Genomic DNA, 113,714 nt, shown 5'->3' with positions numbered 1-113,714 from the left:
TAGAAGGAATGAAGAAAATGAAAGAGAAGCAGCCGTTCGAGCTTAAGGTCCAATCCGAACATGATTGGGAAGGGGAAGCCCTTCTGATGCTTGTTGCCCTGACCAATTCTGTGGGAGGGATGGAAACCATCGCACCGGAAGCCAAGGTGAATGATGGACAGCTTCATGTATTCATTATTAAAGATATGGCTCTTCCCAAGTTCCTTTTATTACTTCCTAAAATCCTGCTGGGTGAATTAGCGGAAAGTGAACATGTACACTATATGAAAGTGACCAAACTCCAGGCGAACTCCACCTATGAGATGATAGCCAATGTTGATGGGGACGAGGGAGACCAACTCCCTATCACAATAGAAAATTTGAAACAACATCTGAACATTCTCGTTCCCGTTCAAAAATAACAATACACATAAGGAAACTTACGGGGGGAGGCTATCCTTTTTTAAGGGAAGTGCTTCGTAGTATAGTAATTGTATCCTTTTTGTGTTACCATTACTTCTTAGAGCAAACAAAGGACGTGACCATACATGATAAACATTCAAATCCCTCAAGCGGATATTTCCATAACGGAACGAAAACAAGCAAAAGACTCAGAAGAACCAAAGATCAAAAGCATCCAAGGCTTTATCGATCTTCACGAAATTCCAAGAGATAAGGGCGGCATCATCTTATTTTATAATATCAATGATGAACTTCTATTCGTTGGGAAAGCCAGAAAGCTGCGACAAAGAGTAAAGAAGCATCTTGAAGATACTGTATCCCCACTGCGTAATCACAGAGATGAAGTCTACCGAATCGATGTAGCCATCGTAGAGGACGCAATGGATCGTGACATTTATGAAACATATATCATCAATAAACTTCAAGCGAAATATAATGTAGACAAAGTGTTCTATAAGTAAGAAATCAAAAAGGTACCAGGGTCCGATTAGGGACCCTGGTACCTTTTTGATTTATAGAGATGTATTTAAGCTTCTAGCGGGTAAATGTGGATTCCAATTAACCAACAATTCTTCCCGAACTCCAAAATAGGTGGTATCCGTCCGATCAGTCACCCCATAAGAAACCTCGGTTCCGTCATCACTCCAATGAATGGTGATCGATACGATTACAGAAGGTCTCTTCACCCCGGCTATCTCAATATCAACCGGCTGCTTCAAGTCAAATAACGTTTCAAAGCTGATTTCCTGTCTTTGGATTGATGGGGGCGAGAGGGAATCTTCAATATTCACATATTTCTTTTTATGATCCAGGATATCATATGTAATAAAAGATTTCCCAGATTTAATCCAGTACACGATTTGCACAATGCGCCCTGCCTTTAAAGATGTTCCGGAATATGTTTCATGAAAAAGATCCTCATACTCAATGACTTCATTCAATTTGATGGGATTTATGGTTCCGTTCACAAGAGCCCCTCCTGGAATAAAGATAGAAAGCCTTATAGTTATAGTTATTGGAGGGGTGTCACTCATAGAACCATGAGAAAAAAACAACTGATCCTTTTTTAAAGAATCATATAATAGGATTAGGGAAGGATAACTGAACTTGACTATCTATCGGTAAAGTCATTATGGAAAAGCACCGAGCAGTTCAAAAATAAAAGACCCTTCGTGAAAGAAGGATCTTAACAGTTTACTATCTTCTATATGTCATGGATAATCGAAGATCCTCATCTGTCAACACATACTGATGAACCATCTCCAAGGTTTCTGTCAACGTACTTGATAAGCTGTGACTTGGATATGCACAAATAGATAACATACCTTCCTGAAGGACATAATCATCAGCGATCGATTCAAATTCCTTGATTAAGTTTGCGTCCGGTTCTTTCGAAATCCATTCGACATGCCCCCAGGTTCTTATGGAAGAGTTCAATTTCCTTATGACAGAGAGATCCTTCTGGAAAGCGTTGAGAATATGCTGAGTGTTAAAATCCCCGTTTAAAAAATAGTAGTCAAAATTATCAACTAATGAAATGGATGAGAGCTGTTCCTCTGTATACAATCTGTTCATTCTATGCTTGACCTTTGTGATATTTCGCATGCTTTCAACAATAAGCATATGTTGATTGTTTTCCAAGCCTGCCCGAATAAATAACATCAGATTTCGAATGTAGGCTTCCTCCTGTTGAAAGGGGTAGAAAATATGACCTTTCTGTAACGTTCCGAGCTTCACATCATTTAACACTTCCATATATCCTCACCTCTCGTCCCAAGAAATTATTGCCTTTATGCTACTTTAAGCATAACATAAACGTGTATGAAGCTATACATATTTTAGTTTGAATATTCTAACAATTATCTAAATTCCGTGGTCATTTCACCATATTTCCAGGATGAGAAAGAGAGGAAGAGACATGAATCTTCATATAGAAAAATTAAACCACCCAAACAATGATATTCTTAACGCTTTAAATAAATGGGATAACCATCCCGATTTAGTCCCGTTCATTCGGCCCAATCGAAACTGGGAAGAGCTTGAACAATGCAGGAACATGGACATGGATGAATTGAAAGATCGATTGGAATCTCACCCTATGTTTCTTATATACGTGGAAAATAAACTTGTAGGGGAAATGAATTATATGATTGACCCCCCTCATCTATTTAAAAAAGTGAGGGGAACTGCCTGGGTAGGGATTACGATTGGCGATCCTGATGCACGGGGAAAGGGAATAGGGTATGAAGCCATTCGGTATTTGGAAAAGGAAATAAAAGAACAAGGACTGGCCAGAATAGAACTTGGTGTTTTTGAATTTAACACCCAGGCACATAAGCTATACAGGCAGATGGGTTATCAGGTAATAGCCAGGATCCCTGACTTTACCTATTGGAATGGAAAAATGTGGTCGGATATCCGCATGGAGAAAGTCCTGATTTGATTATAAAAAGATTAGAGGTACAGTATACCGATTGCATCATTTATTTATTTCATTTTTGTAACAATTGTGACAACGATGATAATCCGACTGATTTCAACCATATCCCTCAGTACAATCAGATTCCACGCAGTTAGATAAATATGCATTTGGATACCCTACCTTTGATATGCGTGAAGGACATCTAGTAAGGGGGTTTTGGGCGCGTGTAAGCAGAGTGAATCATAAACTTCACTGTCGATTCACGCATGAAATAATATATTTGTAAAATCGTGGTAACCCACCTAATCTTGTAATAAAGTATACTGTAATCAGGTGATGAAGGAGGGAACCATATGCAAGAAAGTATTCGTAATTACGATGATTTACTAACCATGCTTGATTCATTTTTACGGGAACCTGAACCATTTTGGGATGAGTTTTTTTCTGACCGCGAGAAACCAGTACCTATCTTTGTAAATGCACCCGACGAGAACTTAGTTTCTTATATAGAACGGGGAATCATCACAAGGGGCAAGGTACTTGAGCTTGGCTGCGGTCCGGGCAGGAATGCCATTTTTTTAGCAGAACATGGATTTGAGGTTGACGCAGTCGATCTATCCAAAACGTCCCTTGATTGGGCAAGGGAACGGGCTGATGAAAGAAATTTGACCATCAACTTTCTACATCACAATATATTTGATTGTGACCTTCCTATCGAAAAGTATGATTTTATATACGATTCAGGATGTTTTCACCATATCGCTCCCCACAGAAGGATAAGTTACATAAATCTAATTGAAAGAGCATTAAGGAAAGGAGGATACTTTGGCATAACGTGTTTTTATAAGGGTGGTAAACTAGGAGGATCTGATCTATCTGATTGGGAAGTATATAAAAAAGGATCACTGATGGGCGGATTAGGGTATACAGAAGAACGTTTAATGAGTGTCTTCCAATCATTAAATCCCATTGAAATCAGGAAAATGATCGATAAAAAAGGTTCAGAAAACATGTTTGGTGTATCTGACTTACTGACAGGTCTTTTTCGAAAAAGGTAGTAGATAAAAAGGATGCCATGGTCACTAAATCGTGCCCAAGGCATCTTTTTTTACACTCTGAATCGAGAAAGAAAACGTAAAAATTCGTTTTGTGTTTTATGTTGATATTTTGTAAGTGCGAAGGTCTTAGCTTCCGGCATGGGAAAAGCACTTGTATGGACCTCTAGCAGCCTCCCTTCCAACAGCTCTCTCCTGACTGAAGAGGAAGGAAGATAGGATACGCCAAGCCCTTCTGCAATGAACCGTTTCGTAATATGTGTCTGCGAAACTCTCATCATCCTTGTTGTAGGATAATTTTGTTTAATGGTATAACAGAGTTCATCCCAATAGGAAGGGTGATTGTGGGTCAATAAGTAATTCGATGCCAATAACTCCTCTTCGTCCAGGGGTGGTGCTGATTCAAAATCCCTTCCATCATGAGGAGCCACCAAAATGACCTTATCTGAGAATAAGAGAGTCTGTTCAAGTTCAGGACTAAAACAGGGGAGACAGGAAAGTCCGATATCCACCCTTTCTTCCAATACCGCCTTCTCTATTTCAGCAGATTCAATGATTTCAACCGAAATTTCCACCTGGGGATGATTCTCAAGATACTGCTTTAATACAAAAGGCAGGACATTATCAGCAATCAGGGGGGAGATAGCCATTTTAAGTGTGGTTGTGTAACCCTGACTATAGGATTGAATATCTGTTATTCCTTCCTCATACACCTCAATCAATCTCTTCGCATTCTGTAAATAGGACCTCCCTGCTTCTGTCAGCTTGATTTTCTTCCCTTCTCTTTGGAATAGGACCACTCCAAGTTCTTTTTCAAGTTGTTTAATATGTACCGTGACGGTAGGCTGTGAGATATATAATCGCTCGGCAGCTTTCCTGAAATGATTGAACTCAGCCGCAATAATAAACGTTTTAATGACATTCAAATCCATTAGGACGCCCCCTTTATTATAAAATGTAATCAATTCAATTAAATATATTTAATTTTCTTAATTATAAATCCATTATACAATAATTGTAATAAAGCAAAAAGGGGATGTTCTGAATGTTTAGTGAAGGGTTAAAAGGAATAGTGGCAGCTCAAACGTCGATCAGTCACATAGATGGAAGCGAGGGTATCCTCATCTACAGGGGGTATGAAATCGGAGAACTCAGTCATCTGTCATTTGAAGAGGCTTCGTTCTTGTTGTGGTATGGGTATCTTCCCACAGAGGAGGATGCAGTGGAAATCAAGAAGAAATTGAGCACTTATCGAGACCTGACACCTGCAATGAAGGACATCCTTCATTCTCTCCCAGAAGAAATGGATATCATGAGTGTATTAAGAACGGTTATCTCCTCCTTGGGAGGATCAGAATACAAATGGAAGCCGACTATAGAGCAATCCTTGCGATTGACAGCGGTCACACCGACCATCATTGCTGATCGATTTAATATGCTGATGGGTCGACCTCTACTCGAGGCCGATACCGAGTTAAGCCATGTGGAGAATTATCTATTCATGCTAACAGGAAAAAGTCCGTCTAAGGCAGTTGCGGATGCACTTGAAACGTATATGGTACTTACGATGGAACATGGAATGAATGCTTCTGCCTTCTCGGCAAGAGTCACGGCCTCAACGGAATCTGATCTTGTTTCAGCCATTACTTCAGCGATCGGTACAATGAAAGGTCCACTTCACGGTGGGGCACCATCCGGGGTCATTGATTTAATGAACGAAATAGGTGTGGCTGAAAGAGCCGAAACGATCATCAGAGAAAAACTGGTGAAAGGTGAGAAGCTGATGGGATTTGGTCATCGGGTATATAAGACTCATGATCCAAGAGCCCTCGCTTTGAGAAAAAAGCTGTTAGAAAATAAAGGGGGGGATTCCTCTTTGGATCTGGCATTATTTGTTGAGAAGAAGGCAATCGAACTTTTAGATGAATTGAAGCCGGGAAGATCCCTGTACACCAATGTAGAATTTTATGCAGCAGCTATCATGAAATCGATTAATCTGCCAACCGATCTATTCACCCCGACTTTTACGGCCGCCCGCATCGTTGGCTGGTCAGCCCATGTATTGGAACAGGCTGAAAACAATACTATATTCAGGCCTCAATCTGAATATATAGGAAAACGAAACCTTTCTGTCTAGTTGATGCAGGTTTTGTGTGAACGCTTAGAGTCCTCTAAGCGTTTTTTTCTAAGGAATTGATTAATGTATTGAAGGACAATGGGAAATTTTGTCGAATTGTAAATAGTGCGTAATGGTATAAGGGACTATCTTTAAAAGAGTTCAATTTACAATGATTAGAAATGTGGAGGGAATGAATGTGAAAAATCGAAATGGAAAAGTGGTTGGCTTTGAGATAAGCAGTCAGGCTCCAGAAAAAGCAGCAGCATTTTATTCATCTGTTTTCGGGTGGGAAGTAGATGAACCCAAGTGGGACTACCACACAGTCACGACCGGACACAAAGATGGAATAAATGGGGGGATTAGCAAGGGACCTCACGATCATCCACACGGTACACGAATTCAAATTGAAGTAGAATCCATTGAACAAACCATTTCTGCAGCTAAAGAAAATGGAGCAATGGTGGTAAGAGACAAGATGGAATTCGAGCATTTTTTCCTTGCCTATTTAGTGGACCCCACCGGTGTAGGAATTGGATTGATTGAAAACAAGTAGGGAAGGAAATCAACATAGTAGAAGGGTGGAAGAGACAACCTTGTTTGAAACTGTATTAGGAAAACCTAAGAGCTTGGTAACTGAATACAAAATGAGATATAGAACCGCCGTTAAGGCAGTCATAATACAGAATGGTAAAATCCTTCTCATGCATTCCAACAGGGGAGATTATAAATTCCCAGGAGGCGGAGTCGAAGAAAATGAAAGTCTGTCTTCTGCCCTGAAGAGGGAAGTGGCCGAAGAAACCGGCTACATACACTGTCAGGTTAAAGAGCCTGTAGGTATCGTGATACAAAGGCATCCGGACCTATATGATGAAGGTACAATATTCGAAATGACTTCACACTACTTTCATTGCGAACTATCAGACTGGGATAAAATACCTCAACAATTAGAAGAATATGAGTCAGAGCTGGAGATGACTCCCCGATGGATCACCTTGGATGAAGCCATCGACGGGAATGAGAGGCTGATGGACAAGTATGAGAACAATCGATGGATCAAGAGGGAAAACTATGTTTTGGAAGAATTAAAGAAATTATACGAATAGATACGATTACCCGGTATAGGGTATGGAAAAGAGCTGTCGGTTTAATTATGACCCAGCTCTTTTCGATATGAGAAAACGTGAATTACGTTTAGTACATTTCCTTTTAGTTAGATTTTCAATCCGTACTTTTTTAGTTCTTCTGTATCATTAGGCAATGTCACATATCCTTCAAGCTTCATATCCAATTTTTCAAGAAGTTTAGAGGAAGGGTCATTATCTTTTGTCGTAATCGCTACGAGGCGTTTAATCCCCAGTTCCTTAGCAAACTCCACCGTAGCGGAAGCTGCTTCAAACGCATACCCTTGAGATTGATAGTCAGATAGAAAGGCAAATCCAATATCCACGTCTTCCAGTCCGTCTCGCTTAATCAGTCCACACAAACCGATTGGTGTATGATCAAGTTTTCGTTCTGCCAAGAATAATCCAAATCCATTTTGCTCATACATGGCTCTCGGACCATTCAAAATATAACGATTTGCATCTTCCAAAGTATAAACCTCTTTATCTCCAATGTATTTAAGCCATCCAGGCTCATTCAATAATGTTAAAATAAATTCCGCATCCGACTCCTCCACCCATCTAAGGGAGAGGCGGTTTGTTTCTGTAATTTTCAAAAGGAACACCCCATTTCTTATTATTCCACCTTATTGTACTTGAAATATATAAGAGAGGAAATCGATTATTTTCACTCAATTATGCTTCATACTATAGACTTGACCACTAACATCATGGCGAGACACACACCTAATAAAAATCCAAGACTACTATTCAATTTTCTTCATGATATAGTTTCTTTATATAAAATGAACATAATTCGAGGTGTAATCATGGCGCACAAATTTAAAGTCGAAGACCCAAAAATCCCTGCTCGTTTAAGCTCTGCCAATTTTCAAGACATCTATTATGATGAAGATCCGTTTTTATCAAATGGTTTGATCGAAAATATAGGATTGGACCGGGAAGAAATCGATCAGCTTGTGATATCAAAAGTAATGTTTAAAAATGTTTCATTCACCGGTGCATCTTTCCCACGTATCGACATGACGGATGTGGTGTTTGAAAACTGTGACCTATCGAATGCAAACTTCAGTGAAGGAATCATCCATCGGGTCATCTTCAAAGAATGCAAATTATTGGGTGTGAATTTCACCGGTGCTCATTTAGGAAATGTCCGTTTTGAAGAGTGCCTGGCGAATATGAGTGACTTTGTTGAAACACGATTAAAACACGTGACATTTAACGAGACCTTTTTACAAAATGCCAATTACGCCGACTGTGAACTGCTTAAGGTCAGCTTTAATCAGTGCAATCTTAATGATATTGACTTCACTCAAACTGACCTCAAGGGTATCGATATTAGTACTTGCAGGTTTACACGCATCAATGTAGCTCTTGAAAATCTTTCCGGTTGTGAAATTTCACCTGAGCAGGCGATCGGGTTTGCAACCTTATTGGGATTGAAAGTGAAGGAGTAGTATAATGACTGTTGTTGTTCATGTCGTCTATATCCTGTACAAGGTATGAAATGATTCAAGCAGGCATAACTATGTATCAACTGCACCTACCTGCTTTCAATTTGAAGGGGCTAGCGTTGTCAATTCATTCAAAAAATATTGTAAAAACGAAAGGAGTGGAAGACAATCCCACTCCTATTTCTTTCGTTTCTTAATAGTTGAAACTTTTACCAACTATGATTCGTACATCTTATTATGAGGAACAGTTTGAGGAGGTTTATCCATGATCACGGTTGATAACATAAGTAAGCGATATGATTCACTTCTAGCTCTTAACGACATTCATTTAACGATTCAAGAAGGGTCTTGTTTCGGCCTTGTAGGACCTAATGGTGCGGGAAAATCCACCTTGATGAAGATCTTTTCCGGTGTATTGCACGACTTTGATGGGGACATCCATGTCCAGGGGCTATCCGTCAAGAAAGAAAGAATAAAAGTAAAAAAGCTTATCGGTTACATACCTCAAGAAATCTGTTTAGAAGAAACCCTTACTGCCAAGGATAATTTATTGTATTTTGGTAGCTTTTATGGACTGAAAGGAAAAGACCTTCAAGATCGAACCAGGAAAGTGTTACAGCAAATCGGTTTAGAAGAACGAGGGAAAGACAAAGTCAGCACCTTTTCAGGAGGTATGAAGCGCCGGTTGAATATTGGCTGTGCCATTCTCCATGATCCTTCCATTATCATCATGGATGAACCGACAGTGGGAATTGACCCACAATCAAGAAACTCAATTTTTTCCATCATACATGAGCTAAAGGAAAAGGGAAGTACAATCATTTATTCGAGTCATTATATGGAGGAAGTAGAGCAGCTTTGCGACAGCATCGGACTGATTGACAAGGGTGCATTAGTCGAATGTGGAACTATGGATGAGCTGCAACAAAAATATAATAAACCGTCATTATTTGTTTCCGGAGAAGGTTTAGATGATGTTGGTTTATCCAAACATGGAGATGTCGAATCAAAAGGGAATGGATATATTCTGCAAAGTGATGATCCTTTGATGACGCTGGAAAAATTGATTGCCGAGTTCCGCGCCCATAACATTTTGCCAAGAAGGCTAGAGTTATATCAACCGAAACTGGAGGATATCTTTTTCACATTAACAGGGACGCAACTTCGGGATTCTTAGAAAGGGGAAGATGATATGTGGGCGATTGCCAAAATGGAATTAAAGAAAAATATACAGGATAAAGGCTTGTGGTTTTGGACGTTTATCTTACCGATCGTCTTTATCATTGCCTTTGTTTCCATTTTTTCAGGTGATGAAAATACAAGTTACAAAGAAGTCGTTACTCAGATCATTCCAGGCTATACCATCATGTTCGCTTTTTATATTATGATTTCAATGGTCATCGGACTAGTGAAGGATCGGGACAAAGGGATGGTTGCGAGGATTGCCAGTACACCACTTCCAATCATGAGCTATTTTATCGGGAAATGGATTCCTTTCATGGTGATCGTGTTGATTCAGATTGCTGTATTATTTGGATTTGGCGTCGTTGTGTATGACCTTCCTTTAGGGGATCCCCTTGGACTGATTATTTTATCACTTTCTTTGGCGTTTATCGTAACCGGTTGGGGCATGGCACTCGCCGTACTCGTGAAAACGGAAAATATGGGTATTGCCCTTACCCAGATCATAGCTCTTGGTGGCGCAATGCTTGGGGGATTGTGGTTACCCGTCGAATTGATGCCGGAGTTCATGCAAACAATCAGTAAGGTACTGCCTCAATACTGGGCAATTGAAGGATATAAGGAGATTATTCTAGAGGGTGGAGATACTTTAGATGTTTTATTCAATATTTTGATTATGGTCTTGGCCGGAGTAGCTGGTGGCTTGATTGCCATTGCTGCGTATCCGCGGTTTCTTCGTTTATCCAAGAGTTAATGTCAGGTGGAGAATTTTCTGTTTATTTTTAAAAATGAAAATACACTCCTTATTTCTTGGAATTTATGGTATGATTCTAGGGTCTGAAATACATGATCTTCATAGATTGAAAGGGGAACATACTTGAAGAAGAATCAAGTGAAAATCGCAGAATTAAACGCAGAAAATTGGTACGAATGTTGTCAACTGGAACTTTCCCTGGAGCAACAGGAATTTATTGAGTCTAATGCCATTTCGATTGCTCAATCGAAATTCGAAACTACCTTAAAACCATTCGCCATTTATTTTGAAGATAAAATCGTCGGGTTTTTAATGTTCAACTCTGTACCTGAAGAACTGGATGCTTATTGGGTTTACAGAATCATGGTGGATAAAAATTATCAAGGCAAAGGGATCGGAAAAGCCGCAACAGATCTGATGATGAATGAAATGGTAGAAACCTATGGTATAAATAAAATCATAGTAGGATATCATCCTGAAAACCATGGTGCTCACCGCTTATACGCGAGTCTGGGGTTCGTCGATCACGGTGACCGATTTGGCAGGGAAATGGCGGTTGTGAAAGAAGTAACGATTAACTAAGATATTTCAAATGGGCCAAAAACGCTGGCCCTTTTTTAGGTTGCATTAAATCTCCATTTTCTTATAACCCTTGAGCAAACATATTATTCACCCGTTAATGTCCAATATCCCTCGAACCTTTTCCTTTGCTCCCTTCCTCCACTTTTTCACAGCGGATATGGACACATTCTCTACCTCTGCAATTTCACTGACTGTCAGCATATGCAGGCAAGTATACATGACCCATTTTCTCTGATTCGAAGTTAAGTCCCCACAATAACTGAACAGTAATTCTTCCGCCAGTCCTTCGTTGATATGTTCATCCTCGATCATGTCAAAAAACTCCGTCTCTTTGAAAATACTTTTCTCTTCATTTCGACTTTCACTTGTCAATTGAGAAAGGATTCTGCCACGAACATATGAGTAAGCATAAGCAGGAAATGCTCCTTTTTCCGGATCGAATTTTTGATGTGCCTCCCAAAGTGCGATGAGACCGGTTTGATAGTATTCAGGTTTGTTTTTATAAATGTGCAGAGAATGAATGATCTTGTGAATCATCCTGTCATATTGCATATGAAGCTCTTCAAATTTCTCCAAGTCAGTATCCTTTTGACCGGCGCGCCGTTCTTTGTATTCCCAGGTAGCTTAACCTTACAAAGGAACAGGGCTTGAGACAAAAGGGGGTAATCCTCGTTTTCACGGGAGAAACCAAGCATTGCCAAGGGTAGTCATCATTATTTATCAGTAGGGAACTGACAGTTATGCCGAAATTTTTAATGTTGTGAATTACCTGAGTTTAACTTCACCCACCAATAGCAATACTAAAAGGACCATCCACTTACAAGGAGGTCCTGATATGCCAAAGAAAAAGGATGAAAACAACGATGTCCTCGTCCAGAAAAATGAAGAGATTGAAAAGCTTGAAGAGATGTTATCTGCCGTTCTTCACTACTTATCAGATGATGAAATCGAAGAAATCGATATCGAATATCTTCTTACGAATACAGATAACCTCCGGGAATGGTGGGGTAGCTACCGGGAGAAAAACAAAAAGAAGCTGGAAGATGAGATTAAAAAGTCTTTGAACAGGTTATCTCTGGAGGAATTAGAAAACATCCGGGAACAAATAAAGAATAAAAATAGCTAAATGACAATATGGAATCCATAATAATATTATGTAAATTAAATGCAACATAGAAAAAGGCGGATGACGATCTACCTTAAAAAAGCTCAGGAAGAGAACCCTTAGGGAGAAGGCTTCTCTTCCTCGACGTTTATCTATTTACAAAAAGCTGATGAGCAAGTGACACAACTCCTACAGGCGTCTGATTCACGATGACCGTCGCAAAAATTTCATCATCGGGATAATAAAGCGTCACGGATTCATACCCATGGATGCCACTATGATGACCATACGCCGCTATTTCATTTTCAAACGTATACTTGTATAAACCCAAACCGTAAAATCGCTCTGAATCATCCGTTTCATGAAATATAAGCATTTGTTTCATCGACTCCTGAGATAGGAGGGAGCCGCCAAAAAGTGCCTTCATGAATGTTTGGATTTCTGCGGGGTTGGAAACAAGTGCCCCTGAAGTCCCCATGATAGAAACATTGAGATCAGTAATATATGTTATATCATCTGATAGGTCAGTCAAGTCAGGCGTCGCTTTCGAATGCCCGGTGGCAAAGGGGAGCCTGAGATCATTGGTACTAGGGAAGTATGTTCTATCCAGTTGAAGCGGTTGGGTGATCCATTGATAGACTGCATCTTTAAACTTTTTCCCTGAACTTTCTTCTACGATTAGGCCTAGTAATAGAAAATTCGTATTAGAGTACTTGAACAGAGTACCAGGTTGAAATTCAAGATTATGGTTGGCAACAAGTCTGACAAGACTTCGTGACGAAAAGAAATCCCGGGGACTTGAAACAGCGTGCTCGATACACTTTGTTCCTGCAACGTCCATCCATAAATAATCCTTAAGACCGCTTCTATGCTGGAGCAGTTGTCTTACGGATATACGACTGCCTTCTTTCAGGATACCAGGTAAGATGGATTCTACCGTTTGCTCCAGTGAAAGAATGCCTTCTTCCTGCAGTTTTAAGATCACCACACTTGTTACAATGTTTAATAAGCTTCCAACCCGTTGATGATCATAAGGATCTAATAATGTATCTTGAAGAAGGTTTCGAACGCCTGCTGCCATTATATAGTCTTCTCCGTAAGAATCAGTCAGACACAACGATATACCTGGAATCCTGTATCTATCACGAAAGTATTGGACTGTTTTTTTCAGTAAAGCAGGATCCTTCAAAGAAATCATCCTTTCAAGTCTAGGTTTAATAAAGAAAACACCGTGCTATATGCAATTCCTTTTAAGCATAAAGCAGGATTTGAGAGGTTTTAAGTTGAAATGTATATATTTAGTATTTTTTTAATGCTATAGATCCACTAAATAGACAGGAAGTATCATATAGTATGTTTTATACATATGTGAAATCAAGAGAAATAGAAGGAGAATGAACCGATGCCGATTCGTAACTCAGCAAAAGCCATCATTATCAAAGATAACAAGATACTATTGACTAAAAACAAAGACGAAGACAGTATTTTTTACCTTTTCCCCGGGGGTGGACAGGAACCTGGAGAAACACTCCATGAGGCTTTAAAAAGGGAATGCCTTGAGGAAATCGGATGCGAAGTGTCAGTAGGAGAATTAATCCATGTCAGGGAGTATATCGGTAAGAACCATGAACATGCAGCATTTGATTCCGACTTGCATCAAATGGAATTTTATTTTACCTGTACGCTCATCCACGAATGGAACAATGATCAAACCCCATCAAACCCCGATAGTCATCAAGTAGGCGTGGAGTGGATTGACTTGAGTAATCTAAAAGAATATAGACTCTACCCTAAAGAAATAGAATCATACTTAGTTAATAGATCGTCCAAGGTTTATCTGGGAGACATAAATTAGTTCTATTCCATTCAAGGAGGAAATGGTTGATGAGAATAAGTACTTTTATATTGACAGGTCTATTGGCAGGCATTTATTCAAGTGTGTTGGATGGAATTGAACAGGACTACAGCTTGAATTCTTACTTCAGTGCCTTCATCTTAGCGCTGTTAACGATTGGGACCGGGCTTTTATTACACCGGCTCCCTTTCAGAGAAAAATCGAGGGAATCCTGACTAGACTCAGTGAAAATACGAAAAGTCAATAGTAAACGGAGTGATCATGATGAATTCTACATATGTATGGTGGGGGGAATCCGAAGTGAAGTTGACATGGAGGCGAGATTCAATCATTCCTGACACATCGCGAGTCACCAGTGTGCATGGATTCTGCTTTAAAGATGGAAAGCTTCTCTTGGTGAATCTTCATAAGAGAGGGTGGGATTTTCCAGGTGGGCATCTGGAAAAGGGGGAGTCCCCTGAAGATTGCTTGAAGAGGGAAGTGATGGAGGAAGCATATGTATCCGGCTCTTCTCACTTTTTGGGTTACCTGATCGTGGATCATCATGATAATCCACACTGGAATGCACAAAGCCCTTATCCCAAAGTAGGCTTTCAACTTTTTTATAGAGTGGACGTTGAAGAAATATATACATTCGAAGCAGAATATGAATCAGCAGAACGATGTTGGATCCATCCAGATCAAGTAGCTGATTATTATTCTGGATGGAACGGAGTGTATGGGGAGATTCTTTCCCTTGCACAAAATATAGCTACCATAAAGAAAGTGTAGAGCTAGAGGGAATTAGAGGAAAAAAAGAAAAAGCGGGGAAAACCCGCTTTTATTATCTCTCACACTTTGTTTCAAATGAATAATTCACCTGAATCTTTAGTGATCCATGATATGTTTTTTCAGGTGCAGTTCCAGTAGTGGCAATTCTAGTTAAATGATCATATACAAAAGTTAAAGAACTTTGAGGTTGTACTAAAAGGACAATTGGCTGGTTGCTTACACTTCTTTCAAATCGAACATTTATTGCTTGAGAACTAAAGTTTTCCACTGTGCCAGCAGCAATTACTGGAATATTATTGGACTCTACATCAAAAATGGTATTTACCGACTGATTTCCAGTCCCTGAAAAAGGAGCACAATTTTCGAATTGTACAGTTTTGCATTCTACTTTAGGTCTAGGGGGACACTTGTCTTCCTTCCATCCTAATGGTTTGTTATAACAATTCATAATTTCACATTCACCTCCAGTCTATATTAAAATATGAAAAATTTTGTAGTGTGCTTGTACCCCCACCTAAAATGATTGTTCATTTTTATAAAAGTAAAAGAGAAGGAGGAATCCCATATGAAAATAAAAGCCATTTCTATACCTTCATACAATTATTTCCCTTGGAGATTGAATTTGAAAGCTCGGAAGGGAAAGGTTATCTGATGATTAAAGCTGCACTATTCGACCTTGATGGGACGCTTTTAAACAGGGATGCATCTGTCCAAGTATTCATCAAAGATCAATATGTACGATTTTACCAATGGCTCCACCATATCCCGGCGGATTTATATACATCCAGATTCATTGAATTGGATCAGAGGGGGTATGTGTGGAAAGACAGTGTCTATAAGCAGCTGATCGAAGAATTTTCAATACGGGATCTAACTTGGGAAGAACTGCTCAACGATTATATCAGTCAATTTAAACACAGCTGTGTACCGTTTCCTCATTTACATCATATGCTGGATGAATTACAGGCTTGTGGCATACAATTGGGGATGATCACAAACGGCTTCGGCAAATTTCAAATGGACAACATACTGGCCCTTAAAATCGAACCTTACTTTCAAGAAATCCTTATCTCTGAATGGGAAGGATTGAAAAAGCCCGACCCTGAGATTTTTAAGAGGGCGATAAAAAGATTAAATGTAAAACCTGAAGAATGTATTTTTGTAGGGGACCACCCTGAGTATGATGTATACAGTGCCCAAAAAATAGGGATGAAGGGTATTTGGAAAAAAGATCCCCATAGGACCGGTGTAAAGCATGCAGATGCTGTGATTGATAACTTGTCTGATTTACCACGCTGCTTAAGGAGCTTTTAATTTTCTTATTAGGCAATTTTGAGGGGGGGATCCACCATCTAACATACTTTTTTAGGCAAAGCTACCACTATTAAATTCATGAAATTTCTAGTATAATAGTCTTCTTGATACTACATATTCAGAGTAGCGCACTGGAATTGAATCAAATCAGGAGGGTCTAAATTGTTAGAATTCAGTAAATTATTTACAGAACCAGTAAAAACAGTTGCCATTAATATAGCAATTGTTTCATTAGTAACCATATCGCTTACCACACTTATATATACGGTACTTAAATTCATTAAGTTACCAGAAAAGTTCATAGAAAATATCATAGGCCTGATCGTCGTGTTCGTAGGCATCGGCACCGTTTATTATTCACTTAGATGGGATTTATTCCTCGCATTATAACGATCTATACTATCAGTAAAAAGCATCTACATGGTGCTTTTTTTTTATGTGCATTTTTTAATAAAGCATGTGTCCATCATGAACTTCATCCTAAAGTCTTATATCCTTTCATCTAAAATGACCATGATATGACCATGCCATATCAATATAGTATAAATAGAAATGAAATAATCCCCTTGATAATATGTAGAAATTTCTTTATATTTAGTAAATGCGATTTTACCAAATGTTGGAGGTAGCTACCTATGAATGACATGAAGAAATTTTGTAACTCCATTAACTCCTGTTTCTCCAAAGAGAATTCGCCTTTTGACGAACGAAATATGGGTGAGATTGTATCCTTACTTCGTGTGAAATCTCAACTGACTCAAGAAGAGCTGGCTCAAAAAGCAAATGTATCTACACAAACCATTAAAAGACTTGAAGGAGGCAAGGAAAAGGTAAGTGATGTTACTTGTCGAGAAATAGTAGAAGCATTGGGAGTTAATATTTCCCAACTGACAAAGCTTCTAGACGAATGAAAGAACGACTGTCCAATTATAGAGAGAAGGAATAAATATGAGATTTAGAGATTTTCATAAAAATATTAAAATACGCATCATTGAAACATTTATGAGCCGCTTTATTGGGAGCATGATCTTTCCGTTTATGTCGATTTACCTGGCCGTTCATTTTGGAACAAAGGTAGCAGGATTATTACTTTTGATCAATGTGTTTGTAGGAATAGGAATCAATTTTCTTGGAGGATATTTCGCCGATCAATTTGGCCGCAAAAAAATAATGTTATTCGCTGAATCGCTCAGGTTTCTGGCTTTTCTCACCATGATGGTTTGTAACTCGCCCTGGTTTGAATCAGCCGCTGTCACCTTTGCCATGATGACGGTCAACAGCATATGCTGGGGCCTTGCAGGACCTGCCAATCAGGCTATGATGATCGACGTCAGCACACCATCACAACGGAAGCTCATGTATTCGATCACCTACTGGGCGAACAATCTCTCCATCGCGATCGGAGGAATCATAGGGGCTTTCTTATTCAAGGATTACCTTTTCGAGCTCTTTCTTGCATTAAGTGTTGCATCCGCCATTACCGCAACCTTGGTGGCATTCTTCATTGATGAGAGCTATACGGTATCTGAATCCAAGATGACACCCTCTCAGCATGTTAAACAACTTATTTCAAACTACGGAAAAGTCATGCATGACAAGCTGTTTGTTCTGTTTACCATTGCAGGTGTGCTTATTCTGTCCATGGAGTTCCAGCTTACGAATTACATCGGCATTCGACTAAGTGAAGAAATGCCCTCGCAACCCTTCCTATTCTGGGACATAGACGGCGTACAAACCATGGGGATCTTACGAAGTGAAAATACGATTCTGGTCGTCCTCCTCATGCTTTTTGTCACAAGGACTCCGCATTCATTAAAAGACAAGACCGTTTTAGTATGGAGTTGTTTCTTCTTTTCAATAGGGTATGCGGCACTTGCTTATTCAAATAACGTATTCATTTTATTTTTGATGATGGGGGTACTCACTATCGGAGAAGTCTTCCGCGTGCCGGTAGAGCAATCGTACATGGCATCCATTCCCCCTGACGATGCCCGAAGCTCCTATATGGCATTTAGTGGGTTGAAATTTAACCTGTCCATGTTGATTGCATCCATCACCGTAACACTCGGAGCGATTCTTCCATCGATCATCATGGCCGGGATTATTCTCACCATTGGACTTACTGGTACGGTACTATTAAAAATCATTTCTCCAGAGTTGGATAGGCGAAAAGAAGTCGCTGATCTGAAGCAGAACCATGAAGCTGTTAAAGCAGGTTAGGATATACAAAGTAAAATAGACTATGGAAGGGTTCATTCAGGGATTGTATAAAATTACTAGAAAGATGAGAAGGCTTAGAGTTGATAATAGAAATGGGCAGATGCTATATTATCCTGAATAAGGTACGAATTCCGTTCATATCTTTAGAAGAATTAAATCGTACGAAGGGAGAGCCTATGGAGAAGAAATGGGAAGTCGCACTACCTTCTTTATCTCAGATGTCCGTGTCATCAAATGCTAATAACGAACCTGTCACCATCCATGGTGGTGATGAAACATTACGTTGCATTGGCGTCGGAACAGACGCGGCAGTCTTTCAATCCATTTATGCACCCGACTTTGCTTTCAAATTGTATGCTGAAGATAAAAGATCTAAAATAAAAAGTGAAGAAAAAGTCTATCACACCATCGGAGACTCCCCTTATTTCTCCACCTGCTACGCGGCTTATGATACTTTACTGGTGTTAAGTTTTGAAGAGGGACCAACTCTTTTCGATTGTTTGCTACAGGGGATCAACATTCCTGAACAAGTGGTTGAAGACGTTGAACATGCAAGACAATATGTTCGAGATCAAGGAATGAATCCGCGTGATATTCACCTGAAAAACATTTTATTGCAAAATGGCAGAGCGAAAATCATTGATGTATCGGAATATATCCAACCTGGAAATGATTTCAGGTGGGAGCATCTAAAGAAAGCATACGACGATCATTACCATCTTATAGAAGGTCGGGCCTTGCCATTTTGGCTGTTGGAGACCATTAGAAAATGGTATAACTCATGGAATAAGCATTTTAGTTCATATGAGGAGTTCATGAAGAGAGTATCAAATTTCACTTCCTTTAAATAAGCCCCAAAAAAGCGTTCAAGGCATTTGCTGCTTTGAACTCTTTTTTGACTTGAATGAGTTGTACAACATGCTTTACTTTGACATAATTCAATATAGAATATCATAGAAGCAGGAGGGAGAATATGTGGTATCAAAACGATGTAACGAAGAATCTGGGTACAAAATATCCTATCATCCAAGCAGGGATGGCCGGAGGGATCACTACCCCTGAACTGGTTGCTTCTGTATCAAATTCCGGGGGACTGGGGACAATTGGAGCTGGGTATATGTCTGTCACGGACCTCAATGAATGTATCAAACACGTAAAAAAACAAACGAATCTTCCGTTTGGTGTGAATTTTTTCATACCCGAGGAACCGGAATATAGTGAAGAACAGTTAAACCAAATGCAAAAATTACTGAAACCATTTAAGAAAGAGTTGAATCTATTCAATGATGGTCCATTCATTTTAAAACAAATTGATATTGAAAGACAGATGGAAACAGTCTTAAAGGAAAAGGTTCCTGTCTGCAGCTTTACATTTGGAATTCCCCCAAAGGAAATAATGAAAGAATTGAAAAAGGAAGGTATTCAAGTGATTGGAACTGCAACGACGGTGGAAGAAGCGTTGATCAATCAAGAATGTGGAGTGGATTTGATTGTCGCGCAGGGAAGTGAGGCGGGTGGTCACAGAGGTACATTTCTTGGTACATATGATGAATCGATGATTGGGACGTTCTCTCTACTTCCACAAGTAGTGGATGCTGTGGAAGTACCGGTCATAGCTGCAGGGGGAGTAATGGATGGAAGAGGCGTGGTAGCTGCACTGGCTTTGGGTGCAAAAGGAGTTCAGATGGGTACGGCTTTTCTTACCAATAAAGAAAGCGGGGCAAAAGAGATACACAAAAAAGCTATTTTACAAGCTGAAGAAACAAGTACAACCCTCACATCTGCATTCAGCGGTAAACCGGCAAGGGGCATAACAAACTCATTCATACACATGATGAAAGAGTATGAGAATCAAATCCTTCCTTACCCTGTGCAAAACGCCTTGACGAAAGAATTGAGAAGGGAAGCCGGCAATCAACGTAACCCTGAATTTATGTCATTATGGTCTGGCCAAAGTCCGCGGCTAAGTAAGGACGTTAATGTACATGAATTGATGGATTCCCTGGTAATGGAAGTGGAAAAAGGTATACACAATTTGACCGGACAGTGACGGTTATAGAAGATCTCAATACCATTTATTTATCTTTAGTCCCATTATCACAAATCTTGTTTTCCCATTATTTAACCTTGTAATACTTTCTAGCAAAGGTATAATTTTGATATAAGGAAAGCGCTTTTTTTATTTAACATAAATTTTCATAATAATTAAAATTCATTTTTCGAGGTGCATTTTCTAGGAGGTTCACATGAGAGAAATTTTACCGGGATCTATATTGTCTCACATTCAATACGGGTATCAAAAAGTTCCTAAGAAAGTCAAAAGTCAATGTCCAAGTTGCTCTAAGACCAGTGAATTTGTGCTGAAAGCCAACTTCTATCAAGTAAATAAAACGGGGTTGTTCGCAGAGGCAAATTGTTCGGAGTGTAAGAAACCGGCTGTTTTCGTTATCATGTTGAATGATGATTCGATTCATCAAAAGGAGGAAGCGGGCCTTTATATTTATGATCCCCTGGCTACAAACGGCCCTTTGGATCAGATCCAGGGGAATAAACGGATCCCCCAGGACCTTGTCCGTTCGTTCCGTTCTGCATTGAATGTCAGCCAGTCCAAAGATAACTCCGCTACGGCCGTAATGTCAAAGCGCGTGTTAGAGAGTGTCCTGAAGAATTTCAATGGTGATCAATCATCAGGTCAATCACTGTCGGAACAATTCGATCAACTGCCGAAGAATGTAGATCTGTCAAAACCGATCCAGGCCCTCAGCCATCTTGTTCATCCCAAATCAGCATTTTATGAAATGTTGGAATTGGAACGTGAAATAGACGATGAAACTGCCGGCCTGCTCATAGAGTTATTGGAAGGTTTGATAGAATACCTTTATGTGCTTCCGGAGAAAATTGAATCTTTACAGGAGAGAATTGAAAAGAAGTATTAGGGGGAGTAGAGTGCTGAAACTGGCACTCTACCTTTTTTCATAATGGTTTTAACCCGAGGGAATACAGTGCCTGGTTGACTTCATCCACGTCGTGAATTTCCTTCTCTAAACAAAACTGAATGACGAGATCGAATCGGTCATTGTTGGACAGGGAGAAACCGGCGGCATTCAACATCTCTACGGTATCTTTCTCAGACAATTTCATAGAAAGACACAAGGCTACGACTGTCCGCTTACTGGGCTTATAATCAGGAATCGATCTTATTTTGGAAAAAAGCTTCCGGTCTACTCCGGCTTTTTTGTAAACGGAAGCATCTGTTACACCCCGTTCATCGATATGCTGAAATAGCCTTTCTGAAAAAGACGCTGAATGATTCATCTCAATAAACTCTTCCAGCTCACTGGCGTACACCGCATCACTTAAAATGAACTCTTCTTTATGTATATCATATATCCTGAGGTCTCTCCCTGAGTCCACAAAATCAAGAAGCTCCTTCAGAATCTGTTCGCTAAGCATACCATCGCCTCCATATGTCGCTTTCAAAGCGACCCGTCTCTTACTCTATGTGGTTATGATTATATCAGAACAATATGGAGAGGATGAGAAAAAATGAATCGGGAATACACTGAAATCATTTTTTTATTGGATAGAAGCGGATCGATGAGGGGACTTGAACAAGAGACGATTGGAGGTTACAACTCTTTTATCGAGAAGCAACGTCAGTTAACAGGGAAAACACTTGTCACGACCGTTCTCTTTGATGATAAGGTCGAGCAGTTATGGAGTGGAATGGACGCTTGTAAGGTACGGCTTACAGGGGAAGAGTATTTCGTAAGGGGATGCACGGCTTTATTGGATGCTATAGGTAAAACGATCATCCAAGCGGGTCATCGCCTGTCTCATATGGATGAAGTGGAAAGACCGGGGAAAGTCATCTTTGTCATCACAACCGATGGTATGGAAAACGCCAGCGTGGAGTTCTCTGCTAGTCAGGTGAAGGAACTTATCAACCAGCAGCAGAAGCGGTACAATTGGGAGTTCATCTTTCTGGGAGCGAATATCAATGCTTCTCAAGAAGCATTGAACATCGGCATCGATATCGGAAATGCGTATCAATTTGAAGCTTCTTCTAAAGGGGTTGAAGAGATGTACGACGTGGTGAGTGAAGCTGTGTTTGAAAAGAGACATAAATGGTAATCATGATGTTGGGGTCCCATCTATTTGATGGGATTTTTTTCGTTGCCAATACATATTAGCCTTATATCAGAATCAAGATCTTTCACGATTCTGATCAGAATTTATTTAAATTTTGCCAAAACTAGTTTATCATAGTGAGGTAGATTCAATTTATTCGGAAGTCAACGGAATTAAAGGAAGGTACACGATGATGACAGAAAACGAAAAGAATATTACGAGAATACATATGGATGGGAAGGAATTTATTCTCATCGGAACCGCTCATGTGTCACGTCAGAGTGCTGAGCAGGTGAAAGAAGTGATAGAAGCTGAACGCCCGGATACTGTGTGTGTTGAGCTGGACGAACCGAGGTATCAATCCATCGTCGAAGGAGATAAGTGGAGGGACACAGACATCTTTCAAGTAATCAAGGATAAGAAAGCCACCTTACTGCTTATGAACCTTGCCATTGGATCCTTCCAGCGAAGAATGGCCAAACAGTTCGGCATCAAACCGGGACAGGAAATGATTCAGGGGATTGAATCCGCGAAAGAACTTAACGCAGAACTTGTCCTTGCTGACCGCAACATCCAGGTGACATTTTCCCGGATATGGAACAGCGTGGGTTTCAGTGGGAAAGCCAAGCTATTGACCCAAATCATCTACAGTATTTTCAGCACTGATACGATTACGGAGGAAGAACTCGAGAAAATTAAATCACAGGATATGCTTGATTCGATGTTGAATGAATTCACCCAAGTGTTTCCCAAACTGAAAACACCCTTGATTGATGAACGTGATCAATATCTGGCCCAAAAAATCAAGGAAGCACCTGGCGATAAAATCGTAGCCGTCCTTGGTGCCGCACATGTCCCGGGTATCACGAAAGAAATTTATAATGAGCATAACCTTGACAAACTTAATGAACGACCTGCTAAATCAAAATGGCCTAAAATCATCGGGTGGACCATTCCTATCATGATTCTGGCCGTCATTGCCTACACATTCATATCAAACCCCGATGCAGGCATACAGCAGGGGATCAGTTGGATATTATGGAATGGGGGATTCTCTGCCTTGGGGGTAGCCATCGGCATGGGTCATCCATTAGCCGTATTGACAGCCTTCGTCGCAGCACCTATCACATCCTTGAACCCGCTTCTTGCAGCGGGTTGGTTTGCAGGATTCGTTCAAGCGTATTTCCGCAGACCTAATGTCGGTGACTTTGACTCTCTCCCTGAAGATGTCCTGAGCATAAAAGGATTCTGGAGAAATAAAGTAACCCGCGTCCTGCTCATTGTCGTACTTGCCAACTTAGGAAGCACACTGGGGACGGTCATTGGTGGAGCAGACGTTGTAAGATTATTTCTGGAAAATATATAGAAACCAAATGAGTCATCCTCCAGGATGGCTTATTTTATATGGGTAATTTTTGGAATATTATGCTAAAATGAGTATACAAAGGCTGTGGAGGGGATCATGATAACTGAATTCATCAATCGATATGCCCATTGGCTCCTTCTTCTTATTACTGGATTGAGTATCGGGATGGGATTTACAATCCTCACGTCTTCGGTTCAAGGAATCATCGCAGGCATATTTGGCATAGTAGGATTCTTGGGCATTACCTATCTGGTCATCCATATGGAAGTTCAGAAGAGGAGGAATGGAAAATAAAAAAAGGAAGGAGGAGCCGCATGATCTACGTAATAAGACACGGTCAAACGGACTGGAATAAAGAAGGGAGACTGCAAGGGAGAAGAGGACTTCCTTTAAATGAAGAAGGTGTCAGACAAGCCGAAAATGTAAAACAACAACTGAGTCATATCAGCTTCAATTACGTCTTTTCATCTCCACAGAAAAGAGCACAGGAAACGGCTGAAATTGCTAGTGGGATGTCATGCATCACAGACTCCAGGCTGGATGTTTATGATTTAGGTGAAGCAGATGGACTTTTAAAAAGGGAAGTGAAGATGGATGGACCATTGCCTGATTCAGCTTCCTATAGCGGGGTGGAGGATCCTTTGGAGTTCATGAAAAGGATAAAACACTTTATGGCGGAATTAGAAACATTATATGCCAAGGAAGATAAAAACATCCTGATCTCCGGACACAGATGTACAACAGGGGCAATCGGTGCTTTTTTTAAGGGAATACCAGATGACCGGAATATATTAAAGCTCTCTTCCGATAATGGCGAATATAAGCAGTATGGATTCATGTTTAGAAAATGATCATGCCTAAAATGTAACTGCACAGCCACGTTTTCAAAATGGATCTTTGGGTAAATAGTAGTTAACCTTTACCCGCGACCTTGTGAGGAGAGAATAATAGGAGCTGTGACGATCGTTGCTCAATATACATGACAGATACTCCATTGTTTTGTATCAAACCTATATGGCAAGAAACCAGGCTTCCCGTACTTCTCAGAAGATTACCATTCAAATGCTCTCTCAGTACACAGGATTCTCTGAGGAAATCATCCTCGAAGCATTAGAATTCGGAAAGTTATCACCTGATTTATCTTTAAGATAATCACCTAGGGTTAAAGGTCTAAGAAAATTATTTTCTCCTCCAAGGTTGACTTAACTTTGATTTATTCATTTTTGTTACATAATTAATTTTTGAAGAATATATTGAAAAAACAAGCTTATATTTATTATAATAACAGAAAGGATTTATAGAGGAGGATCTAATGGACACCCACAGGAGTAAAAGAATCTCAAAGTTATACAGAAAGTTAATTACTTCTGATGCAACGCAAGCTTTCCTTATTTATAAAGGCCTAGATGAGACAACGAAAGCAGAATTACTTGATTTAGTGGCAGAGATGGGCTCTCAGCACTCAGAAAAATTGATGAATAAAATAAGCTAACATACATGTACAGAGTATAAGACCTGGAGAGATGAGTACCTCAGGTCTTTTTCTTATGAAAGTCTTAATGTGATCGACGTTTATTAGAGAAATAAATAATATATTAATAAAATAAAGCTAAGTCTTATGTCCCCCATTGAATACTTCACTTCGATGATATTTGACATATACACAGAAAAAACTGCGGTGTGATTTCGATTAGGAAATCCATCGCTTTTTTTTTATTTCTATCTGATTTTATCATTCCATTGAACTACTTCATCTTGTCATAAGGAGAAAGATACAGTCAGAAATAACCTTTTATAGTCCATACTTCCTTTTTTTATGAAAACAGGAATATATTCCTTTTTATTCAAAAAATGATTGTAATTAAATGCTATAATAATTATAATATTAAGAAAATTTAATAAATATTTCCTAAGAAAGGAGGGAACACTTGATGAACGTATATATGTCAGTTGATATGGAGGGTGTAACAGGACTGGTTGATCATACTCATGTCTCATCAGATAAGCATAATTATGAACGCGGAAGAATCATTATGACAGAAGAGGCCAATGCCGTTGTGACTGCTGCATTTGATTCGGGCTGTAAAGAGGTATTGGTAAATGACAGTCATTCTCAAATGAACAATTTGTTAATAGAAAAACTACACCCTGAAACGAAACTGATATCCGGTGGAGTAAAACCATATTCCATGGTTCAAGGACTGGATGAGACGTTTGATGGGGCTTTTTTTGTTGGTTATCATGCCCGGGCTTCCATGAAAGGGGTGATGTCCCATTCCATGATCTTTGGGGTGAGAAACATGTACATCAATGATGCGGCCGTCGGTGAATTGGGATTCAATGCATACGTTGCAGGATACTACGGGGTTCCCGTCTTAATGGTTGCCGGGGATGATCAGGCTGCACTGGAGGCAGAAGCATTAATTCCAAATGTGACAACTGCCGTGGTGAAGGAAACGATTTCCCGTTCTGTTGCCAAGAGCCTTACCCCTGAGAAATCAAAACAATTATTAAAAAAGAAAACAGAAGAAGCGATACATAATAAGAAAAATGTACAACCACTTACTCCTCCTGAACATCCTACTTTACGTATCGAGTTTGCAAATTACGGACAGGCGGAGTGGGCAAGTCTCATGCCGGGTACCGTTCATGAAGAAGATACAACGATTGTGAGATTTGAGGCCGGGGATATCCTTGAAGCCTACAGAGCCATGCTTGTCATGACTGAACTCGCGATGAGAACAACATTCTGTTAGGAAGTGTTAGAGCAATGAGTACATATTTATTGAAACGATTACTGGCCATGGTCATAACCCTCTGGCTGATTGTGACATTAACGTTTTTCCTGATGCATACCATACCCGGATCCCCCTTCAATGAGGAACGGAATACAAGTGAAATGGTACAACAAAATTTAGAAGCCCATTATCATTTGAACGAGCCCCTGATGGTACAGTATTTACTTTATTTAAAATCGCTTATTTCATTGGACTTTGGTCCTTCTATTACGCAGCCATCCCAAACAGTGAACGATTTGCTGGGGAGAGGATTTCCAATTTCATTTGAACTTGGTATGACAACACTAATCATCGCAGTGCTTTCAGGAATTATACTGGGGGTTTTGGCAGCCCTTAGGCATAATGGAATCATTGACTATATGGCAATGACATTTGCCGTACTTGGCATTTCAATTCCTAATTTCGTCATGGCCACATTATTGATTCAACAAGTGGCTGTAACGTGGGGAATCCTCCCGGTTGCGACATGGACAAGCTGGCGACACATGATTCTACCGACTCTTGCATTAGCCACTGGGCCCATGGCCATCATTGCCCGTCTTACCCGCTCCAGTATGCTGGAAGTGTTGACTCAGGATTATATACGTACAGCACGCGCTAAGGGATTGTCACCAGTCAAGATTGTCGTTAAGCATGCGTTGCGAAATGCATTGCTGCCGGTGGTCACTGTCCTGGGTACACTTGCTGCTGGGATCTTGACAGGAACCTTCGTCATTGAACAGATCTTTGCCATTCCGGGTATGGGAAAATACTTTGTCGAAAGCATTAATCAACGCGATTATCCCGTGATTATGGGAACAACGGTATTTTACAGTGCCTTTCTTATCGTCATGTTATTTTTAGTCGACCTGGCATATGGTTTCCTTGATCCACGGATAAAGTTACACAAGAAGGAGGCAAAATGATGGGGGTTCCAAATCAACAAGAGCCACTCGTGACTCCAGACGTGAGGGATGAATGGTTCACACCCAAGAAGAGGAATAAAGAGGATGCTGAAGCAGTGGTTAGACCGAGTCTTTCCTATTGGCAGGATGCCTGGAAGCGCCTCATGAAAAATAAACTGGCTATGCTTGGATTAGTATTCTTAACTGCACTAATCATTATGGCAGTCGTCGGCCCGATTATTTCTCCACACGATGTCACTAAGCAAACACTGTCCAATCAAAATCTGCCGCCTTCTGGTCAACACTGGTTTGGTACGGACGATATGGGAAGAGATGTATTTACCCGTACATGGTATGGAGCACGGATTTCGTTGTTCGTAGGGTTCATGGCAGCGCTTATCGACTTTGTGATTGGGATTGTATACGGTGGCATTGCAGGTTATAAAGGCGGAAAAACGGATAATGTCATGATGCGTATCGTTGAAATATTATACGGGTTACCATATCTGCTTGTCGTCATTCTATTGATGGTAGTTATGGGGCCTGGTCTCTTGACGATCATTGTAGCCTTAACGGTGACCGGGTGGATCGGAATGGCCAGGATCGTTAGGGGACAGGTGCTTCAGATTAAAAACTATGAATTTATTTTGGCTTCAAAAACATTCGGGACGAAAACTGCACGAATCATCAGAAAGAATCTGCTTCCTAATACAATGGGCCCGATTATCGTACAAATGACCTTGACGATACCCAGCGCGATCTTTGCTGAAGCTTTCTTAAGCTTCCTTGGACTCGGCATTCAAGCACCCTATGCAAGCTGGGGAGTGATGGCCAATGACGGCTTATCTACGATCCTATCCGGATACTGGTGGCGTTTATTCTTTCCTGCATTATTCATATCATTGACTATGTTTTCATTCAATGTGTTGGGAGACGGATTACAGGATGCACTGGATCCGAAATTAAGGAGGTAATCACCATGAGTAAAGTTTTATCAGTACAAGATCTCCATGTCTCCTTTACAACCTATGGTGGAGAAGTCAAGGCGGTCAGGGGAGTAAGCTTTGATTTACATAAGGGGGAGACGCTGGCGATTGTAGGCGAATCCGGATGCGGGAAGAGTGTGACATCACAAAGCATTATGAGACTGATCCCGAATCCACCCGGGAAAGTGACTGGCGGCAGAATCCTCTTTAAGGGAAGGGACCTTTTAAAGATAACCGAACCCCAAATGAGGAAAGTGCGTGGAGCCGATATTTCCATGATTTTTCAGGATCCGATGACGGCTCTTAATCCCACGCTGACCATTGGTGAACAAATCATGGAAGGGATTTTACAGCACAACGATGTATCCAAGAAAGAAGCGAAACAAAAAGCGATCGACATGCTTAAGCTTGTAAGCATTCCAAATCCGGAGGAGAGATTGAAGCAGTATCCTCATCAATTCAGCGGGGGGATGCGGCAGCGTATTGTGATTGCCATGTCCCTAGTATGTGAACCCGATGTCTTAATTGCGGATGAGCCGACAACGGCCCTTGATGTTACTATACAAGCCCAAATACTTGAATTGTTTAAAGAGATCCAGAAGAAGACGGGTGTATCGATTATTTTAATCACGCATGATTTGGGAGTCGTGGCTCAAGTGGCTGACCGGATTGCCGTCATGTATGCAGGGAAAATAGTAGAAGAAGGAAACAGGAGAGAAATTTTTTATCACTCTCAACATCCATATACTCAAGGGCTGCTGGGATCCGTCCCAAGGCTGGATCTTGATGGGGAAGACCTGATACCGATTCCCGGTTCTCCGCCAGATCTCTTTTCTCCGCCTGTCGGGTGCCCATTTGTCCCACGTTGTGAAAAAGCCATGGAAGTATGCGACCGTGTGTATCCCGTAAAGACACAATTAACGGACGAACACCATGTCGACTGCTGGCTCCAGGATAAACGAGCCAACCAAGTGAAGCTTTCATCGGTCAGCTTAACCATTCGTTAAATTGATCGTTTGATAGAAAAATAGAATAAGAGGGGGAAATTATGAAAAAGCTATTATCGGTCTTTCTAGTAGGGATGCTCCTGTTCATGTTGGCAGCTTGTACGGCCACGAAGGACGCAGGCAGTGAGTCAAGCAGTGGGGACAGTAAGAAAGAAGACACAGGAAAGGTCCTTCACCTGAATAATGGAGCAGAACCAACGTCGTTCGATCCACCAATCGGTTTTGATTCCTATTCCTGGACAGCATTGAACAATCTAATGGAAGGGATGACCCGTCTAAATGCCAATCATGAACCTGAAGCTGCCATGGCTGAAAAATGGGATGTTTCAGAAGATGGGAAAGTATATACCTTCCACATCAGGGACAATGCAAAATGGTCAAACGGTGATGATGTCACTGCCGGAGATTTTGTATTCGCGTGGAAACGCCTATTAAATCCAGACACAGGTTCACCGGCTGCTTTCCTCGGATATTTCATTGAAGGTGGAGAGGCATTCAACACCGGAAAGGGTTCAGCTGACGATGTGAAAGTTGCGGCGAAAGATGATAAAACATTCGAGGTCACACTGACAAGTCCACAAGCCTATTTCTTGAGCGTCATTGCAAATCCTGCATTCTTCCCGATCAATGAAAAGGTAGCTACTGAGAATCCGGAATGGTTTGCAGAAGCGGATACGTTCGTTGCCAACGGGCCGTTCAAACTGACGGAATGGGAGCATGACAGCCATTTCGTCATGGAAAAGAATGATCAATATTGGGATAAAGACTCAGTGAAATTGGATAAAGTTCACTGGGCCATGGTAAACGATACCAATACGGATTATCAATTATACAAAACTGGTGAACTGGATACAGCTGACGTACCGGCGGATTTAAGTAAACAGTTATTTGAAGAAGGGAAAGTGAATGTGGAAGACCAGGCAGGAACGTATTTCTATCGTTTCAATTTAGAAAAAGAGCCTTTTCAAAATCAAAATATCCGAAAAGCATTCGCCATGGCTGTCGACCAACAGCAAATGGTTGACTTTGTAACAAAAAATAAAGAAAAACCAGCTTACGGATTCGTTTCAAAAGGATTTAAAGATCCATCAGGTAAGGACTTCCGTGAAGCAAACGGAGACTTGGTGAAAACGGATGTGGAAGAAGCAAAAGCCCTCTTAAAGAAGGGTATGGAAGAAGAGGGATACGACAAACTACCGGAAGTCACTTTAACATACAGCACAAGTGATACTCATCAAAAAATTGCTGAAGCTCTTCAACAAATGTTCAAGGAGAACTTAGATGTTGATGTGAAGTTAGCCAATATGGAGTGGAACGTATTCCAGGATGAACAAAAGGCTTTGAAGTTCCAGTTATCTCGTAGTTCTTTCTTAGCAGACTATGCTGATCCGATCAACTTCCTGGAAAACTTCCAGACAGGACATTCCATGAACCGCACAGGATGGAGTAATGAGAATTATGACAAGCTAATCCAGCAAGCCAAGAATGAAGCGGATGAAGCAAAACGATTCGACATGATGTATGAAGCAGAAAAAATTCTAATGGATGAAATGCCGATCATCCCGATTCACTTCTACAATCATGTGTATCTACAAAATGAAGATGTGACAGGCATCGTCCGTCACCCGGTCGGCTACATGGAATTAAAATGGGCTGATAAAAAATAAGGATAGTAAAACTGGATGAGTGGAGGGGCGCGTCGGCACACTTTAAGGCCATGCGCCCACTCCCTCTTTTTCTACGAAAGGGGTCCAAAACGGATGTTGATGAAACCTTCTAAACTGAAAATAGGGGATAAGGTAGGGGTCATAGCTCCTGCCAGCCCGCCAAAATCAGAACCATTGAAAAAAGGAATCCGGTTCCTTGAAGATTTAGGATTGAAAGTAAAGGTTGGGAACTCGGTACATAAGAAATATGGGTACTTAGCAGGTAACGACACAGAGAGGATCGAAGATATCCATAAGATGTTTTCAGATTCGGATGTAAAAGCCATTTTCTGTGCATGTGGAGGTTTTGGAACGGGACGTATTGTTTCAAGATTGGATTTCGAACTGATCCGCCAAAACCCAAAAATTTTTTGGGGATATAGTGATATTACTTTTTTACATACGGCCATTCATCAACAAACAGGTCTCGTGACCTTCCATGGACCGATGCTAAGTTCCGATATCGGACTCGAGGACGTCCATGAAGCCTCAAAGGAATCCTTCCAACAGTTGTTTCATACGGAAAATTTTGACTATACGTATGACAAAACCAAACTTGAGACGGTCTCAGAAGGCGTAGCGACCGGCCACGTGATCGGCGGGAACCTCACCCTGCTTGTGAGCACATTGGGGACACCCTTCGAAGTGAATACCAAGGGAAAGATCTTTTTTATTGAAGATATCGACGAGGAACCCTATCAAGTCGACCGAATGCTGAATCAGTTGAAAATGGCCCACAAATTCAAAGATGCTTCCGGAATCATCATTGGTGACTTTAAGAACTGTGAGCCTAAGAAACGCGAACGTTCCCTGACTCTTGATGAGGTTCTGACAGAACATATCGCAAGTACAGGAAAACCTGCACTAAAAGGTTTTAATATCGGACATTCATCACCTAATATTGCCATCCCGGTGGGCAGCATTGGAACAATGAATACATTTGAACATTCATTTATAATCGAATCAGGCATAAGCGAGGGTGAGAACGAGTGAAGATCCATCAACTTGAAACGTTCAGGACAGCCGTGCCTTTACATACCCCTTTTAAGACCGCTTTACGTACGGTGACAGTGGCGGAAGCCATCGTTGTTAAACTGACTTGCGACAACGGGATTATCGGCTGGGGAGAGGCACCTCCGACCGTGGTGATCACGGGAGAAAGTTTATCCAGCATCGAACACAGTATACAACAAGTAATCAAACCCGCGATAATAGGCAAAAACCTATTAAACCATGAGAATCTTTTTCAACATCTGCATTCGTTACTCATCATGAATACTAGTGCGAAGGCTGCAGTGGATATGGCCATTTATGATTGCCTGGCTCAACATTGTCAATTGCCACTCTATCAATTTTTGGGAGGGTACAGGCATGAGCTTGAGACAGATTACACGGTGAGTGTGAACAGCCCGAAGGAAATGGGTAATGATGCAGCGGATTATGTTAATAAAGGCTTTGATGTACTGAAAGTGAAAGTAGGCAAAGATGAAATCGAAACAGATATAAAAAGAATTCACGAAATCCGCCAACGGATCGGATACGATGTCAAAATTCGCCTGGATGCCAATCAGGGATGGGAATCAAAAGCGGCAGTCAGAGCGATTCGCAAGATGGAGGATCTTGACCTGAATATTGAATTAGTTGAGCAGCCAGTGCCTGCACATGACATTGAAGGCTTGAAGAGGGTCACGGATGAGGTTGAAACCCTGATCATGGCTGATGAAAGTGTGTTCACTCCATATCAAGCCTTTGAAGTATTAAAGTCCCGAAGTGCAGATCTGATCAATATTAAACTCATGAAAGCGGGTGGAATCTACCAGGCTCAGAAAATAAACGATCTAGCAGAAGTTTGCGGGGTCGAATGTATGGTCGGCAGCATGATCGAAACCAGACTGGGAATAACGGCTGCGGCTCACTTTGCGGCAAGCAGGAAAAACGTCACTCGATTTGATTTCGATGCACCACTTATGTTGGCTGACGATATTGTAGTGGGTGGGATCCGTTATAACGGTCGTAGGATTACTATGCCGACAAAAGCCGGTCTCGGCATAGAGAGAGTAAAAGTATGAATAGAGGGGGAAATCAAATGACAACAAAGGCGCAAATAGCAGTACCTGTAGCAACTCTATGGACAACTCGGGATTCCGCACGTGACTTGGATACACCCGCAATAACCAATCCTGCTCACATTACAGATTGGTTGGACTCCTTAACTTATGATACGCGCTTAGCACTTTGTGATGAGAACCGTATACAATCTCAAGCCTTATTCGGTGAGGAGGTATACGTGTTGGAAGAGAGTAACGGTTGGTCCCATGTCCTCATACCTGATCAATCATCTTCAAAGGACGATCGCGGATATCCTGGCTGGATTCCGAGTGTTCAGCTATTACCCGGAGAGTCATCCCAAGCGGACACATATGCCATTGTAATAAGTAAATTCACAGACTTACTCAATAAGGAGAATGAAGCTGAATTAGAACTCAGCTTTCAAACCATTTTGCCGATTGTGAAAGAGCATGATGATTTGATACAAGTGGAGACTCCTTTGGGCACAAGGTTCTTAAGGCAGACAGATATTATGGTATCTACATCGAGAGTGAATGATCGAAGGGGAAGCGGCCAGGACATTGTCTCATCCGGAGAATTATTCCTTGATCTTCCTTATTTATGGGGCGGGATGTCAAGCTACGGGTTTGATTGCTCTGGGTTCAGCTACACGATGTGCAAAACCCAGGGGTACTTGATTCCACGGGATGCAAATGACCAGGCGAAGGAAGGGAAAGAGGTACCGTTGGATCGCTTATTGCCTGGTGATCTCCTGTTCTTCGCATACGAGGAAGGAAAAGGCAGCATTCATCACGTTGCCATCTATTATGGTGAAGGTAAGATGATACACTCCCCCAACACCGGTAAAACAATAGAGATTCTATCATTGAATGGAACGTATTATGAAAAAGAGTTGTGCGCAGCCAGACGCTACTGGGAAGAAACGGAGGGACCCCGATGACAAATCATACGTTGCTTGAAGTGAAAGAATTGAAAAAGTACTTCCACCTGGAAAAAGGAAAGACATTGAAAGCTGTGGACGGTATTTCATTTGATATTTACAAGGGAGAGACCTTCGGATTAGTGGGGGAATCCGGTTGTGGAAAGTCCACGACCGGTCGCACCATTATCGGATTGTACGACCGGACTGAAGGTGAGGTCTTATATGATGGTAAAAACGTGCACAGGTTTTCCGAAAAGGAAAAACAATCATTTTATCGGAATATGCAGATGATCTTCCAAGACCCATATGCTTCTCTGAACCCCCGCTCTACCGTAAGGGAAATCATAGCTGAACCTATGGAGGCAAACAACTTATTCAAGGATAAAAGAAAGCAGATGGAACGCATCTATCAACTTCTGGAGGACGTAGGGCTTAATCGTGATCATGCCAATCGTTATCCCCACGAATTCAGTGGGGGGCAGCGTCAACGTATTGGCATCGCAAGGGCACTTGCACTTGATCCGGATTTCATTATTGCAGACGAGCCAATTTCTGCACTTGATGTTTCTGTACAGGCACAAATTGTAAACTTATTAACGAAACTGCAAAAAGAAAAGGGCTTGACCTTTCTATTTATTGCACATGACCTTTCGATGGTCAAACATATCAGTAACCGTATAGGTGTGATGTATCTAGGTCATATCGTTGAACTTACCGAGAGTAAAGAGTTATATAAGAAACCTCTTCACCCCTATACTCAGGCATTGCTTTCCGCGATCCCGATTCCCGATCCGGATGTGGAGGATTCACGTGAAAGGATGATCATACAGGGGGAAATTCCAAGTCCGATCAATCCCCCGACTGGCTGTGTGTTCAGAACCCGCTGTCCGGCAGCGATGGAAGCGTGTGCCACCCATAAACCTAAATGGCAGGAAGTAGAGGAAAAGCATTTTGTAGCTTGTCACCTTTACGACAAGGAAATCACTAAAGAACATGACGAAGTGGCAGTCACTAAGTAAAGGGAATGAAGAATGTTCTAGAATATAAAATCAGGGAGATAATGGCACGTAGTAACGGGAGGGTGAGTGTGGCCGTTGAGCTTCCAACTCACTCCTTCCACATCGATGGGGACCGCTCTTATTCTGCTGCCAGCTTAATTAAGATCCCCATTTTACTCGAAGTTTTCCGTCAAGCACAGGAAGGGGACATTTCCCTTAGTGATAAAGTTACGATTCCTAAAGAGGGGAGAGTTGGCGGGGCTGGAGTTCTTGTATCACTTTCAGATCAACTTACCCTTACTATAGAGGACCTTGTTACTCTTATGATCATCGTTTCCGATAATACAGCCACAAATCTCCTTATCGATCGGCTTGGTTCGATTGCCATACAAGAGCTTTGCCATACATTTAAATTAAAGCATACCAGGCTTCTTAGGAAAATGATGGATTTCGAAGCAATGGAGCATGGGGTGAATAACTATACCTCGGCACTCGATATCATTACCTGTTTGAAGGTATTGGACATTGGTAAGGAATACAGTCAGACGAGCAGGGGGAAAATGCTTTATATTTTAGGGCAGCAACAATTTGATACCAAACTCCCATCGAGGATGGACCAGGAAAAGGTATATATCGGAAATAAGACAGGAGAATTGCCCGGGATTGAACATGATTGCGCCATTATCAAGTTCCGGGAGAAAACGGCTTATATAGCGGTACTTATCGATGGGCTAGGTGAAACCGAATCAGGGAAAGACACGATCGCTCAGATCGGGGAATTGATTTACGATTTTTTAATCAAAGATAACAGCTAAAAAAGCAGGTAAGCCATATGAATGATGGCACATCTGCTTTTTCTGTTTTATGGAAAAAAATAAAAACAATACAAACTATTTAAATAGCTTATTTCGATCCTCCATACTTGGAGGCTGTTCCATCCAACCGTTCTTTGCCATTATTTTACCTCCGTCATGTCCATAAGCTAAGATGTCCTTTGCAGTCGAAGCCAGCTTGACTGGAAGATCGCTGCGTAAGCTGAAAGCAGTTCCCAGGGCATTGCTCCCCAAACCGAAATTAGTGAAAAGGGAGGTGCAATACATCATGAGCTTATCTGAAAAAGGCGCAACCGTTGAATCGGTTGCTCTCGCTCCGGATGTAGAAGGGGCTTGGACATCACTTTCCAGCAGCACTTTAGAATAGTCGCTTACGATTTTCTTTGATAATTCTTTTCCTTTAATGAAGTATTTCTTCACTTCCGATTCATTTGCCACCTGGGCAAAGCCCGTCATCATCTGCATTCCTAACGTATTTGATTCAATCCCAAAATAAAGGTAGGCAACTTCAACCGTATTCAACGCCCTTTTATCCGAAAAGATATTGAAACCATCCATATAATTAGGACTTTGAGCAAATTCGATGGATTTTGGGAGTGTCACAGCAGGAGGCCCGGGTAAAACATCCTTTTCCCGCAAGTAGTCCATGCACTTTTCGTAAACAGATTGAGTGAAGCCTGTCAACCCTTTGTATAAGATGATGAGATTTTTCCGGTATGACATATTGAGGTGTAACGTATGTAAACCCATACTGATGGCTTTAAGCTGCCTAAGAAACACGATATCGAAGTGGTGATCAAATAGTTTAGGAACTCCGGGATTGACATCCTCTTCGTTAAACCCGGCTGGAATCACACATCCCTCCTCTTCGAATAAAGAGGTGAGCCTTCCGACGTATTCTTTCACATTTGTATGTGTATCAACCAGGATATGTTTTGCTTCCTCATCGTCCGCCTTCTCTATGAAATACTCCAGTATGCGCTGAGTCATTGTCTTTTGTTGATATGTCATCCATAAAGTAGCAAGCTCACTTGAACATAACGCTTTCTTAACAGTCATGCACACCATCCTTTTTTCAATCATTTCATTCCGAGTTCATTAAAGTGCCCGGAAATTTCTTACCCTCATTTTCCCTCCTGAACTAGAAAATTATTCTCTCATGAATAAGATAGCGAAGTCATAGTTGAGTTGTGATGGAGTATGAAAAAGCAAAAGCACCCTAACCCATATGGATGCTCTTGCTCTTTTGTAAATGTATGAGGGCTGTATGGAGACTGGCGAATGTTGGGATATGCGTGATAACAATTCCCAGATTAACCATGGTTTGGGCAATTTCTGGTCGGATCCCTGTCAAAACTGCCTGAATTCCGGCTAGTTTAAGGGCGGCCACCACTTTAAATAATTGGTCTGCAACCATCGTGTCAACAACCGTAACACCCGATAGATCAATGATCAGATAGTGTAAACCCATTGCTGACCCTTTTGTGAGGGCCCTTTCCATTAAATCTTTCGATCGTGAGGCATCAATGTCTCCAATGAGTGGAAGAATGGCAATCGAATTGGTCACCTTTACGATGGGGATGGACAGTTCAGCACTGATCGAATCCGAAAGGGGGTGAGAATAAGCGATCGTGATTCGAAAAATGGCCCGGTCCACCCCTGAATGAAAGTGAGAAAGTAAATCGTAGAACGTTTCAATCGACAGCTCTTGATCGATCGCCTCTGCTTTAATCACTTCTCCGATCATTTTGCGAAAGTAATGCAGATCGTTTATCGCGACTTCAAGAGAAACGTCCAGCTGCTTGAATAGCGTAACAGAAGAACAAGCCCACTTTTCGATGTTTCCCAGATGCTTAGCCATTCGCAATGCATCAGCCAGTACCTCGATGGAATCGCCTCTCCACTTTCTAAGGGATACTTCGACAATATTTGAATAGGAAGTGTCTATATTCTCTCTTTCCTGTATCAGCCCTGATTTTGACTCGACGATACGATTAATGAAATCTAGATATTTATCTTCGTCCTGAACGGCCTTCATCGGCATATGATAACCTCCTACTATTAATCAACTTTGAGGGTTGTCTAATTATGTAAATATATTTGGAAAAAAGAATAGAGGTAACGTTGGATTTTATGTTATGATTTTCAGTAAAGAGTACAAAAGCAATGTTACTATTTGAGGAAGTAAGGTGTTTCATTGAAGAGGTGAAGGAATGATGCTTGATATATTCCTACCTATTTATTATACAGAAGATTCGAACGCAAAAAAGTGTCTGTTTAGACACTTTCTAACATACAGTATTGATTAGTTATTCTGTCATTATGGTTCAGAAGGGGGATTGAGGGTTGAATAAAAGAACTTGGCTTACTAAGTTGAGAAAAAGGAAAAAGATGACCCAGCAGGAAGTAGCTGCAAAAGCCTTTATTGAAAGATCCTATTATGCCCAAATTGAAAATGGAATCCGGAAACCCAGTGCTGAAGTAACAATCAAGTTAGGTCAAGTGCTGGATTTTCATGCTTCAAGTTTTAACCTGGAGGAGAATCCATTTTCCATCGCCTTACAAAATGCCCCTGTCATACTGGCTCACTGTGATACACAATTACGGTATACATGGATTTTTAATACTCCTGACCTCATTCCCGAAGAACATATCGGAAAAACAGATGTGGAGCTGGATGATAATGAAGGGAATCGTGCCCTGATGAAACTGAAAGAAGAAGTATTGATTGAAAAAATGCCCATCAGTCGAGTCATTACCCTTCCGTTGCCATCTGGTGAGATCTCATACAATGTTTACGCTCACCCCCTTCTAAACGAGGATGGTGCCATTATTGGAGTTGCCACTGCTTCAACCGAAATACATAAGGACAAACCTAATGAAGAGATCTAAGTTATATGAGTGTGAAAGTAGCAAAAAGAGATCGAAGGATGAAGAATCCTTCGATCTCTTTTTTAAACTATCGATCCGTTTCCCTAAACTTAATATCAAGGAGTTTTTCGCTTTCCGTTTCAAACTGAATATCAATAAACACTCCGAATTCTTTACCATTCTGCCTTAACCATAACTTGAACTTTTCGGTTGAAATCTTCGTTCCATACTCTTTTCCAATGTGAAGGTAATCCACGATCTCAGCATTCGGATACCTTTCTTTCGTTTTTCTCACAGCCAGACTTCCCCATTTGGCATAGGACGGAATTTCCTGCTGGGCATGAAGAATATGAGTACCGTCTCCGCTTGACAAATTCGGTATGACCATCAAACAAAGAACAATTGAAACTACCCGGATCAATTTCAAAAGCATTACCCTCTTTTTATCTTGTAGGTTGTCTTGTCTGTCTGAAATTATTCCCTTTTTCTGATATCAAGATCATATGAAGACAAATGAATTATTTTTTTAGTTAGAATATTCTTTACTTAATCCGCATAAAATCTTACACTGTGGATGTGGGAAGAAAATCTTTCCAACATACTGAAAGGAGGCGATGACGATGATTTCAATCGTCGATGCAAGTCAAAATATCAATGATTATGAGGTTCTTTCAATTAAAACATAGCTTGGGAGGATATTATGAAGACAACGCTTCAGCAAGTGAAAATCGTAGAATATCATGAAGGATTAGCAAAAGGAATCGCCAAAATGTGGAATGAAAGCCGGGAAAACTGGGGCGGGGATTCCACCGTTACAACAGAACAGGATGTTAAGGACAAGGAAGAGAGTTCCACCAATCTTCATTTATTTTTAGCCATGGTAGGGGACGAGGTTGCAGGATACTGCGGACTTTCCGAATATCGTGAGGATGTCGGTGCATTATACATTCCGTTACTGAATGTCCACCCTAAGTATCAAGGGTTGAAGATAGGCAAACAGCTTGTCTTAAAAGCGATTGAGAAAACGGTGGAATTACAATGGCCACGACTAGACTTGTTTACCTGGCCTGGAAATACAAAAGCTGTGCCACTTTATAAAAAATGTGGATTTTTCTGGGAAGACCGTGATGATACCGTTCATTTAATGAATTTCATCCCAATGGTGCTTCAACTCGATCTGTTGAAGCCTTTTTTTGAGAAACATGATTGGTATCAGACGAGTCAGCGTTTAATTGAAGTCAAACCGGATGCTCTAAAGGTTAATGAACACACGTATTATGAATACAAGTGGGAAGCAGATGAAGAGTTTGTCCGCATTCAATTTGAACGAACAGGACGAGGCATTCGTTTAATTGAAACACAGGATTATTTAGTTCAAATGAACGTACCGGAATTCAAACTTCTGGAAAATGAAGACCATTATGTAAGCTATCATGTTGAAAATCGCAGCAAAGAACCGATTGAAGTTTCAATAAAAGGTGTTTCCTCATCGATAGCTGAACATGATTTCGAAGATACCTTTCAGGTCGAAAACAAATGGATCAGGGATTATACTGCCAAGGTTTCTATGCCTCAAAGTGACCCAGGTCCATGGAAAACCCACCCCACGATAGGGGCTGAAATCAACATAAATAATCAAGCCCTTCAGCTGGAAATGGGGGTATACCCTAAGCAGGCAGGCAAAGTGAACGTAAGATCTGTTAAAAAGAATTGGAGACCTCACAGTAAGGGAATCGTTTATCTCGACCTCGAAAGTCAGGTGGGCGAAGATACCACTTGGACAGTCAAATTGCCTGAGAATAAAGTGATTTCCTGGGAAGAATCTGAGGTGAACGAGAGAATAGGCGCAAATGGGAGAGTTTCCATCCCGATCCCTGTGCAACTGTTAAAAAATGGGTTTTTATCCGAAGAAATTATTGTAGAGGTCAACTGGGAAGACGGACACATCTCTCCCTTTACGACTACATTGAAATTTGCATTTCCCGGGTTCGGGGCAAAATTCGGCGGAGAAACAGACGAGCACTGGTTTGGATATAATGGACCGCACTATGTAGAGATCGAAAAAAGAAATCATATGGTGAAAATCGGCTCCACTGCTTTCACCAGGGATCCCATTTCCTTTTTCACTCCCAAATTGGGAAAACCATATAGCGAAGAGTTTTCAAAAAAAGAAGCCTCATCCATTGAATTCATCGAGTTACCTGAGGCATTGGTTGTGAAAACATCACTCATATCAGCAGCCTTTCCTTCCATACTACTCAATTCATATTTCAAGATATATGGAGAGGGATTAGTGGAAGTCAAGCACGAGGTTGTCAATACAGGAGATCAGGAAAAGAAGAAGCTTTCTTTGCTTCAGCCGGTGTTCACTAGTCTGGAAGGGTTGTCAGTACCTCAGAATGAAGGGGTCTTGAAGTGTAATGAGTCCCTGGTTCCATTCGTCGAGTATATTGATGATAAAGCTATTTCAGAGCGATGGTTGTTTCTCGAAGCATCAATAGGGGATACAATCGGTTTATCCTGGCCTGAGAATGCCATTGCCAGAAAAGATGATTGGCGAATGGGTTTGGAATATGATATTGATTTGATTCCTGCACATGAGGAGCTATGTTTAGGTCCGATCCAGGTTGGGATCAACACTTCAAAACACTGGTCGAAGTGGCGTGAATTCATTGTAGGGGATGAAACCGAGCGGAAGGAACTCCCTCTTTATACTTTTGGAAAAGCAAATGGAGATGTTGTTTCTACTATCGGTGCCCTAGAGGAATATTCATTCAATTCCATGATGACGCCTTATATTCAGGGAACTTTAACTGTTGGGCACGAGGGTGGTACGCTTGTGAAAGAAGTATTAAAAGATGATGCTCTCACTCAAGTGACTGTGGAACTTGAACATAATTCCCCTGGAGTAAAATGGATCTCCGGAGATTTTTCATCTAAGAGTCAAACGGCGAGGGTGGATTCCTTGCAATTTGTTAAAGGAAAAAACGATGTGAAGATCGGACAACATGATGGTATTTGGTCTGTTGATAATGGGGTTGTGTCGTTTAAGGCCTCTTCTGATTATTATCCGGGCATTTATTCATTAAGTTTAAATGGAAGGGAAGCACTCCATCATCAATACCCGACCCCGGGACCCCGTGCCTGGTGGAACCCTTGGGGCGGTGGGATTGCATACTCCTTCCGAAATATCAGTGCGTATTCCATGCTGAAAGAGAAGACAACGATTGATTCAGTGACGAAGGTGGACCATAACGGTCAGCGTTGGTCAGGCCTCTGTTTAACAACAGAGTTTAAGCAGCATGAGAAAATGAAAGGCGTCATTCTTCGGCAATACGCCTTGACCCTGCCGGAAGTACCGGTGCTTACCGTTTATGCAGAAATTCATCAACATTCAGGGCAAACGATTGAGAAAGAATTACTCGATCTGGATGCTTTCTTCAAGCTGGGAGAAACGTTACAAACCAGTTACATTACACTTCCTACGGAAGGAATCTTTCATAAATACTATGGGGGAGCGGAAGAATTCGTCTTAAGGGATACACCGTTTGTCGTGTTGGGGTCTGACGAACGGGAAGAGATGATAACGTTTGTTCATCCTGCTAATAGAAAGATGTCAGAAGCGTATATTAACCAAGACGCGCTTTTAGTAGCATCCACTAAAGAGTGGTCTGCTCCCACAGGGGAAATCATAAAGGTAGATCCAAGTATTCTCTTCTACGGTGAACTGAAGGATCCCCAAAGCATTAAAGCATTACACAAGATCAAATTCAGTTAATTCAGCACGAACTTGCCTGCAGTGCAGGCAGGTTCGTGTTTTTTAGAGGGGAGGGACGGACCTCCAAAATGTGTTTCTTTTCCTGCGGAGCCCCTGATTACAAAGGGATCGGGGAGGTAAAGTGGAGAGTTATTGGAGGTCCGGCCCTCTAAAGTTTTTCTGGAGGTGACGGCATATTGAGACAAAGTGAGCTTAGCAGGATTAATAGGACAGGATGGAATGATGGTGCTTATCAGGCGTGGGTGAATCGTCATGGATCGCCAAAGGATTATGCTCTTACACTTATGAAAAATCCACAACAGAAAGTAATGAAATATCTAAACCATATGGGAGATATCAGAGGAAAAAGAATTGCCAATCTACTAGGATCAAAGGGTAATAAAGCAGTGTCCTTTGCTTTATTGGGCGCAGAGGTTACTGTGGTGGATATTTCGAAGGAAAATAGCAAGTACGCCATGGAATTGGCAGAAGCCGCTGGTGTCGATATTCGTTATATCGTTTCTGATTTATTAGAAATCCCCTCTGAAGAGAAAGAAGCAGATTATGATTTTGTCATTTTGGAAGTTGGCGTTCTACACTACTTTGTGGATTTAGTGCCTGTTTTTACGATCGTCATTAACATGCTTAAGAAAGGCGGAACTCTCATCTTAAGGGATTTCCATCCGATGCTTACCAAGCTATTGACGCTTGAGGGGACGAAAATGGTGGCAGCAGGCGATTATTTTGAAAGTGGTGAAAAGGAAGTGGATGTAGCTTTCCGGAAACTATTGAAGACCGATTCCCTGCACCAATCAGCCAAGAATAGAATTCGCAGGTGGACACTTGGTGATATCATCACAGCAGTCGGCACTACCGGCTTAACCATTACTCAATTAGAAGAGGAAGCCGGGATAAGATGGGCGTTCCCAGCCAAAGCACCTATAGGAATTGAAGATAACATCCCTGGTTTATTCACAATCATTGCAGAGAAAAAATAGCGGAATGGAATAAAAGAGGGACGGACCTCTTAGAGAATAATAATGACGAAAGAATCATCACTCCTAGAGGTCCGTCCCTTGTAATGGTTACATATTATTGTTCTTGTCTTCCTGATTTGAAGGCGACTGATTTTGTTGTTCTTCGTCTTCCATTATTCCACTTACAGCCTTTTTGAATTCTTTGAGGGTAGCACCGGCGGCTTTTCCCAGCTCTGGCAGTTTGCTTGGTCCAAAGAATAAAAGCGCAACAAACAGTATAATCGCTATTTCACCGAATCCCAGATTCATCGTATATTCCCCGCTTTATTGAAAGTCGTATAATTTAACATTCATCTATCTCCAGTCGAATATCTTCAATTTATATTAGTAAAATGCATGACAAATAATCTCTTTTCTGTCAGAAACAAGCTTATTAACAATGATGAAAAAGGAATGTAAGGTTCAGAGGTAATTTGAATGGGACCTGACCACTTCTAGAAAACCCAACGAATCGGGAAGAACTTCAAAGCAAAATGGACGTTGTTCGAAAGCCTTCATGCCGAAGTCCGTGTCAGGGGGAATGGTCATTTTATTAAGAGGAATATCATCTTGTTTATGGACGAGAGAAGGGGTCGTGTCGAGAATCATGGCTTCATCTGCTAGAAACAGGTGATCCGAAATGGTAGGCTCATCATCAAAGCTTGATAATATGGATTGATGTGACTGTTGTTGAATCGGATTGGTCATAAATGCCATACACAAAACCACCTTTAACATTAGTCTCGCCATTGGTCCTTCACCTCCCAAGATCATATTACACTTAATTATAGCCATATTTTTTTTGGTGTCTATAAAAATCCAGAGGGACGGACCTCGAAAGATAGTAGGAAAGATTTCATCTATCCTCTTTGAGGTCCGTCCCTCAAGGTTTAAGTATTATTTTTTCGGGTATAGGAGATTGGATATGTATATTTATGGAAGGGGATTGGTCATGGAGGAGAAGGTTATTGATTTTTATGAATCTAAGAAGAAGTTGAGTTTGATTGCGGTTGGATGTGTGTTGTTTGTGCTATTGTGTTTGTATTTAACGTATGAGTTTTTCTTTATTGATGTGAACTATTTGATAGGGGGGATTGTTGCGTTGGGAGGAGTGTTCTTTCTTTTCTGTTTGATTCAGATCTTTAAGAAGCTCTCTGTTGATGTACCTCATGTAAGTATGACTAAGGAGTATCTGGTATTATACGTGTTGCCTGATGAACCCGTTCACATTCGCTGGGAGGATATTGAAAGCTATATTCCTTACGAAATCTACCGGAATTCTTTTATTGGGATCGTTCTCTTCGATGAAGAGGAATACCGCGACAAGATGCCTGATAAGCTAAAACGTATGTCCAGGATGAATGTGAAAATGGGATATCCCCAATACAATATTGTAATAGGCAATTTAAAGGAGCCACAAAAATTACTTGAAGAGTTACCCATTCGTATTCCCCATGCGAATATGGTTACGGAAGAAAAGACTGTTTCTCCTACGAATTCACTGTAATATAACCAAAAAAAGGTGAGCAATCATTGCCCACCTTTTATCTTTTAAAGATTAATAAACTTTATCCCCATTAAAGATCGAATTTTTAACCACAACGTAATCTACTGTACGGATGGATTCAAGTTTTGTTCCGCCTGCATAGGAGATGGAGGATTGAAGGTCTTGTTCCATTTCAATCAGGGTGTGTTCTAATGAACCTTTATGTTCAACATACATTTTCTTGCCTTCAACATTTTTCTTTTCACCCTTTTGAAATTCCGACGCTGATCCAAAATATTCTTTGAATAGTTTACCGTCTTTTTCAATCGTTTCTCCAGGCGATTCTTCATGACCGGCAAATAGGGATCCGATCATCACCATAGTGGCACCAAAGCGGATGGATTTTGCAACATCACCATGGGTACGGATGCCTCCATCAGCGATGATGGGTTTAGTAGCCGCTTTAGCGCACCATCTCAGTGCAGCCAGCTGCCATCCACCTGTACCAAAGCCTGTTTTGATCTTTGTAATACAAACCTTACCCGGTCCGATTCCAACCTTGGTAGCATCGGCCCCGGCATGTTCTAATTCTCTTACGGCCTCCGGGGTACCAACATTCCCGGCAATCACAAAGCTTTCAGGTACATGCTTTTTAATATGTTGAATCATATTGATGACGGCATTGGAATGACCGTGTGCAATATCGATTGTAATGAATTCAGGGACAAGCTTTTCTTCAGCAAGCTGCTCGACAAAGAGGTATTCTTCTTCCTTTACACCTACTGAAATAGAAGAAATCAATCCACGTGACTTCATATCTTTAATGAATGACACACGCTCTTCAGGATTAAAACGATGCATAATATAGAAATAATTATTTTCAGCTAAATAGACAGCGATTTTTTCATCAATAATGGTTTGCATATTGGCTGGGACTACTGGCAGTTTAAACGTATGTCCACCCAGTGTTACACTCGTATCACATTCAGAACGGCTGTTAACCACACATTTTGCAGGAATCAATTGAATATCTTCGTAATCAAATACATTTTCCATCATTACACCCCTAAACACGAATATTAAAGTTTGTTTATTTTATAAATGTTCGTCCATAAGGTAATTTACCTCATTTTCTTACCGTTGTCAAAGATTTTTATTATATTTTAGGATATATACAAACTATTCATGCGGGTGGTCATTAAGCGTTTACATCAGGTTTATCTTTTGGGAGACTTTGTTAGAGTATAAACATAAGGGATATTTTCCATTCCGTATATTAAGAAAGGTGGTTTGCCTATGTATTGGGTCATCGCTCTATTCGATGATCAAACAGAAGAGCTGATTGAAGGGATTTGGAAAGAACTAGCGGTTAAGAACATTTCTTATTATAAAGAAGAGATCAATGATGCCCGTCCTCATATTACTTTAGGCAGTTACACGGAATTAGACAAAGAGGCATACATAGAATCTTTAGAAACTTTTTATGAACATACCGCACCCTTACGTATCACATTCAATACAGTAGGATCTTTTTTGAACTTCGGCACTCTTTTTCTTTCCCCGACCGTTACGAGGGAACTTCTGGACTTTCACACATCTCATTACAATCATTTTCATTCTTTTAATCTAAACGCCAATCCACTTTATCTTCCAGGCAATTGGATTCCACACTGCACATTGGCCAATAAACTTTCCCCTGAAAAGTTAGCCGAGGGATTCGAGCACTGTTTAGGAAGGGGAGACACGATTGAAGCGGAGATAAATGGTGTAGCCATTATTGAATTGTTGGATGATTCAGAGGATTGTATGGATGCACCCATCATCTATACCAAATCATTTATGTAGACTGAAATATTCTGTATCAAACAGCGAGAGGCGGGATGATACCCCGCCTCTCGCTGTTTGGTATTGCAGAGTGCCAACGCAACAAAGTTATTTATTGCATACCTTCTTCATCACAAATCCACTTTTCGGAAGTGTTGGGATCTCCCGGAGACTGTAGCTCATATCCTGCTTCGGCAGCTGATAGGTAAGGTGCTTACTCATGAAGGAGAAGCTGGCTTTCATGACTTCTATGGTCGGCCATTCACCTGGACAGCGATGACCGGTATCATAATCTCCACCCCCTTGTGGTACCAGTTCAAAGATACTGCCCTTGTAGTCTCTGAACCGACCGGGTTCGAACTGATCAGGGTTCTCCCAGATCCGGGGATCATGATTTGTACCATACAAATCAAGCATCACCATTTGACCTTGTTTAAAATGATATTGCTGCCATTCGAAATCCTTGGTTGTCAGGGCAGCGAGAAAAGGGAAGAAGGGATAGTAGCGACGCACTTCCTGAATGAAACATCTGAGGTCTTCGTCATTAGAATGAATCTTTTCTTTCCACTCCGGATTTTCTTCAAATGCAACAGCGCCAAACACCAGATAACGTGATATGGCTACAAGAGGGCGAATGACATTTATTAATTCGACTGCAGCCACTTGTTTATCAAGAAGGTCCCCGTTCAGGTCTTGGTGGAAAGCCATTTCGTTTAGGGCAGACCCTTTCCTGGTTTCATGCTGCCCTTGACGCACCTTATGAATGACGCTTTCAATCCATTTTTCCAATCGATTCCTTGCCCTGAGACTTGCGAGATACTGGGGGCCGATTTTTGATGCTCCTTCAATTAATCTGTTTAAATCTTTGGAGCGTTTTGGTACTGCTTTCTCTTCGATTGGTATACCCGCCCATTCACATCCAACCTTTGTAAGTAACTCCAGGGATTCCTCGAAAAGGTTGACTTTATTCTTTTTCTCCCACTTACGTGTATATGCATCCCACTGTCTAGTCGTCAATTTTTGCAATTCCTCGAGTCCTTCGGGTGTCATCAATGACATAAACAAACGTTTACGGTGTTCATGTGACTTTCCATCTAACGTTTGGACCCCGCCTTTCCCAAAGAGTGTGTTCAGTATGTGAGGGGGCATCGCTCCGTTCCTTTTCATCTTTTCATTATCATAGAACAGTTTCACACCTGCTTCACCGCTAAGAAGAGCGACCTTCTTACCAAGAACCTTTGTTTCATACACATCTAGATGATGCTTCTGAGTACGTTTTTGAATAAACTCATAGCCGTCCAAAAAGATCGACAATGTACGGTCAATTCCTTTATCTTTCGGTACCTGAACCGGCATTATGTATTCACATCCCCTTCTATTTAATTATTTTGTACTTTCCCACTTTTCTTATGAAAATAAACGCCTAAGCTATTCATTTTTTAGGAGACCAAAAAATAGTTATTTTTGAAAAATCGGTTGAACTTTACGTTAACGTCAATGATAAAATGAAAGTATCGAAATTTTCCAACAAAGAGCTGATCATTATGCCTTATACCATTTCTCAATTAGCAAAGGAGTTCAACGTAACGACACGTACTATCCGGTATTATGAAGAACTTCGACTACTAAATCCTGAAAGGAGTGATTCAGGTAGGAGACTTTACTCCAAGAGTGACGTAACCAGACTTAAATTAATAGTCCGTGGAAAACGCTTCGGCTTCACTTTAGAGCAAATCAAGGAAATGATTCACCTGTTTGATCAAGATCGAAGCGGAAGGAAGCAATTGGAGCGCACAGTCGAATATGGGAACATGAAAATAGAGGAGATAACCACTTTCATTCAAGAACTAGAAACGATGAGAGCTGAAATGGAAGAATTAAGGGATGACTTTCTTAAAAAATTAAATGAGTCAGGGGAGAACAGAGAATGAATATATCAGAATTACTATCTCGTAATTCCAGGAAATATCCAACACGGCAGGCGGTTGTTACCGAGGGCGATGAGATGACTTACAGGGAGTTGAATGAAAAAGTCAATCAATTGGCCAATAGCTTAAAAATGCGGGGGATAAATGTTGGGGATAAAGTGTTGCTGTTCATGCCGAACACAGCGGAATTTGTCATCAGCTACTTCGCAGTCCTGCGGTTGGGGGCGATCACAGTCCCCGTTAATGCAAAGCTTTCTTCTGATGAATTATCATTCATAGTCCATCACAGCGATGCCCGAGCCATCCTTGCACATGAGTGGGTTTGGGAAACCGTAGAAAGCATTGATCCCGGTCAGCTATTATGTGTTAAAACAGGGAAGACACGAGGATCCTGGAAGTCATTTGATGACATGTTGAATGAAGGGAGTAAAGAAGAAATCGCCTGCACAATGAGTGAAGAGGATGATGCTACCATCCTTTATACTTCCGGTACGACAGGTCAACCAAAAGGCGTCCTCTTCACTTACCGGAGTATTCTAACGGTTTCCATCATGATGTGTGTGGAATTTGAGATGAAACCCGAAAGCAGGATCCTCCATATGATGCCTCTCAGTCATTCTGCACCACTTCATCTATTCCTGATAGCAGGTACTTATGCAGGAACCACCCATGTATTATCACCGACTTTTACTCCTGAGGATCTACTTAAGCAGGTAGAGCAAGAACAGATCACACACTTTTTCGGTGCGCCGGTCGCCTACTTATTCACTTCCAAACTGCCTAACATCCAAACGTATAATCTTACTTCAATGAAATATTGGGTCTATGGCGGAGCACCTGTCTCCCCAGCAGAAATTGCATATATAAAAGAAAGGTTAGGGACGGACCTCCTCCATTGTGTTTACGGTCTGACAGAAGCTGGACCCAGCGGAACCCTGTTAGCAGCAGATGAACACCACCAAAAAGGAGGGAGTATCGGGAAGAGAGGGGCCCTCGGAACAGAAATTATGATTGTTAACGAAGAGGGAGAGCCAGTGGACACGAATGAGGTGGGAGAAATTCTCCTATATGGAGAAGGTAATATGAAAGGATACTATAAAGATCCGGAGAAGACGGAAGAAGCCTTTATCAATGGATGGTTGAAAACCGGAGATCTTGCCAGAGTGGATGAACAAGGATATATATGGGTGGTGGACCGCAAGAAGGATATGATCATTTCCGGTGGCGTAAACGTTTATCCTAAAGAAATTGAAGAACTGCTTGTGGAGCATCCGGCTATTTCTGAGGTGGCAGTCGTTGGAGTCCCCCATCCTGTGTGGGGGGAAACTGTTAAAGCGTATGTCGTCAGTTCGCTATCGTCGAATGAACTTTCCACAGTATGTAATGAATTCCTGAAGGGTAAACTGGCAAGTTATAAAACTCCAAAACTTTATGAATCCTTGCATGCACTCCCGCGTAATGCAACAGGCAAAATACTGAAACAGCCTTTACGGGATATGACTCAGGAGGTGAATCTATGAGAAAGATGGAGAATTTTTATCATGAAGATCCTCATTTAAAAGAAATCCTCGAGAGCTATCTGGACAAAGATTTTCTCACGTGGGCCGATCATGAGCTGAACACTTTCGGCGAGCTATGTGCAGGGGAAATTGATGAACGGGCCGTCCATACAGACCGTGAAGGACAGCCTAAACTTATTAAATACAACAGATTCGGAGAAGAGATTTCTGAGATCTGGGTCAATGAAGGATATAAGAAAACAGTTGAACAAACATACAATAAAGGAATTGTCGGGTATATCCATAAAGAAATACCCGGGCTTGGGAGGAAAGGAAATTATATGTATTCCTATGCCCAGGGATACCTTTTGTCCCAAACCGAGCCCGGTTTCTATTGCCCGGTCACCCTTTCCATGGCAACGGCCCTCCTTCTTGAAAGGTATGCGTCTCCTGAGGTGAAAGCCCGGTTCCTTCCACACGTCCTTTCAACGGGAGAAGTCGAGTTATATGAGGGGGCGACCTTTTTAACTGAGAGACAGGGAGGGTCTGATGTCGGTGCAAATGATACAAAGGCTGTTCAAGATGGTGAATCCTATCAGCTATGGGGAGAAAAATATTTTGCCTCCAATTCTGGGATGTGCGGAGTGACTATGGTGCTCGCTCGGATAGAGGGATCCGGTAAAGGAACAAAGGGACTTAGCTTATTTGCTGTCCCGTGGAGAAACGATGATGGCTCCCTTAATGGGATCCACATTCGAAGGCTGAAGGATAAGTTGGGTGTCCGGGCAGTGCCTTCAGCGGAGGTGGAGTTCAAAGGGGCAAACGCCTATCTGGTTGGAGAACCGGATAGAGGCATCTACTATATGATGGAAGCACTCAATTTATCCCGGATTTGCAATGCCGTTGCATCGATCGGCATTATGAGAAGAGCCTATCTTGAAGCAAGAAATTACGCATTCCATCGTGAAGCTTTCGGACAGCCTCTGGCTCACTTTCCGATGATAAAAGAATCCTTGACCCGCCTTGCCTCTAAACAGGAAGTGGAAACCAGTGCCGTGTTCCATCTCGTTCACTTGTATGATCGAGTCGTGTGCGATGACATTCCCACAACAGAGGAAGAATCTGTTTTAAATCGCTTGCTGATTGCCATACTGAAGAAAGAATCAGCGGAGCAGGCGATTCACTTTTCTCATGAAGCAATCGAACTTCATGGTGGAAATGGGTACATTGAAGATTTCGTCCTTCCCCGCCTACTCAGGGATGCCCAGGTATTGACGGTATGGGAGGGTACAGCCAATATTCTAGGACTCGAAGTTCTGAGATTAATGAATAAACACCGGGCTCATGAATACTTTTTAACCAGAATGAAAGATGAGCTTTCCCTTGTTCCAGAAGAATTCATATTGTTAACGATCCCCGTAACGGAAGGAATCGTGAAGCTAGAACAACTATTGACACTGGTAACCACGTCTAATCATGATACACAGACCTATCATGCTAAGAGGATGGCAGAACTGATGGTCCATATTTTCGAAAGTGTGGTGGCACTTAAAGACGCCTATACGTTTGGCGGAAAAAGAAAACGTATGATTGCAGATGTTTTTATCGAGCAAACATGGAAAAGAACAGAATGGATGGATGAAGAAATGAAATCCGTTCAATACTTCGACGAAATAGTCGGGGGGAAAGTAAGGGTTTAAATGAAAAAATCCCGGGCAACGTCCAGGGATTTCTTTTTATTTTTCACAGCAGCAGGGACAATCACATTCTTTTTTCGTTTTACACGTACAGCGGTCACAAGGACATTCTTTCGTTACCAAATAAGGCACCTCCTTTTGCAAAAGTCATTATTCATCGTTTCCAAATCACTGAATTTCATACACATTTAAGCAACAGAAGCCCCACGTGTTAATGGCTAACGTCAAAGTACGGAAATCAGCATGTCTACCTATTAAAAAGTTACAAATAATACTAAATGATATCCATTTGTTTACAAATTTTAAGTGATAAGGTAATATATGTAATTGTAGGAACGAATGAATGGGGAGGAATTACAGATGAAAAAATTGATGTTACCCTTTTTCTTGCTGTCTATGAGTTTATTTATTGCTGCATGCAGTAGTGATGAGGGGAGTACAGAGGAAAAAGAGACAAACACTGAAGCAACTGAAGAAAGTGCAAAATCGGACGAGATGGAAATGAAATCCGCTCTATTAGACTTTCAAAAAGAAGTCATCAACACAGTGAATGCCAATGATTCAGCTATTTACACGTTTGAATCCGCAAAAGCTAAAGAAGAGGATAAACCAAGTGCAGAAGAGATTGCCAAACTTAAAACCGAAGCTGAAACAGCTGCTAAAACCGTAGCTGAAGACGTTCAGGGGCTAGAAGTACCTGCTGGTCTGGATTCAAAGAAAGAGGAAATCCAAGGGGCATTGGACGATCTTGCAAAATCATATGAAACCAGAGCTGCAAATCTTTCAGACGAAGCAAACGCAGAATACACAGAATCTGATGAACAATTTGCTTCATTTGAAGAAAAAATGGCTGCTGTTTATGAAGAAGCTGGATTGACGAAGCCTAGTTTTTCAGCTGATATTGTAGATTAATAGCACAGAAAAAATATAGATTAGACTTTTGACTAGAGTAGACTCAGATTTTTGACTCATTCGGGCGAAACTAAAGTTTCGCCCGCTTTTCAGCAAAGCTGAAAAGTAGCTCGTGTAGAAAGGCAGCCTGAATCAAATGCATTTGATTCAGGCTGCCTTTCTACACGGGCTAAATGAGTCAAAAATCATTATACACAGGACTGTACCCACAGTCCTATTTTTTATGCCTTCATAAAAGTTTGCTACCGGAAACATTGTTCACCTCTTCATATTAAGATAGCTTCACTAAAGAAGGTTGCTATAGACCCACATGGGAAGGGGTTGCTATGATATTCAGGTACATATCAAATGTGGAGGAATAGGATCGTGAACCAAGAAAAATATGATCAGTTAAAATTGGGTGAGCGTGGTGCACTGATAAGCATTATCGCCTATATACTGTTATCAATTATTAAATTCCTCATTGGAACAACAGCCGAATCGGAGGCATTACGTGCAGACGGCTTGAACAATGCCACGGATATCGTGGCTTCCGTTGCAGTACTTATCGGCTTAAGGTATTCAAGGAAGCCAGCCGATCAAGATCATCCTTATGGGCATTGGAAAGCGGAAAGTGTAGCCTCTTTACTGGCATCCTTTATAATGATGGTAGTGGGGATACAGGTGCTATACAATGCGATCCAATCTGTATTTGACGGAAAAACCCAGGCACCGGATCTCATTTCCGCATGGACTGGTATTGGGGCTGCAATCGTCATGTACCTTGTCTATAGATACAACAAAAAATTAGCACAGAAAATTAATAGTCAATCACTTATGGCTACAGCAAAAGATAATCTCTCAGATGCATGGGTAAGCATCGGCACGGTGATCGGTATCCTTGGTGCTCAATTTTATTTGCCCTGGTTGGATCCCCTCACGGCAGTCATTGTCGGCCTTCTCATCTGTAAAACCGCGTGGGGCATTTTTATAGAAGCTTCCCATTACTTAACGGACGGATTTGATGAAGAGCTTATAGAATCTTACGAAAAGACCGTCCTCGATCTCCCTGGGGTTAAAGGTGTAAAAGATATTCGGGCAAGAAATTATGGAAACAACACTGTCGTGGATGTAGTGATTCTGGTGAGGTCAACCCTCGATATAAAACAGGCACATGATATTTCAAGCGAGGTAGAAGAAGAATTGATGAATAAGCATGAGGTGTATGATGTGCATGTTCATGTGGAACCGAATTAAAAGCGCTTCACTTCGAAAGGCCCTGCTTAGGGTCTTTTTTAGGTTCAAATCCATTTCAACCCTTTTTTTAAAACTTAGCATGATTATGTTGGATGATAATGGTAAGATAAAAGAATAAGAGATGGAAAGAAATACATAGGGGATGAACACCATTAAACGTTATTTTATTCAAAAACAACTCCAGCAAATACACGTAACGGAATGGGGAGACCCTGCGAAACCAGTGATTTTTTGTCTTCATGGCTTGGGAAGTACAGGGCTCAGCTTTATAGAAATAGCGAACGATTTAAAGGAAGACTATAGAATCATTTCCATCGATGCACCTGGTCATGGAAAGACTGCACCATTTGAACGCGGGGAAAATTATGAAATGAATAACATGGCAGAATGGCTGAATGAAGTCATTGAGCTCCTTGAGATCGATTCATTCTATTTCCTGTCTCACTCATGGGGGAGCTTTGTTGCCCTATTTTATGCAGCCGATTATCCCGAAAAGATCATGGAACTGATGTTAATCGATGGAGGTTATCAGGGAAAACGGCATTCACTACAAACCGTAGAAGAAGAAGTCGCTTATTATGAAAAAGATTTCGAACAGACGTGGGAAACATGGGAAGATTTCCTCACCCTCGTTAAGAGTGAAACGTTAAATTGGTCCTCTTTAAAGATGGTGGCCGCTCAAGATCTTTCCCTTTATCAAGATCACCAATATTATTGGCATGCCCGCGGGGAGACAGCAGCTCACATCATCCGTGCCATGCATAAAGATGAGGCCGAGGATATTTATCACAAACTTGATAAACCGGTTTTATTATTAAGAGCTTCCCTTCCTGAAAATCTTGCTGAAACCCGTAGAAAGACAGCCGACACCTTTAAGGTACAGGCAAGGGGGGAAGTAAAATGCATTCCGGGAACCACCCACCTTCTTCATTGGGACCGTCCTGAAATGGTAGTGAGGGAAATAAGACAGCGCTGGAAATAACTAAAGGAGGAATCACTCTATGATTACATTAAAAACGATGACAGAGAACGAATATAACGATTGGATAAAAGAGTCCATCAAGGAATATGCAGAAGAAAAAACGAAGGCAGGCAATTTCAAGAAAGAAACGTCCCTGGAGCAGGCAGAGGAAGAATTTAATAAGCTTTTACCTGAGGGAAGGGAAACAAAGGATCATTATTTATTTACCCTGTTTCATGAAGAGAGCAAGGAAATGGTGGGTAACTTATGGGTTCATTTAAATGATGAAGCAAAGGAAATCTTTATATATGATATTAAGATCCATGAGAGCAAAAGGGGATCAGGGTATGGGAAGGAATCGTTAGCGTCGTTGGACTCGTTTGCAAGGGAAAAAGGTATCCCGAAAATATCCCTTCATGTATTCGGTCATAACAAAACAGCTATATCCTTGTATCAAAAAACAGGTTATGAAGTAACAAATGTATTAATGTCCAAATCACTTTAAAACAAAAGGGCACCTGTTCATTCGGTGTCCTTTTCTACATAGAGGGGGATCTTTCACCATGACGGCTGTAAAAGAAATATATCGTTTTGATGACAGTTATTTCTTTATTGGAGATGCAGAGATACTTATGATAGTTCTCATCTTGGTCTTAGTATTTATTTACATATCATTAATGAAAAGAAGGTCGTGACTGTTATGAGAGAGGTAAAATATGCTCAATTATCAGATCTGGAACCGATCGTCGCGATTGATCAACAAGTCATCGGGCATGCAAACAGGAGGGGAGAAATCGAGAAGGCGATAAGGAATCAAGCATGTCTGGTCATCAAAGAAGGAAAGGCTACTGGCTTTCTCTTATTCAATACCCAGTTTTTTGAGAACGCGTTTGTCTCTCTGATCATCATTGCTCCCGAGGAGAGAAGAAAAGGGTATGCGTCATCCTTATTGAAATATTTTGAGAAGAATTCCCCAACGGAAAAAATCTTTTCATCTACTAATCAGTCAAACATTGAGATGCAAAAAGTTTTTCAAAAGAATGGATACACTCCAAGCGGAATGATAGAAAACCTGGACCCTGGAGATCCTGAGCTGATTTACTTTAAATATAAAAAGAATCAATGAGATTGGGGGACTAAAATTGATGATCATGGTATTAGCTGTGTTTCTTCTTATTTTCTCGTTTGATTTCACAAAATTCAGGAAGCAGAATCAGACGATGATCGAGCAGCATGAAAGGATCATTTCACTACTTGAGGACATTAAGAAAGAAAACACTTGATAAAATTGGCTCGCAGACGTTTGCGAGCCATTCTTCTATTCAATTGAAATATAATCTTCATCCACGCTTTCAACCCCCTGGTCAAACGTCAGCTTCGTCTTGAACAAGTAACGGACGCCATCTTGAGAATAATGGACTCCTTGGGGAATCCGGTAGGTGAATGACAGTTTATTTCGTTCATCTGCCCTGATAATATCCGATTTTAATATAGTGGTAGAATCAATGAGTTTCTCTTCTTTTCCATTCTTATCAATCATCACTAAATCACATTCAACCCGCCTCAGCTTTTGTTCGATGATGCCACCTTCTAAAAAGAAGTAACCATGTAAAAGTTCTCCTTGTTTAAATGAGGTTTTAGGCAGGACAAGATCAATATTCGCTGACCCGACACCGAAGAGGGACATGTATTTACGCAGTATCATTAAGCATGCTCCTTTTTGGCAGTAGTATATTTCATATCGACTTTTTCTTCGATTTTGTCCATTTCCCGTCGATTTCTAATAATTTCTTCTTTGTTTTCTTCTATTAATTGAGAGAGGTTTGATTTTAATTTTTTCATCGTCCATTACTTCCTTTCAAAGTGAAATAATAAAGAAAAGACCTTTACCAATGGAGGTAAAGGTCTTTTCTGGACATATATAAGCCTTCACCAACTGGTAAAGGTCTCGCTAACAACATGGTTGTCAATAAAGCCGAGAGCATGAACTCTGTAATGACGACTTTATTGTTACAGCTACTCCCCTTTAGGAGAATATTAAATTATGACACAATCATAAATGAAACAGAGATTGATGTCAACGGATAAGAAACACTTGTATAATTTCTATATAATAAGACACCATGCAGGAATCTCCAGGTCGATAAGAGAAGTAGTGGGTTAGGGTGAAAAGGAAAAAGGAGCTGGTCAAATGTATGAATTGAAAACGAAACAAAATGATGCGAGTGTCATAGAATTTATTGAGGGAGTGGAAAATCCTAAAAAAAGGGAGGATGCTTATCGGCTACTGGATATTTTCAGTGAAACAACCGGCTTTGAAGCAAAGATGTGGGGGCCAAGTATCATCGGATTTGGTTCTTATCATTATAAATACAAAACGGGTCACGAGGGAGATGCTCCATTAGTGGGGTTTTCACCGAGGAAGGCCAAAATAAGCTTATATTTTGCAACAGGTGACCCTGAAAGAGCTAAGCTCCTGGAGTCATTCGGGAAGCATACATCCGGTAAGGCGTGTGTGTACATAAATAAAGTAGCAGACATTGATGAATCGGTGTTAAAGCAATTGATTCATCAGTCTGTCTCCTTTTTACTAAAAACATATCCTGACAGTGATTAAGTTTTTTATAAGGAATCAGTCTCATTCATGTGACTAATTCCTTATTTTTTTTGACTGAAAGCTTTTTATTTGTAATTCAAGATAATATCCTATAATATTAATCTTGAATTAAGACTATCACGGTTCGAGATACATGATTTCAAATCATTTCAAAACCTTGATAAGGATCATTTCACATTCAGAAAGGGACGATTCAACATGACGAAGGTATTATATATTACAGCACATCCACACGATGACACACAATCTTACAGCATGGCTGTAGGGAAGGCATTTATCGACGCGTATAAGGAAGCAAATCCTGGTCACGAAGTTATTACTTTGGACTTATATAAGGAAAACATCCCACAAATCGATGCTGACGTATTCAGCGGCTGGGGCAAACTACAATCAGGTAAAGGATTCGAAGAACTTTCTCAAGAAGAACAGGCAAAGGTTGGCCGACTTGGTGAATTATCGGATCAGTTTGTCGAAGCTGATAAATATATTTTCGTTACACCATTTTGGAACTTCTCATTCCCTCCAGTAATGAAAGCATATATTGACTCTGTATCAGTGGCAGGTAAAGCCTTCAAATATACGGAGCAGGGACCGGTTGGTCTTCTGACAGACAAAAAAGCTCTTCACATTCAAGCACGTGGAGGAATCTACTCAGAGGGCCCGGCAGCCGCAATGGAAATGGGACACCGCTACCTGGAAGTAATGATGCAATTCTATGGCGTTCCTTCATTCGAAGGATTATTTGTGGAAGGACATGCAGCCATGCCTGATAAAGCCGCTGAAATCAAAGAGAATGCCATTGCAAGAGCAAAAGATTTAGCACATACATTTTAATAATAGAGGGAGTCAACATTATGTTGGCTCTTTTTTTATTTCCATTTATTTAAACCATTTTTAAAAAACACGAAACTCCAGCCACATTTCATTCGTATAGAGAGAGGAAAGGGAGTGGGAAAAATGAAGGATCAGGAATTTATTGAAATTGTGTTAGGGGAAGATGAATCACTCGCAGCCTTGTTGCAAACGCTGGTAACCCAAAAGAGGGAAGAATTAGGAACGCATGCCGTTTACGTTCAAGAAGTTATTTCTACATATGGCAATGGCTTCACGGTTATTCTTGAAATCAGCCGCAGCACTTACTAGATGAAAGAGGGAAAACATTAAAAAGAGACCCCGGTACAGTACCAGGGTCTACAATTATCATTCATTATCTTTTTATGAACATTTGAGTCCAATAATGACCGTACGATCCACCCTTCACATAACCTACCCCAATTTCTGTATAAGTTGGGGAGAGGATATTTTTTCTATGACCTTCACTGTTCATCCACGCTTCTACCACTTCAGATGGAGTCCTTTGACCTGCAGCGATATTTTCTCCTGCTGCCTGGTAGGAAATCCCGAAGTCCTTCATCATTTGGAATGGGGATCCGTATGTCGGGGATGTATGACTGAAGTAGTTCTTCGCAATCATGTCTTCCGACTTATAGCGAGCGACACGGGACAACTCCCAATTTTCCTTCAATGGGGGTAAACCCACTTTTGAACGCTCCATATTTACGAGTTTCACTACTTCATATGTATAACTTTCAGCAGTGGCATTTGCTCCTGGGATATTTATGCTTTGACCAGGATAAATCATATTCGGGTTACTGATCCCGGGGTTTGCTGAAATCAGCTCGGATACTCCAACCTGATGTTTCACGGCAATCTTCCACATCGTATCCCCATAAGTGACCGTGTAGGTACCGGCAGCGGCAACTTTGGAAGAATGGCCAAATCCAATGACAAAAGTGACAGACAACAATAAGATAGATAAAAATTTTAAAGTTTTCATAGTTCTATTGAAATATAATTCTGTTAATTTTTAAACAGGTAGTTGTTACCACTATTGAAGGAACACCGTGTTATCAATATATAGTAAATTTTACTAGGATCATTCGACGGTTACTTTCTAATCAGAACAGAACAATTTAATCCCATATTATGGTCTTCCTTTGATATACTTATTAATAAAGATGTTTAGATAGCCGAGATACATACTAAAGGAGTGTAGCGAATGAACTGGTTGAATTGGAACGATCTTTTAGCCCCGTCCAATCCATATACGGCCGTTTTTTTCGGGATCATCCTCACCATAGTGGTTGCCTTCAGTATATGGGTTGAAACACGACAAATACGCATCCTTTTTATTGCAATTGTCTCAGGCGGTTTAACCACCATCATCGGAGTCGGACTGCTTACGATGGTGGGATTCTATTAGGAAGGATGAAGTGATATGAAATCCATTTTCTTAGTCATATTCGGTGCCATCCTGGGATGGGGAATCACAGGTTTTTTCACGGAAGGTTTTGAAACGGATTATCTGTTTATCCTGATTATAGGAATCGTGATCGGACACAGTTTAGGGCGTAGAAAGGAAAAAGAAGAATTTACAGAATCTATTTGAAAGGCATGTCTGTTTATTAAAAAAAGACAGGAAACTATACTTATATGAAGCATTTATCATTGGAAAGATATGATTTAGTGTTATTTTTCTTGGAAGAACTCATCTTCCAGGGAGAAAGGGATGTTAGATATGATAAGACCAACACCAATTGAAGCCGCAAAGCTTTTCATCCATGAACAATTTCCCGCCTGTCAAGCTGCCCTTCTCGGAGGAAGTGTCGTGAGAGGAGAAGAGACACTAACATCGGATCTTGATATTGTCGTCATCGATGAACACCTCCAATCCGAATACCGAGAATCCCTTATTTCTCATGGATGGCCGATAGAACTATTCGTACATAACCTAAAAACCCTCCGTCACTATTTCCAATTGGACTACCAACGGGCCCGGCCCTCCTTACAAAAGATGGTTTCAGAAGGGATTCCACTCATTGACCACACAATCATCGACACAATCAAACAGGAAGCAAATAATATGTTGAGGGACGGACCTCCCGAATGGTCAGCAGAGACCATTCGGTTGAAGAGATATTTTCTTACGGATGCCCTTGATGATTTAATCGGTTCGACGAAGAGAGGGGAAAGTATTTTCATAGCGAACTCAATTGGTGAATTGCTTCATGAATTCGTGCTCAGATCGAATCGTCATTTGGATTGTCCGTGCATTACATGAGTATGATCCGCAATTTGCCAAGGAATTTGTAGATGCTTTCGAACATTTCTATAGAAAAGATGACAAAACGGAAATTGTGAGGCTGGTCGAAACTGTTCTCCAGACACACGGTGGAAGATTATTTGAAGGATTTTCGGTAGGAAAAGATCATGAAACTAGTTAACATTCAAAAGCCCTTCCGAATAGAAGGGCTCACATGTATATCATTATACTAGAATCTGAAATTCATCGTGATCGACGCTGTTGACACCATCATCAAAGACAAGTCGGGTGACGAACTTATAAGAAACCGTCTCACTGCTTGGTGGAAATGCATCTGAAAGTCTGCACGAAAAGTGAATGGTGCGTTGTTCGTTTGCTTTCATCGTTGATGAGCTTAGTATGGTATTCTGATGAAGAACTGAAGAACGTTTATCGTCGTACTGTAAAAGATCGGTCTCAATCCTCTTTAATTTCTGCTCTACCCGACCGCCGGTGAGTTCGTATTCACCCTTGATGACATCTCCTGGTCGAAACTCCTTCTTATTCAATACCAAATCAATTTTTGTTGCTCCAATACCGAACCTGCACATCAGTTTGCTAAACATAACAGCCTTCAACCTCTCAATCATCTAGTTACCAATTCTACGCATTAAGGAGAGCTTTGGTTTCATTTTTATTGCTTTGAATACGACTATATTCTAAAAGAAACGGAACCGATTTGTCTACACTCCTTCTTCGACATTTTTCGCAGTTTCTTAAACCTCACACATATGCATATTCACCCCTGTATTTCACCATCAATACCCAATGAAGTAAGTTTAATGGGATTTATTCCATATAGAGGTAGAAATGTAGTCGAATTTTCTATAAAATAGGACTAGAACATTATCATATTTTGGTAAAATACGAGCTTAAAAGGGGTTATACAAATTGAAGGAAAAGAAGAAAAAGAAAAAAACTCATGTCCCATTGAGAATGAATTTATTGTTTATTTCGGTCTTTTTTCTATTTTCACTTCTGATTCTTCGTCTTGGAATTGTACAAATCGTGCAGGGAAACCATTATGAAGCAGAAGTCGCAAGAACTGAAAATGTCAAATCCCATAATGGAACACCTCCGAGAGGGAAAATCTATGACCGATATCGGAATGTCATCGTCGACAACGTTCCACTGAATGCCATTACATACACGAGAACGCAAACGACGAAGCCTAAAGATATGCTGAAGGTTGCCGAGAAATTAGCTGAATTGATTGAAATGGATACAAATAAAATTACCGATCGAGACCGTCAGGATTTCTGGCTCCTCACTCATCCTGATCAAGCGAAAAAGCTTGTTTCAAAAGAAGAAATAAAGAAGTTGGAAGATGATGAAGAGCTGGCAGAAGATGAGAGAAACAAAAAGATTTACGAAATACAACTTGAGAGAATCACTGAAAAGGACATCAACTCCTTTTCGAAACAGGAAGAAGAAGTACTGGCGATTTTCCGTGAATTCAATACGGGGTATGCCCTGAGTCCACAGATCATCAAAAATAAAGATGTATCGATGGAAGAGATGGCGAGGGTGAGTGAACGATTATCTGAAATGCCCGGTGTGAACGTCACTACGGACTGGGAAAGGAAGTATGTGAATGATAGTACGCTGAGGACTATTTTAGGCAGTGTTTCCACCTCCCAGCAAGGACTGCCAAGCGAACTTGTAAAAGAATATAAAGCTCAGGGGTATGCTTTGAATGATCGGGTTGGAAAGAGTTATTTTGAATCAGAGTATGAAAATATACTTAAAGGACAAAAAGAAGAAATCGAGTACATTACGAAAAATGGCAGCGTCCTTGATACACAGCTTGTAAGCGAAGGACATAGTGGTAAGGATGTCGTATTAACAATTGACTTACAGCTCCAGAAAGAAATTGAAAAGATTGTTGAAGAAGAGCTTAGCAAACAAGCCTCAAAATATTGGGAATCCCCGTTCCTGGACCGTGCATTCGTCGTCATGATGGATCCGCATACAGGAGAGATCCTCTCCATGGTAGGAAAGAAGTATGGTAAAGATGAAAACGGAAAGACGGAATTACAGGATTATGCTTTAGGAACATATACTTCTGAATATGGAGTAGGATCAGCTGTAAAGGGTGCTACTGTGTTGACGGGGTATATGACTGGGGCGTTGAATGTTGGGGATGTTTTGTATGATGAACCGATAAAAATAAAAGGAACTGACACAAAAAAATCATGGTTCAGTGGCACAAGATATTTGAGTGATATACAAGCGTTAGAAATTTCCTCAAACGTTTACATGTTTAAAACTGCAATAAAAATCGCTGGCGGGGTATATGTCAGGAACCAGCCCATCGATATGGATCCTAAAGCGTTTGATACCATGCGAAATTACTACAGTCAGTTTGGACTGGGCGTAAAAACGGGCATCGATCTACCTGGTGAAGTTGAAGGGTTAAAAGGGAAAGAAAGAGAGCCGGGAAAATTAATGGATTTCGCCATAGGGCAATATGATTTATATACACCTATGCAGCTTGTGCAATATGCATCCACAATCGCCAACGGTGGTTTCAGGATGGAGCCTCATTTAATGAAAGAAGTTCGAGAACCAAGTCAGGAAAGGGATAAGGTTGGGCCTTTGATTTACGAAAATGAAGCTCAGGTCTTAAATCGAATTGATGCCACGGAAAGAGAAATACAGCAAGTCCAACGAGGCTTTTATCAAGTTGCTCATGGAGCAAATGGAACAGCGAATAATTTTAGAAACGCTCCATATGATGCTGCAGCTAAATCCGGTACAGCCGAAGCATTTTACTACAGTCCAGAAGAAAAAAGACAGTATGATACCTATAACACTACATTAATCGGCTATGCACCATATGACAATCCTGAAGTAGCATTCTCAGTGGTTCTCCCATATTCACATCAGGATAAAGATCCGTATGTAAACAAAACCATCGCCAAAAGAGCTATGGACAAATACTTCGAGTTAAAAAAGCAATATGAAAAACAAGGCTACTACAACTCTTCAACAGAAGAGAAAGTCCGTAATGCCGATGAACTGGAAAACACAGGAGAACCTGGAACAACAGAAGAATAATTCTGTCAAATATGAAACCTGCCGCTTTTTCAAACGTAGATATAGGTAAGGAAAGTATTCCTTTTGGAGGTGCAGTGCACATGCTATGGTGGATTATAGGAATTGCCGTTGTGTTCGGTATAATAAGTGGTCTTCTTAGACGTAAGTTCTCCCAGAATACATTCGAAGCCGGTAATCAAAACGAAAGGCAACTGCAGGAAGAAGAACGTGTAAAAGCGAGCAGCTGGTTTAACGGTGGGCAGTGATAGAAAAAATGCCAGGAAAAGTTTCCTGGCATTTTCTTTTGACAACATTGAAGGCTGAACCTAAAAACAATACATATGGTAACTGAATCAGAAATTCAAAGTCGTTCGAATGACTTCAAAAGGATGTAGAAATTGAACGAGGAGAGAATAACGTGATCAAGTCAGAACATGATATATTGGAGCTTGTTGAACAAGATCCCTGGATGATGGAAGTTCTTAAAACAGCACATAAACTGCACCTGCCTGACTGGTGGATCTGTGCAGGTTTCGTCAGGACGAAAGTGTGGGATACACTGCATGGGTATTCAAACAAAACGGACTTGCCTGATATTGATGTCGTGTATTTTGATGCTTCAAATACAGATGAACTATATGAGAAATATATAGAATCCCGATTGAAGGAGGAAGCTCCCTCCGAACCGTGGTCTGTGAAAAACCAGGCAAGAATGCATAATAAAAATGGAGAAGCGCCATATACCTCCTCGATTGATGCCATTTCCCGTTTTCCGGAGACTGCCGCCTCTATTGCTCTGAAACTGAACGAGAAAAATGAGCTTATCTTGACAGCCCCTTGGGGGATAGAAGACTTGCTTTCTCTTCAAATAAAGCCGACTCCACCTTTCAAAGAAAAAGAGGCACTGTCGTCCATTTATGAAAAAAGAGTGCTGGAAAAACAGTGGGATACAAAATGGTCAATGGTGAAAGTTCATAGTATCTGAATTGAGGGACGGACCTCAATTTGGCACTTTATGTCGGGGGTGAACCTTTGGTATGAAAGGACTTTCTTACATAAAAAGAGAAATTATTGAGGTCCGTCCCTCAAAGGAAAGGAGAAGATTATGTCTATTAAATATTGGTCACAAGTAGGAATCGGATTGCTTGTCCTCGGTTTTTCGACTCTGGTTAGTTGGTATGAGGGGAGTGCATTGTTGGACCATTCCTGGGAGTGGAGGTATTCGGCTCCTTTTAGTGAGATGGTTCATGAAAGTGTAACGGGTCAGAATGATATTGTGGCCCTTGATTTCTTTGTATATGCGGCGAAGTTCACGCCACTTTACCCGGGTATGATGATAATCAGCGCCAGTTATCTTTTCATACTGATTGGATTTAAGTTATTTAAACAATCAGGTTTCCGGATTTTCCTCGCTCTACTTGGTGCGATCTATCTTACGTTATGTTATGTCATTTCCTCATCACCTACTGCGGGTGGGAACACATTATTCCGGTTGTTCCAAGTGGTGGGAGTATTGATGATAGTAGCAGCATGCGTCATTCACGTAGTGCCATTCTTACGATTAAGAAGGCCTTACAACCAATAGAGGGACGGACCTCAAAATACTTCACTATTTCAAGTGAAATCCCTTGTTATAAAGCATTTACCTCTAAAAATAGATGGATTATTGAGGTCCGTCCCTCAAACCGTAACGTTTAACTGTACGGTTTTGTTAAAATGCAGTATACTACTCTAGAGGTGATCACTTGGGAAGTTGTATCGAATAGGCGAGCTGTCGAAGTTAAGTGAAGTATCAAAGCGAACGATTGATTATTACACGAAAATGGGTTTATTAAAATGCGGCAGGTCCCGTAATAATTATCGATATTATCATGAAGAGGCATTAGCTGACTTGAAACTGATTGAACAATGTCAGCGGATGAAAATGAGCCTACATGAAATCAAAGATCGTATGATTTTATTGAAATCCAATCAGGTGGATCAATCCGTGCTTGAAAAGCAGGTAACACATATTCGAGATGAAATGAAGCATTTGCATAATGAATTACATGAAGTCCTGCAGGCGATGGAATCATTAGGGGATGAAGACCGCAATCGCATGTTGAAGCAGGTTACCCCACAGGCTTTAGCCTTATTTCAAACATTAATGGTTTTTTCTGGTTAATCCAGCATAATAGATAAGCAACTACAGGAGAGTGACTTTTTTTTGGACGATATACCACTGAATTCATTAGTATTACTTGGAGCATTAATCCTTTTATCTGCCTTTTTCTCATCGGCGGAAACGGCTTACTCAAGCGTAAATAAGATCAGACTTAAGAATTTCGTAAGTGAAGGAAGAAGAGGAAGCATCAAAGCGCATTATATTGCTGAGAATTTTGATAAAGCACTGTCTACGATATTAGTCGGGAACAATATCGTGAACATCGCGGCAGCAAGTATTTCAGCAAAGCTTGCGACAGATATTTTCGGAGGGAACACGGGACTTGTCATCAGTACGTTTGTCATGACGCTGTTAATTCTGATATTCGGAGAAATCCTCCCGAAATCATTGGCGAAAGAAAACGCAGAAACGTATTCCCTGACCATATCCGGCGTGCTTTTTTTCTTAATCAAGGTCCTTACACCGATCAACTTCTTTTTTATAAAATTAAAGGAGTTGGTATCGAAATTCTTCTCGAAAGATCACGAGATGCCGTCAGTCACAGAGGAAGAGTTAAAGGTAATGCTTGATATTAGTGAAGAAGAAGGAGTCATCGATAAAGAAGAGAGGGAGCTGATCCATCGCTCAATGGACTTTGATGATATCCTTGCTACCGAGGTCCTGACTCCCCGTATCGATGTCAAGGCCGTTGAAGTGAATCAGCCGATTGAAGAAATCAAAGAAATGTTCTTCGAAGAACGTTTCTCACGGATTCCTGTATATGAGGATCATATCGATAACATTATCGGAATCCTTTCGGAAAAAGAGTTCTTTACTCACTTGATCAAGTTCGGTGAAGTAAACATACGGGAATTGATCCGGGAACCAATGTTCATTTTTGAATCGGTTAAAATCTCTTCCCTTCTTACTAAGCTTCAAAAGAACAATGTGCATATGGCCATTGTAGTGGATGAATTTGGTGGAACTACCGGAATCATCACCCTTGAAGATATCCTGGAAGAGATTGTAGGGGAAATCTGGGATGAGCAGGATGAGAAAACTCATTCCATGAGGAAAATCAGCGATAAAGAATATCAATTCGATTCCCAATATCAATTGGATGAATTCACAGAGTTACTCGACGTACCAGAGCCGGAAAGCTCTTACCATACACTTGGGGGATGGGTCGTTGAAAGCTTTGAAGATCTCCCATCAGAAGGTGACAGCTTCGATTATGAAAACTTAAAGGTGAGCGTAGAAGAAGTGGATAACCGCCGGGTACGCACAATCAAAGTGGAAATCTTAGAAGAAAAAACCGGAGACCCCGTTTAAAATACGTTAAAAAAACAGGCTTAGCTGCCTGTTTTTTTATACGAAATCGAAAGGAGCTGTAACATGCATCAAGAAGAAACGAGAGAAGTCTTGTTAAAAGAACTTGAGATTGTCAATGAATGGGCAGATGATCAGAAAGGATTGTGGTTCTGGGAGAAACTCGGAAGGATTCCATTCATGATTCTTGATAGAATCACCCCTCAAATGGTACATAATAAAATCGGGCAGGCATTGGATGAGATAGGAAGCTACATACAAAAAGGCGGGAGTCATCTCACAAGTGAGAAGGAAGTCCTGAATCGATTCATCAAAAAAACGGGAGAGTCTGATTTAACCCTAAAGGAAATAGGAGCGCTTCCCCTTAACTACATGGATGGAGTGAGTGAAGGAATTGTGGATCTGAGGAAAAAGGTGGCGATGACCCAAGGTGCCACGACAGGGATCGGTGGTTTTCTGACATTAAGTATCGATATCCCATTCATTCTGGGCATATCACTTAAAACCCTTCAAGAAATAGCCCTGTGCTACGGTTATGATCCCAATGATCAAGAGGAGCGCATTTTTATCATTAAATGCCTACAATTTGTTTCATCGGACATTGTAGGGAAACAAGCCATCCTTCAAGAACTGGAAGATTTTAATGGCGAGAAGAAGGATAAAAGAGAGCAAACCCTTTCCCAGCTGCAGGGGTGGAGGGAAGTGATGATCAGCTTTCGTGACAACTTTGGATGGAAAAAACTTTTTCAAATGATTCCCATCGCCGGTATCCTCTTCGGCTCCTTCATCAATAAATCCATGATCAAAGACATTGGAGAGACCGGTCGCATGCTCTATCGTAAAAGAAGAATCCTCGCGAAGCTGGAAGAGGGACGGACCTCTAATTAACATACTATTTTCATGAAGAATTAAGGTTTTATGCGGTTTCTTAATCAGATCAGGAGCATTTATAGAGGTCCGTCCCTCTATAAATAAAAGATGGGACCTCCACATGGAAGTCCCTTCTTTTATTCTTCTTCGTTCTTATCTTTATTAAACCAAAGTGGCTCATCATTATCCACTTCGCCATTGTAGTTAATAAGCAGCTCTTCTCCGGCTTGAATATCTTTATAAGCATAAAAGTCGAAAGTATGATTATCAAAATTGATTTCGTAAACTGTATTCGGTGTATATGAATGGTTGAACAACATTCCGTATCCCAGTAGAAGTGCTGTGTGGTTGATTCCATATTCAAATACATAATCCGCCAGGAACGTCTTTTCAATATGTTCATGTTCCTCGTTCGGGTATGGGATGACTGGTGCTTCGTGAACCAGTTCTCCTTTGGCTATATCTCTTTTTGCAAAAACTCCACGATTAAGATCTCCGTCGCTAAGAGACGATAGTTTTACTTCGATCATTATGCCACCTGCTTTCTAAATCCTTGACTAAATAAGTTTGACACGAAAGGGATAGAAAAGCAAACACTAAATCTAACCCGGACATTAAGGTTGACCTATCCGTTAGAAGAGATTAACGAAAAAATCCTGGATGCCACGTGCACTTCGAACAATCCAGCTCGCTTTCTTAACGGATTCTGCAGCATATACATCCACTTTATAATCTGAGGACTTCCTGTCAAAGATATATTCTTCTTTTTCATTTGTATCGATAACCAATTCCCCGATTTTTTCTCCTTTTTCAATAGGAGCTTGAAGGGATCCATCCTCGTTGACTTTTTCTTCATCGAGATTCAGTGTGGTTTTCACCTTGTCTTTCTCCTCGTCCGTTAAGCGGATAGAGAGGGGTTTGTCGACCTTGATTGTCACTTCCTGCTCTTTCCCGTTCGGAACCGGTAGGGTATGCTTCTTTTTCTTTTCAATGCTGTCCAGGTCATAGGTTACAGTCTTAAATTCATCAAAACCGTAATTGAGGAGTTCTCTTGCTTGAATAAAGCGTTCTGCACTGCTAGGCTGACCATACTTATCCTTGGCGTCAAGAATGACAGTAATGTAACGGATACCATTTCTTTTTGCCGTACCGGTAAAGGTGGAACCGGCAAATGGAGTCGTACCTGTCTTCAGACCGTCTGCACCTTTGTAATGATAGGATTTACCCTTTAATAGGCCATTTGTGTTTTTCATGACCAGTTCTTCACTCGTCCCAGGTCGGAATACTTTAGAAGTGAGGCTTGATGTTTCCAATACTTCCGGATAATCATGAATGAGATAATAGGCAAGGGTTGCCATATCTTCCGCTGAGACCACATTTTCATCATTCACATCGGTTCCTTCAGGATACATCCCCAGCATATCGTAGTTACTGAGCCCGGAGGAATTGACGAATTGATAATGTTCAAAGCCAAGTTCCTTCGCCTTGGCGTTCATCATCTTCACAAATTCCCCTTCAGAACCTGCCACCACCTCAGAAAGCGCAATCGCGGCACCGTTACCGGACTTGATGACCATGGCATCGTACAATTCCCTTACCGTATATTCTTCATCTGCTCTCAATGGAACATTGCTTAGTCCGGGGGCATTGGCTAATTGATATACCTTATCACTTACTTTATACGTTTGATCCCATGTTATTTTTCCTTTTTCAATCGCTTCTAACACAAGGTACTCCGTCATCATTTTCGTCATGCTCGCAATACCGAGTGCCTTATCTTCATGTTCACTATAAACAATCTTTCCTGTATCTGCTTCAACTAATATTGCAGCATCTGCATTGATCTCAACTGTTGATTTCCCATGCGCCGTCTGCTGAAAAGGCGTCATGGCCATAAATGATACCATCAAAACCGCCAGGCTTTGTTTCACCGTCTTCTTTTTCAAAATAGTACCTCCATAAAACCAATTTTACGCAACCAAATCATTCTACCATACAAAACTCCCAAACACCCCAAAACCCACGAACCTTTTCAAATCGTTCAAATTATTGTAAATAATTGTTGTACTGAGGGACGGACCTTCGTCTATCAATCTGTGTTTACCATAATATGAATGGAGAAGGTCCGTCCCTCGAAATGGAAAATAATTCTTGTCCCCACTCTACCAATCTGGTAAAATCGGGTAAACCACTGGGAGGGGATAGAGTTGATTACATATCCATTACTTACGAAACATTCTACTGTGGGCTTGACCGCACCTTCTTCTGGCGTGCCACATGAGCTCCACGATTTACTGAAGAAAGCGATAGCTAAAATGGAAGAAGCGGGGTACACCATAAAATGTGGTGAAACCGTTTGGAAGCAGCACAAGGCAAAGTCTGCTCCTGCTCAAGAGAGAGCAGCCGAATTAAACAAAATGCTTCAGGATGATTCGATTTCACTCATCACTCCGCCTTGGGGAGGAGAGCTCCTCATAGAAGTCCTCGATTTAATCGACTATCAACAAATCAAGCCTAAGTGGGTGCTTGGATATTCCGACATCAGCGCCCTCTTACTTGCATTAACGTTAAAGACAGGGATGGCGACGGCACATGGGACCAACCTCATTGACTTGAGAGGAGAGGAAACTGATCCTACGACTAAGCAATGGGAAAATGTCCTTACCACCGAAAAAGGCTCTTCGGTCACCCAATACTCATCCCAGAAGTATCAAAAAGAATGGAATCATGAAAAGCCTTCACCACAAGTATTTCATTTAACGGAACCCACAGTCTGGAAAACCATCGGAGGCGGGCAGGTAGAGATGGAAGGCCGAGTCCTCGGAGGCTGCATCGATGTGATCAGAAACCTTATCGGCACACCATACGGGGATGTGGCTTCTTTCAGGGAGAAACATATAGTCGATGAGCCGATTATTTGGTATTTCGAAAACTGCGAGATCAATACGGCAGATTTACGCCGAACACTCGTACAAATGAAACTCGCAGGATGGTTAGACCATACTTCAGGGCTGCTATTTGGTAGAAGTGCAGCTAATAATCCAGTGGACGGCTATACAGCAGAAGATGTTTATCATGAAATCGCCAACGAGTTACAAATCCCGGTGGTCTATGATATCGACTGTGGTCATCAGCCGCCACAGATTACATTCATCAATGGGGCTTCCGGTAAAGTGGAAGTCCAGAATGGAAAAGGGAAGGTAACACAAACCTTCAGATAAACATTCAATTAGAGGGACGGACCTTCATGAAGAAGTAGTAGTTTACCATAATTATATGTATGAAGGTCCGTCCCTCTTAAAATGGGAGGTTTAAGTAATGAAAGCAACCATCATGACAATCCGGGGAAAGGGTCTTCATGTTGAAACGTACGGATCTATTGAGAACCCGGTTTTGTTGTATTTACATGGTGGACCGGGGGAGAGCTGTTATGATTTCTCGTTCCATCAGGGTGAAAGACTCGGTAAGGATTTATTTGTTGTCGCAATCGACCAGCGGGGTGTCTGCCGGTCGGAAGCCATTGAGGAAGGTGAACCCTTTGGCTTTCAAGATCTTGTTGAAGACTGTGAGTCACTGAGGAGGGAGCTGGGAATAGATCGCTGGTCTGTACTCGGCCATTCATTTGGCGGGTTCCTTGCTCTTGCTTATGGATCACAGTACCCAGACTCCATCGACAGCCTTATCTTTGAATGTCCGACCTTCGACTTTACCTTGACTTCCAAGGGGCTGCTCAAGAAAACGGCGGGCTTATTCGGAAAGTACAATCAACCTGAGCTTCAAGATAAAGCGATGAGTCTGGTGGATAAAGAGCTTTCTCCGAAAGAATTCACAGAAATCTATATGAGTCTCAGTGATGAACTCAAAGAACACAGAATGGAAATCTACACCCATAATTTTGATAACCCAACAGATTACTATTCTACCTATACAGATGAAGAGTGGGATACCTTCTACGACCGTTCGGATTATCACTACCAACTTCTTCGTGAAGAAGGAATCATCTTTTCTAACTTATTAGAGAAGATTAAAGCCATCAAACTTCCCATGCTCCTTCTAACAGGGGAGTATGACCCGGTCACATGTGATGAACATATACAAACGTTTCAACTGGATGCCGTTAACGGTGAAAGGGTCCATTTTAAACAAAGCGGTCATACACCGCATTACGAAGAAGCGAATCACTTCTCAGAAGTGGTGATGAGATTCATAAATACTAATAATCTTATAAAACAAAGATAAGGGGAAATAAAGATGTTTACCTATCAATTAAGCGATAAACTGGAATTAAGACTACTTGATGTACAAGACGCAGAAAGGTTATTCGAACTGACAGATGGCTCCCGCTCCTATTTACGCGAGTGGCTCCCTTGGGTGGACTACTCAAAAACAGTGGAGGATTCGAAGGAATTCATTAAGGCGACCCGTCAAGGTTTTGCCAATAATAAGAGTTTAACGACTGCGATCGTTTATCAAAATGAAATTGTCGGTGTTGCGGGATTCAATGAACTGAATTGGTCTAATAAAGTCGCCTATATCGGCTATTGGCTGGGGGAAGGCTATCAAGGGAAAGGAATCATGACAACCGTTGCAAAAGGGTTGACGAGTTACGCCTTTGATTATTATAAAATGAATAAAGTTGAAATAACCGCTGCTGAATTTAACAAACGGAGCCGCAGCATCCCGGAAAGGCTCGGATTTGTAGAGGAAGGTAAGCTGAGACAGAGGGAATGGCTTTACGATCACTATGTAGATCACGTTATCTATGGAATGTTAGCGGAAGAATGGGGAAGAGAGTGAAGGAAATCGAACACCGTGCAGAGGAACTGATTTCCTGGGTGGAAGATATCAAAGAAAAAAATGGAAGCTCTGCTGGCGCACTCTATATCCTTAAAAATAATCATGTAATCGTAGAGCATTATAGCGGACACCATTCCCACGGAGAGGGTGCGAGGAATGTCCAGGCCGATTCACAATTCAATGTGGCTTCTGCCCGAAAGAGCTATTTAGGACTTGCCGTTTCCCTTGCGTTGTTTGACAAATGCATCGAGAGTCTAGACGATCCGATTTCTAAGTATATGCCTGAATTGGATCCTGAAATGGTGAAGGGTACGACCATCCGGCACCTTGCCACTCATTCCCACGGACTTCATATTGATGAGAAGGGGAATTGGTACAGAGAATTCAAGGCCGGGACCGGCTGGGCTTATCGTAACATCGGAGTGGAGATCTTGACCGAATTGATTCAGCGATGTTACGGAAAAGGGTTTCCTCAGCTATTGGACGAACGGATATTTTCACGTATCGGATTAGAAGAAACGGGCTGGCGGACTGAATCCGCCGCAAACCTTGTGAACATTATCGGTGAAGTAACGGAACCATCTCTTTCCGGACTGGGGACGACCAATGATGGTAAAGAAAAAAATCTATTCGTTTCCGCTCGGGAGTTCGCCCTTTGGGGACAACTGCACCTGCAAAAGGGCAGGATGAAAGGTGAACAGGTTGTTCCACCCCAGGTGATCGAATTATCTACCTCGATCCAAAATGGGGCTTATATTGACGAGTCCCTTCCAGATAACGGCCTTTTCTGGTATGTACAAGGAGATGCACGTGCGAGAAGCGAAATGGGGGAACGGGTACCCCGTGATTCGTATCAAATACTTGGTGTGACGGGACCAACACTTCTTGTTATCCCATCTTTAAACGTTGTAGTGGCGAAGATGTATAATAAGCGCTATAACTACGGGGGGGAGAACTATCTTCATTATTTAAGAGAGTTCAGTAACAAAGTAGCGGATTTATTTATGGGCAGCGAGCAGCCTTGACAATAACCCAAATCCAAATTTAGGAATGAATTTCCATATAGAAGGGTAAACTATGACCAATCATTTGTATCATACTATGGGGGGATCCCATGTTTCATATTGCCGTGATTGTATTGGTTGTTCTTAGTTCCTTGAAATGGGGATCTTGGAGTAGGTGGAGGGAGTTTCTTCCCACCATCTACTATTTTAGTTTTTTCAATATGTTTTATCAGTATCTCAGCTATACAGTGAAGGCCGTGTGGGAATTAGACGGTTTTTTTGTCAATATGTTTGTGACGGATACGCTTTATACAATGGTTGCTTACCCTTGCCTTGTGGTTCTGTTCTTAAGCCATTTTCCTGAAGAATGGAGAACCAAGTTCGTCTACTACCTAAAATATATCAGTGTTGCCACTTTGATTGAATGGGCTGCGGGGAAAACCGATTCCATCGTGTACTTTGAGGGATGGAATCTATGGTGGACGGTGCTCTTTTATTGCATTATGTTCCTAATGTTACGCCTTCATTACCTGAATCCTATAAAGGCCTTTATTGCATCCATTTTTGTTGTCACTTTTCTTTTAATCAGCTTCGATTATCATGTATTATGAAAAACGGTGAATCTCTTTTTTGAGACCCACCGTTTTTAAAATGGTGAAAAAAATGACTTTTGGTACAATTAAAGCATTATGATAAAAACATAACCATCAACTCTTCATCGTAGTACTCCTCATTATATTTCAATGCTCTCTTTTCAGTACCATATGGTTTGAAACCACACGAATGATAAAGTCCTTTTGCTGTTTCATTGGTGGTAACGACTGTGATCATCAACTGTTCAATGCCTTCAGTTTCCTTTGCAAAGTTTATGGTCCTTTCCAGCAGTCGTCTTGCCAATCCTTGGCCCCTTTGTGCCGGAGTGACATACATTGCATAAATGGAAGCTTTATGGTTCATTTTCAATGCCGATTCCCGTACCATCGTGACTGCCCCTGACAGTTTATCTTCAACAAAGCAGCCAAAGGTGAAACTTTCTTCGCTTGAAAGCCTCTTTTTTGTCAGTTCAACTGGATTTTGACGTTGGAGTGCCTCTTCATAGCTGCTGCCAAAGCTTGTAGGACTCTGCTTCAGCATCTCTAACCTAAGGTTCCAATAGTCTTTCGCATGTGTTTCATTAATTAATGTAATTTCCATTATTTTCTGATATCCTTTCCATTACGTGATATGATGATAGAAGAAATGCTGCTATGCAACAATGTTCGACACTTTTTATAAAAATCCTTTTAAATCCACTGTGTATTGGAGGAGTCCAAATGAAAAATTGCCTTGGGTGCCGACTTTCAAATCATGAAGAGAACGTACATATTGTATATGAGAATGAATTTATTACATGCATACTGGATCATGTTCCCCACCATTCAGGTCATACACTGATCCTGCCAAAAAAACATAAAGCGGAAGTGACAGAACTGGATGAAGAGGAAAGTCTCTCCGTTATGAGGGCCTCACAGCTGGTTGTACGTACCATCCATGCATTATATGAACCGAATGGTGTGACGATTTGTCAAAATGGGGGGATTTACAGTGAGTTGACACATTATCACATGCATGTCATTCCACGAAATGAAGAAGCAGATCATTTTGGTGATATGTTTTATGGACATGCCCGGGTAGACGAACCCTCCGAAACATTGGAGGAAACACACAAAATAATGAAAGCATACATCACTGGATTACTAGAATAGGAGAATTCAAAATGACTATACATAAAGATTTTCAAGAAAAAGTTAAACAATATGCAGAGCTGGCAGTTAAGGTCGGGGTGAATGTACAAGAAGATCAACCGCTTTGGATCTCGGCACCGCTCGGAACAGAAGACTTTGTCCGCCTTGTGGTAAAGGAAGCCTATCTTGCAGGCTCAAGAATTGTACATGTTCAATGGTACGATGAAGAAATTATGAGAATGCATTATGAATCGGCACCCCATGATGTGTTCCATGAATATCCCAGCTGGCTGGCTGCTGCTCATGAATGGGTCGTGGATCTTAAAGGAGCGTTTCTTCAAATAGAGGCCAATGATCCGGACCTTCTGAAAGGTATCGATCCTGACCGGATCATGAATTTCGAGAAAGCGAGTGGAGATGCACTTAATCGATTCTATGAAGCGATTGAAAAGGATGAAATCAGCTGGTCCATCGTCGCCATTCCTTCACAGAAATGGGCGGATAAAGTGTTTCCTGAAATCCCATCATCAGAAAGAGTCGCCAGTCTATGGGAACGGATTTTCACTTCGGTCCGCATCGATCAACCAGATCCCGTCTCTTCATGGAAATCCCATATCCAAACCTTGACCGATAAAGCCACCCAACTCAACTCACTAAATTTAGAAAGCCTTCACTACAGCGCGATAGGGACGGACCTTTCCATTGAACTGCATGAAGACCATATTTGGCTAACCGGCGCAAGCAAGACCCCACAGGGAACCAACTTCATTGCCAATATGCCGACAGAAGAGGTATATACAGTTCCTGTGAAAACAGGAGTCAATGGGACCGTTACAAGTACCAAGCCACTTGCTTACAATGGAAATGTGATAGACGGTTTCACTCTCACATTCGTTGACGGAGAAATTAAGGAAGTCTCCGCTGAAGAAGGAGAAGAAATACTACGTAAATTAATCGATACCGATGAAGGGGCAGCTTATCTTGGAGAGTTGGCGCTTGTTCCTCACCATTCACCCATCTCAGACTCCGGTGTCTTATTCTTTAATACACTGTTTGATGAAAATGCATCAAATCATTTAGCGATCGGTTCCTCATACCCGACTTGTATGAAAGATGGAAACATATTATCTGACGAAGAACGCGAAGAAAAGGGTCTTAATGAGAGTGTCGTGCATGAAGACTTCATGATCGGTTCTGCCACTATGAATATTGACGGAGTTTGTCGCGATGGAAAAAAGGTTGCCATTTTTCGTAATGGGAATTGGGCGATATGATACGAATAGATAAACAGAACTATGATATAATTTCTCCTTGAGAAAAACCTGTATAACCTACAAAGGAGTGAAAATTATTGAGCTTTGAAGGTCAACACATATTACCTGCCATAAGGTCCATGAAGGACTTTGATAAAATGCTCGAAACCTCTTTCCAGTACGGGGTGTTCCTCGACCTTCATGTCGGGATGCTGAAAAGTGTTTTTGAATATGCCCGGAACGAAAATCGGAAGATGTTTTTGCATCTGGATCTCATTCATGGTTTATCGAGTGATGAATACGCAGCGGAATATGTCTGTCAGGAAATCAAACCATATGGGATCATATCCACGAAGGGAAACGTCATAAAAAAGGCGAGACAAAAGGGCGTGTATGCCACCCAGCGAATGTTTGTCATAGATTCGAGCGCCATGAACCGCAGTATTGAATTAATCCAAAAGACGGATCCGGATTTCATAGAGGTTCTTCCCGGAGTGGTTCCGAAAATCATTAAGGAAATAGGCACCAAGACAGGCAAGCCCATCTTTGCCGGCGGGCTCATTGATACAGTAGAAGAAGTGGAAGCGGCACTTGAGGCAGGAGCGACCGCCATTACTACCTCTGATCGAGTCCTTTGGAAACATTTTGACAGATAAAAATCATGAAAACCCATTGACACCGCTTTCATAGTGGAGTAATATGAATGACAAGTTAATACGTTGTGAAAGAGATGAAGAGACTCACGTGAAGTGCCTGCAATTGAGGGGCATATTCCGTGAGTCTCTTTATTTTTGATTCAACGTGCTCTGATGATGTGGTGAGTGACTAGGATTATCATAAGCATTTATGGGGTAAACGAGCTAAAAAGCCCCGTTAAAGCATGAAAATCGATGGTAGTGCAAGTTTTTCGTGTATGGAAAAGGATTGATGATGTCGGCTCATCGTGATTCAGAGCAAAATTTAATTGAAATGAGGGATGATGCATGAATGCATTTATAGGAGAAGTGGTAGGTACAGCATTGCTCATTGTTTTCGGTGCTGGGGTTTGCGCCAATGTAAACCTGAAGAAGTCATTTGCGTATAACGCCGGTTGGATCGTCATTACATTTGGCTGGGGATATTCATGGGTTCCTGTAGTAGGCCCGGTGTTAGGCGGATCTTTTGGAGGCGTCTTTTATAAAGCGGTTTTCATTGGACAAGTCACGACAAGCTTCTGGGTGGTCCTTGTGATTCTTCTAGCCGTGCTTGGACTTGCCTATGCAAGTGACAGAAAGACCAGTTTAGCTAAAAAAGTACATCAATTATCTACTGAAAATTAATCTTTGGAGGGGTTATCAATGGAAAAGTACATTTTATCTTTGGATCAGGGAACTACTAGCTCAAGAGCCATCCTTTTTAATAAAAAAGGGGAAATCGTTCATACTGCTCAAAAGGAGTTTACTCAGCATTTTCCTAAACCGGGCTGGGTAGAACACAGTGCGAATGAAATTTGGGGATCTGTACTTGCCGTCATTGCAAGCGTTTTATCTGAATCCAGTGTGAAGCCCGATCAGATCGAAGGAATCGGGATCACAAATCAACGTGAAACAACCGTTGTATGGGATAAAGAGACAGGTGACCCGGTATATAATGCGATTGTGTGGCAATCACGACAAACCGCCGGGATCTGTGAGGAATTAAAATCACAGGGACTAAACGATACCTTCCGGGATAAAACCGGATTACTGATTGATGCCTATTTCTCAGGCACGAAGGTGAAATGGATCCTGGACAATGTCGAAGGTGTAAAGCAAAAGGCGGAAGAAGGAAAGCTTCTGTTCGGAACGATCGACACATGGCTTATTTGGAAAATGTCAGGTGGAACGGCTCATGTAACAGACTACTCAAACGCCTCACGTACCCTTATGTATAATATCCATGACTTGAAATGGGACGAAGAGCTTCTTGATATCCTCGGTGTACCGGCCAGTATGCTTCCAGAGGTCCGTCCCTCATCAGAAGTGTATGGGAAAACGGTTCCGTATCATTTCTTTGGTAGAGAGATCCCGATTGCAGGTGCTGCAGGGGATCAGCAGGCAGCATTATTCGGACAGGCCTGTTATGAGAAAGGGATGGCGAAGAATACGTACGGTACAGGCTGCTTTATGCTGATGAATACAGGTGAGAAAGCGGTGAAGTCTGACAATGGTCTATTAACGACCCTTGCCTGGGGAATCGACGGAAAAGTGGAATATGCTCTTGAAGGCAGCATTTTCGTTGCCGGTTCTGCCATCCAGTGGCTTCGAGACGGTCTCCGGATGCTGAAAGATGCGAAGGATAGCCAGGAATATGCACAGAAAGTGGACTCAACAGATGGCGTATATGTGGTCCCTGCATTCGTTGGCCTGGGCACTCCTTATTGGGACAGTGACGTCCGGGGTGCAGTGTTTGGATTAACCCGCGGTACCTCTAAGGAACATTTTGTGAGAGCCACTCTGGAATCCCTTGCTTATCAGACAAAGGATGTATTGACAGCCATGGAAGCCGATTCCGGAATTTCCCTTAAGAAACTGAGAGTCGACGGAGGGGCAGTCAAGAATGATTTCTTAATGCAATTCCAAAGTGATTTGCTATCCGTACCGGTCGAGCGTCCAGTGGTCAATGAAACCACCGCATTAGGTGCTGCCTACCTTGCAGGACTTGCCGTCGGTTTCTGGAAAGATCGCGAAGAAATCTCCAAACAGTGGAATAAAGATAAACAATTCGAACCGGAAATGGCCGTAGAGACACAGGAAGAACTATATGGCGGCTGGAAAAAAGCTGTAAAAGCAGCTATGGCTTTTAAATAATAAGAACTTATGATATAATGAACCCAAGTTAATAAAACGGTTAGAGACCAAGAGAGACCAAACTCGCATTATGGCACATTTCAGCCATGATGTTAGTTTCGGTCTCTTTTTTTATGGTTAAACAGTAGAGTAAGAGCAGAAATCATTTCTTTAATTCTTAGGAGGAACCAACTATGACATTTTCAAGTACTGCACGAGAAGAAGTAAAACATACACTGTCATCCAATCAATTCGACCTGGTTGTAATCGGGGGAGGCATTACAGGTGCAGGGATTGCCCTTGATGCATCCAAGCGTGGAATGAAAGTCGCCCTTGTGGAAATGCAGGATTTTGCCGCAGGTACATCCAGCCGTTCCACAAAATTGGTTCACGGGGGACTTCGTTACTTAAAACAATTCGAAGTCAAAATGGTGGCTGAAGTGGGGAAAGAGCGTGAAATCGTATATGAAAACGGGCCACATGTCACTACTCCTGAATGGATGCTGTTACCCCTTCATAAAGGAGGAACTTTCGGTAAATTCAGCACATCGATCGGTTTGAAGGTATATGACTATCTTGCGGGAGTCAAAAGAAGTGAAAGACGATCCATGCTGTCGGTATCAGAGACATTAACGAAAGAGCCACTCGTCAAAAAGGATGGATTAAAGGGCGGAGGTTATTATGTAGAATATCGTACCGACGATGCCCGTTTAACCATTGAAGTCATGAAAGAAGCAGTTGCACATGGGGCAACGGTTCTTAACTATATGAAATCCCAAAGATTCCTATATGACAACAAGAAAGTTGTCGGCATAGAAGCAGAAGACCTGGTATCAGGGGAAACGGTTGACATTCGCGGTTCAAAGATCGTCAATGCTGCCGGTCCATGGGTCGATGATGTCCGTGGGAAGGATTACAGTACGAATAATAAACAACTCCGCCTGACCAAGGGAGTCCACCTTGTCATCGATCAAAGCAAATTCCCTCTCCAACAGGCCGTCTATTTTGATACACCGGATGGACGTATGGTATTTGCGATTCCTCGTGATGGGAAAGCGTATGTAGGGACGACGGATACATTCTTTGACTCTGAAAAAGCATCCCCTCATATGACATCAGAAGACAGGGATTATATCTTGAATGCGATTCACTTCATGTTCCCCGATGTTTCAGTCGGGAAAGAGGATGTGGAATCCAGCTGGGCAGGCGTGCGCCCACTGATATTTGAAAAAGGAAAGGATCCCTCTGAAATTTCGCGTAAAGACGAAGTGTGGGAAGCGGAAAGCGGACTGATCACCATTGCAGGCGGTAAGCTGACAGGGTACCGTAAAATGGGGGAACATGTTGTCGATCTTGTTTCTAAACGGCTAAAAGAAGAGAGAAAACAGAAATTCCCTGCTTCTGCGACGAAACATATGCCGATTTCCGGCGGTCATGTAGGAGGCTCGAAGAATTTCCAATCCTTCATAAACCAAAAGGCAGGGGAAGCCCTTCAATATGGTTTATCAGAGGCAGAGGGCAGGAAGCTTGCCGGAATGTACGGTTCCAATGTGGATCAGCTATTCAAGCTAGCTCATGCCTACAGTGGATCAACGGATGAAAGGTCCGTCCCTCCGTACCTATACGCCCAGCTGATTTATGCGATTCAGGAAGAGATGGCTGCGACACCCGTGGATTTCTTCATTCGACGGACAGGGGCATTGTTCTTTGACCGTGAGTGGGTAGAGATGTGGAAGGAACCAGTCATTGAGATGATGTCCAAATTGTTGAATTGGACTTCTGAACAGAAGGACAAATACACTGCTGACTTAAACGAGGAATTAAAAAATGCAGTAGTTCCAGTAGATTTGCAGTCATAAGGTTAAAAAACGGCAGAAAAAATTTTCTGCCGTTTTTTTAGTCATTCGATCACTTTCATCAAACATGCATGATGAATTATGCTTACAATTATATAAATATATGAAATGAAGCTGAAACCGCCTAAACCGTGCATTTCATTTATTGAGAGAACTTTAGATCCGTGCAGAGGGAAGTTGAGGGAGCGGGGTCGTTACGGTAGAGTAAGAGTAGAAATTGACACGACTCCTCGTTAAAAGGCTGGCTTCAATGGGATGAAGCCAGCCCTTTTTTTGTATTCTTACTAATTACATATCCCAGGGGAAAGAAGAATATTACTATATTAATTAAAGGGATGTATCTCACGGAACAGGTTAAAGTCTGAAAATAAAGAATTTTATCCTGATAAAGGAGAATTTTGTCAATAGGGCGAATATGAATTAAGGAGATTCAATTTGAAGTGAGGTGAATGAATGAACGAATGGAAAGGGGCATCTGCCCTTTGTATGAATGAAGGGCGTTTATTAATGGTTTTACAGGGAAAAGAAGAGGAAGAGAAACGATGGTCGGTCCCTTCTGGTGGTCTTGAAAAAGGGGAAACCCTCAGGGAGTGTTGTAAGCGGGAAGTTTGGGAAGAGACCGGCTATAGGGTGGATGTAGGAAAACACCTTTATACCAAGTGGGGGTGTGAAGGCAAGATTTCCACTACCATTCACTATTATGAAGTCCAACTTCTTGGAGGAGTAGCCACGCTTCAAGATCCCGATCAATTAATACATAGAATTGAATGGATCTCCCTCCAAGAGTTAAAAGCTCTGCCCCTGGGCTTTCCTGAGGATCAATCCATCCTAGAGGCCTATATGAGCAAGAAACACAATATACTATAGAGAATTCAATTACTAAGGAGAGATTTGAATGGTGAAGCGTACTGGTGAAGTCATTATGGGAGTGATCGGAATTGTCTTATCCGCATTATTTTCCATCATTGGAATTGTACTGAACATGGGCATGAACAGCCCGGAAGTGATGTCCCAAATTGAAGAGGGAATGGAAAGTGACCCGAATTTGCAGGAATCAGGCATGACTGCAGGGGATATGAGTGCCTTCATGGAAACGGCTGAATCAATGGGTTCTTATCTGGTGATATTAGGAATCATTGCATCCATCCTTGGGATCATTGCTGTTATGACCATTGTCAAAAATAAAAAGCCTGTACTATCCGGTATCATGTTTATCCTTGCCGCACTTGTGGTCGGACTTGGAACAATAGGATTCGGGTTCATTCCCGGACTTTTATTCTTAATCGCCGGCATCATGGCCTTTGTTCGTAAACCCAAAAGAACCGAAACCGTTTATTAAAGTGAACAGTTTAGGGAATCCTCTCTGAGCTTCTTTTTTTACTCGTCCATATCTTGCTTTCCGTTAGAAAATATACTATCTTAAAAGGAGAGTATAAAGTAAAACAAGAGACACTGGCGGCAACCAATGTCTCTTGCTACACAGCAAACTGCAAGGAAAGCAGTGGCCCAATAGAGAAAGGAATATAACTCTACCCTTCAAAGTTTAGGCGCTTCATGAGGGTGGGGTTATTTCTTTTTGTCATTTGAAATAACTATGGCAATGATGGAGACAATTAAAGAGCCAAAGGTAATCATTAGCGTTAACGCCTCATACGTTGTCACTATAAGCACCACCTCCTTCTATAAGGAAGTGGCCACTCCCACCCTACATTCACTGTATACTAAAGAGTATATCACAAACGCCCTCCATCCTTTATAGGCAAGAGGTAGGAAAAGCCGGTCCTTGTCAAATAAACACACACACCCGGCGAAACCCTCCCACACTACAATCATTTCAAACTTTCTTCGAAATATGTTAGCATAGATATGCTCACATTAAACGATTACATAACATCATGATACTCAAGGAGGAATACACATTGAAACACCGCATAGAAATGTTGAAAAATTGGTTGAAAGAAGAGAACATTGATGCAGCATTTATCAATTCAACTGAAAACGTATTTTACTTAACAAATTTCCACACAGATCCACATGAAAGATTAATGGGATTGTTCGTATTTCCGGAAGCCGAACCTTTTGTAGTGGTTCCAGGAATGGAAGCGAGACAGGTGAAGGATGCCGGTTGGGATAACGAAGTAATTGGCTATTCAGACCACGAAAATCCCTGGGACTTTATTGCGGAAGCCATTCAGGCAAGAAAAATCACCGGCAAAAAAGTGGCATTTGAGAATGAGGTCGTCACTTATGGACGCAGTCAGGCGTTTTTAAACATATTCGATTCACCACATGTGGTGAACGTTGAAGACAAATTAAATGAAATGCGCTTAGTCAAGGATGAGGGTGAGATCGCGATCATGCGCCGAGCAGCGGAAATGGCTGACTATGGGGTAGAAGTAGGTGTGAGTGCACTTCAAGAAGGAATTACTGAAATGGAAGTCCTTGCGAAGATTGAGTATGAATTAAAGAAAAAGGGAATCCGTGAAATGTCCTTCTCTACTATGGTTCTTTTCGGTGAGAAGGCTGGAGATCCACATGGTAATCCGGGAGACCGTAAACTGAAAGCCGGAGACTTAGTCCTGTTTGATCTCGGGGTTGTCCTGGAAGGATATACGTCTGATATCACCCGTACAGTCGCTTATAAGTCAGTGTCTGATAAACAGAAGGAAATCTACAACACTGTTCTAAAAGCGGAGCTCGCTTCCTTAGAAGCAAGCAAGCCGGGTAATCGCATAGGCGATCTGGATCAAGTTGCACGTGACATCATTACAGATGCAGGATACGGTGACTACTTCCCACATCGAATCGGGCATGGATTAGGTATCAACGTCCATGAATTCCCTTCCATGAGTCATTTAAATGATGGAATATTAAAAGTAGGCATGACATACACAATAGAGCCCGGTATTTACGTGCCGGAAATCGGTGGTGTCAGGATTGAAGATGACGTCCTCATCACAAAGGACGGGCATACTACTTTAACCAACTACCCAAAAGAACTTCAAATCATTGAATAAACACAGAAGGCTAACGTATATGCGTTGGCCTTCTTTTTTTTGCATGACCCCGAATCTTCATAAGGATCGACGGTACAACAAAAAAGTGAAACTTTTAACGAGAACGTGCGTATATACAGGGGAAGGAACATAACAGGGAGGACCGAGTACATGAAAAAATTACTGATTCTCATATCATTCAGTTTCTTTACACTGACTGGCTGCGGCATATTGGAAGAAGCCAATAACAGTTTAACCTATGTAGACGAAATGACCGATTACCTGAACGAAGCAGAACAATTTGCCAATGACCTTCCAGGTTTAATGGAAAGTGCTGCTTCTGATTCATCCGCTATCCCGGAACTTGAGACAAGACTAGTTGATATGAAAAATGAAATTAAGGAAATCAATGATGTAAACCCGCCCAAACTAGCTGACGATATTCACCAAAAAGTGGAAGAATACAACCAACAAGCGTTGGAAGGAATCGATCGGGCTCTAGTGGAAATTGATAAAGGGGAAGTTCAAATTTCCGAGCTCAAGAATCTTGAAATCGTGAATACATTCAACCAATTACAGGACATCAAAGGAAACTTGGAAAATCTAGGGCAATAATGGACGGGTGTTACAGATATAAATTCTGTAACACCTTTTTACATACGGAATGAACATGTAAAACACTCAAATGGAACAACCAGCTTTTGATTCATCAAATACACGACCGATTTCTTATTTTAATAGAACAGCCGTTCTTAAAAAATGGTATAATGATAAAATCAATAAAATGAAAAGGAGAATGTTATGAAAGTCGTAATAGCTGAAAAACCCGACCAGGGAGCGACCCTTGCCAAGCCTTTTTCCCATAGGAAACGTCAAGGATATATCGAGATTCATCCAAACGATGTGTTCCCGAAAGGTGCTTATATTACGTGGGCAGTTGGACATCTTTTTCAGCTTCAAGCCCCTGAGAAGTATGAAAACAAATGGAAGAAATGGTCACTGGACGACCTTCCGATCATTCCTCTCAGGTTTCAGTATGAGTTGCAGAGGGCGAAAGCGAAACAATTCTCCGTCATCAAAGATCTTCTTAAAAAAAACGAAGTAACAGAAATCATTCATGCAGGTGACGCAGGGCGTGAAGGGGAGTTAATCATCCGGAATATCATTTTCATGTCCAAGGTTCAGAAGCCCATGAAGCGACTATGGATTTCATCCCTGACAGAGAAAGCCATCATTCAAGGATTCGAGAGTCTGCGGGAAGAAGCAGAAATGAGAAGCTTATATTATGAAGCCTATTCCAGGGCATGTGCCGATTGGCTCGTGGGTATGAATGCTTCAAGGGCGTACAGCATCCTGCTAAAAGAGCAGGGTATGTCCGATGTATTTTCTGCAGGCAGGGTTCAAACTCCCACTCTGGCCCTCATCGTGAGAAGGGATGAAGAGATTGATCGATTTAAGAGCGAACCCTTTTGGGAAGTGAAAGCAACCTTTCAGATCGGCGATCACACGTATGAAGGGATATGGCAGAAAGATGGAGAGAGCAGGATCCAATCACGGGAGCTTGCTGAAAAAATCGCTTCTTTTTGTCAACACAAACCTGCAACGGTCAGCAAATTGAACACTGAGAGGAAAGAGTTCGCACCACCCTTACTGTTCAATCTTTCAGCCCTGCAGGCAACCATCAATAAAATGTATAAGTTCTCACCTAAAAAAACATTGGATGTGCTGCAGAAACTGTATCAAAAAGGGATCGTCTCTTATCCAAGATCTGATTCCCAATATGTCACGAAAGGTGAAGCCGAAAGCTTTCCTGAAATATTGAACAAACTGAAAGAGTTCAGCCCTTACAATCATTGGATCCCGACTCCCCATGCAAGCATCATGAACAATAAACGTTTTGTGAATGAAGCAAAGGTATCGGATCACTACGCGATTATCCCTACTGAGCAAGTAACAGATCCCACTTCCCTGTCAGATGATGAAAGGAAAATCTATGATGTCGTCGTTAAACGCTTTATTGCGGCTCACCACGACAAAGCGATCATCCATTACACGACCATCTCAACGGTCGTAGATGAAAGGGCTGAGTTTGTTTCGAAAGGGAAGCAGATTTTACAGGAAGGCTGGCGTAAAGTCCTCATGCAAAACGAAAAAGAAGAGGAACCTCTCCTGCCACCTGTCGAAGAGCACGATAAAGGCGTCGTCAAGAAGGTCGTGACCAAGGAAGGGAAAACACAGCCCCCTAAACGATACACAGAAGGACAACTCATCACCTTAATGAAGACTGCGGGTAAATATATGGACAATGATGAGCTTGAAAAAGTGTTGAAACAAACAGAGGGCCTTGGGACGGAAGCGACCCGGGCAGGTATCATCACCATGCTCAAAGATCGCAAGTACATTGATATCCAAAAAAATATAGTCTTTCCCACTGATAAAGCGAAGGTATTGATACGTGCCATAGGGAATAATGTGTTAGCTTCTGCAGAAATGACGGCTAAGTGGGAACAGCGCCTCCAGGAAATAGGAAAAGGGCGGGCATCTGCACCTGAATTCATGGAGCAAGTGAAGAAATTAAGTGAACGGCTCGTTCAAAACGCCCTCCAGGAATCTACCGCATGGAAGTTTGAAGATTTGGATACCGATTCTATCCAGAGAACGAAGGGGAAAAGCGGAAAACGAGCTCCCCAAAAAAGTATCGGCAACTGCTTGAAATGTGGCGGGAAAGTGATTGATAAAGGGAAATTCTATGGATGCTCCAATTATCAACGTACGAAGTGCAGCTTTACCATATCCAAAACCATCTTATCAAAGAGAATCACCCAGAAAATCGCAAAACAAGTATTAACCGAAGGCAAATCCGATCGGATCGACGGATTTAAAAAAGGCGAAAAGGAATTCTCCGCTTATCTGAGCTGGGATGCCAATCAGAAAAAAATCCAATTCCAATTTGATATCAACTAGTGTAAAACGACTCCTTCCTGCAAGGGTCGTTTTCTAATATCAGACCCCCTATAAAGTCACCTATGCTTCAAAAGAAGTTTAATTTTATGTGAAATGGATAAAACAATAGAGTGATAAAAAAACAGAGAATAAAATGGAGGGTTTGCATTGAAAAAGATATTAATGGTCTTAACAAATGAAAGCAAGATTGATGACGAACATGAAACGGGTCTGTGGTTATCCGAGTTCGCAGAACCATATGAAGAATTTAAGAACCAAGGTTTTGGAGTGGATGTAGCAAGTTTAAAAGGTGGTCGCATTCCGTTGGATCCGAACAGCCTTGATGATGAACAGGTGGAGAAGTGGAAAGGCGTCACGAAAGAACTGGATCAAACGCTGGTTCTTTCCCAATTAAATGTAAATGAATATGTCGGTATCTTTTTACCAGGTGGACACGGGACCATGTTTGACCTGCCTGAAAGCCCTGAACTTCAACAGGCATTAGTCCACTTTGCTGAGAACGATAAAGCGATCGGTTCCGTCTGCCACGGTCCGGCTGGGTTTGTCGGAACGAAATTATCCAATGGTAAATGGCTTGTTGAAGGAAAAAGCTTGACTGCCTTCACAAATGAAGAAGAACAGCAAACCGGTCTTGATTCACTGATGCCGTTCTTATTGGAAACAAAATTGAGGGAGCAGGGTGCTCAATTCGAAAAATCGGATGCATGGAGCAATCATGTCATCACTGACGGTAAATTTGTGACAGGACAAAATCCACAATCAAGTCAAGCAGCAGCAGAAGCGTTCATAAACGTATTATAATACTGTTCGATTCTAAAGAGCATGGACCTGGTCCATGCTCTTTTTGTTACACTCATACTTCCCATCAATGTGATAAAATCAGGAGAAGAATATAGTTGAAGGGTGAAGCATATGCAGGTCATTCGGGTCCTTATACAAATGGCGATTCTTTGTTTATTTTATGAAGCAGGAAAATGGTGTACCGCATTTTTCCATTTGCCGATACCCGGCAGCATTATCGGAATGCTATTATTATTCCTCCTGTTAGTAACAGGTGTACTGGATGAAAGGCTTCTGTTGGACGGTTCAGGATTCTTTTTAAGGCACTTCTCCTTCTTTTTCCTGCCCTTATCTGTCAGTGCGATTGTTCTCGGACCTTATTTTATCAACTATGGCTGGAAACTCGTTATCATTCTCATTGTCAGCGGGGTGATTGGCTTTTTGGCCACTTCCATGTCAGCAGAAGGGTTCATCAAATGGAAGGAGAAAAGAAAATATGACCGGTCTTATTAATTTGCTACTTACAATAGGCATTACTCTCCTTTATTTTTCTTTGGGTGTCAAGATTCATAAACGCTGGCCCAATCCGTTAACGATTCCGATATTCTTAAGTACGATTGCAATCATTGCCACATTACTCATTTTAGATATATCCTATAAAGAATTTGCCCACGACACTTCATTCATCACGTATTTACTTGGCCCTGCCACAGTATCTCTTGCATATCCCCTTTATCAGCACCGGCAATTGCTTTTGAAAAACTTCCAGCCGATCCTGGTGGGGATCCTGTTTGGAAGCGGCTTGTCTATGCTTGTATCCTATACCTTCAGTATGTGGTTGGGGATTCCTGATGAGTGGAACCGTTCATTGCTGATCAAGACCATTACGACACCTGTCGCAGTTGAGATCGGGAACGTAATCGGGGCTAAGATCGAGGTCATCCCCACGGTCGTCATCGTGACAGGGATGATAGGGGCCATGATCATCCCATCACTCTTAGAGGCGATGGGAATCAAGCACCCCATAGCCAGGGGACTCCCATTCGGAGTCATCTCCCACGGGGTTGGTACAGCACAAGCCATCAAAGAAGGGGAAAAAGAAGGTGCCGTCAGTGGTGCCGCCATGGCATTGACCGCTACCATCATGTCTTTTGTCATTCCCGTACTCTATCTATTGATTTAATCATTCTCCAAGGGGGAAGCTACTGATGGAAAGAGCCTCAAAGAAGAAATCAGGGTTTAACCGGAAGGGATACATATTCATCAATACAGGGGCTTTCCCTTTAAAAATGGATGAGGTTTCTGTATAGTAAGGGAAGGAAATTCAAAAAGAGAAGGAAGATATTATGATAGTCAAAACTGATGAAGATTTACAGGCATTAAAAGAAATTGGTCGTATTGTCGCAATGATCCGCGATGAATTGCGCTCTCAAACAAAACCCGGCATAACCACGAAGGAACTAGATGATATCGCAGGGGAAATGTTTGAAGAAAATGGCGCGATTTCAGGTCCTAAAGGAGAATATGACTTCCCGGGGTATACATGTATCAGTGTGAATGAAGAAGTGGCCCACGGGATTCCCGGAGAAAGAGTGATAAACGAAGGGGATCTTGTCAATATAGACGTTTCAGGATCAAAAAATGGTTATTATGCCGATACAGGCATTTCATTTGTGGTCGGAATGGGTGATCCCAAGCTTAAAGATTTATGCGACGCGGCATTAAAGTCTTTCCAGGCAGGTCTTCAAAAGGCTAAAGCCGGTTCTAAACAAAATGGGATTGGAAAAGCCGTGAATAATGAAGCCAGAAAAAATGGTTATACAGTCATCATGAACCTGACCGGTCACGGCGTAGGGCGTTCCCTGCACGAAAAGCCGGATCATATACTTAATTACTTCGATCCATGGGATAATGCACTCTTGAAAGAGGGAATGGTCATCGCCTTTGAACCATTCATCTCCACCAAAGCGCAAAACGTAGTGGAAAAAGGTGACGGTTGGACATACATCACACCTGACAACAGCCTGGTCGCCCAAATCGAACACACCATCATCATTACACAAAATGAACCCATTATCATAACTGAATAAGCCGTGAGGGACGGACCTCGATTCCTAGGAGCAGCTCCTAGGAATCAAGGTCCGTCCCTCTCTTTGTATATGTTTTGTACAAGTATTCGTGCAATCGTGATACAAGTGGAAGATCCCGCCCAGTGAATTAACCTGGGATCTCATGAAGGGTGGGGGGACTACTATGATCAATTGCATCAAGACATTCAAATTATTGAAATTTTACAAACAAAAAGATTGTCATAGGAAAAAAGTTGGGGTAAAGTAAAGATATTGATGTTGTACAAAATTTATACATAACAACTAAAAAAATAACATTGTTATCGGAGGCACCCCCAAAATGGCTGTATTATTTGCAAGAAAACCAAAGACCGAACCCGTAGTGATCCCTGAATCAAATGTCGTTGTCTTAAACGATCAAAAGCTGAATGAACGGCTTCATTACATGCAGTTTCAGGAGCACCATCTACAGGAATTAAAAGAAATCCTCCCTGTCTACGATCAAATTTCCGATACCCTGCTCGATACTGTACTTGATCATTTATACAAGCATCCAAGTTTAGTGGAGATTGCCGAGAATCATTCAAGCCGGGAGAGATTAAAATCCGTATTCAACGATTATTTCCGTTCCTTATTTTCAGGTGAGTTGAATGATGAGTATTTCTCAATGAGGGAACGTATGGGAAAAACCCATAATCGTAATGGGGTTACAATCGATTGGTTTATTTCGACTTACACCACTATTCAACATTTACTCATCCCAAAAATTGTAGAACTGTACCAAAACGAACCTTCTAAACTTGCATCTGTCCTTGTAGCGATCGACCATGGTATCCATTTGGATGCAAGCATCGTTTCAGAATACTATATTCAGAGCAGGATGGACGAGCTTGAAAAGCTGCATAAGGAAAACCAGGCATTGCAACTGGAAATGCTCAATATGAATACAGAACTGGGTACATCACTCAGTCAAACAGAACAAAGCCTGAATGAGACTGCAAAAAAAGCTGAAAGCATACGTGCAGAATCGGAAAATACCGAGAAAAGCAGCAAAAATCTTCTTCAACTTTCAAAAATGAATAAAGATCAAACGGATCACATGATAGAAAGCTTTGGCGTCATCACAGAGCAAATCAACACGCTCCTCAAAGAAATTCAGGGTGTCAAGAATATTGCAGAACAAATCACGCCTCTCTCCAACTCAATCCAGCAAATTGCTGAGCAGACGAATCTTCTGGCATTGAATGCATCCATTGAAGCAGCAAGGGCAGGAAATGAGGGCAGGGGATTTGCAGTCGTTGCATCGGAGGTACGAAAGCTTGCCGAAGATTCCAAAGAACTCAGCACGTCCATTCATCAACTGGTGAATGAAAGCAATAAGCAAATCGGTGTTGTCTCAAATCGTGTTCGGAACATGACCGACCTGACCGAAAACTCCCGCAAGGAAATCGGGAATGTGCAAAGCGGGATCATGACGGTCCAGATGGAAATGGAAAACTATATGGATATGTTTAGAAGAAACCAATCAGAATTAAATCATATCGTAGAGGCAATCAAGAAGATCAATCATACTACAGACGAGCTGGTCCAATTTGCTTCAACCATCATTCAGAAAATAAACAAATAGAAAGAAAGGGGAAACCGGATTCAACCGGTTTCCCCTTTCTTTCCCTGCTATACGATTTTCGTTTTCCCGCATTCCTGGCACTTACGATAAAACTTCCCATCCAGTACTCTTGATTTAAAAATATTATTCCCACACTCGCAACGGCCACTATGCTCGTCGGGATCATCTTTATAAAGAACTACGACTTCTTCTTGGTTTTCCATTCCAGTATTCCTCCAGTGCAAACCATTCTTCTTTCTATAGTATAGAGGGAACCGACAAGCTTGTTAAGGAAAAATCGTCACGATCCGCTAATAAATGCATTTCCTTCAAAGATTTTATGACGCTAAGCGGCCTTGTCTCTCCTAAATGCCCTTTACCCAAGTACGAATACTCCCTCAACAGAAAACCCATAAATATCCTTAATAGCTATATTATTCTAACCATATTTCCATAGTATTCCTCTACATGATAGTTTATACAGGAAATCGCTTACTATTACAGTAGTGAAATATTCTTGACGCACGATGTTAAAGTTCCTGTTATTGAATTGAGATTTTACTATGTTAGTATTTTCCCTGTTAGCAAAAATAAATAAACCGCTAGCTACATAAGGAGGAATTTTTCTATGAAACTAAAAAAATCGATTATTTCTGTGGCTGCATTTACAACACTTGCAGTATCTGGTGGAGCTAGCGCTTCAGCACAAGACATAGAAGTAAAAAAAGGCGACACTTTATGGGGACTTGCAAAAGAATACGGAACAACTGTTGATCAACTCATGACATGGAATAACCTTGGTTCATCCATCATTTATCCTGATCAGGAATTACAGGTTTCTTCAAAGGAATACTATACAGTGAAAAAAGGTGACACTCTTTGGGGAATTTCATCCTTATATGGCATTTCAGTAGACAGCTTAAAAGGGTGGAACGCACTTGAAAGTGACCTGATTGTCCCTGGACAAGAATTAGTCATCAACTTAGACGATAAAGCACCTTCAGCTACTGCACATACTTCTGAGAAGGCAGAAGCGCCTGCTCCAGAACCAAAAGCAGAAGTAGCTCCAGAAGCTGAAGCACCTAAAGCAGAAACAGCGGAAGCAAAACCAGCACAAGCTGAACCTGCTACAGCAGATAAAGCAGTAAAAGAATTAACAGTAGAAGCAACTGCCTATACGGCCGATTGTGCAGGTTGTTCAGGTACAACAGCAACCGGCGTGAACCTTAAAGAAAATCCGGATGCGAAAGTGATTGCAGTAGATCCTAATGTCATCCCACTTGGATCTAAAGTATATGTTGAAGGCTATGGCTATGCTACTGCAGAAGACACTGGTGGAGCGATCAAAGGGAACCGAATCGACGTGTTCATTCCATCAAAGGATCAAGCCGTTGATTTTGGCAGAAAAACAGTAAATGTAAAAATTCTTGAAACAAAATAATAGATGAAAAACCACCGGGACATGTCCCGGTGGTTTTTTTTATTGCGGCATGTCGTTTCACCTATATTCCTTCTATTATATTTCTTCTTAAAGAACCTCCTCTGATTCCAACATTTATTCCCTCTACATGAAATAAGTAGGGAAATGTCTGTCGTTTTCTTCGGAATAGTAGAAATATTACACGCTTGTCATCTAATTGTTATTGCTTTATAAACAGTTTGTTATGTCTATGAGGTAAGTCTATGTTACTATTTCAACTGTTGGTCTAAGGACTAAACATAAAAGGAGGAATTTAACAAGATGAAAAAAGGTTTATTTTCCATTTTTTCCTTCGCAGTTTTTCTTTCAATCGGACTTGCCTCTGCTTCTGCAGAGAGTAATGATACTGCTATCAATGATTATCATAATATAGAAGAAGGCGATATCCTATGGGAAATCGCAAACCGATATCATGTTTCCGTCGACGAGGTCGGCACGCGCAAACAATTGTTAGAAGAAGGGTATTCTGTGAATGATGATTCTGAAGACGGGCAAGCAGTAAAAGCTGCAAAGACCCCCAATCAAGAGAAAGAGGATGTCGTGAAAGAATTAGATATCACAGCAACCGCTTATACCGCTCATTGTGAAGGTTGTATCGGTATAACGAAGACTGGTGTGGATCTGATTGAGAACCCTGATGCCAGAGTCATTGCTGTTGATCCTAGCGTCATTCCGCTGGGTTCCAAAGTATATATTGAAGGATACGGTTATGCCCGTGCAGAAGATACCGGTGGAGCGATCAAAGGTAACCGCATCGATATCTATATGGAAAAAGAAAAAGATGCCCTTCAATATGGAGTAAGAGACGTAAAAGTCAAAATCATCAAAGAATAACCAAACGAGAAGGACGCTGCTCAGCGTCCTTTTCGTTTGGTTTTCTTTTCCTTCATTCTTTACTTAAGTCCTTTTTTAGCGGAGGGAGCAACGGATTTTAATTCGATTTCCTCGCCCATCTGCTGTTGAGCCAATTTTTTTGCTGCTTCATGCTGTGTTCGTTTGTTATTATTTTTCATCGGATTTCCTCCTCACATTGTTCTTCTTATTTGTTCCACTAAGAGAGGCTTTTCACCATACTAAATTCATGTCAAAATTACCAATTTATTCTTTCCGATATTCGGTCTTGATTATGTTCCCTTTCGCTATACATCATTCCATATAGCAGTAAACTCTTACCAAGAAAGACCAATGAGCATTGTTTATACAGCGTTTTCATTTCCAATTAACCTTCGTATAAAACGGTTGATAAATAGACAGGAAGCGACCTAAAAGAAAGGGAATGAAAACGCGAAATTGACAAATACTAATAAAAATAATGATGGTTTTCACTTGCAAAGTTAAACTTCTTTCTGATAGGGTAACAAATGTTGGTTTTATAAGAGAGTGACAAGGGAATAGGTAATAAGTAATCATTCCCTCATCCTCAGAATGCACATTTTCCCATTTGCATTAACCGGGACTCTTCGATGAGGGGTTCTAGTACAGTAGGTGTACATACGATTTCAAGAACACCTCGAATCCCACTGTAGTTCCCTTCATTAAGAAAGAGCCAAAACAAAAACCTGAATATGGAAAGGAGAATTTTATGAAGAGAATATCAAATGTTTTCTGGATTACCGTCATTTTGGTTGCTGCTTCCGTTGCATATGGAGCAATCGCTCCAAAATCGTTTGAAGACGTTACAGCAAAAATGCAAACATTTATCACTTCAACTTTTGGTTGGTATTATCTTATTTTAGTTACAGTGATTGTCATCTTCTGTGTGTTCTTAATCTTTAGTCCAATGGGAACGATTCGATTAGGAAAACCGGATGAAAAACCTGAGTATACAAGAGGAACATGGTTCGCCATGTTGTTTAGTGCAGGAATGGGAATTGGTTTAGTATTCTGGGGGGCAGCCGAACCGCTGTCTCACTATATGACCCCGCCAACGGCAGAAGGAGGAACGGACCTTGCGATCAAGGAATCGATGCGTTATACGTTCTTCCACTGGGGGATTCACGCATGGGGGATCTATGCAATCGTTGCGTTAGCACTTGCATACTCTAAATTCCGTAAAGATGAGCCTGGTTTAATCTCCGCGACATTGAAACCAATCTTTGGCGATAAGATGAATGGACCACTCGGAACAATCATCGATGTCCTGGCTGTATTCGCTACGGTTGTAGGGGTAGCCACAACCCTTGGGTTTGGAGCGGCACAGATTAACGGTGGATTATCCTATCTATTGGATATCCCAAATAACTTTACAGTCCAAGCGATCATAATCGGGATCGTAACAGTACTGTTCATGATTTCTGCATGGTCCGGGTTAAGTAAAGGTATCAAGTACTTATCCAATACAAACATGGTACTCGCTGTATTGCTTCTCGTACTGGTATTCTTTATTGGACCTACTTTATTGATCCTTAATATGTTCACTGATACAATCGGCGCTTATATTCAAAATATCGCCGCAATGAGCTTCAGGATCGCTCCATTAAATGAAGAGCACCGCACATGGATCAATGGCTGGACCATTTTCTACTGGGCATGGTGGATTTCATGGTCCCCGTTCGTAGGTATCTTCATCGCACGTGTATCAAGAGGTAGAACGATTCGAGAATTCCTGATCGGGGTATTGCTATTACCTGCACTCGTCAGCTTCTTTTGGTTCGCCGTCTTTGGTACTTCAGCGATTGAAGTGCAACAGGCCGGTGCTGCTTTATCGGACCTGAAAACGGAAGAAGTATTATTTGCCGTCTTTAACGGATTTGAATGGTCAACGATCCTTTCAGTCATTGCCATCACACTGATTGGAACATTCTTTATCACATCTGCCGACTCCGCTACATTCGTGTTAGGGATGCAAACGACTTATGGTTCATTAACACCTCCAAACTATGTAAAATTAACTTGGGGACTGGCACAGTCTACCGTTGCATTAATCCTGTTATACAGCGGTGGGTTACAGGCTTTACAGAATGCATTGATCGTCGCAGCACTGCCATTCTCGGTGATCATGGCACTCATGATGGTTTCTCTGTACAAGTCACTGAACCAGGAAAAAAAGGAACTTGGTTTATACATTAAACCTAAGCCAAGAAAAACAAAAGAACCTAAAGAACATATGTAAACGACTTAAAAGCGCCTGGAAATTCCCAGGCGCTTTATTTATGTCCTGATAAGATTCAACTAGACATTTTACTCATTTTTTCATTCAATAATAGATTAAAAAGCCTTTATTCATGCATACTTCAAGTCGTTTACAGAACATTGATAAAAAGTGATGGATGATTTTAATTAACCTACATTTTGTCCACTACATACATTAATATCGTAGTAAGATAACTGGAGGTGACTGATGATGTATGGATATGGATACCCTGGATATGGATATGGCTGCGGTGGTGGTGGCTACGCTGGTGGTTTCGCGTTAATCGTAGTTTTATTCATCCTTTTAATTATCGTTGGAGCAGCGTTTGTTTGTTAACAATAAATAGATAATGGATAGATGCCCCTTAGCTGCAGAGAGCCTTCTGCCTAGGGGCATCTTTTTTTATACATAATGGATTGTCATAAATGCATTCTCATATTAGAATACAAAGAGCAGCCAAAACCTTGTAAAGGATCGACTTCAATGACAAAAAAACCGGCCAGAAAAAAGCAGTCCAGTAAAAAAAAGCAATCATCACCCTTTAGAATCCTTCTCATACCCATCACCATTTTGGCTATTTATTATGCCCTCAATTATGACGACCCATCCTTTAACCTCTCATCCATCGGAAAAGATGAGATACCTTCAGAGTATATCCCCATCTATAAGGCAGCTGAAGAGGAATACGGAGTACCCTGGTATCTTCTAGCTGCTCACCACAGGGTTGAAACGAAATTCTCGACCATGAAGTCCCTCGTCTCTCCAGCGGGGGCAGAGGGCCACATGCAGTTTATGCCCTGTACCTTTGTAGGCTGGTCCCATCCAAGTTGTTCTGGACTTGGAAAAGGGGATATCCCACCAGATCAAAAAACGGACCCTGCCGTCATTGAAAAATATGGTGGATATGGCGTAGATGCAAACGGGGATGGAAAAGCAGACCCTTTTCAGATGGAGGATGCCATATTCAGTGCCGCCAACTATCTCGCTCATAACGGAGCCGCTGACGGAAAGCTCGAACAAGCTGTATTTGCATACAACCATAGCGAACAATACGTTGAAGATGTCCTGTATTATGCGGACCGGTTCGACGAGGAAAATACAGGACATCCAATGTAATGAGTGAATCATCAGAAGGAATCATTTCTTTGAAATGATTCTTTTTTTGAATTCCTATACACTCCCTCAATAAATTGTTATGATAAAGGTCTTGAATTTTTTATCGGATAACAAAGGTGATTGAAATGAAGATAACAGACATGATAGAAGAATGGAAATCTGCTTTGGATATGGAGATCCTGCAGTTAAAAAAACGGGAAACGAACGGGATCCTCATCGAGGAGGGAAGATGCATCCGTAAAGAAGAAGGTGCCTTTATTTATTGGTTCATCCTTCACTATCCTTCTTCGCTGCCTGAAGGGGGAAGCGTCATATATAAACGGAAACATTCTTCAATCCAGGGGATCGTGATTAATTCAGAGGAACGGGAATGCATCATAGAGCTCGATCAGTTCCTTGGGGATACTGTATCATACGGACAGATCCTTCACGAACCATGGGATATCCTTGAGAAGCTGATGGAACGGTTGGATGAAGCAAAGGAACGACACGGGAAAACCCAGCGCATCCAGAAGGTGATGTTTCCGGACATGGCTCAAAGTCTTCCTGGATTCGAGTACAAGACCCCATTGCATGAAGCTTATGTCAGAAGTAAATATAATCCTGTTACGTATCTCTGGGGACCACCTGGAACTGGCAAGACTTATACCCTGGCAAGAGTGGCAGCTTATCATTATTCAGAAGGGAAGAGGATGCTGCTTCTCTCCCATAGTAATGCAGCAGTGGATGTATTAATAGAAGAAATGCATCATTTTCTAAGCAGACATGACCGTTGGACCCCGGGAGAGGTGATCCGGTACGGTACAAGCAGGAAATCCTATAGTGCCGATGTGACGGATTTAAGCTCCCTTCAATTACTTGAACAACAGGATCCGACTCTTTCAGAAGAAAAAGGGAAGGTAGAAAAGTACAGGAGAAGGCTAAAGAACAAACTGTCGAAAACCTATTCTTCCTATGATTCAGAGAGATTGTCCCATCTCGAGGTACACTATCAAAAAATCAAGGAAACGTTCAAGAGAAGGGAAGGGGAGTTGGTTTCCGAGGCCAAGGTGATTGGGACCACCCTTTCAAAGGCGGCCATTGACCGACTTCTGTATGAAGAGGAATTCGACTTAGTGATTGTGGATGAGGCAAGCATGGCCTATATACCTCAAGTGGCATTCGCTGCATCCCTCGGGAAGAAGATCATCATATGTGGCGATTTCAAACAACTTCCACCCATCTCAACTTCCTTTCATCCCCTGGCAGCCAAGTGGCTGAAGGAAGACATCTTTCATGCAGCAGGAGTGGCAGGAGCCGTCGGGAAAGGGCTGGATCACCCCCATCTCTTATTACTCCCGGAACAAAGGAGGATGCACCCTAGCATTTCGGCATTCACCAATCGATACATTTATCATTCAAGGGTGGGGGACCATCATTCGGTCAAAACGATTCGAGACCACACTACAAATAAGAAACCTTTCCCATCACATGGAGCTGTACTATTTTCCCTGAGAGAAGGGACGGAGTGGGGAGAAACTCAAAAAGGATCAAGATGGAATCTGTTGTCCAGCTTAGTCACGATCCAGCTGACGCTTCAGTCCATACGTGATGGGATGCTTTCCGTTGGGATCGTGACCCCGTATCGGGCCCAAGCCAAATGGTATACCTTATTGCTAGATGAACTGGTAAAAAGTATTGCCCCTTCAGCCGACCTTTACGCCGCCACGGTTCATGGCTTTCAAGGGTCGGAAAATGATATGATTCTATTCGATTTAGTCGACGGGGAATCCCATGGCAGTCCTGGTACGTTGATTACCCGGAAAGGCAGCGACAGGCTGATCAACGTAGCCGTCACCCGCGCGAAGGGGAAGTTTATTTTAGTGGGGAATGATGGATTCATCCAGGAAAAGACTCATCCTTCTAAACCTGTGCATCAATTCATTTCTCACCTTAAGCAGGAAGCCCATAATGAAACGAGCGCATCACTCATTCCAACTTCCACAAAGAAAATAAAGTGGTTCAGAACTGATGACCATCATAAGCTCAGTAAAGATATGGAAGCTGCAAAAGCAGAAATCATAGTGAATGTCAGGGATTTGAAAGAGATCCCACATGATATGATGTGTGTCTTACAAATGGCAGCAAAGGATAAACAGGTGACGATCTTCAGTCAAACAGGCAGCGGTTCCCATTTGTCTTCAAGTGTCAAAATAAAAAAATCCACCACCCAGATACCATTCATCGCTTTCGATGAAAAAGTAATCTGGTTCAATTCTTTCACAAAGGAATCGAATCGATTTCCTTTCCAGGTGAGAATCTTATCAAAAAAAATAATCCGCCAGTTCTTCAAAATGATTGAAGAATAAAAAAACGGTGCTCCTCCTGAGTTGCTTTCTTACTCAAAGGAATCACCGTTTTCTTATCTTTCTACCGCTATACTCCATGTTTGCTGTGGTCGGACATGACCAATGATCCCGGCGGAGATGGAGTGGCGCTGAAGGTCTTCTACATATTTTTGCCCTTCAGAAAGAGGCAGGCTGACAAGTAAACCTCCGGAAGTGATGGCATCAGAGAGGATCCATCGTTCTTCCTGGGTAAGACCGGCTTCATAATGCACCATGTCTTGAAGCCAAGCGGCATTCGCTTTCGATCCCCCGGGAATGACTCCCTGATCTGCTAATTCCTTCGTCCCTTCTAATAGCGGAATGGAGGAATAAGAGAATTCGATTGATACGTTACTGCCTTTCGCCATTTCATATGCATGCCCCATCAGTCCAAACCCTGTCACATCGGTCACGGCATTCGGATGAAATTCCTGAAGCAATTCTGCAGCCGTTTTATTCAGCATGCTCATCACCTCGATGACAGCCGCTTCCTGGGCGGGAGTCACTGCCTTTCGCTTGATTCCCGTTGTCAGGATCCCCACACCCAATGGTTTTGTCAATACAATGACATCCCCTTCTTGTGCACCGGTATTGGTCCAATACTTTTTCGGATGAACGATTCCTGTCACGCTCAGGCCGAATTTAGGCTCTTGATCGTCAATGGAATGTCCTCCCACGGTCACTGCACCGGCTTCGATCACCTTGCTTTGTGCCCCTTTAAGGATAGCCGCAAGCATCTCGCTTCCCAGCTTTTTAATGGGGAAGCCTACTATGTTTAATACGGTTTTCGGTGTTCCACCCATTGCATACACATCGCTTAGAGCATTTGCTGCAGCAATTTGACCGAATTGATAAGGGTCGTCCACAATCGGAGTGAAATAATCAACCGTTTGAACCATGGCGAGGTCATCTGTCAGTTGAAAGATGCCGCCATCATCGGATGATTCATTCCCTACTAGTAATTCTTTCGTAAATGGTTGAGGGGGTAGTTGACGCAAAACTTGCGTCAAGTCACTAGGACTAAGTTTACAGCCTCAGCCAGCTTTTGAAGAAAGTTCTGTTAAGCGGATGATCTCTTCCTTGCTCATTCTATTCACCTCTTTATGTATGAATAAATTCATTGTACAGGATAAAAATACAATTGAGCAAAGGAGAAGTAAGGAGAAATGGAAAAGATGGAGAGAACTGAATATTTGCACAAGTAATCTCACCTATAATAAAATGAACATACACGTAGAAGTGATCTTGGAAGGAGGATGATATTGATGAAAGCTGTGAATATGACGATTGAATTCTGTATGATGTGAAACTATGCACCTAAAGCCGCGAGTTTCGCGGAACAGTTATTCAACCATTTCAGATCCGATATCAAGGAAATGACATTAGTTCCTTCTTCCGGAGGGGCATTCGAGATTACAGTAGACGGGAAAAAGATTTATTCCAAACTCGATACAGGCGTTTTTCCCAATATCAACGAGACCATTTCAATCATTGAATCGCAGTAAAACACATAGAAAAGGTCATCAGCAGGGGCTGGTGACCTTTTCTTCTATTTAAAGAATGACGGTTATTCACTCGACAATCCCTGAACTCGAATCACGATGGATGAGGGGGTGGAACATGCCTTTTTAGGCACATTGATTTCGATTGTATGATGCTCGATGGAATAGGTTATGGCCCGCTGTTTTAAGCAAAAAGGAAAACGAATGGAGCGTTTTCTGATTTTACTTTCGTCTTTCAGCATGATCAATACCAGCAATTGCGTATCCTTCTTCTTAATAATCAATTCTTCGGGACAAATATTTTCTGTCTCGATCTCCACTATGAACGATTCCGTCGTATCAAGAAAATCCACACGAAATTCTTGTTCATCCAACTGAACCGTAGCAGGATCCAGTAACCAATCCTTCATACTCTCCTCCCATTTCTCTAAATAGAAATCCTCCTTATCCTTACTCATTTACACCTGACCCCCAACAACTCTTTTACATATAGTATTCTTTCTACTATAAATGGTGAGGGTGTTATAATGAGGGAAAAGAAAGAAGGGGCAAAAGTCATGAACCATCTTGTCAGGCACATTCCATCCATACACGAACTGAAGCAGACCAAACAATTCCATACCTTGCTGCAGCATCACAACCTTTCAACGGAAAGAGGGACGGACCTCTTGAAAAAGGTGATCTCGATTTGCAGGGCGACCATCCTGAATGAAGAGTGGGAGGGACCTCATCCATCTTCAACAGATTTCATTGATGAGGTATTTGGCCAGACTGAAGCTTTGGCACGCAAATCTCATTCCCTGTCTCTCAGGAGGATCATAAACGCAACGGGGACCATCTTACATACGAACCTTGGGCGGGCAAGGCTAGGTCAGGAAACGATGGACCACGTCATGGGTGCATCAAGTCATTACAGCAATCTGGAATATGACATCGAGGAAGGTGTCAGGGGATCCAGACATAGACATGCAGAAAGACTCATATGTGAATTGACCGGGGCGGAATCAGCCATGGTTGTCAATAATAATGCTGCCGCCGTTTTTCTTATCCTCACTGCTCTTGCCAAGCAAAAAGAAGTGATTGTTTCAAGAGGTGAACTGGTGGAGATCGGCGGATCATTTCGGATTTCTTCCATCATGGAAGAAAGCGGTGCTCTGCTTCGCGAGGTGGGGACAACGAACAAGACCCATTTAAGGGACTATGAAGAAGCGGTGACGGGTGAAACAAGAATGATCATGAAGGTTCATCAAAGTAATTTTGTCATGAAAGGATTTACTGCTTCTGTACCGACGGAAGAATTGGCTGAATTATCCCGCCTTCATTCCAATGTCCATTATTATGAAGATTTAGGAAGCGGTGCTCTTTATGATTTCGCCCGATTCGGTATCGGTAATGAGCCTCTGGTTAAATCGGTGCTGGATAAAGGGGCAGACATCGTCTCATTCAGTGGAGACAAATTATTGGGGGGACCTCAGGCCGGAATCATAGCAGGGGAAAAGAGTTTGATCGATCAATTAAAGAAACATCAGCTTGCCCGGGTACTCAGGGTCGATAAAATGACATTGGCAGCCCTGGAGATGACCCTCTTACACTATATAAAGGGGGAGGAACAAGAGAAAAATCCAACCATCGCAGCCATCACACGGACCAAAGAAGAAATCCTCCTTCAGTCCCGGACGTTTGTTGAGGGTGTCCAGGGACTCGGGAACGGTTACACATCCACCATCGTTGAAGGAAAAAGCCAGATCGGGGGAGGAACGATGCCGGATGTGGAATTAGACACGTACATTGTCGCAGTCTCCCACGCTTTTGATTCGTCACAACACATTCATGAAAAGCTCAGAAGGGGGAATCCTTCCATTCTTACAAGGATTCAGGACGGTGTCGCCCTCTTTGATCTTAGGACAGTTTCCGTGGACGAGCAGATGGAAATCCTTCACGCTTTAAAGACCATACAAGGAACAGACTGAAAGGGAGTGCAGGCATTAAGCGCCGGCACTCCCTGAAATTTCTTACATATCGTGGTTACTATTATTTTTCTGACGGGTATGATTACGGTTCTTTACTTTATGTGAACCACTTAACGGCTCCGGCTGTCCTGATTGCTTCGGAGCATTCTTACGCATATCTTTGCCATCATTTTTGTTCATGTATCATCCCTCCTACTGATTAGGATGCTAAATTGATGATCGGTTTATTCACTAGTATAGGTTCCTGGTGTTTTGGTTAAACTAAAGAAGCTAATTTATGAATAAGGAGAGATCATCAATGCCTTACAATAAAAATAAACAACAAGCCTTCCAGGCTGCCGAGCAAAGCGTGACGGAAGTGCAGCATACCATCAACGAACTGGTACTGGATGGAGCAAGCTACGGCTCTCAACTCGCTCATCTCAAAAATGAGGTGAATGAGGCTTATCAACAAATAGAAAATGCACTTGAAGTGGCGTCGGATACTCAACGGGCTCAACTTCAACAATTCAAATCCGACTTGTCATCCATCGTTAATGAAGTGAATGAACAATAACACAATCAACCTTTTGGCTTCAACCAAAATAAAACCCACCCTGCTGAATGATGAGGGTGGGTTTTATATTTGAACGAAGAGGGTAGGGGAAAATAGATGTAAATAATTCCATGGAGGGAGGGTGACCATATCTACAAATATTTTGCAGAACGTTGATCGCCACCCTTTTATTTTTACTGATTTGTTTTTCTTTTTTTATTGAACTGACGTTGTGCTGCAGTCAACGGTTCATTTGAATACTCTTCATTGTAACCGGCTCCCTGGCCTTGTCCTTTTGCTGCATTCATTCCGTTTATCACATGGTTTGCTTTACGTTTCGCCAATGTAGAACACCTCCATAAGGATAGAATGCCACCATCTGTGACCATCTATAATAGGGAATCGCTAACAGATTCATTTTTTTAAAATAATGTTTTAGACAAGCTGACACGATTTGACAAGGCTAGAAATGTTGTTATACCAATATTTCTCTAGAAACCTTAAGGAGTTTAATCATTTAGATAAGTAAAACTTATCAAAAACAATAACTTTATTGTTATTTACTTATGTAATCGCTTGTATTAAGATGTAAATGTGAGAAAAGTTCGTTTAGAACGAAAACTTTTCGACTTATTGTTTGATGCAGTTTAGAGGGGGAATCGAAATGGCAAAGAACGATGTATTTAATGCACGATCTTCTTTCGAACTAGAAGGAAAACGTTATCATTATTATCGTTTAAAAGCGCTTGAAGAAGCAGGAGTAACAAAAATTAACCGCTTACCTTACAGTGTGAAGGTACTCTTAGAAAGTGTCCTTCGTCAATTTGACGGACGTGTCATTAACAAAGACCATGTTGAGAATCTGGCAAATTGGGGATCAACTGAAGTAAAGGATGCAGAAGTTCCTTTCAAACCTTCACGTGTTATCCTTCAGGATTTCACCGGTGTTCCGGCTGTAGTTGATTTAGCATCTCTACGCAAAGCAATGGCCGATATCGGTGGAGATCCACAAAAGATCAATCCTGAAATCCCTGTAGACCTGGTAATCGACCACTCAGTACAGGTTGATAAATATGGTACGGCTAACGCACTGCAGGCAAATATGGACCTTGAATTTGAACGAAACGCTGAACGTTACCAGTTCCTTAGCTGGGCTCAAAAAGCATTTGAAAACTATCGTGCTGTCCCACCGGCAACAGGTATCGTTCACCAGGTAAACTTAGAATACCTTGCCAATGTCGTTCACGCTGTTGAAACAACAGAAGGCGATTTTGAAACATACCCTGATACATTGGTTGGTACTGACTCTCATACAACTATGATCAATGGTATCGGTGTACTTGGATGGGGTGTTGGCGGTATTGAAGCGGAAGCTGGAATGCTTGGTCAGCCTTCATACTTCCCGATCCCTGAAGTTATCGGGGTCAAAATGACTGGTGAGCTTCCTAATGGAGCGACCGCTACAGACTTAGCCCTTAAAGTGACACAAGTACTGCGTCAAAAAGGGGTAGTTGGGAAATTTGTCGAGTATTTCGGTACAGGTGTAGCAACTCTTCCACTTGCCGACCGTGCAACGATTGCCAACATGGCTCCTGAATATGGTGCGACTTGCGGATTCTTCCCGGTTGATTCAGAATCATTGGATTACCTGCGTCTGACTGGCCGTGACGAAACACATATCAAAATGGTTGAAGAATACTTAAAGAAAAATGAGATGTTCTTCACTCCTGAAAAAGAAGAACCAACATACACGGATGTAGTGGAAATCGATCTTTCAGCAGTGGAACCAAATCTTTCAGGACCAAAACGTCCACAGGATTTAATTCCTCTATCTGATATGAAAGAAGCTTTCCATAAGTCCATCACGGCTAAAGAAGGCGTTCAAGGCTTTGGGCTGGATGCGTCTGAAATCAACAAAACGGCCAAATATACAACTGAAGATGGTAAAGATGTCGAGATGCCAACTGGTGCAATCGGAATCGCTGCCATCACATCTTGTACAAACACATCGAATCCATATGTTATGTTGGGTGCCGGTTTAGTTGCGAAAAAAGCAGTGGAACTTGGTATGAATGTTCCTGATTATGTCAAGACATCTCTTGCACCGGGATCTAAAGTTGTAACAGGTTACTTAAGGGATTCAGGTCTTTTATCTTATCTTGAAGATATCGGATTCAACCTTGTCGGATATGGTTGTACGACTTGTATCGGTAACTCCGGTCCACTTCGCCCTGAAATCGAAAAGGCTGTTTCAGATGCTGACCTATTATTAACATCCGTCCTATCAGGTAACCGAAACTTTGAAGGTCGTATCCATCCACTTGTGAAAGCAAACTACCTTGCTTCACCACCACTCGTTGTTGCATATGCACTGGCAGGAACTGTGGACATCGATCTTCAAAAAGATTCTTTAGGTAAGGACAAAGATGGAAATGACGTGTTCTTCAAAGATATCTGGCCTTCACAGGATGAAGTGAAAGATGCTGTGAAATCAACCGTTACACCTGAATTATTCCGTAAAGAATATGAGCACGTTTTCTCTGAAAACGAGCGCTGGAATGAAATCAAGACAAGTAACGAACCACTTTACAGCTTCGATGAAAATTCGACTTACATCCAGAATCCAACATTCTTTACAGGACTTGCGACTACTCCTGAAGACATTCAAGGCTTGAACGGACTTCGCGTAGTCGGTAAATTTGGGGATTCTGTCACAACGGACCATATTTCTCCAGCAGGTGCAATCGGTAAAGATACACCAGCAGGCAAATATCTTCGTGCGAATAATGTAGAGCCACGTGACTTTAACTCTTACGGTTCCCGTCGCGGTAACCATGAAGTGATGATGCGCGGTACATTTGCAAATATCCGTATCCGTAACCAAATCGCTCCTGGTACAGAAGGTGGATTCACCACTTACTGGCCGGAAGATGAAGTGATGCCGATGTATGATGCATGCATGAAGTATCAAGAAGATGGAACTGGATTAGTTGTTCTTGCAGGAAAAGATTATGGTATGGGATCTTCTCGTGACTGGGCAGCGAAAGGTACAAATCTACTTGGTATCAAGACTGTCATCGCTGAAAGCTATGAGCGTATTCACCGTTCGAACCTTGTGATGATGGGTGTGCTTCCACTTCAATTCAAGAAGGGTGACAGCGCTGAATCATTAGGATTGACGGGTAGAGAAACGATTTCCGTGAACGTAACAAACGATGTAAAACCTCGTGATATTCTAACGGTGACAGCTGTGGCTGAAGACGGTTCTAAGACTGAATTCGAAGTACTGGCCCGTTTTGATTCCGATGTAGAAGTAGACTATTATCGTCACGGCGGTATCCTACAAATGGTTCTTCGAAATAAATTACAAGCATAATACAAGTTTAAAGCCCCGGGGAATTCCCCGGGGCTTTTTCTCATTTCCTCGTAAAGAAGTGCAAAAAATATATGTCTAAAGGGAGACAAGCCTACATATGATGAGAGTAAAATCATTTACATGAGAGGAGCGCACTCCTTTGAAATCCGTATTTGGCGTTTTACTTGTCACATTATTAGTCTTCTCATTCTATATTGAGAATAAATCCGACCCCACATCCCTTTCCAAAAGCACGTTTCAACAAGCCGAGGCTTACGATCAATTAATCGATATCGAAGAAGGAGAGGTTTCTGAAACCACTCCAGTGGATCATTTACCGGGACCGAATGTCGGGGACCGGGCCATTAATTTTAAACTCGACTCCCTGGATGGCAAATCCATTACCTTATCTGAACTGAAGGGAAAGAAAGTGATTGTGAACTTCTGGGCTACGTGGTGTCCTCCCTGCAAAGAAGAAATGCCTGTCATGCAGGAGTTTTATACGAAATATGGGAAAGAAGTTGAAGTCCTTGCCATCAACATCGATCCACAATACAACGTCAAGGAATACCAGAAATCACTGGGACTCACATTCCCGATCCTGTTGGATACTGATGACAAAATCAATAATGCCTACGACATCCTGACCGTCCCCACCACGTTCGTCATCAACGAACAAGGCATCATCACGCACAAACAAATCGGGGCAATCACCAATATAGATTCCCTCACAGCACTGATTAAGTGAGGGACGGACCTGAAAAACTTTATGATTGCGTGAACAGAAGGGACGGACCTCGAATAATTGGGAACCGCTCATCTCCATCCAGCCCCAGTTCAATCCCCACTCTCAATTGTGACCTTTGTTTAAAATATCTGACATTTGGATATACTATTTATACAAACCACAATAGAGAGCGAGGGGATTGTATTGCGCAGACCACGCAAAAAATCATTTGCAGATCTGGTGAAAGAGAACAAACAACAGCTTCTGTTGGATCAGGATGCCATTGATGCCATTGAAGAGCGCATTGATGCAAGACTTGAAATAAAGCGTCCAGTAAGCAAAGCCGAGTAAGAAATTACGAGGCTTATTTTTTTTGCCCTGGCATTATTACTGCCAATTATTACGCCTATTCTTCCTTGTCATTTTGGTAATCATACTAGTAAGGGGGGATATTCATGAGTAACTCAAAGGGAAGTCCGAATCACTTCGCACCTAACCATATCGGGACACAATCGAGGTCTGCTGGAGGCAACAAAGGGAAACAAATGCAGGATAAATCAGGTAAGCATGCACAAGTGATTCAAACGAAGGGTGAATAATTCACCAGCTTGAAGAGGGAGCAGCCATAGAGGTCCGTCCCTCATATTATTAGACACAGGAGGAATGCAGGATGGCATGGGATAAACCGAATCCGGATGATCGCAGTGATAATGTAGAGAAGCTTCAGGGTATGGTTCAGCATACGATTGAGAATATGGACCGGGCCGAGGAGTCGATGGCCTGTACGGACAGTGAAGAGCAGCTTCAGTCCATCCAGGCAAAGAATGAACGCCGCCGCGAGAGTTTAGAGGCTTTCCGTAATGAAATAAAAGATGAAGCGAATCAAACAAAGCAATAAAGGTTAAAGTTTCAATGACCCGGACAGAAAGGTTCTTATATACCTTTATGTCCGGGTCATGATGTTCATTGCCACTTTGTCCCCGCCTAACTGACTTTCGTTCGAGCCGATTAATTCTATGCCTGTGGCTTGTATGATAAGATGGATAGGATACTGATTAGATGAAGAGGGTGTAAAGGATGCAAATTGCAGAAAAAACGATTGAAGTGCGTTATGCCGAGACGGATCAAATGGGGGTAGTCTATCATGCAAACTACCTTGTTTGGATGGAGCTTGGTCGTACACAATTGATTGAAGATCTGGGCTTCAGATATGCGGATATCGAAAAAGAAGGAATTCTTTCTCCGGTCATTGACCTGAATGTAAGCTATAAGTCACCTGTTCGCTACGGCGAAAAAGCCTTTATTAAAACATGGGTAGAAGAATATGATGGACTCAGGATTACATACGCTTACGAAATTTATAACGGACATAACCAGCTGGCTATTACCGGGCAGTCGAAACATGTGTGTGTCAAGCAAGAAAATTTCCGCCCGATTTCCATTCGGAAGATGTTCCCGGATTGGCACGACGCCTATGAAAAGGCAAAAAAATAAAGATTACATAGTGGTTTTTACGGAGAACTTTTTTAAGTGGGAAAGGAGGAGGGCCATGGCATTCGGATTAACCAAACAAGAGCTAAACGGATGGAAACAGCAGGTGAGGAATGGGCAGATTGCCTTTCTTACCCACTACTGGCTGGATGACCGATTTCCCGATGTGCGCTCTGTAACGAAAGTGGGCTGTTGTAACATTGATGCATTAACCCGCTGGGGAAAGAAGTATGGCTTGAAAAAGGAATGGATCCATCAAAGGAAAGACGGCTTTCCACATTTTGATCTGTTAGGGGATATACAATATGAAATCCTGATGAAGGAAGGCCTGCAGGACCATATTTCCCGATTTGTAAAAAGGTAAGGGGCAGACTCTAAAGTAGAAAGGCTGGCATATGCCAGCCTAAATTCATTCCTTATTTCTTGTACTCATATGATGGTTCTTGAAGCTTTTCATCAAACTCAACGTATAAATCATGACCATCAAAGAACCATAAATCTCTTTCCTCTATAAAAAATTCCCGTTTGTCGATTTCGATCCGTTCACCAGCATCGACTGGTTCGTCTTTGTTCACTCCTAGTGAAAAACCATCGTGGAGAGGACTGGAACCTCCATATCGTACATAAAAACGGACTTGTTCGCCTTCCTCCACAAGCATCTCGTCTTTAAACCACGCAAGAGCTTCTTCTGAAATATGTATGTTCATTGGTGAGACTCCTTTCTCTACTTGGTATTTTCCAGAGTGATCCTGGACAAAGAAAGTTTCATTCCCTATTATAAACATAACGAAGCCTGAACATCTACTAATACGTACGAAGGGTGAGAATGATGAAAACACAAGCATTATTATATTACATTGGTGCCTTTATCTTTGCCGGATTAAGTATATTAACCCTATTACAGTTGCATGAAGCCAAATACCAGATGGAAGCAGGGATCTTCATTGTAACTGCTGCAGTCATATATTATGGAATGGTGACTCTGTACTTTAAGGGTACCCGGAAAATGTTCTTGGTGGCTAATACCTTGTTGGCTATTGTGGCTCTAGCTGGCATATTCTTTAATTCATTTATATTCGGGGGACATTAAAAGAACGAGCTTTCCTTATGAGCATAAGGGAGCTCGTTCTTTGTTTTTTAGTTGTAGACTATAAAGCTGCCATCTATTCCGGCACCCCGTTCACCATATGGGAAACCATTTCTTCTTCCGTGTAAGCGATCAAGCCATTTTTCCTGGCAAAATCGAGTGGGTAGATGCGGTAGTTTTTGTAATGATTCTCTGACACAAACGTAGGCTGGAATCCAATGGAGGGGAAGGTGATTTTGGAACCCGCCGGATTCATTGTTTTCTCAACCTGAACTGTCACCATGCCACCAATATCCTTGAAATCATCCTTTTGACCGGAGAGGAAATTCCCAAGAGAATATATAACAACCGCTTCCCGTCCATCACTTGTTTTATAGGTCTGGATCGGCTGCAGGACATGTGGATGGTGTCCGAAAATGATATCAACCCCATTATCAGTCAGCACCTTGGCGAGTCTCTGCTGCTCCTCCGTAGGGAACCGTTGATATTCATTTCCCCAGTGAAGGCTCATGACCACTAAATCAACGTCCAGGTTTTTGGCTTTCTGGATTTCCCGGATCATTTTTTGTTCATCTATGACATTCACTAAATACTCTTTTCCTTCAGGGACAGGAATCCCATTTGTACCATAGGTATAAGAAAGAAGGGCAAATTTGATTCCATCCACATTAAATGTACGTATCCGGCTTTGGTCTTCCGGGCTTTTAAATGACCCGACATACGGCATCGATATCTCCCCATAGTAATCAATCGCATTCAATAGACCTTCTTCGCCCTGATCCAACGAATGATTATTGGCGGTGGTCACAGCATCCACCCCAACCTCCTGGAGTGTTTTAACCACTTCCTGCGGACTGTTGAATAGGGGGTAGCTTGAAACTCCAAGCTCCACACCACCCGGGGTTGATTCCTGGTTGGCAATCAGAAAATCCGGTGCAGAAAGCATATCCTTAATGGGAGAGAACATCGGTGTAAAATCATATCCATTTTGTTTCTTTGCGTCATTATAGACGGTATCATGAATGAGGATATCCCCGATTGCAGCGATGGAAGCATTGGCTTTGATCGATTTGCCCGATGCCTGCACCTCTCTGGTCGCATGGAGGAGGGAGGTTGCTTCAACTCCTTTTGTTGTGGTATTCCAGTCGGCATACTGCCTGTTTAGCAGGAAACCGATCATCAGCAGGAATGGAATACAGAGAATCATCCCTGTTATCATTCGCTTTTTATTCATATTCATCATCCTTTATTATGCTCTACTTCCATTTTACAAAAAAAGAAGTAGAAATGGGGAGAAATTTAGAGAATTCTGAAGAATATTATCATTTTTTGGACACAGTTTTTATTCCTCATCTTTCTCAAATGAGAGAATGTGTATACCTGGGTACGTCACACTAAAAAAAGCCACCTTTGCAAAGGTATCCGAGAGTCCGGTAGCCCGTGCATAGGTTGCTTTTTCGCTAAAGCCATTTAATTTTCGGTTCGGTTTTATTTTTGATCCGGACAATATTTGCCCTGTGTCTGTAGATGACAAAGATGGTCAGGATGCCAACAACAATGATGAGTGGAATATCGCCAGTGAAGACCGAGTACGTAAAGGCAAGTACCGCTGCAATCATAGATGATAGGGACACATATTTCGTTGCATACAAGCAAATAAAAAAGACAGCCAGTAAGATCAAGAAAAGAATATAATTGTATCCTAGAAGGACACCAGCAGAGGTTGCCACTGCCTTTCCTCCCCTGAAGTTTGCGAAAACGGGATACATATGACCAATGACGGCAAATACCCCTGCAAGCAGCATATGTACGTCACTTGCAAACATCAATGGCAGCAAAGTGGCCAGGGTTCCTTTGAGAATATCCATGATCGTGACAATCATACCGGCTTTCACACCCAGGGTCCTGAACGTGTTCGTTCCCCCGAGGTTTCCGCTCCCATGTTCACGGATATCTTTGCCATAGAACGTCTTACCGATCAATAAACCTGATGGAATGGAACCCAGTAAATAAGAAAGTATGAGTATAAGGGCAAAAATCATCATCACTGCTCCTTTGAAAATAACTAATCCGTTCTTATTTTAACATGTTTTCCCTCTAAAGGGGAGAAAATAAGTGAAAAAATTAGTACCTGTTCATAAAAGTAGATAGTAAACCTTAAAATTCCGCCTTCACCGTCATCTTATGAGCCGAAGTATGGTAAAATGAACACACTTTACATAGTTGAAATGAAGGTGTACACAGATGCAAATACTTTTATCAGCTTTTCAATGGGTGGCCTTCATGGTGGCGGGATCCATTGCGGCACCCATCGCGATTGCTGACTTGTTCCAATTGTCTCCTGCCGATACAGCCGGATTCATTCAGCGGACCATATTCGTTTTGGGGCTCGCGAGCCTGATCCAGGCACTCTTTGGGCATAAACTTCCGATCAATGAAGGACCGGCAGGACTATGGTGGGGTGTTTTTGCCATTTATGCAGGGTTTTCCGGAACTCTTTATAGCAGTCACGAAGAGGTTCTGACCGTACTGCAGGGAGGGATGATCGTCAGTGGGGTGATTTTTTTCATTTTGTCTTCCACAGGGCTTTTAAAGCGGTTATCTTCTTTATTCACTCCAACCATTACGTTCATTTATTTGATGCTGTTAATTCTGCAATTAAGCGGATCATTC

General features: G+C 41.7%; 130 protein-coding genes and 3 pseudogenes (2 of these 133 only partly in view). 102 read left to right on the top strand and 31 right to left on the bottom strand.

The window, feature by feature from the left end; genetic code table 11:
* A protein-coding gene (locus N5C46_RS03425) for a diacylglycerol/lipid kinase family protein (RefSeq protein ID WP_261750930.1) crosses the window boundary here: on the top strand, positions 1–401 show its final stretch. 487 nt of this gene lie to the left of the window's left edge; only the last 401 of its 888 coding nucleotides appear in the window; its start codon lies off the left edge, out of view; the stop codon is at positions 399–401.
* A gap of 126 nt (positions 402–527) precedes the next feature.
* Positions 528–902, top strand: coding sequence for a nucleotide excision repair endonuclease (locus tag N5C46_RS03420; protein WP_061811315.1), 375 nt, complete (start codon positions 528–530; stop codon positions 900–902).
* Positions 903–953: 51 nt separating this feature from the next.
* On the opposite strand, the gene N5C46_RS03415 is transcribed toward N5C46_RS03420, so the two are convergent.
* The gene (locus N5C46_RS03415) at positions 954–1,409 is read right to left on the bottom strand and encodes a hypothetical protein (protein WP_261750929.1); all 456 of its coding nucleotides are present in this window, start codon (positions 1,407–1,409) and stop codon (positions 954–956) included.
* A gap of 229 nt (positions 1,410–1,638) precedes the next feature.
* Positions 1,639–2,196, bottom strand: a complete 558-nt coding sequence (locus N5C46_RS03410) for an MEDS domain-containing protein (RefSeq protein ID WP_261750928.1) — start codon at positions 2,194–2,196, stop codon at positions 1,639–1,641.
* A 163-nt stretch (positions 2,197–2,359) separates the two neighbouring features.
* Here N5C46_RS03410 and N5C46_RS03405 point away from each other — a divergent pair, with 163 nt between their 5' ends.
* Positions 2,360–2,884: a GNAT family N-acetyltransferase gene (locus N5C46_RS03405; protein ID WP_261750927.1), complete on the top strand. Its 525-nt coding sequence runs from the start codon at positions 2,360–2,362 to the stop codon at positions 2,882–2,884.
* Between the two features lie 332 nt (positions 2,885–3,216).
* A complete protein-coding gene (locus N5C46_RS03400; protein WP_261750926.1) occupies positions 3,217–3,921 on the top strand; it encodes a class I SAM-dependent methyltransferase in 705 nt (234 codons plus the stop codon).
* A 50-nt stretch (positions 3,922–3,971) separates the two neighbouring features.
* On the opposite strand, the gene N5C46_RS03395 is transcribed toward N5C46_RS03400, so the two are convergent.
* On the bottom strand, positions 3,972–4,850 hold the full coding sequence (locus N5C46_RS03395) for a LysR family transcriptional regulator (protein ID WP_261750925.1): 879 nt from the start codon (positions 4,848–4,850) through the stop codon (positions 3,972–3,974).
* A gap of 113 nt (positions 4,851–4,963) precedes the next feature.
* Here N5C46_RS03395 and N5C46_RS03390 point away from each other — a divergent pair, with 113 nt between their 5' ends.
* The 3 genes from N5C46_RS03390 (at position 4,964) to N5C46_RS03380 (ending at position 7,140) form a co-directional block, all read left to right on the top strand.
* Positions 4,964–6,055 (top strand): citrate synthase/methylcitrate synthase, encoded by a 1,092-nt coding sequence (locus N5C46_RS03390; protein ID WP_261750924.1) that lies wholly within the window; start codon positions 4,964–4,966, stop codon positions 6,053–6,055.
* A gap of 178 nt (positions 6,056–6,233) precedes the next feature.
* Positions 6,234–6,590: a VOC family protein gene (locus tag N5C46_RS03385; RefSeq protein WP_261750923.1), complete on the top strand. Its 357-nt coding sequence runs from the start codon at positions 6,234–6,236 to the stop codon at positions 6,588–6,590.
* Positions 6,577–7,140, top strand: coding sequence for an NUDIX hydrolase (locus N5C46_RS03380; RefSeq protein ID WP_261750922.1), 564 nt, complete (start codon positions 6,577–6,579; stop codon positions 7,138–7,140). The genes N5C46_RS03385 and N5C46_RS03380 overlap by 14 nt, the downstream gene beginning before the upstream one ends.
* Before the next feature lie 107 nt (positions 7,141–7,247).
* Here the strand turns inward: N5C46_RS03380 and N5C46_RS03375 are convergent, their stop codons facing one another.
* Positions 7,248–7,754: a GNAT family N-acetyltransferase gene (locus tag N5C46_RS03375; RefSeq protein WP_261750921.1), complete on the bottom strand. Its 507-nt coding sequence runs from the start codon at positions 7,752–7,754 to the stop codon at positions 7,248–7,250.
* A gap of 213 nt (positions 7,755–7,967) precedes the next feature.
* Here N5C46_RS03375 and N5C46_RS03370 point away from each other — a divergent pair, with 213 nt between their 5' ends.
* The 4 genes from N5C46_RS03370 (at position 7,968) to N5C46_RS03355 (ending at position 11,130) form a co-directional block, all read left to right on the top strand.
* Positions 7,968–8,615, top strand: a complete 648-nt coding sequence (locus N5C46_RS03370; protein ID WP_261750920.1) for a pentapeptide repeat-containing protein — start codon at positions 7,968–7,970, stop codon at positions 8,613–8,615.
* Positions 8,616–8,877: 262 nt separating this feature from the next.
* The gene (locus N5C46_RS03365; RefSeq protein ID WP_261750919.1) at positions 8,878–9,789 is read left to right on the top strand and encodes an ABC transporter ATP-binding protein; all 912 of its coding nucleotides are present in this window, start codon (positions 8,878–8,880) and stop codon (positions 9,787–9,789) included.
* A gap of 15 nt (positions 9,790–9,804) precedes the next feature.
* Positions 9,805–10,548 carry an ABC transporter permease gene (locus tag N5C46_RS03360; protein ID WP_261750918.1) on the top strand — a complete coding sequence of 248 codons (744 nt, stop codon included), beginning with the start codon at positions 9,805–9,807 and terminating at the stop codon, positions 10,546–10,548.
* 123 nt (positions 10,549–10,671) lie between these two features.
* The gene (locus N5C46_RS03355; protein WP_261750917.1) at positions 10,672–11,130 is read left to right on the top strand and encodes a GNAT family N-acetyltransferase; all 459 of its coding nucleotides are present in this window, start codon (positions 10,672–10,674) and stop codon (positions 11,128–11,130) included.
* An 87-nt stretch (positions 11,131–11,217) separates the two neighbouring features.
* Here the strand turns inward: N5C46_RS03355 and N5C46_RS03350 are convergent, their stop codons facing one another.
* Positions 11,218–11,706, bottom strand: a complete 489-nt coding sequence (locus tag N5C46_RS03350; RefSeq protein ID WP_261750916.1) for a sigma-70 family RNA polymerase sigma factor — start codon at positions 11,704–11,706, stop codon at positions 11,218–11,220.
* 259 nt (positions 11,707–11,965) lie between these two features.
* Between N5C46_RS03350 and N5C46_RS03345 the strand changes: the two genes are divergently transcribed.
* On the top strand, positions 11,966–12,256 hold the full coding sequence (locus N5C46_RS03345; RefSeq protein ID WP_261750915.1) for a hypothetical protein: 291 nt from the start codon (positions 11,966–11,968) through the stop codon (positions 12,254–12,256).
* A 127-nt stretch (positions 12,257–12,383) separates the two neighbouring features.
* On the opposite strand, the gene N5C46_RS03340 is transcribed toward N5C46_RS03345, so the two are convergent.
* On the bottom strand, positions 12,384–13,433 hold the full coding sequence (locus N5C46_RS03340) for a serine hydrolase domain-containing protein (RefSeq protein ID WP_261750914.1): 1,050 nt from the start codon (positions 13,431–13,433) through the stop codon (positions 12,384–12,386).
* A 204-nt stretch (positions 13,434–13,637) separates the two neighbouring features.
* Here N5C46_RS03340 and N5C46_RS03335 point away from each other — a divergent pair, with 204 nt between their 5' ends.
* The 3 genes from N5C46_RS03335 to N5C46_RS03325 are packed head-to-tail and all read left to right on the top strand — an operon-like array spanning position 13,638 to position 14,861.
* Positions 13,638–14,090 carry an NUDIX domain-containing protein gene (locus N5C46_RS03335; RefSeq protein WP_261750913.1) on the top strand — a complete coding sequence of 151 codons (453 nt, stop codon included), beginning with the start codon at positions 13,638–13,640 and terminating at the stop codon, positions 14,088–14,090.
* A gap of 29 nt (positions 14,091–14,119) precedes the next feature.
* On the top strand, positions 14,120–14,305 hold the full coding sequence (locus N5C46_RS03330) for a hypothetical protein (RefSeq protein ID WP_261750912.1): 186 nt from the start codon (positions 14,120–14,122) through the stop codon (positions 14,303–14,305).
* A gap of 49 nt (positions 14,306–14,354) precedes the next feature.
* Positions 14,355–14,861: an NUDIX domain-containing protein gene (locus tag N5C46_RS03325; RefSeq protein ID WP_261750911.1), complete on the top strand. Its 507-nt coding sequence runs from the start codon at positions 14,355–14,357 to the stop codon at positions 14,859–14,861.
* A gap of 52 nt (positions 14,862–14,913) precedes the next feature.
* On the opposite strand, the gene N5C46_RS03320 is transcribed toward N5C46_RS03325, so the two are convergent.
* Entirely contained in the window at positions 14,914–15,309 is a 396-nt protein-coding gene (locus N5C46_RS03320) for an S-Ena type endospore appendage (protein WP_261750910.1), read from the bottom strand.
* A gap of 203 nt (positions 15,310–15,512) precedes the next feature.
* On the opposite strand from N5C46_RS03320, the gene N5C46_RS03315 reads away from it, so the two are divergent.
* The 6 genes from N5C46_RS03315 (at position 15,513) to N5C46_RS03290 (ending at position 21,331) form a co-directional block, all read left to right on the top strand.
* Positions 15,513–16,175: an HAD family hydrolase gene (locus tag N5C46_RS03315; RefSeq protein WP_261750909.1), complete on the top strand. Its 663-nt coding sequence runs from the start codon at positions 15,513–15,515 to the stop codon at positions 16,173–16,175.
* Between the two features lie 635 nt (positions 16,176–16,810).
* Positions 16,811–17,086: a helix-turn-helix transcriptional regulator gene (locus N5C46_RS03310; RefSeq protein WP_261750908.1), complete on the top strand. Its 276-nt coding sequence runs from the start codon at positions 16,811–16,813 to the stop codon at positions 17,084–17,086.
* Between the two features lie 37 nt (positions 17,087–17,123).
* A complete protein-coding gene (locus N5C46_RS03305) occupies positions 17,124–18,395 on the top strand; it encodes an MDR family MFS transporter (protein WP_261750907.1) in 1,272 nt (423 codons plus the stop codon).
* 176 nt (positions 18,396–18,571) lie between these two features.
* A complete protein-coding gene (locus N5C46_RS03300) occupies positions 18,572–19,246 on the top strand; it encodes a serine/threonine protein kinase (protein ID WP_261750906.1) in 675 nt (224 codons plus the stop codon).
* Between the two features lie 122 nt (positions 19,247–19,368).
* A complete protein-coding gene (locus tag N5C46_RS03295; protein WP_261750905.1) occupies positions 19,369–20,445 on the top strand; it encodes an NAD(P)H-dependent flavin oxidoreductase in 1,077 nt (358 codons plus the stop codon).
* A 196-nt stretch (positions 20,446–20,641) separates the two neighbouring features.
* Complete coding sequence (locus tag N5C46_RS03290) at positions 20,642–21,331, top strand: DUF4145 domain-containing protein (protein ID WP_261750904.1); 690 nt, start codon at positions 20,642–20,644, stop codon at positions 21,329–21,331.
* Between the two features lie 37 nt (positions 21,332–21,368).
* Here the strand turns inward: N5C46_RS03290 and N5C46_RS03285 are convergent, their stop codons facing one another.
* The gene (locus N5C46_RS03285; protein ID WP_261750903.1) at positions 21,369–21,848 is read right to left on the bottom strand and encodes a hypothetical protein; all 480 of its coding nucleotides are present in this window, start codon (positions 21,846–21,848) and stop codon (positions 21,369–21,371) included.
* A gap of 93 nt (positions 21,849–21,941) precedes the next feature.
* Here N5C46_RS03285 and N5C46_RS03280 point away from each other — a divergent pair, with 93 nt between their 5' ends.
* The 15 genes from N5C46_RS03280 to N5C46_RS03210 all read left to right on the top strand — a co-directional run bounded on the left by N5C46_RS03280 (position 21,942) and on the right by N5C46_RS03210 (position 36,078).
* On the top strand, positions 21,942–22,529 hold the full coding sequence (locus N5C46_RS03280; RefSeq protein WP_261750901.1) for a vWA domain-containing protein: 588 nt from the start codon (positions 21,942–21,944) through the stop codon (positions 22,527–22,529).
* A gap of 190 nt (positions 22,530–22,719) precedes the next feature.
* Entirely contained in the window at positions 22,720–23,892 is a 1,173-nt protein-coding gene (locus tag N5C46_RS03275; RefSeq protein ID WP_261752263.1) for a TraB/GumN family protein, read from the top strand.
* A gap of 96 nt (positions 23,893–23,988) precedes the next feature.
* The gene (locus tag N5C46_RS03270) at positions 23,989–24,186 is read left to right on the top strand and encodes a hypothetical protein (RefSeq protein WP_261750900.1); all 198 of its coding nucleotides are present in this window, start codon (positions 23,989–23,991) and stop codon (positions 24,184–24,186) included.
* 20 nt (positions 24,187–24,206) lie between these two features.
* Positions 24,207–24,743: a histidine phosphatase family protein gene (locus N5C46_RS03265; RefSeq protein ID WP_261750899.1), complete on the top strand. Its 537-nt coding sequence runs from the start codon at positions 24,207–24,209 to the stop codon at positions 24,741–24,743.
* Between the two features lie 115 nt (positions 24,744–24,858).
* Positions 24,859–25,044, top strand: coding sequence for a hypothetical protein (locus N5C46_RS03260; protein ID WP_034759495.1), 186 nt, complete (start codon positions 24,859–24,861; stop codon positions 25,042–25,044).
* A 779-nt stretch (positions 25,045–25,823) separates the two neighbouring features.
* Positions 25,824–26,648: a M55 family metallopeptidase gene (locus N5C46_RS03255; protein ID WP_261750898.1), complete on the top strand. Its 825-nt coding sequence runs from the start codon at positions 25,824–25,826 to the stop codon at positions 26,646–26,648.
* A gap of 14 nt (positions 26,649–26,662) precedes the next feature.
* Positions 26,663–27,595, top strand: a complete 933-nt coding sequence (locus tag N5C46_RS03250; protein ID WP_261750897.1) for an ABC transporter permease — start codon at positions 26,663–26,665, stop codon at positions 27,593–27,595.
* The gene (locus tag N5C46_RS03245; protein ID WP_098440405.1) at positions 27,595–28,548 is read left to right on the top strand and encodes an ABC transporter permease; all 954 of its coding nucleotides are present in this window, start codon (positions 27,595–27,597) and stop codon (positions 28,546–28,548) included. Before N5C46_RS03250 ends, N5C46_RS03245 begins: the two co-directional genes overlap by 1 nt.
* Positions 28,549–28,553: 5 nt before the next feature.
* The gene (locus N5C46_RS03240; protein ID WP_261750896.1) at positions 28,554–29,567 is read left to right on the top strand and encodes an ABC transporter ATP-binding protein; all 1,014 of its coding nucleotides are present in this window, start codon (positions 28,554–28,556) and stop codon (positions 29,565–29,567) included.
* A gap of 41 nt (positions 29,568–29,608) precedes the next feature.
* Complete coding sequence (locus N5C46_RS03235) at positions 29,609–31,234, top strand: peptide ABC transporter substrate-binding protein (protein ID WP_261750895.1); 1,626 nt, start codon at positions 29,609–29,611, stop codon at positions 31,232–31,234.
* Positions 31,235–31,327: 93 nt separating this feature from the next.
* Positions 31,328–32,266, top strand: coding sequence for a S66 peptidase family protein (locus tag N5C46_RS03230; protein ID WP_261750894.1), 939 nt, complete (start codon positions 31,328–31,330; stop codon positions 32,264–32,266).
* Positions 32,263–33,342 (top strand): mandelate racemase/muconate lactonizing enzyme family protein, encoded by a 1,080-nt coding sequence (locus N5C46_RS03225; RefSeq protein WP_261750893.1) that lies wholly within the window; start codon positions 32,263–32,265, stop codon positions 33,340–33,342. Before N5C46_RS03230 ends, N5C46_RS03225 begins: the two co-directional genes overlap by 4 nt.
* Positions 33,343–33,359: 17 nt before the next feature.
* A complete protein-coding gene (locus N5C46_RS03220; RefSeq protein WP_261750892.1) occupies positions 33,360–34,283 on the top strand; it encodes a C40 family peptidase in 924 nt (307 codons plus the stop codon).
* Positions 34,280–35,284 (top strand): ABC transporter ATP-binding protein, encoded by a 1,005-nt coding sequence (locus N5C46_RS03215; RefSeq protein WP_261750891.1) that lies wholly within the window; start codon positions 34,280–34,282, stop codon positions 35,282–35,284. Before N5C46_RS03220 ends, N5C46_RS03215 begins: the two co-directional genes overlap by 4 nt.
* A gap of 68 nt (positions 35,285–35,352) precedes the next feature.
* On the top strand, positions 35,353–36,078 hold the full coding sequence (locus N5C46_RS03210) for a serine hydrolase (RefSeq protein ID WP_261750890.1): 726 nt from the start codon (positions 35,353–35,355) through the stop codon (positions 36,076–36,078).
* A 75-nt stretch (positions 36,079–36,153) separates the two neighbouring features.
* Here N5C46_RS03210 and N5C46_RS03205 read toward each other — a convergent pair whose 3' ends face one another.
* Together N5C46_RS03205 and N5C46_RS03200 are read right to left on the bottom strand one after the other, a co-directional pair.
* Positions 36,154–37,155: a DUF3231 family protein gene (locus tag N5C46_RS03205; protein ID WP_261750889.1), complete on the bottom strand. Its 1,002-nt coding sequence runs from the start codon at positions 37,153–37,155 to the stop codon at positions 36,154–36,156.
* A 160-nt stretch (positions 37,156–37,315) separates the two neighbouring features.
* A complete protein-coding gene (locus N5C46_RS03200; protein ID WP_261750888.1) occupies positions 37,316–38,140 on the bottom strand; it encodes an STAS domain-containing protein in 825 nt (274 codons plus the stop codon).
* A gap of 302 nt (positions 38,141–38,442) precedes the next feature.
* Here N5C46_RS03200 and N5C46_RS03195 point away from each other — a divergent pair, with 302 nt between their 5' ends.
* Positions 38,443–38,988: a helix-turn-helix domain-containing protein gene (locus tag N5C46_RS03195; RefSeq protein WP_261750887.1), complete on the top strand. Its 546-nt coding sequence runs from the start codon at positions 38,443–38,445 to the stop codon at positions 38,986–38,988.
* Positions 38,989–39,055: 67 nt separating this feature from the next.
* Here N5C46_RS03195 and N5C46_RS03190 read toward each other — a convergent pair whose 3' ends face one another.
* A complete protein-coding gene (locus N5C46_RS03190) occupies positions 39,056–39,400 on the bottom strand; it encodes a DUF3889 domain-containing protein (protein WP_261750886.1) in 345 nt (114 codons plus the stop codon).
* Positions 39,401–39,667: 267 nt separating this feature from the next.
* Between N5C46_RS03190 and N5C46_RS03185 the strand changes: the two genes are divergently transcribed.
* Both N5C46_RS03185 and N5C46_RS03180 read left to right on the top strand, forming a co-directional pair.
* Entirely contained in the window at positions 39,668–42,745 is a 3,078-nt protein-coding gene (locus tag N5C46_RS03185; RefSeq protein WP_261750885.1) for a GNAT family N-acetyltransferase, read from the top strand.
* 176 nt (positions 42,746–42,921) lie between these two features.
* Positions 42,922–43,722 carry a class I SAM-dependent methyltransferase gene (locus N5C46_RS03180; RefSeq protein ID WP_261750884.1) on the top strand — a complete coding sequence of 267 codons (801 nt, stop codon included), beginning with the start codon at positions 42,922–42,924 and terminating at the stop codon, positions 43,720–43,722.
* An 87-nt stretch (positions 43,723–43,809) separates the two neighbouring features.
* Here the strand turns inward: N5C46_RS03180 and N5C46_RS03175 are convergent, their stop codons facing one another.
* Both N5C46_RS03175 and N5C46_RS03170 read right to left on the bottom strand, forming a co-directional pair.
* Positions 43,810–44,010 carry a twin-arginine translocase TatA/TatE family subunit gene (locus N5C46_RS03175; protein WP_261750883.1) on the bottom strand — a complete coding sequence of 67 codons (201 nt, stop codon included), beginning with the start codon at positions 44,008–44,010 and terminating at the stop codon, positions 43,810–43,812.
* Positions 44,011–44,163: 153 nt separating this feature from the next.
* Complete coding sequence (locus tag N5C46_RS03170) at positions 44,164–44,457, bottom strand: hypothetical protein (protein WP_261750882.1); 294 nt, start codon at positions 44,455–44,457, stop codon at positions 44,164–44,166.
* Positions 44,458–44,665: 208 nt separating this feature from the next.
* Here N5C46_RS03170 and N5C46_RS03165 point away from each other — a divergent pair, with 208 nt between their 5' ends.
* Positions 44,666–45,247, top strand: a complete 582-nt coding sequence (locus N5C46_RS03165) for an STM3941 family protein (protein ID WP_261750881.1) — start codon at positions 44,666–44,668, stop codon at positions 45,245–45,247.
* Between the two features lie 51 nt (positions 45,248–45,298).
* Here the strand turns inward: N5C46_RS03165 and guaC are convergent, their stop codons facing one another.
* Entirely contained in the window at positions 45,299–46,282 is a 984-nt protein-coding gene (gene guaC, locus N5C46_RS03160) for a GMP reductase (RefSeq protein WP_336275516.1), read from the bottom strand.
* A 240-nt stretch (positions 46,283–46,522) separates the two neighbouring features.
* Between guaC and N5C46_RS03155 the strand changes: the two genes are divergently transcribed.
* Positions 46,523–47,071 (top strand): 2'-5' RNA ligase family protein, encoded by a 549-nt coding sequence (locus tag N5C46_RS03155; protein WP_261750879.1) that lies wholly within the window; start codon positions 46,523–46,525, stop codon positions 47,069–47,071.
* Positions 47,072–47,158: 87 nt separating this feature from the next.
* Here the strand turns inward: N5C46_RS03155 and N5C46_RS03150 are convergent, their stop codons facing one another.
* On the bottom strand, positions 47,159–48,406 hold the full coding sequence (locus N5C46_RS03150) for a CYP152 family fatty-acid peroxygenase CypC (RefSeq protein WP_261750878.1): 1,248 nt from the start codon (positions 48,404–48,406) through the stop codon (positions 47,159–47,161).
* A 188-nt stretch (positions 48,407–48,594) separates the two neighbouring features.
* Between N5C46_RS03150 and N5C46_RS03145 the strand changes: the two genes are divergently transcribed.
* The 9 genes from N5C46_RS03145 to N5C46_RS03105 all read left to right on the top strand — a co-directional run bounded on the left by N5C46_RS03145 (position 48,595) and on the right by N5C46_RS03105 (position 56,566).
* Complete coding sequence (locus N5C46_RS03145) at positions 48,595–48,981, top strand: MerR family transcriptional regulator (protein WP_261750877.1); 387 nt, start codon at positions 48,595–48,597, stop codon at positions 48,979–48,981.
* Positions 48,978–50,498 carry a class I adenylate-forming enzyme family protein gene (locus N5C46_RS03140; RefSeq protein WP_261750876.1) on the top strand — a complete coding sequence of 507 codons (1,521 nt, stop codon included), beginning with the start codon at positions 48,978–48,980 and terminating at the stop codon, positions 50,496–50,498. The genes N5C46_RS03145 and N5C46_RS03140 overlap by 4 nt, the downstream gene beginning before the upstream one ends.
* A 5-nt stretch (positions 50,499–50,503) precedes the next feature.
* Positions 50,504–52,177: an acyl-CoA dehydrogenase family protein gene (locus N5C46_RS03135; RefSeq protein ID WP_420720449.1), complete on the top strand. Its 1,674-nt coding sequence runs from the start codon at positions 50,504–50,506 to the stop codon at positions 52,175–52,177.
* Between the two features lie 357 nt (positions 52,178–52,534).
* Positions 52,535–53,086 carry an Hsp70 family protein gene (locus tag N5C46_RS03130; protein WP_261750874.1) on the top strand — a complete coding sequence of 184 codons (552 nt, stop codon included), beginning with the start codon at positions 52,535–52,537 and terminating at the stop codon, positions 53,084–53,086.
* A gap of 366 nt (positions 53,087–53,452) precedes the next feature.
* The gene (locus tag N5C46_RS03125; RefSeq protein WP_272501222.1) at positions 53,453–54,322 is read left to right on the top strand and encodes a cation diffusion facilitator family transporter; all 870 of its coding nucleotides are present in this window, start codon (positions 53,453–53,455) and stop codon (positions 54,320–54,322) included.
* Between the two features lie 151 nt (positions 54,323–54,473).
* On the top strand, positions 54,474–55,304 hold the full coding sequence (locus N5C46_RS03120; protein ID WP_261752262.1) for an alpha/beta fold hydrolase: 831 nt from the start codon (positions 54,474–54,476) through the stop codon (positions 55,302–55,304).
* Between the two features lie 19 nt (positions 55,305–55,323).
* A complete protein-coding gene (locus N5C46_RS03115; protein ID WP_261750872.1) occupies positions 55,324–55,788 on the top strand; it encodes a GNAT family N-acetyltransferase in 465 nt (154 codons plus the stop codon).
* A 195-nt stretch (positions 55,789–55,983) separates the two neighbouring features.
* The gene (locus N5C46_RS03110) at positions 55,984–56,409 is read left to right on the top strand and encodes a GNAT family N-acetyltransferase (protein ID WP_261750871.1); all 426 of its coding nucleotides are present in this window, start codon (positions 55,984–55,986) and stop codon (positions 56,407–56,409) included.
* Positions 56,410–56,428: 19 nt separating this feature from the next.
* The gene (locus N5C46_RS03105; RefSeq protein WP_261750870.1) at positions 56,429–56,566 is read left to right on the top strand and encodes a hypothetical protein; all 138 of its coding nucleotides are present in this window, start codon (positions 56,429–56,431) and stop codon (positions 56,564–56,566) included.
* Between the two features lie 35 nt (positions 56,567–56,601).
* Here N5C46_RS03105 and N5C46_RS03100 read toward each other — a convergent pair whose 3' ends face one another.
* Both N5C46_RS03100 and N5C46_RS03095 read right to left on the bottom strand, forming a co-directional pair.
* Complete coding sequence (locus tag N5C46_RS03100) at positions 56,602–56,988, bottom strand: sporulation protein (RefSeq protein WP_261750869.1); 387 nt, start codon at positions 56,986–56,988, stop codon at positions 56,602–56,604.
* Entirely contained in the window at positions 56,988–57,125 is a 138-nt protein-coding gene (locus N5C46_RS03095; protein WP_261750868.1) for an FbpB family small basic protein, read from the bottom strand. Before N5C46_RS03095 ends, N5C46_RS03100 begins: the two co-directional genes overlap by 1 nt.
* 349 nt (positions 57,126–57,474) lie before the next feature.
* Here N5C46_RS03095 and N5C46_RS03090 point away from each other — a divergent pair, with 349 nt between their 5' ends.
* From N5C46_RS03090 to N5C46_RS03080, 3 genes are all read left to right on the top strand, one after another.
* Complete coding sequence (locus N5C46_RS03090) at positions 57,475–57,900, top strand: DUF1801 domain-containing protein (RefSeq protein ID WP_261750867.1); 426 nt, start codon at positions 57,475–57,477, stop codon at positions 57,898–57,900.
* Positions 57,901–58,098: 198 nt separating this feature from the next.
* On the top strand, positions 58,099–58,734 hold the full coding sequence (locus tag N5C46_RS03085; protein ID WP_261750866.1) for an FMN-dependent NADH-azoreductase: 636 nt from the start codon (positions 58,099–58,101) through the stop codon (positions 58,732–58,734).
* A gap of 123 nt (positions 58,735–58,857) precedes the next feature.
* On the top strand, positions 58,858–59,043 hold the full coding sequence (locus N5C46_RS03080; RefSeq protein ID WP_261750865.1) for a hypothetical protein: 186 nt from the start codon (positions 58,858–58,860) through the stop codon (positions 59,041–59,043).
* 64 nt (positions 59,044–59,107) lie between these two features.
* Here N5C46_RS03080 and N5C46_RS03075 read toward each other — a convergent pair whose 3' ends face one another.
* Entirely contained in the window at positions 59,108–59,620 is a 513-nt protein-coding gene (locus N5C46_RS03075; RefSeq protein ID WP_336275581.1) for a CAP domain-containing protein, read from the bottom strand.
* A gap of 339 nt (positions 59,621–59,959) precedes the next feature.
* On the opposite strand from N5C46_RS03075, the gene N5C46_RS03070 reads away from it, so the two are divergent.
* The 3 genes and pseudogenes from N5C46_RS03070 to N5C46_RS03060 all read left to right on the top strand — a co-directional run bounded on the left by N5C46_RS03070 (position 59,960) and on the right by N5C46_RS03060 (position 61,184).
* Positions 59,960–60,163, top strand: a complete 204-nt coding sequence (locus N5C46_RS03070) for a hypothetical protein (protein WP_261750863.1) — start codon at positions 59,960–59,962, stop codon at positions 60,161–60,163.
* 15 nt (positions 60,164–60,178) lie between these two features.
* A complete protein-coding gene (locus N5C46_RS03065; RefSeq protein ID WP_261750862.1) occupies positions 60,179–60,349 on the top strand; it encodes a tRNA U-34 5-methylaminomethyl-2-thiouridine biosynthesis protein in 171 nt (56 codons plus the stop codon).
* 120 nt (positions 60,350–60,469) lie between these two features.
* Positions 60,470–61,184: pseudogene (locus N5C46_RS03060) on the top strand (nucleotidyltransferase domain-containing protein).
* Between the two features lie 43 nt (positions 61,185–61,227).
* Here N5C46_RS03060 and N5C46_RS03055 read toward each other — a convergent pair.
* The gene (locus N5C46_RS03055; RefSeq protein WP_061809274.1) at positions 61,228–61,608 is read right to left on the bottom strand and encodes a sporulation protein; all 381 of its coding nucleotides are present in this window, start codon (positions 61,606–61,608) and stop codon (positions 61,228–61,230) included.
* A 370-nt stretch (positions 61,609–61,978) separates the two neighbouring features.
* Between N5C46_RS03055 and N5C46_RS03050 the strand changes: the two genes are divergently transcribed.
* From N5C46_RS03050 to N5C46_RS03020, 7 genes are all read left to right on the top strand, one after another.
* A complete protein-coding gene (locus tag N5C46_RS03050) occupies positions 61,979–64,102 on the top strand; it encodes a peptidoglycan D,D-transpeptidase FtsI family protein (protein WP_261752261.1) in 2,124 nt (707 codons plus the stop codon).
* An 80-nt stretch (positions 64,103–64,182) separates the two neighbouring features.
* On the top strand, positions 64,183–64,347 hold the full coding sequence (locus tag N5C46_RS03045) for a hypothetical protein (RefSeq protein ID WP_261750861.1): 165 nt from the start codon (positions 64,183–64,185) through the stop codon (positions 64,345–64,347).
* A gap of 152 nt (positions 64,348–64,499) precedes the next feature.
* Positions 64,500–65,066 carry a nucleotidyltransferase family protein gene (locus tag N5C46_RS03040; protein ID WP_261750860.1) on the top strand — a complete coding sequence of 189 codons (567 nt, stop codon included), beginning with the start codon at positions 64,500–64,502 and terminating at the stop codon, positions 65,064–65,066.
* Positions 65,067–65,186: 120 nt separating this feature from the next.
* Positions 65,187–65,666, top strand: a complete 480-nt coding sequence (locus N5C46_RS03035) for a YjdJ family protein (protein WP_261750859.1) — start codon at positions 65,187–65,189, stop codon at positions 65,664–65,666.
* A gap of 168 nt (positions 65,667–65,834) precedes the next feature.
* Positions 65,835–66,245, top strand: coding sequence for a MerR family transcriptional regulator (locus tag N5C46_RS03030; RefSeq protein WP_261750858.1), 411 nt, complete (start codon positions 65,835–65,837; stop codon positions 66,243–66,245).
* A 42-nt stretch (positions 66,246–66,287) separates the two neighbouring features.
* Positions 66,288–67,556, top strand: coding sequence for a hemolysin family protein (locus tag N5C46_RS03025; protein WP_261750857.1), 1,269 nt, complete (start codon positions 66,288–66,290; stop codon positions 67,554–67,556).
* A 63-nt stretch (positions 67,557–67,619) separates the two neighbouring features.
* Positions 67,620–68,441 carry an EcsC family protein gene (locus N5C46_RS03020; protein WP_261750856.1) on the top strand — a complete coding sequence of 274 codons (822 nt, stop codon included), beginning with the start codon at positions 67,620–67,622 and terminating at the stop codon, positions 68,439–68,441.
* A 119-nt stretch (positions 68,442–68,560) separates the two neighbouring features.
* Here N5C46_RS03020 and N5C46_RS03015 read toward each other — a convergent pair whose 3' ends face one another.
* Positions 68,561–68,953 (bottom strand): SET domain-containing protein, encoded by a 393-nt coding sequence (locus N5C46_RS03015; RefSeq protein ID WP_034759385.1) that lies wholly within the window; start codon positions 68,951–68,953, stop codon positions 68,561–68,563.
* A gap of 102 nt (positions 68,954–69,055) precedes the next feature.
* Positions 69,056–70,369, bottom strand: a complete 1,314-nt coding sequence (locus tag N5C46_RS03010) for a D-alanyl-D-alanine carboxypeptidase family protein (RefSeq protein ID WP_261750855.1) — start codon at positions 70,367–70,369, stop codon at positions 69,056–69,058.
* A 261-nt stretch (positions 70,370–70,630) separates the two neighbouring features.
* On the opposite strand from N5C46_RS03010, the gene N5C46_RS03005 reads away from it, so the two are divergent.
* The 5 genes from N5C46_RS03005 (at position 70,631) to N5C46_RS02985 (ending at position 74,835) form a co-directional block, all read left to right on the top strand.
* On the top strand, positions 70,631–71,644 hold the full coding sequence (locus N5C46_RS03005) for a S66 family peptidase (RefSeq protein WP_261750854.1): 1,014 nt from the start codon (positions 70,631–70,633) through the stop codon (positions 71,642–71,644).
* A gap of 97 nt (positions 71,645–71,741) precedes the next feature.
* Positions 71,742–72,662 (top strand): alpha/beta fold hydrolase, encoded by a 921-nt coding sequence (locus tag N5C46_RS03000; RefSeq protein ID WP_261750853.1) that lies wholly within the window; start codon positions 71,742–71,744, stop codon positions 72,660–72,662.
* Between the two features lie 12 nt (positions 72,663–72,674).
* Entirely contained in the window at positions 72,675–73,220 is a 546-nt protein-coding gene (locus tag N5C46_RS02995) for a GNAT family N-acetyltransferase (protein ID WP_261750852.1), read from the top strand.
* Complete coding sequence (locus tag N5C46_RS02990; RefSeq protein WP_261750851.1) at positions 73,217–74,245, top strand: serine hydrolase domain-containing protein; 1,029 nt, start codon at positions 73,217–73,219, stop codon at positions 74,243–74,245. Before N5C46_RS02995 ends, N5C46_RS02990 begins: the two co-directional genes overlap by 4 nt.
* An 89-nt stretch (positions 74,246–74,334) precedes the next feature.
* Positions 74,335–74,835 carry a CBO0543 family protein gene (locus N5C46_RS02985; RefSeq protein WP_261750850.1) on the top strand — a complete coding sequence of 167 codons (501 nt, stop codon included), beginning with the start codon at positions 74,335–74,337 and terminating at the stop codon, positions 74,833–74,835.
* Positions 74,836–74,911: 76 nt separating this feature from the next.
* Here N5C46_RS02985 and N5C46_RS02980 read toward each other — a convergent pair whose 3' ends face one another.
* On the bottom strand, positions 74,912–75,418 hold the full coding sequence (locus tag N5C46_RS02980) for a GNAT family N-acetyltransferase (protein WP_261750849.1): 507 nt from the start codon (positions 75,416–75,418) through the stop codon (positions 74,912–74,914).
* Between the two features lie 119 nt (positions 75,419–75,537).
* Between N5C46_RS02980 and N5C46_RS02975 the strand changes: the two genes are divergently transcribed.
* The 8 genes and pseudogenes from N5C46_RS02975 to N5C46_RS02940 all read left to right on the top strand — a co-directional run bounded on the left by N5C46_RS02975 (position 75,538) and on the right by N5C46_RS02940 (position 83,203).
* Positions 75,538–75,969, top strand: a complete 432-nt coding sequence (locus N5C46_RS02975) for an HIT family protein (RefSeq protein WP_261750848.1) — start codon at positions 75,538–75,540, stop codon at positions 75,967–75,969.
* An 11-nt stretch (positions 75,970–75,980) separates the two neighbouring features.
* The gene (locus N5C46_RS02970; protein WP_261750847.1) at positions 75,981–77,222 is read left to right on the top strand and encodes an aminopeptidase; all 1,242 of its coding nucleotides are present in this window, start codon (positions 75,981–75,983) and stop codon (positions 77,220–77,222) included.
* Between the two features lie 77 nt (positions 77,223–77,299).
* Positions 77,300–77,857, top strand: a complete 558-nt coding sequence (locus tag N5C46_RS02965) for a glycerol-3-phosphate responsive antiterminator (RefSeq protein ID WP_261750846.1) — start codon at positions 77,300–77,302, stop codon at positions 77,855–77,857.
* 327 nt (positions 77,858–78,184) lie between these two features.
* Positions 78,185–78,325, top strand: a pseudogene (locus tag N5C46_RS23290) (aquaporin); the annotation flags it as partial.
* Between the two features lie 213 nt (positions 78,326–78,538).
* Complete coding sequence (gene glpK, locus N5C46_RS02955; RefSeq protein WP_261750844.1) at positions 78,539–80,029, top strand: glycerol kinase GlpK; 1,491 nt, start codon at positions 78,539–78,541, stop codon at positions 80,027–80,029.
* Between the two features lie 173 nt (positions 80,030–80,202).
* Entirely contained in the window at positions 80,203–81,867 is a 1,665-nt protein-coding gene (locus N5C46_RS02950) for a glycerol-3-phosphate dehydrogenase/oxidase (protein ID WP_261750843.1), read from the top strand.
* Between the two features lie 450 nt (positions 81,868–82,317).
* Positions 82,318–82,731, top strand: a complete 414-nt coding sequence (locus N5C46_RS02945; RefSeq protein WP_261750842.1) for an NUDIX domain-containing protein — start codon at positions 82,318–82,320, stop codon at positions 82,729–82,731.
* A 28-nt stretch (positions 82,732–82,759) separates the two neighbouring features.
* Positions 82,760–83,203, top strand: coding sequence for a DUF4064 domain-containing protein (locus N5C46_RS02940; RefSeq protein ID WP_261750841.1), 444 nt, complete (start codon positions 82,760–82,762; stop codon positions 83,201–83,203).
* Positions 83,204–83,430: 227 nt separating this feature from the next.
* Here the strand turns inward: N5C46_RS02940 and N5C46_RS02935 are convergent, their stop codons facing one another.
* Entirely contained in the window at positions 83,431–83,499 is a 69-nt protein-coding gene (locus tag N5C46_RS02935) for a putative holin-like toxin (RefSeq protein ID WP_235576083.1), read from the bottom strand.
* Between the two features lie 284 nt (positions 83,500–83,783).
* Here N5C46_RS02935 and N5C46_RS02930 point away from each other — a divergent pair, with 284 nt between their 5' ends.
* The 8 genes from N5C46_RS02930 to N5C46_RS02895 all read left to right on the top strand — a co-directional run bounded on the left by N5C46_RS02930 (position 83,784) and on the right by N5C46_RS02895 (position 92,300).
* Complete coding sequence (locus N5C46_RS02930) at positions 83,784–84,881, top strand: M24 family metallopeptidase (RefSeq protein WP_272501221.1); 1,098 nt, start codon at positions 83,784–83,786, stop codon at positions 84,879–84,881.
* Positions 84,882–85,031: 150 nt separating this feature from the next.
* Complete coding sequence (locus tag N5C46_RS02925; RefSeq protein ID WP_261750840.1) at positions 85,032–85,475, top strand: DUF6376 family protein; 444 nt, start codon at positions 85,032–85,034, stop codon at positions 85,473–85,475.
* A gap of 186 nt (positions 85,476–85,661) precedes the next feature.
* Positions 85,662–87,824 carry a DNA topoisomerase III gene (locus N5C46_RS02920; RefSeq protein WP_261750839.1) on the top strand — a complete coding sequence of 721 codons (2,163 nt, stop codon included), beginning with the start codon at positions 85,662–85,664 and terminating at the stop codon, positions 87,822–87,824.
* 162 nt (positions 87,825–87,986) lie between these two features.
* Entirely contained in the window at positions 87,987–88,625 is a 639-nt protein-coding gene (locus N5C46_RS02915) for a type 1 glutamine amidotransferase domain-containing protein (RefSeq protein WP_261752259.1), read from the top strand.
* Positions 88,626–88,736: 111 nt separating this feature from the next.
* A complete protein-coding gene (locus N5C46_RS02910; RefSeq protein WP_261750838.1) occupies positions 88,737–89,117 on the top strand; it encodes a CidA/LrgA family protein in 381 nt (126 codons plus the stop codon).
* Positions 89,101–89,787, top strand: a complete 687-nt coding sequence (locus N5C46_RS02905; RefSeq protein ID WP_261750837.1) for an LrgB family protein — start codon at positions 89,101–89,103, stop codon at positions 89,785–89,787. Before N5C46_RS02910 ends, N5C46_RS02905 begins: the two co-directional genes overlap by 17 nt.
* 163 nt (positions 89,788–89,950) lie before the next feature.
* Positions 89,951–90,694: a type I methionyl aminopeptidase gene (gene map, locus N5C46_RS02900; RefSeq protein ID WP_261750836.1), complete on the top strand. Its 744-nt coding sequence runs from the start codon at positions 89,951–89,953 to the stop codon at positions 90,692–90,694.
* Between the two features lie 319 nt (positions 90,695–91,013).
* A complete protein-coding gene (locus N5C46_RS02895; protein ID WP_261750835.1) occupies positions 91,014–92,300 on the top strand; it encodes a globin-coupled sensor protein in 1,287 nt (428 codons plus the stop codon).
* Between the two features lie 47 nt (positions 92,301–92,347).
* Here the strand turns inward: N5C46_RS02895 and N5C46_RS02890 are convergent, their stop codons facing one another.
* Entirely contained in the window at positions 92,348–92,503 is a 156-nt protein-coding gene (locus N5C46_RS02890) for a DUF8096 family protein (protein ID WP_167562091.1), read from the bottom strand.
* 404 nt (positions 92,504–92,907) lie between these two features.
* Between N5C46_RS02890 and N5C46_RS02885 the strand changes: the two genes are divergently transcribed.
* From N5C46_RS02885 to N5C46_RS02860, 6 genes and pseudogenes are all read left to right on the top strand, one after another.
* Complete coding sequence (locus tag N5C46_RS02885) at positions 92,908–93,720, top strand: 3D domain-containing protein (RefSeq protein ID WP_261750834.1); 813 nt, start codon at positions 92,908–92,910, stop codon at positions 93,718–93,720.
* Positions 93,721–94,020: 300 nt separating this feature from the next.
* Positions 94,021–94,593 carry a 3D domain-containing protein gene (locus tag N5C46_RS23215; RefSeq protein WP_272501220.1) on the top strand — a complete coding sequence of 191 codons (573 nt, stop codon included), beginning with the start codon at positions 94,021–94,023 and terminating at the stop codon, positions 94,591–94,593.
* A gap of 748 nt (positions 94,594–95,341) precedes the next feature.
* Positions 95,342–96,871 (top strand): glycine betaine uptake BCCT transporter, encoded by a 1,530-nt coding sequence (locus N5C46_RS02875; protein WP_261750833.1) that lies wholly within the window; start codon positions 95,342–95,344, stop codon positions 96,869–96,871.
* 276 nt (positions 96,872–97,147) lie between these two features.
* Positions 97,148–97,228, top strand: a pseudogene (locus tag N5C46_RS02870) (YjcZ family sporulation protein); the annotation flags it as partial.
* A 147-nt stretch (positions 97,229–97,375) separates the two neighbouring features.
* Entirely contained in the window at positions 97,376–98,008 is a 633-nt protein-coding gene (locus N5C46_RS02865) for a lytic transglycosylase domain-containing protein (protein ID WP_261750832.1), read from the top strand.
* A 125-nt stretch (positions 98,009–98,133) separates the two neighbouring features.
* The gene (locus N5C46_RS02860) at positions 98,134–100,356 is read left to right on the top strand and encodes a DEAD/DEAH box helicase (RefSeq protein ID WP_261750831.1); all 2,223 of its coding nucleotides are present in this window, start codon (positions 98,134–98,136) and stop codon (positions 100,354–100,356) included.
* A gap of 53 nt (positions 100,357–100,409) precedes the next feature.
* Here N5C46_RS02860 and selD read toward each other — a convergent pair whose 3' ends face one another.
* Complete coding sequence (selD, locus tag N5C46_RS02855) at positions 100,410–101,462, bottom strand: selenide, water dikinase SelD (protein WP_261750830.1); 1,053 nt, start codon at positions 101,460–101,462, stop codon at positions 100,410–100,412.
* A 279-nt stretch (positions 101,463–101,741) separates the two neighbouring features.
* Between selD and N5C46_RS23285 the strand changes: the two genes are divergently transcribed.
* On the top strand, positions 101,742–101,879 hold the full coding sequence (locus N5C46_RS23285) for a SelT/SelW/SelH family protein (protein WP_406687988.1): 138 nt from the start codon (positions 101,742–101,744) through the stop codon (positions 101,877–101,879).
* 62 nt (positions 101,880–101,941) lie between these two features.
* On the opposite strand, the gene N5C46_RS02850 is transcribed toward N5C46_RS23285, so the two are convergent.
* Positions 101,942–102,334, bottom strand: coding sequence for an Hsp20/alpha crystallin family protein (locus tag N5C46_RS02850; protein WP_061809248.1), 393 nt, complete (start codon positions 102,332–102,334; stop codon positions 101,942–101,944).
* A 69-nt stretch (positions 102,335–102,403) separates the two neighbouring features.
* On the opposite strand from N5C46_RS02850, the gene selA reads away from it, so the two are divergent.
* Positions 102,404–103,846 (top strand): L-seryl-tRNA(Sec) selenium transferase, encoded by a 1,443-nt coding sequence (gene selA, locus N5C46_RS02845; RefSeq protein ID WP_336275515.1) that lies wholly within the window; start codon positions 102,404–102,406, stop codon positions 103,844–103,846.
* A gap of 42 nt (positions 103,847–103,888) precedes the next feature.
* On the opposite strand, the gene N5C46_RS02840 is transcribed toward selA, so the two are convergent.
* A complete protein-coding gene (locus tag N5C46_RS02840; protein WP_034759304.1) occupies positions 103,889–104,026 on the bottom strand; it encodes a small acid-soluble spore protein P in 138 nt (45 codons plus the stop codon).
* A 118-nt stretch (positions 104,027–104,144) separates the two neighbouring features.
* Here N5C46_RS02840 and N5C46_RS02835 point away from each other — a divergent pair, with 118 nt between their 5' ends.
* Positions 104,145–104,402: a hypothetical protein gene (locus N5C46_RS02835; RefSeq protein ID WP_034759302.1), complete on the top strand. Its 258-nt coding sequence runs from the start codon at positions 104,145–104,147 to the stop codon at positions 104,400–104,402.
* A gap of 173 nt (positions 104,403–104,575) precedes the next feature.
* On the opposite strand, the gene sspO is transcribed toward N5C46_RS02835, so the two are convergent.
* Positions 104,576–104,725: a small acid-soluble spore protein SspO gene (sspO, locus tag N5C46_RS02830; protein WP_034759300.1), complete on the bottom strand. Its 150-nt coding sequence runs from the start codon at positions 104,723–104,725 to the stop codon at positions 104,576–104,578.
* 320 nt (positions 104,726–105,045) lie between these two features.
* Here sspO and acnA point away from each other — a divergent pair, with 320 nt between their 5' ends.
* The 7 genes from acnA to N5C46_RS02795 all read left to right on the top strand — a co-directional run bounded on the left by acnA (position 105,046) and on the right by N5C46_RS02795 (position 110,318).
* Entirely contained in the window at positions 105,046–107,757 is a 2,712-nt protein-coding gene (gene acnA, locus N5C46_RS02825; RefSeq protein WP_261750829.1) for an aconitate hydratase AcnA, read from the top strand.
* A gap of 139 nt (positions 107,758–107,896) precedes the next feature.
* Positions 107,897–108,484, top strand: coding sequence for a peroxiredoxin family protein (locus N5C46_RS02820; protein WP_261750828.1), 588 nt, complete (start codon positions 107,897–107,899; stop codon positions 108,482–108,484).
* 183 nt (positions 108,485–108,667) lie between these two features.
* Positions 108,668–108,814 carry an FbpB family small basic protein gene (locus tag N5C46_RS02815; protein ID WP_079532604.1) on the top strand — a complete coding sequence of 49 codons (147 nt, stop codon included), beginning with the start codon at positions 108,668–108,670 and terminating at the stop codon, positions 108,812–108,814.
* 104 nt (positions 108,815–108,918) lie between these two features.
* On the top strand, positions 108,919–109,062 hold the full coding sequence (locus N5C46_RS02810) for an acid-soluble spore protein N (protein ID WP_034759295.1): 144 nt from the start codon (positions 108,919–108,921) through the stop codon (positions 109,060–109,062).
* Positions 109,063–109,133: 71 nt separating this feature from the next.
* Positions 109,134–109,361: a small acid-soluble spore protein Tlp gene (gene tlp / locus N5C46_RS02805; RefSeq protein ID WP_034759293.1), complete on the top strand. Its 228-nt coding sequence runs from the start codon at positions 109,134–109,136 to the stop codon at positions 109,359–109,361.
* Between the two features lie 179 nt (positions 109,362–109,540).
* Complete coding sequence (locus N5C46_RS02800; RefSeq protein WP_261750827.1) at positions 109,541–109,957, top strand: acyl-CoA thioesterase; 417 nt, start codon at positions 109,541–109,543, stop codon at positions 109,955–109,957.
* A 55-nt stretch (positions 109,958–110,012) separates the two neighbouring features.
* Positions 110,013–110,318: a hypothetical protein gene (locus N5C46_RS02795; RefSeq protein WP_261750826.1), complete on the top strand. Its 306-nt coding sequence runs from the start codon at positions 110,013–110,015 to the stop codon at positions 110,316–110,318.
* A 52-nt stretch (positions 110,319–110,370) separates the two neighbouring features.
* Here N5C46_RS02795 and N5C46_RS02790 read toward each other — a convergent pair whose 3' ends face one another.
* The gene (locus N5C46_RS02790) at positions 110,371–110,661 is read right to left on the bottom strand and encodes a HesB/YadR/YfhF family protein (RefSeq protein ID WP_261750825.1); all 291 of its coding nucleotides are present in this window, start codon (positions 110,659–110,661) and stop codon (positions 110,371–110,373) included.
* A gap of 122 nt (positions 110,662–110,783) precedes the next feature.
* On the opposite strand from N5C46_RS02790, the gene N5C46_RS02785 reads away from it, so the two are divergent.
* A complete protein-coding gene (locus N5C46_RS02785) occupies positions 110,784–111,044 on the top strand; it encodes a hypothetical protein (RefSeq protein ID WP_261750824.1) in 261 nt (86 codons plus the stop codon).
* 73 nt (positions 111,045–111,117) lie between these two features.
* Here N5C46_RS02785 and N5C46_RS02780 read toward each other — a convergent pair whose 3' ends face one another.
* Both N5C46_RS02780 and plsY read right to left on the bottom strand, forming a co-directional pair.
* Positions 111,118–112,275 carry a CapA family protein gene (locus N5C46_RS02780; protein WP_261750823.1) on the bottom strand — a complete coding sequence of 386 codons (1,158 nt, stop codon included), beginning with the start codon at positions 112,273–112,275 and terminating at the stop codon, positions 111,118–111,120.
* 226 nt (positions 112,276–112,501) lie between these two features.
* The gene (gene plsY / locus N5C46_RS02775) at positions 112,502–113,083 is read right to left on the bottom strand and encodes a glycerol-3-phosphate 1-O-acyltransferase PlsY (RefSeq protein WP_411388012.1); all 582 of its coding nucleotides are present in this window, start codon (positions 113,081–113,083) and stop codon (positions 112,502–112,504) included.
* Positions 113,084–113,285: 202 nt separating this feature from the next.
* Between plsY and N5C46_RS02770 the strand changes: the two genes are divergently transcribed.
* Positions 113,286–113,714: the beginning of a purine/pyrimidine permease gene (locus N5C46_RS02770; RefSeq protein ID WP_261750822.1), read on the top strand. It continues 852 nt past the right edge of the window; the window shows 429 of its 1,281 coding nt (coding positions 1–429); its start codon is at positions 113,286–113,288; the stop codon falls past the right edge of the window.

The organism is Rossellomorea vietnamensis (genome assembly GCF_025398035.1).
Classification (GTDB): Bacteria; Bacillota; Bacilli; order Bacillales; family Bacillaceae_B; genus Rossellomorea; species Rossellomorea vietnamensis_B.
This window is presented reverse-complemented; position numbering and strand designations above follow the sequence as displayed.

What these genes read in the sequence shown, in the direction of transcription:
- N5C46_RS03420 (WP_061811315.1), top strand. Translation starts at nt 528, where the DNA reads ATGATAAACATTCAAATCCCTCAAGCGGATATTTCCATAACGGAACGA.
- N5C46_RS03410 (WP_261750928.1), bottom strand. Translation starts at nt 2,196, where the DNA reads ATGGAAGTGTTAAATGATGTGAAGCTCGGAACGTTACAGAAAGGTCAT.
- N5C46_RS03405 (WP_261750927.1), top strand. Translation starts at nt 2,360, where the DNA reads ATGAATCTTCATATAGAAAAATTAAACCACCCAAACAATGATATTCTT.
- N5C46_RS03400 (WP_261750926.1), top strand. Translation starts at nt 3,217, where the DNA reads ATGCAAGAAAGTATTCGTAATTACGATGATTTACTAACCATGCTTGAT.
- N5C46_RS03395 (WP_261750925.1), bottom strand. Translation starts at nt 4,850, where the DNA reads ATGGATTTGAATGTCATTAAAACGTTTATTATTGCGGCTGAGTTCAAT.
- N5C46_RS03390 (WP_261750924.1), top strand. Translation starts at nt 4,964, where the DNA reads ATGTTTAGTGAAGGGTTAAAAGGAATAGTGGCAGCTCAAACGTCGATC.
- N5C46_RS03370 (WP_261750920.1), top strand. Translation starts at nt 7,968, where the DNA reads ATGGCGCACAAATTTAAAGTCGAAGACCCAAAAATCCCTGCTCGTTTA.
- N5C46_RS03365 (WP_261750919.1), top strand. Translation starts at nt 8,878, where the DNA reads ATGATCACGGTTGATAACATAAGTAAGCGATATGATTCACTTCTAGCT.
- N5C46_RS03360 (WP_261750918.1), top strand. Translation starts at nt 9,805, where the DNA reads ATGTGGGCGATTGCCAAAATGGAATTAAAGAAAAATATACAGGATAAA.
- N5C46_RS03345 (WP_261750915.1), top strand. Translation starts at nt 11,966, where the DNA reads ATGCCAAAGAAAAAGGATGAAAACAACGATGTCCTCGTCCAGAAAAAT.
- N5C46_RS03340 (WP_261750914.1), bottom strand. Translation starts at nt 13,433, where the DNA reads ATGATTTCTTTGAAGGATCCTGCTTTACTGAAAAAAACAGTCCAATAC.
- N5C46_RS03335 (WP_261750913.1), top strand. Translation starts at nt 13,638, where the DNA reads ATGCCGATTCGTAACTCAGCAAAAGCCATCATTATCAAAGATAACAAG.
- N5C46_RS03330 (WP_261750912.1), top strand. Translation starts at nt 14,120, where the DNA reads ATGAGAATAAGTACTTTTATATTGACAGGTCTATTGGCAGGCATTTAT.
- N5C46_RS03325 (WP_261750911.1), top strand. Translation starts at nt 14,355, where the DNA reads ATGAATTCTACATATGTATGGTGGGGGGAATCCGAAGTGAAGTTGACA.
- N5C46_RS03320 (WP_261750910.1), bottom strand. Translation starts at nt 15,309, where the DNA reads ATGAATTGTTATAACAAACCATTAGGATGGAAGGAAGACAAGTGTCCC.
- N5C46_RS03315 (WP_261750909.1), top strand. Translation starts at nt 15,513, where the DNA reads ATGATTAAAGCTGCACTATTCGACCTTGATGGGACGCTTTTAAACAGG.
- N5C46_RS03310 (WP_261750908.1), top strand. Translation starts at nt 16,811, where the DNA reads ATGAATGACATGAAGAAATTTTGTAACTCCATTAACTCCTGTTTCTCC.
- N5C46_RS03305 (WP_261750907.1), top strand. Translation starts at nt 17,124, where the DNA reads ATGAGATTTAGAGATTTTCATAAAAATATTAAAATACGCATCATTGAA.
- N5C46_RS03300 (WP_261750906.1), top strand. Translation starts at nt 18,572, where the DNA reads ATGGAGAAGAAATGGGAAGTCGCACTACCTTCTTTATCTCAGATGTCC.
- N5C46_RS03295 (WP_261750905.1), top strand. Translation starts at nt 19,369, where the DNA reads ATGTGGTATCAAAACGATGTAACGAAGAATCTGGGTACAAAATATCCT.
- N5C46_RS03290 (WP_261750904.1), top strand. Translation starts at nt 20,642, where the DNA reads ATGAGAGAAATTTTACCGGGATCTATATTGTCTCACATTCAATACGGG.
- N5C46_RS03285 (WP_261750903.1), bottom strand. Translation starts at nt 21,848, where the DNA reads ATGCTTAGCGAACAGATTCTGAAGGAGCTTCTTGATTTTGTGGACTCA.
- N5C46_RS03280 (WP_261750901.1), top strand. Translation starts at nt 21,942, where the DNA reads ATGAATCGGGAATACACTGAAATCATTTTTTTATTGGATAGAAGCGGA.
- N5C46_RS03275 (WP_261752263.1), top strand. Translation starts at nt 22,720, where the DNA reads ATGACAGAAAACGAAAAGAATATTACGAGAATACATATGGATGGGAAG.
- N5C46_RS03270 (WP_261750900.1), top strand. Translation starts at nt 23,989, where the DNA reads ATGATAACTGAATTCATCAATCGATATGCCCATTGGCTCCTTCTTCTT.
- N5C46_RS03265 (WP_261750899.1), top strand. Translation starts at nt 24,207, where the DNA reads ATGATCTACGTAATAAGACACGGTCAAACGGACTGGAATAAAGAAGGG.
- N5C46_RS03255 (WP_261750898.1), top strand. Translation starts at nt 25,824, where the DNA reads ATGAACGTATATATGTCAGTTGATATGGAGGGTGTAACAGGACTGGTT.
- N5C46_RS03250 (WP_261750897.1), top strand. Translation starts at nt 26,663, where the DNA reads ATGAGTACATATTTATTGAAACGATTACTGGCCATGGTCATAACCCTC.
- N5C46_RS03245 (WP_098440405.1), top strand. Translation starts at nt 27,595, where the DNA reads ATGGGGGTTCCAAATCAACAAGAGCCACTCGTGACTCCAGACGTGAGG.
- N5C46_RS03240 (WP_261750896.1), top strand. Translation starts at nt 28,554, where the DNA reads ATGAGTAAAGTTTTATCAGTACAAGATCTCCATGTCTCCTTTACAACC.
- N5C46_RS03235 (WP_261750895.1), top strand. Translation starts at nt 29,609, where the DNA reads ATGAAAAAGCTATTATCGGTCTTTCTAGTAGGGATGCTCCTGTTCATG.
- N5C46_RS03230 (WP_261750894.1), top strand. Translation starts at nt 31,328, where the DNA reads ATGTTGATGAAACCTTCTAAACTGAAAATAGGGGATAAGGTAGGGGTC.
- N5C46_RS03220 (WP_261750892.1), top strand. Translation starts at nt 33,360, where the DNA reads ATGACAACAAAGGCGCAAATAGCAGTACCTGTAGCAACTCTATGGACA.
- N5C46_RS03215 (WP_261750891.1), top strand. Translation starts at nt 34,280, where the DNA reads ATGACAAATCATACGTTGCTTGAAGTGAAAGAATTGAAAAAGTACTTC.
- N5C46_RS03205 (WP_261750889.1), bottom strand. Translation starts at nt 37,155, where the DNA reads ATGACTGTTAAGAAAGCGTTATGTTCAAGTGAGCTTGCTACTTTATGG.
- N5C46_RS03200 (WP_261750888.1), bottom strand. Translation starts at nt 38,140, where the DNA reads ATGCCGATGAAGGCCGTTCAGGACGAAGATAAATATCTAGATTTCATT.
- N5C46_RS03190 (WP_261750886.1), bottom strand. Translation starts at nt 39,400, where the DNA reads ATGCTTTTGAAATTGATCCGGGTAGTTTCAATTGTTCTTTGTTTGATG.
- N5C46_RS03185 (WP_261750885.1), top strand. Translation starts at nt 39,668, where the DNA reads ATGAAGACAACGCTTCAGCAAGTGAAAATCGTAGAATATCATGAAGGA.
- N5C46_RS03175 (WP_261750883.1), bottom strand. Translation starts at nt 44,010, where the DNA reads ATGAATCTGGGATTCGGTGAAATAGCGATTATACTGTTTGTTGCGCTT.
- N5C46_RS03170 (WP_261750882.1), bottom strand. Translation starts at nt 44,457, where the DNA reads ATGGCATTTATGACCAATCCGATTCAACAACAGTCACATCAATCCATA.
- N5C46_RS03165 (WP_261750881.1), top strand. Translation starts at nt 44,666, where the DNA reads ATGTATATTTATGGAAGGGGATTGGTCATGGAGGAGAAGGTTATTGAT.
- guaC (WP_336275516.1), bottom strand. Translation starts at nt 46,282, where the DNA reads ATGGAAAATGTATTTGATTACGAAGATATTCAATTGATTCCTGCAAAA.
- N5C46_RS03155 (WP_261750879.1), top strand. Translation starts at nt 46,523, where the DNA reads ATGTATTGGGTCATCGCTCTATTCGATGATCAAACAGAAGAGCTGATT.
- N5C46_RS03150 (WP_261750878.1), bottom strand. Translation starts at nt 48,406, where the DNA reads ATGCCGGTTCAGGTACCGAAAGATAAAGGAATTGACCGTACATTGTCG.
- N5C46_RS03145 (WP_261750877.1), top strand. Translation starts at nt 48,595, where the DNA reads ATGCCTTATACCATTTCTCAATTAGCAAAGGAGTTCAACGTAACGACA.
- N5C46_RS03140 (WP_261750876.1), top strand. Translation starts at nt 48,978, where the DNA reads ATGAATATATCAGAATTACTATCTCGTAATTCCAGGAAATATCCAACA.
- N5C46_RS03135 (WP_420720449.1), top strand. Translation starts at nt 50,504, where the DNA reads ATGGAGAATTTTTATCATGAAGATCCTCATTTAAAAGAAATCCTCGAG.
- N5C46_RS03130 (WP_261750874.1), top strand. Translation starts at nt 52,535, where the DNA reads ATGAAAAAATTGATGTTACCCTTTTTCTTGCTGTCTATGAGTTTATTT.
- N5C46_RS03115 (WP_261750872.1), top strand. Translation starts at nt 55,324, where the DNA reads ATGATTACATTAAAAACGATGACAGAGAACGAATATAACGATTGGATA.
- N5C46_RS03110 (WP_261750871.1), top strand. Translation starts at nt 55,984, where the DNA reads ATGAGAGAGGTAAAATATGCTCAATTATCAGATCTGGAACCGATCGTC.
- N5C46_RS03105 (WP_261750870.1), top strand. Translation starts at nt 56,429, where the DNA reads ATGATCATGGTATTAGCTGTGTTTCTTCTTATTTTCTCGTTTGATTTC.
- N5C46_RS03100 (WP_261750869.1), bottom strand. Translation starts at nt 56,988, where the DNA reads ATGATACTGCGTAAATACATGTCCCTCTTCGGTGTCGGGTCAGCGAAT.
- N5C46_RS03095 (WP_261750868.1), bottom strand. Translation starts at nt 57,125, where the DNA reads ATGAAAAAATTAAAATCAAACCTCTCTCAATTAATAGAAGAAAACAAA.
- N5C46_RS03090 (WP_261750867.1), top strand. Translation starts at nt 57,475, where the DNA reads ATGTATGAATTGAAAACGAAACAAAATGATGCGAGTGTCATAGAATTT.
- N5C46_RS03085 (WP_261750866.1), top strand. Translation starts at nt 58,099, where the DNA reads ATGACGAAGGTATTATATATTACAGCACATCCACACGATGACACACAA.
- N5C46_RS03080 (WP_261750865.1), top strand. Translation starts at nt 58,858, where the DNA reads ATGAAGGATCAGGAATTTATTGAAATTGTGTTAGGGGAAGATGAATCA.
- N5C46_RS03075 (WP_336275581.1), bottom strand. Translation starts at nt 59,620, where the DNA reads ATGTGGAAGATTGCCGTGAAACATCAGGTTGGAGTATCCGAGCTGATT.
- N5C46_RS03070 (WP_261750863.1), top strand. Translation starts at nt 59,960, where the DNA reads ATGAACTGGTTGAATTGGAACGATCTTTTAGCCCCGTCCAATCCATAT.
- N5C46_RS03065 (WP_261750862.1), top strand. Translation starts at nt 60,179, where the DNA reads ATGAAATCCATTTTCTTAGTCATATTCGGTGCCATCCTGGGATGGGGA.
- N5C46_RS03055 (WP_061809274.1), bottom strand. Translation starts at nt 61,608, where the DNA reads ATGTTTAGCAAACTGATGTGCAGGTTCGGTATTGGAGCAACAAAAATT.
- N5C46_RS03050 (WP_261752261.1), top strand. Translation starts at nt 61,979, where the DNA reads ATGAATTTATTGTTTATTTCGGTCTTTTTTCTATTTTCACTTCTGATT.
- N5C46_RS03045 (WP_261750861.1), top strand. Translation starts at nt 64,183, where the DNA reads ATGCTATGGTGGATTATAGGAATTGCCGTTGTGTTCGGTATAATAAGT.
- N5C46_RS03035 (WP_261750859.1), top strand. Translation starts at nt 65,187, where the DNA reads ATGTCTATTAAATATTGGTCACAAGTAGGAATCGGATTGCTTGTCCTC.
- N5C46_RS03020 (WP_261750856.1), top strand. Translation starts at nt 67,620, where the DNA reads ATGCATCAAGAAGAAACGAGAGAAGTCTTGTTAAAAGAACTTGAGATT.
- N5C46_RS03015 (WP_034759385.1), bottom strand. Translation starts at nt 68,953, where the DNA reads ATGATCGAAGTAAAACTATCGTCTCTTAGCGACGGAGATCTTAATCGT.
- N5C46_RS03000 (WP_261750853.1), top strand. Translation starts at nt 71,742, where the DNA reads ATGAAAGCAACCATCATGACAATCCGGGGAAAGGGTCTTCATGTTGAA.
- N5C46_RS02995 (WP_261750852.1), top strand. Translation starts at nt 72,675, where the DNA reads ATGTTTACCTATCAATTAAGCGATAAACTGGAATTAAGACTACTTGAT.
- N5C46_RS02985 (WP_261750850.1), top strand. Translation starts at nt 74,335, where the DNA reads ATGTTTCATATTGCCGTGATTGTATTGGTTGTTCTTAGTTCCTTGAAA.
- N5C46_RS02980 (WP_261750849.1), bottom strand. Translation starts at nt 75,418, where the DNA reads ATGGAAATTACATTAATTAATGAAACACATGCGAAAGACTATTGGAAC.
- N5C46_RS02975 (WP_261750848.1), top strand. Translation starts at nt 75,538, where the DNA reads ATGAAAAATTGCCTTGGGTGCCGACTTTCAAATCATGAAGAGAACGTA.
- N5C46_RS02970 (WP_261750847.1), top strand. Translation starts at nt 75,981, where the DNA reads ATGACTATACATAAAGATTTTCAAGAAAAAGTTAAACAATATGCAGAG.
- glpK (WP_261750844.1), top strand. Translation starts at nt 78,539, where the DNA reads ATGGAAAAGTACATTTTATCTTTGGATCAGGGAACTACTAGCTCAAGA.
- N5C46_RS02950 (WP_261750843.1), top strand. Translation starts at nt 80,203, where the DNA reads ATGACATTTTCAAGTACTGCACGAGAAGAAGTAAAACATACACTGTCA.
- N5C46_RS02945 (WP_261750842.1), top strand. Translation starts at nt 82,318, where the DNA reads ATGAACGAATGGAAAGGGGCATCTGCCCTTTGTATGAATGAAGGGCGT.
- N5C46_RS02940 (WP_261750841.1), top strand. Translation starts at nt 82,760, where the DNA reads ATGGTGAAGCGTACTGGTGAAGTCATTATGGGAGTGATCGGAATTGTC.
- N5C46_RS02925 (WP_261750840.1), top strand. Translation starts at nt 85,032, where the DNA reads ATGAAAAAATTACTGATTCTCATATCATTCAGTTTCTTTACACTGACT.
- N5C46_RS02920 (WP_261750839.1), top strand. Translation starts at nt 85,662, where the DNA reads ATGAAAGTCGTAATAGCTGAAAAACCCGACCAGGGAGCGACCCTTGCC.
- N5C46_RS02915 (WP_261752259.1), top strand. Translation starts at nt 87,987, where the DNA reads ATGGTCTTAACAAATGAAAGCAAGATTGATGACGAACATGAAACGGGT.
- N5C46_RS02910 (WP_261750838.1), top strand. Translation starts at nt 88,737, where the DNA reads ATGCAGGTCATTCGGGTCCTTATACAAATGGCGATTCTTTGTTTATTT.
- N5C46_RS02905 (WP_261750837.1), top strand. Translation starts at nt 89,101, where the DNA reads ATGACCGGTCTTATTAATTTGCTACTTACAATAGGCATTACTCTCCTT.
- map (WP_261750836.1), top strand. Translation starts at nt 89,951, where the DNA reads ATGATAGTCAAAACTGATGAAGATTTACAGGCATTAAAAGAAATTGGT.
- N5C46_RS02895 (WP_261750835.1), top strand. Translation starts at nt 91,014, where the DNA reads ATGGCTGTATTATTTGCAAGAAAACCAAAGACCGAACCCGTAGTGATC.
- N5C46_RS02890 (WP_167562091.1), bottom strand. Translation starts at nt 92,503, where the DNA reads ATGGAAAACCAAGAAGAAGTCGTAGTTCTTTATAAAGATGATCCCGAC.
- N5C46_RS02885 (WP_261750834.1), top strand. Translation starts at nt 92,908, where the DNA reads ATGAAACTAAAAAAATCGATTATTTCTGTGGCTGCATTTACAACACTT.
- N5C46_RS23215 (WP_272501220.1), top strand. Translation starts at nt 94,021, where the DNA reads ATGAAAAAAGGTTTATTTTCCATTTTTTCCTTCGCAGTTTTTCTTTCA.
- N5C46_RS02875 (WP_261750833.1), top strand. Translation starts at nt 95,342, where the DNA reads ATGAAGAGAATATCAAATGTTTTCTGGATTACCGTCATTTTGGTTGCT.
- N5C46_RS02865 (WP_261750832.1), top strand. Translation starts at nt 97,376, where the DNA reads ATGACAAAAAAACCGGCCAGAAAAAAGCAGTCCAGTAAAAAAAAGCAA.
- N5C46_RS02860 (WP_261750831.1), top strand. Translation starts at nt 98,134, where the DNA reads ATGAAGATAACAGACATGATAGAAGAATGGAAATCTGCTTTGGATATG.
- N5C46_RS02850 (WP_061809248.1), bottom strand. Translation starts at nt 102,334, where the DNA reads ATGAGTAAGGATAAGGAGGATTTCTATTTAGAGAAATGGGAGGAGAGT.
- selA (WP_336275515.1), top strand. Translation starts at nt 102,404, where the DNA reads ATGAGGGAAAAGAAAGAAGGGGCAAAAGTCATGAACCATCTTGTCAGG.
- N5C46_RS02840 (WP_034759304.1), bottom strand. Translation starts at nt 104,026, where the DNA reads ATGAACAAAAATGATGGCAAAGATATGCGTAAGAATGCTCCGAAGCAA.
- N5C46_RS02835 (WP_034759302.1), top strand. Translation starts at nt 104,145, where the DNA reads ATGCCTTACAATAAAAATAAACAACAAGCCTTCCAGGCTGCCGAGCAA.
- acnA (WP_261750829.1), top strand. Translation starts at nt 105,046, where the DNA reads ATGGCAAAGAACGATGTATTTAATGCACGATCTTCTTTCGAACTAGAA.
- N5C46_RS02810 (WP_034759295.1), top strand. Translation starts at nt 108,919, where the DNA reads ATGAGTAACTCAAAGGGAAGTCCGAATCACTTCGCACCTAACCATATC.
- tlp (WP_034759293.1), top strand. Translation starts at nt 109,134, where the DNA reads ATGGCATGGGATAAACCGAATCCGGATGATCGCAGTGATAATGTAGAG.
- N5C46_RS02800 (WP_261750827.1), top strand. Translation starts at nt 109,541, where the DNA reads ATGCAAATTGCAGAAAAAACGATTGAAGTGCGTTATGCCGAGACGGAT.
- N5C46_RS02795 (WP_261750826.1), top strand. Translation starts at nt 110,013, where the DNA reads ATGGCATTCGGATTAACCAAACAAGAGCTAAACGGATGGAAACAGCAG.
- N5C46_RS02790 (WP_261750825.1), bottom strand. Translation starts at nt 110,661, where the DNA reads ATGAACATACATATTTCAGAAGAAGCTCTTGCGTGGTTTAAAGACGAG.
- N5C46_RS02785 (WP_261750824.1), top strand. Translation starts at nt 110,784, where the DNA reads ATGAAAACACAAGCATTATTATATTACATTGGTGCCTTTATCTTTGCC.
- N5C46_RS02780 (WP_261750823.1), bottom strand. Translation starts at nt 112,275, where the DNA reads ATGAATAAAAAGCGAATGATAACAGGGATGATTCTCTGTATTCCATTC.
- plsY (WP_411388012.1), bottom strand. Translation starts at nt 113,083, where the DNA reads ATGATTTTTGCCCTTATACTCATACTTTCTTATTTACTGGGTTCCATT.